Source organism: Methylosinus sp. sav-2, from assembly GCF_004366495.1.
Classification (GTDB): domain Bacteria; phylum Pseudomonadota; class Alphaproteobacteria; order Rhizobiales; family Beijerinckiaceae; genus Methylosinus.
In genome coordinates this window covers 1-114,511 of sequence record NZ_SOEJ01000011.1, presented here as the reverse complement: position 1 = coordinate 114,511, position 114,511 = coordinate 1, and the positions used below count along the sequence as shown (strand labels likewise).

The window sequence follows — 114,511 nt, the reverse complement described above, 5'->3', positions numbered from 1 at the left end:
AAAGCCAAGCTCGTCGAAGAGATCATCGAGGTCATCGCCAAGGAAGGCATGATCGACCGCACAAAGGTCACGCCCGATGCGACGATCGAGAGCCTCGGCCTCAAATCGGTCGATATCGTCATGATTCTCACGGCGCTCGAGGAAAAGTTCAACGTCTATATCCCGATGGATGGCGCGCTTCAGGACGCCAAGAATGTCGAGGGATTGATCGACGCCATCGCCGAATATGTGTCGAAAGAGAGAGAGAAACAATAATATGGCCGCTTCGTCCGGGGGCGTCGGCGAGCGTCGAGTGGTGATTTCGGGCATGGGCGCCGTCTCGGCGGCGGGCGTCGGCGCCGCGGCGCTGTGGACGGCGGCCCGAGACGGCGTCTCGCAAATCCGGCCGCTCGTGACCGAATATCCCTATGACGGCCGCATCAGGATCGCGGCGCAGGTTCCCGGCTTCGATCCGTCGCAATATCTCGAGAAGGCGCTTCTCACCTTCTGCGATCCGTTCACGCAATTCACGCTGGTGGCCGCCGATGAGGCGGTCGCCCAGGCCGGCTTTGCGCGCGAGGAGCTCTCCGGCCCGCGCGTCGGCGTCATCGTCGGCTCCGGCATCGGCGGGATGACGACGATCGACAATGGCCTGCGCCATTACTATCAGGAGCGCATCAGGCCCGATCCGTTCAGCGTCCCGCGCCTCATTCCGAGCGCCGCGCCGACGACGCTCGGCATGCGCTACTCCGCCAATGGCCCGACTTTCGCGCTCGGCAGCGCCTGCTCCTCGGCGAGCCAGGCGGTGGGTCTCGGCGCGCAGATGATCCGCTTCGGCCTCATGGACCGCGCCATTGTCGGCGGCGCCGAGGCCTGCGTCATCAACGGCACCATCCGCGCCTGGGAAGGGCTGCGGGTGATGACGCCGGATTTCTGCCGCCCCTTCTCCATGGGCCGCAATGGCATGAGCCTCGGCGAAGGCGCCGCGGTCTTCGTGCTGGAGACGCTGGAATCGGCGCAAAAGCGCGGCCATGCGCCGCTCTGCGAGCTCGCCGGCTATGGCACGACGAGCGACGCCAAGGATTTCGTGCGTCCCGATCTCGACGGGATGATCGGCGCGATGCAGGCGGCCCTCGCCGACGCCGGGCTGGGGCCGGAGGCGATCGACTATCTCAACGCCCATGGCACGGCGACCCACGCCAATGACGTCACCGAGGCAGCCGCCATCGGCCGCGTGTTCGGCGAGCGCGCGGCGCATCTGCCGGTCTCCTCCACCAAGCCGATCCACGGCCACGCTCTGGGCGCCAGCGCCGGGCTCGAGCTGGCGCTGACGATCCGCGCGCTGCAGGAGCAGATCGCGCCGCCGACGATCAATTTCCTCGATTTCGATCCGCGCTGCCCGATCGACGCCGTGCCCAATGAGGCGCGCCGCGTCGAGATTCGCACGGCCATGTCCAACTCCTTCGCCTTTGGCGGCATCAACGCCGTGCTGATCGTGCGCGCGCTCGCGGGAGAGGCCTAGATGGCCGATGCGCCCGAGAGCGGCGAGACGCGGGTCGGCCCGCTGCGCGTCGTGGCGGATGAGGAGCGCATCGCGCGCTATCGCCGCGAGACCGGCTTTCCCGACACGCTGGAGAAGATCGTGCCGGTCGCCTTTCCCGCCGTGTGGATGACGGCCAAGGAGATCGAGACCGCGATCCGCGATTTTTTGGCGGACGCCGATGTGGTTGCGGTGCACGAGTCGCAGAGCTTCCATTATTTCGCGCCGCTGCGCGTCGGCGAGAGCTATGATTTGACCGTCTCCATGCGCCGCGAGGCCGAGCCGCCGCGCCTTGCCGTCAACGGCAACCTCACGACGATCGGCGGCGAGCCGCGCCTGCACGCCGAGACGCTTCTGCGCATCGTGCCGCGCCCCGCTGGCCTCGGGAGCGCCCCGTGAGCGGCGCCTATCTGCCCACGGTCGGCGAGCGCCTGCCGGACTGGCGGATCGGCCCCTTCGACGCCGCCGCGCTCGCCGCCTATGCGGAGGCCTCCGGCGACGCCAATCCGCTGCATCTCGACGATGATCTGGCGCGCGCCATCGGCTTTCCCGCGCCGCCGGTCCATGGCATGAAGCTTCTCGCCGCCTTCGAGCCGCTGCTCAGCGCCTGGCGGCGCGATTTGTTTCTGGCGCGGCTCTCCGGCAAATTCGTGCAGCCGGTGCTGCGCGGCGAGGCGGTGACGCTCACCGCCCGCGTGCTGCGCTCATCCCCCCAGGAGGGAGTGTTCTTGCGACTTCTGGCCTATGGCGAAACACGGGCGCCGGCGATCGTCGGCGAGGCGCTGATGACCCTGCCGCGAAAGTTCCGCCCGTGAAGCGCGGCGCGCGGCGCATTCTCGTCACTGGCGCGTCCAGCGGCATCGGCCGCGCGCTGGCGCTGCGCTATGCGCAGGAGGGGCGCAGCCTCGCCCTCTTCGGCCGCGACGCCGCGCGGCTGGAGGCGGTCGCCGCCGACTGCCGGGCCAAGGGCGCCGAGGTGGACGTCGCCATCGCCGATGTGCGCGACCGCGCCGCTATGGCGGAGCGCATCGCCGCGGCGGATGCGCGCGAGCCGCTCGATATCGTCATCGCCAACGCCGGCGTCTCCACCGGCCTCTCCCGCGGCCAGATCGCCGAGGATCCCGAGGCGGTTCGCGGCACGCTGTCGATCAATGTGCTCGGCGTGTTCAACACGGTGGAGCCCGCCATTGACGCGATGACGGCGCGGGGGCGCGGGCAGATCGCCGTCGTCGGCTCCATGGCCGGGCTGCGCGGCCTGCCCTATTCGCCGGCCTATTGCGCCAGCAAGGCGGCGGTTCACCTCTATGCAGATTCACTGCGCGGCGCTCTCGCCCCGCATGGCGTGCATGTGAGCCTCATCGTCCCCGGCTTCGTGGCGACGCCGATGACCGACAAGCTGCAAGCGTGGCAGGCCGGCAAGGTCAGCGACGAGAAAGCCGCGGAGATCATCATGCGGGGTCTCGACCGCCGCGCCGCCGTGATCGCCTTTCCGCTCTTCGTCTATTATGCGATGAAGCTGTTTGCGATGCTGCCGCCCCGCACCGTCGATTCGGTCATGCGGCTCTTCGAAGTGTCCGTGCCTCAGACCCATGAACGGGAGAAGCCGTGATCGACAGCATCCTGTATTCGCTCGTCGTTCTGTCGGCTGTGTTCTGGGCCTGCTCCGCCTTGCTGCTGCTTCTCTCGGTGACGGCGGCGCTCGTTCACCCCTGGCTCATCGCACGGCGCGGAACCTGCCGGGAGCAGCCGCCCGTCTCTCTCGTCCTGCCGGTGAAGATGCTCGACCAGGGTTTCGAGCGCGCTCAGGAATCGGCTCTCGCGCAGACTTATCCACAATTCGAGGCGCTGGCCTCGGCGACGGAAGCGGAATCCCCCGCAATTGCGGCGATGCGCGACATTTTCACGCGCCATCCGCAGATCGAATCGCGCGTCCTGCACTCCACGGCGCGTTTCGCCGCGAGTCCCAAGGTCGACAATCTCTTCGCGCCCGTCAACGCGGCGCGCAATGATGTGATCTTCATGAAGGACTCCAACATCGTGCTGGAGCCGGACGATCTCGCCGAGACGATGCGCCATTTGAAGCCCGGCGTCGGCATGGTTTGCGCTATTCCCTATGCCGCGCGGCCGGAGAATTTCGCCGCGCTGGTCGAGGCCGGCATAATGAACGGCCCGCATCAGCGCATGCTGTTCGCGGCCTCCGTGCTCGGCGGCGGCTTCGGCGTCGGCAAGATCATGCTGTTTCGCCGCAGCGATTTTCTGCGCGCCGGCGGCTTTCCGGCGATCGCGCATACGGTGGGCGAGGACAACGCCACCGCCAAGGCGCTGGGCCGCATCAAGCTTCGCACCGTCTTCTCGCATCGGCTGGTGCGGCAGGAATTGGGCGAGCGCAATATCGTCGACATCTATAATCGGCAATTGCGCTGGAGCGTGGTGCGCCGCGACGACGAGATTCTCTCCTTCCTGGCCGAGCCTTTCTGCCAGGCGCTGCCGGCCTTCGCCGCGGCGGCGATCGGGGCGCCGCTCGTCGACGTCTCGCCCGTGGCGGCCTTGACCGTCACTTTTGGTTTGTGGCTAAGCTCGGAGACGCTGCTTTCCATCGCCAAGGGGTGGAAGGTATCTTGGGCCGCGCCGGTGATTTTTCTCTCGCGCGAGGCGTTGATGTTCGCAGTGTGGCTGCACGCTTGGACGGCCACCAAGGTCGTCTGGGCCAGGACGACGATCGACACGCGCTCCAGCGGCGAGGCCGCCGCCGCGACGGAGCCGCAAGTCGCGAAGGAAGAAGGATAAAACCGCTTGATCCTCGCTCTTCTGCAGTTTCTCGTCGATAGCGTCTGGCTCGTCGCGGCGCTGATCATGATCTCGATCGGCGCCGGCTTCGTCGCGATCATCGCCCGCTTCCTCTTCGATCAATTGCGCGGCGCGCGCGATCCCGAGGCCGTCGTCCTGCCCGAGGATGAGCTGCCGCATGTGCTGCTGCAAATCCCCGTCTTCAACGAGGCCGAGGTGACAGAGCAGGCGCTGCGCTGCGTCGCCGAGCTCGATTGGCCCAAGGATCGGCTGCATATTCAGCTGCTCGACGATTCGACCGACGAGACGCCCGTGCGCGCGGAAGCGGTCGCGATCGAGCTGCGCGCCAGAGGCGTCGACATTCATCACGTGCGCCGCGCCGATCGCTCCGGCTTCAAGGCCGGCGCCTGCGCCGAGGGGCTGAAGCTCTTCGACGCGCCCTATATCGCCATGCTTGACGCGGATTTCCGCCCGCCGGCCGATTGGCTGCGCCGCACAGTGCCGCTGCTGGTGAAGGACGATCGCGCCGGCTTCGTGCAATCGCGCTGCGAATTCTCCAATTATCGCAAGAATTGGCTGACGCGCGCGCAAGGTCTCGTGCAGGACGGCCATTTCCTCGTCGAGCAGCGCACGCGCGCGCTCGCCGGCTGGCTGTTCCAATTCAACGGCACCGGCGGCATCTGGCGCCGCCAGACGATCGAGGCCGTCGGCGGCTGGTCCGATTACTCGCTCTGCGAAGATTTGGACCTCACCGTGCGCGCGGCGCTCGGCGGATGGCATGGCATCTTCGTTTCCGAGCCGCCCATTCCCGGCCAAGTGCCGGAAGGCCTGCGCGACTATCGCCGCCAGCAGCGCCGCTGGTCCAACGGCTTCGTGCAAGTGGCGCAGAAGACCGTTCTGCCGCTGTGGAACGCGCCCTGGTCGCTGACCCGCCGCGTCGCGGCAATCGTGCTCATCGTGCATCAGATCTTTTTTCCGACGGCGGCGATCGGCCTCATCTGCCTGCTGCTCGGCGTGATCCTGCGCGGCTCGCTGACGCCCTATCTGCCGGTGCTGGAGTTCATCGGCGTCGAGACGCTGGTCGTCGTGGTCGGCTTCACGCTTCTGCCCTATCTGGCGCTGAAGCGCGGCGCGCTGACCGATTATGCGAAGACCATGGTCTCGGTGCCGCCGCTGATGATCTATCTCGCCTTCTCCAATGGCGCGAAGATCCTGCAGACGATGCGCGGCCGCAAATCCACCTTCAAGCGCACGCCCAAGACGGAAGTGACGGCGGCGACGATTCAGGAAGCGGAGTGAGATGGAGCGAGTAGCGAGTAGCGAGTAGCGAGTAGAATTATCTTACTATTCGCTATTCGCTATTCGCTATTCGCTATTCGCTAAATTTCACGCATGTCCCGCGGCGGACGACAGCCGCGCCAGATCGATGCCGATGAGGCCCAGAGCGCGCGCATATTTCGACTCGAGATCGGAGTCGAACAAAATGGAAGGATCGGCCGGGCAGTTGAGCCAGCCATTGTGCTGGATCTCATTCTCGAGCTGGCCGGGGTCCCAGCCGGCGTAGCCCAGCGCCAGCAGCGCCTGATTAGGCCCCTCGCCAGAGGCGATGGCGCGCAGAATGTCGATCGTGGCGGTCAAGGACACGCCATCGTCGATCGGCAGCGTCGAATTGTCGATGAAGAAATCCGAGGAATGCAGCACGAAGCCGCGGTCGGTCTGCACCGGGCCGCCCTGCAGCACTTGTATGGTCTCGGTCTCCTTGGGCAGGCTGATGCGCTCCTGCGGCGCGATGATCTGCAGCTGCACAAGAAGATCGGGGAAATTACGGACCTGCGAGGGCTGGTTTACGACAATGCCCATGGCGCCGTCTTCCGAATGGGCGCAGAGATAGATGACCGAGCGCGCGAAACGCTCGTCGACCATGCCGGGCATCGCCACGAGCATCTGCCCGTCGAGATAGCGCCTGCCGGAAGATTTGGAGCCCGCGCCCGTCTCGCGCCCCGCCTCGGGACCGCGGATGATCGGAACGGAGGAGCCGGCGACGCGCGAGCCCGCCGACCGCCGGGCTGCGCGGGCGGCCGATTTCTCGAGGCCTTGTTTCTTGCCGACCGGGCTCATAGGGTCATACTACCCGCGGCGCAAACGCATAACAAGCGCCGTTCGACTGAGCAAAAAGCCGGCGCGGGGGGCGCCCCGAGGACCTCGATATGCATGCACGAAATCTGGCGGCGGCCGCGCTCGCCCTGGCGTCGCTCGCCTCGCCAGCGGCCGCGCAGGACGGGGACTTCGCCACCCCCTTCGCCCGCGCCGCGCATTCGGCGGCCCGTCTCCTCTCGGCCGGCGCGCCGAGCGGGGGCGTCTATCGCCTGGGCGTCGAGATCGCGCTCGATCCGGGAACCGTCACCTATTGGCGCAGCCCCGGCGACGCCGGCGCGCCGCCCGTCCTCGATTTCTCGGGCTCGGAGAATGTCGCCGCCGTGGAGACGCTCTATCCGGCGCCCAAGCATATCGCCGAGGCCGGAATGACGGTCGCCGGCTATGACGAGAGCTTGGTTTTTCCGCTGCGCGTCACCGCGAAAAAGGCGGGCGCGCCGGTCGTGCTGAAGCTGGCGCTGGACTATGCGGCCTGTGCGCAAATCTGCCTTCCTGCAAAGGCGAAGCTCTCGCTGGCGCTGCCCGAGGCGGGGGCCTCGCCCTTCGCCGAGCGGCTGGCGGCGGCGGAGACTTTGGTTCCCCGGCCGATCGGCGCCGGCGAGGCCAAGAAATTTGTGGAGGTCGCGCGCGCCGGCGCAGGCGCGTGGCGGCTGCGCTATCTCGGGCCGGGCAAGGCCGCGGATGTCTTCATCGAGGCGCCGGAGCCCTACATCATCGACAGCGCCGCCGATGGAAAAGGCGGTTTCGAGCTGAAGCTCGGCGAAGGAAAGCTGGAGGGCGCGATCGAAGCCCGCGCGACGATCCGCACCGAAAAGGGCGGGGTGGAGCTGCCGCTGACACTGGATTGAGGCTCTCGATTCCCTTGTTCTGTCGTGTTTTCTTCACGCGAACCGGTTCCCACTTTGCTCGAAAACACTCCAAACAATAAGAAGGGCGCGGCCGAAGCCGCGCCCAGTGAGAAGAAGAGCTCTGCATTCTTCGATATGGTATTTAGAGTCTCATTCGACAAGGGGCGATCGGCGCGCTCGCCCGCTCATCGCGATCTCGACTGAAACGGCGCCATGCCCTTGCGGGCGAGGGCGTCGGCGCGCTCGTTCATCTCGTCGCCGGCGTGCCCGCGCACCCAATGCCAGGCGATCTCGTGACGCTCGGTCGCAGCGTCGAGGCGTGTCCACAGATCGATATTCTTGACCGGCTTGCGGTCGGCCGTCTTCCAGCCGCGCGCCTTCCAGCCCTTGAGCCAGGAGGTGATCCCATCGCGCAAATATTGCGAATCCGTGTGCAGATCGACAGTGCAGGCGCGGGTCAGCGCCTCCAGCGCCTCGATCGCGGCGGTGAGCTCCATGCGATTATTGGTGGTCGCCGCCTCGCCGCCGCAAATCTCCTTCTCGCGCTCGCCGAAACGCAGAATCGCGCCCCAGCCGCCGGGGCCGGGATTGCCGGAGCAGGCTCCATCCGTCCAAATGGCGACGCGCCCGCTCATGCGCTGAGGCCATAGTCGCGAGCGGCGCGAATCGTCCGGTGGAAGCGCAGGCGGGCGAGATATTCGCGCGGGTCCTTGGGCCGCACCAGCGCGCCCGGCGGCACATTCAGCCAATCGACGAAGCGCGTCAGCAGAAAGCGCAGGGCCGCGCCGCGCGCGAGCAGCGGGAACGCCTCCACCTCCGCCGCCGTCAGCGGACGCGCACGCGCGTAAGACGCCAGCAGCGCGGCGCCCTTCTCGGCGTCATAGCTTCCGGCCGCGTCGAAGCACCAAGCGTTGAGGCAGATGGCGAGATCATAGGCCAGCGAGTCGACGCAGGCGAAATAGAAATCGATGAGGCCGGAGACGCGATCGCCGAGGAAGAACACATTGTCCGGAAAAAGATCGGCGTGGATCACGCCCTCCGGCAGGCCGCGGGGCCAATCGCGCTCCAGCGTCTCCAGCTCCGTGGCGACGATCTCGCCCAAATCCTCCGCCACCTCGCCGGCGCGGGCGGAAAAAGGCGCATAGAGCGGCCGCCAGCCGCCGACCGACAAAGCATTGGCGCGACGCAGCGGAAAATCCGCCCCCGCCAGATGCAATTGCGCCAGCGCTTCGCCGAGCCGCGCGCAATGAGCGGGCTCGGGGTGATGGATGGAATAGCCGTCGAGAAAAGTGACGATCGCCGCCGGCCGGTCCGCCAGCCGCCCCAGCGCCGCGCCGGCGCGGTCGCGCACCGGCTGCGGACAGCCGAGGCCCTTGGCGGAGAGGTGCTCCATCAGCCCCAGGAAGAAGGGCAGATCGGCCTCGGCGACGCGCTTCTCATAGAGGGTGAGGATGAAGCTGCCGGCGCTCGTATGCAGGTAATAATTGGAGTTCTCGACTCCTTCGGCGATGCCCTTGCAGGACAAGAGCGCGCCGAGGTCGTAGCCGGCGAGAAAGCCGATCAGCTCCTCGTCGTCGACATCCGTGTAGACGGCCATGAGTTCCGCGCGGTTGGAGAAAAGCCGGGCGCGTCAAGCGTGCGCGCGCAGCTCCTTGGGAAGCGGGAAGGCGACATCCTCCAGCGCGGCGGACACGGTCTCGACCGAGATCTCATAGCGCTCGGCGAAAGCCTCCATGATCTCCTCGACGAGCACCTCCGGCGCCGAGGCCCCGGCGCTGATGCCGAGCGAGCCTATGCCGGTGAACATGCTCCAATCGATCTCGCTGCGGCCCTGGACGAGCTGGGCGGGCGCGCCGGCGCGCTCCGCCACCTCGCGCAGGCGCTGCGAGTTGGAGGAATTGGGCGAGCCGACCACGATCACCGCATCGACCTGCGGCGCGACCTGCTTGACCGCGCCCTGGCGATTGGTGGTCGCATAGCAGATGTCCTCCTTGTGCGGACCGACGATCTGCGGGAAGCGCCGCGTCAGCGCGCTGACGATCTCCTGCGAATCGTCGAGCGACAGAGTGGTCTGCGTCACATAGGCGAGATCGGCCACATCCTCGAGCTGCAGCTCGGCCACCGCCTGGACCGATTCGACCAGCACCACCGCGCCCGGCGGCAGCTGGCCCATGGTGCCGACCACCTCCGGATGGCCGGAATGGCCGACGAGCAGCACTTTTCGCCCACGCTTGTGATGAATTTCCGCCTCGCGATGCACCTTCGTCACCAGCGGGCAAGTGGCGTCGATCGCCAGAAGATTGCGCGAGGCGGCCTCGGCGGAAACCGATTTGGCGACGCCATGGGCGGAGAAGATCACCGGCGCCTTGGTGTCCGGCACCTCCTCCAGCTCCTCGACGAAGATCGCGCCCTTGGCCTTCAGCGCCTCGACCACATAGCGATTATGGACGATCTCGTGCCGCACATAGACGGGCGGACCGAATTTGGCGAGCGCCCGCTCCACCGCGTCGATCGCGCGCACGACGCCGGCGCAAAAGCCCCGCGGCGAGCACAGCAGAATCTTCAACGGCGGCTTTGACGACGGGCGATGCTGAATATTCATCCTCTAGCGCCTCTTGATCGAAAGGGGGCGGCCGAAACACGCCGCGCTGTGATGTCCCGCGTGAGGAAAGGTGTCAAGCCGAGGGTCCGCTCACTCGCGGGCCGCCCGAAAATCTGCTACACGGACGATCGACGAAGACTGGCCGCGCCAATGCCGGAGTGTCTCGCGGCCCATCTCGCGGTCTATGAGGGGACGGGGGCGAATATGTCGAATATCGTCGATATAATACAGTCCGCTCAAGGCGGCCAGATCATCGAAAATCTCTCCGATCGCTTCGGCCTCGCGTCCTGGCAGACGCGATCGGCGGTCGAATCGCTGCTGCCGGCGCTGGTCGCGGCGCTGCGCAAGGCGGCCGAAGCGCCCGATTCGCTGCGCCCCGTCCTCGACGCGGCCAATGATTCCGCCCATCGCGCCGCTTTCGAGAGCGCCGAGGAGGCCCATTCGCAGGCCAGCGTCGAAGGCGGCGACGCCATTGTCGCGCATCTCTTCGGCTCCGCCTCGGCCGCCGGCGAGGTCTCGCAATTCGTTGCGCGCGACAGCGGCCTGCGCGCCGATGTGCTGCAGCGCCTGCTGCCGATTCTCGTCTCCGTCGCCGCCGGCGGCCTCGGCTCGACGCTGGAGCGCCAGAGCGCCGCGGAGCCCCCTGCTCCCTCGCCGGCGCCGACGCCCGCGCCCTCGGGCGGCTGGCTGAGCGCGCTTTTTGGAACTTTTTTCGGGGCGAAGCCGGCCCCGCAACCGCAGGCGGCCCCGCCGGCCGAGCCTACCGACGCGCTGGAAGCCGCGCTGACGAAGATTCGCGAGACGCTCGCGCCCGCCGCCGGCGCCGAGCAGCAGGCCGGGCTCGACGAATTGCTGGGACGGATCTTCGCCTCGTCGAAGGGCTGACGGCTCAGGTCAGATTATTGGCGACGGGCAGATAATAGGCCGCCGAGAGCTTGGTGCCGATAATGCGCGTCGCCGCCAGGATCACGATCGAGAGAAAAAAGCCGACCATCGCATATTCGAGTGTGGTCGCTCCGCTCTCGTCGGCCAGAAATCGTCGCAGGCAATTCGGCATGGATCAAATTCCTCGAGCGGTCTGGCCGGGTGGCGGGCGTTGCGTCTCATAGGACGAAAACGCGGCCTTCTCGGTAACAGAAACATAAGCTTAATTCGTCTCGAAAGCGTTAAGCCAGCCGCCGCCCCGGCGCCGCGCGCGGCGGGGCGGTCTTGCGCGCGGGCGGCTTTTCCGCCAATTCAGCAGCCGGAACGCATATTGCTTCGGCGCCTACGCCGGAAGCGCTGTGGTTCGCGCCCGCTCTTTCGCGCCCGCCGAAAGGGAAGTCGACCTATATGGACCGCTGCGCCGGTCCTCACTGAAAGTTGCTGATGGCTCGCGACGTAAACGATACGACGCCGATCACGTCGCGCAATGCGCTCGTGGAGTGGTTCGAGGCTGGCGTTAAGACGCCCGATGATCTCAATGTCGGGACAGAACATGAGAAAATCGCGTTTTTCGACGCGAGCCGCGCGCCGGTGCCCTATACGTCGCCGGCCGGCGGCATAAAGGATCTGCTGGAAGGGCTGGGCGCAGCGCTCGGCTGGGAGCCGATCACCGACCGCGAGGCGATCATCGGCCTCTATGATCCGCATGGCATAGGAGCCATATCGCTGGAGCCGGGCGGACAGTTCGAGCTCTCCGGCGCGCCGCTGCCCACCGTCCATGGCGTGAAGGCCGAGCTCGACGTCCATTTCGCGGCGCTGGAGCCGGTGGCGCGCCGTTTCGGCATCTCCTTCCTCGATCTCGGCGCGAGCCCGAAGTGGCGGCGCAGCGAGACCCCTGCGATGCCCAAGCAGCGCTACGGGATCATGGCCTCCTATATGCCGAAGGTCGGCTCGCTCGGACTCGACATGATGTTCCGCACGGCGACCATTCAGGTCAATCTCGACTATACGTCCGAGAAGGACATGGTCGACAAGCTGCGCGTCGGCCTGGCGCTGCAGCCGATGGTCACGGCGCTCTTCGCCAATTCGCCCTTCATCGACGGCGAGCCGTCCGGCTTTCTGTCACAGCGCTCGCAGATCTGGCGCGACACCGACGCCGCCCGCACCGGAATGCTGCCCTTCGCCTTCGAGCCCGGCATGGGCTTCGAGCGCTATGTGGATTACGCCCTGGACGTGCCGCTCTATTTCGTGAAGCGCGGCGAGGTCTATCACGATGTCGCCGGCGCCAGCTTCCGCGATCTCCTGGACGGCAAGCTCGCCGCTTTGCCCGGCGAGCGCGCGACAATGTCGGACTGGGCCAATCATCTCGGCGCCATTTTCCCGGAGGCGCGGCTGAAGCGCTATCTCGAGATGCGCGGCGCCGATGGCGGGCCGCGCTCGCATATGACCGCTCTGCCGGCGCTTTTCGTCGGCCTCTTCTACGATCGCGCGGCGCTGGACGGCGCTCTGGCGCTGATCGAGGGCTGGAGCGCCGAGGAGCGCGAGGCGCTGCGCGCCGATGTTCCGCGCCTCGCCTTGGAGGCGCGCATCGGCGGACGCCGCGCGCTCGACATTGCGCGCGACATGCTGGCTCTGGCCCGCGGCGGCCTCGCCCGCCGGGCGAAGCTGGATGCGCAAGGCCGCGACGAGACCATCTATCTCGCGCCGCTGGAGGAGATCGCCGAGACGGGCCGCACCTTGGCGCAGCAGCGGCTCGAGGCCTATCACGGAAGATGGGGCCGCTCGGTCGATCCGGCCTTCACGGATTGCCTGCTGTAAGAGGAGAGCGACGCGCTGCGCCTCGTGGCGCGCGTCGATCGAAGCGAAGATGCGCGAAGCGAAAAGCGCCCCCTCCCTCACCCTCCCCCGCTATCGCGGAAGAGGGTGAGGGAGGGGGCGCTTTTCCGACTCTAGGGCTCGAATGACGCGCGCGTTCAGCGCGCGTAGAGGCCGGGGGCTCCCGGCGCGCGCACATAGGAATGGCCGATCGGCCGCACGCCGGCCTGCCCCCAGCCGGGGCCGAGATCGCCGGCGCGCACATGGCCGCCGAGACGCACGCAATTATCCGAGCCGGCAACCGGGACGAACCCCTCGCCGAAGCGGGCGCAACGCCCGCCGGCGGGAATCGTGCCGGTCGTCTGCGCCTCCGCGGCCGGCGCGCCGACGACGGCGCAAAGGCACAGGCAGGCGAAAAGACGGCGGGCGTCGAGCCCGCGAGCTTCGGCGGTGAAAACGGTCATTCGCAGATCAGCCTCGAAAATGTCTCGCATCGCAACAACCGAGTCGACGCGCTTTGCGCCGCGTCCCGATGTTGCCGCCCGATGTTTACCAACTCGTTACTTCGCACGCTTCGACGCGAGGGGTCACGCGACGGCGACCACTTAGGTCCAATAAGGTCGAACAATCGTGGCAGGATCGTGTCGCTCGGGAAGGCCATCAGCGCCAATCGCCGAGAACAGCTTGCACCACCGTCAGCGCCGCGACGGCGGCCGTGTCCGCCCGCAAGATGCGCGGGCCGAGCGAGAGGCGCGCGACGAGCGGCGCGGCGAGGATCGCCTCCCGCTCGGCGGGATCGAAGCCCCCCTCCGGGCCGACCAGCACATCGACGCCCTGATGCGCCGGCGCCGCGCGCAGGGCCGTGACCGGATCGGCGCGCTCGGCGTCCTCGTCGCAGAAGACGAGCAGCCGCCCCGCCTCGCGCGCGGCGAGATAGGCCTCGAGCGCGACCTCCTCGACCACCTCCGGCACGCTCAGCACGCCGCATTGCTCGGCCGCCTCCACCACATTGGCGGCGAGGCGCTCCAGATTGACGCGGCGCGCCTGGGTGCGGCGGGTGATGATCGGAGCGAGGCGCGCCGCGCCCATCTCTGTCGCCTTTTGGGCCATATAATCGAGCCGCGCGTGCTTGAGCGGCGCGAAGCAGTAATGGAGATCGGCGCTCGCGGTCTGCGCGCGCAGGCGCTCCTTCGCGACGAGAATCGCCTTGCGCTTCGCCACTTCCTCGAGGCTCGCCCGCCATTCGCCGTCGCGGCCGTTGAACAGCAAGATCGCGTCGCCCTCGCGCAGGCGCAGCACATTCAACAGATAATTGAGCCGGTCGGCGTCCGGAATGATACGCGCGCCGGCCTCGAGGGGCGCCTCGACAAAGAGCCTCTGCGCAGAGAAATCATAACGTGACACGAGCTTTCCCGGAGGGTGAGAGCGGGCCGCCATCAAGCCGCCGCTTTATCCGCGAAACTGCCGGATGCTTGCAAGGGGCGCAAGTCTCTTGCTAAGACCGCTTAAACCATAAAAGGGGAACGCCGCCATGAGGGCAAGGAGCGGTATCGCGCAGAACGCGCGGGCGATTGCAGGCATGATCGCCGGCGCGCCGATATTGGGAATTCTTCTCGCGACGGCGGGAGCGTCGACCGCTCTGGCCCAGTCCTGCCAGGAGGATTTTCAGAAGCTCTCGCAGCGGCGCATGTCCCAGATCCAGACGCTCAACAATATCGGCAAGGCGTCCAAGGGCAAAATGGACCCGATCGCCGCCTGTCCGGTGGCGCGCAAGCTCGTCTCCATAGAGACCGAGATGGCCGCCTATATCGATAAGAACAAGGAATGGTGCAACATTCCCGACGCTATGGTCGACGGTTTCAAGCAGGCGCGCGGCAAGACGCAGACTTTCGCCGCCCAGGCCTGCGCGGTCGCCGCCAAGGCGAAGAAAATGCAGGAAGAGGCGGCCGCCGGCATCGGCCCGCAGGCGCAGAAGCTGCCCGCCGGCCCGCTGTGAGCGCTGCGGAGCCTCAGGACGAGCCGCGGCTGCCCGACGCCGTCGCCGACCATCCGCTCTGGCGCCTCGCGCCGGACCCGCTCCGCCCCTATGTGCAGCTCGCCCGCCTCGATCGTCCGATCGGCTGGTGGCTGCTGCTGCTGCCCTGCTGGCAAGGCAGCGCGCTCGCCGCTGCGGCGCTCGGCGCGCCGCTCAATGTCTGGCATCTGCTGCTCTTCTTCATCGGCGCGGTCTCCATGCGCGGCGCCGGCTCCACCTATAATGACATCGTCGACCGCAAGATCGACGCGAAAGTGGAGCGCACGCGGCTGCGCCCGCTCGCCAGCGGCCGGGTCTCCTTGCGCGCGGCGATCGCCTTTCTCGTGGCTCAATGCCTCGTCGGGCTCGGCGTTCTTCTGTCCTTCAACGGCTTCACCATCGCGCTCGGCTTCGCCTCGCCGCTGATCGTGCTGATCTATCCTTTCGCCAAGCGCGTCACCTCCTGGCCGCAGGCGGTGCTGGGGCTCGCGTTCGCCTATGGCGCGCTGCTCGGCTGGACGGCGCTGACCGGCGGGCTCGGCCTGCCGGCCGTCCTCCTCTACGCCTCGGCGATTTTGTGGACGATCGGCTTCGACACGATCTATGCGCTGCAGGACAAGCGCGACGACGCCATAGCGGGCGTGCGCTCGACGGCGCTGCTGTTCGGCGCGCGCGTGCGCCTCGCGGTCGGCGCGCTCTATCTCGGCTCGGCTGTCTTCGCGGAATTGGCGCTGCTGTCCGCCGATGTCGGCGGCTTCGCGCAGATCGGCCTCGCCGCCTATGCGGCGCATTTTTGCTGGCAGGTCTATCGGACCAGCGAGTCCGCGGCGCCGCAGACGGCGCTCATGCTGTTCCGCTCCAATCGCGACGCCGGCCTGCTGCTCTTCGCCGGCCTCGCGGCGCAGAGCGCCATCCTCGCTTATTCATAGCAGACGATTTCGCGCTCGCCCTGATAGACCGTCGCCATGCGCTCGCCTTCGCCCTGCTTGCGGCGCGCGCAGAAGCGCGGACGGCGCTTGATGACGGAGGCGTTCTTGCGGCGCGCGATCGTCTCGCGCAGCGCGACGCCGCCGAGGCGCGGATCGATCGTCTCGAGCGCGCCGCCGCGCGCAGCAAGGCGCGGCAGATCGAGATAGGACGCCCAATATTTCCAATCCGCCGAGATCGCGCCGCCATCCGCCGTCTCGGTGAGAACGACGTCGAGATCAGGGTCCTGATGGGCGAGCGACAGCCGATAAGAGGCGCCGCCGTCCACGCTCGGCTCGACATCGAGAGCGACGCCGCGATAGGCCTGTACCGGCACGCTGATCATCATGGACATTCCGGCGAAGCGCCGGGAAATCAGAATATCGCGACGGCCGACGCGCACCTGGCGCTGGCCGCCGTCGGCGCGCCGATCGCGCTGAACGGCGAATTGAAGCTGTGTCTCCGCCATGACTTTGGTCTCGAACATGCGCTCGCTCCCCGAGATGTGACCTTCGCGACTGGTCTCGCGTTTCATGGGTCGCATGTTGGGCGACGGTTGCGGCAAAGCTCGCTAACAAGGCTGGTGAATCGCCCGTAAACCATTGCCTTTTCGACCGATTCGCGAGCTTTGGGTTAGCGCCCGGCAAACGAGATCGTCGAAATTCGCGGCAATTCGCCGAAAAGACCGCCTTGCGGGAGGGGCTCGGCTCGCTTAACGACTATAGTAATGGCCGACAATGCAACCGACTTCGCGGCTCAGCTGCCGCAGCTCGAAGCCGTCGCGCGGCGAGCGGGCGAGATCGCCATGGGCTTCTTCCGCCCGGGCGAGAAGACCAGCGCGGCCGTCTCTTATAAGGACGGCGGCTCGCCTGTGACCGAGGCCGACATGGCGGTCGACCGTTTCCTGCAGGAGGCGGCGCTGTCGCTGTTTCCGGACGCCGGCTGGCTCTCCGAGGAGACGGCCGACAATAAGGAGCGTCTGCTTCGCCCCCGGCTGCTGGTCGTCGATCCGATCGACGGAACGCAGGCTTTTCTGCGCGGCGACAGGCGCTGGGCGGTCTCCATCGCGCTGATCGACCAAGGACGGCCCACGCTCGGCGTCATTCACGCGCCGGCGCTGGAATGGACCTTCGCCGCCGCCGCCGGCCATGGCGCGGCGCTGAATGGCGCGCCGATCCGCGTCGCCGCGCGCGCCGTTCTGGCGGGCGCACGGTTGGAGGCGCCGCGCGGCCTGGCGGCGCGCTTCGCCGGCTCCGAATATAAATTCGCAGTTCAGGACCGCACGCCCTCTCTGGCTCTGCGCGTCGCCGATGTCGCCTCCGGCCGCAATGATCTCACCATCGCTTCCGCGGATTCGAAAGACTGGGACATTGCCGCGGCCGATGTGATACTCACCGAGGCGGGCGGCGTCCTGTCCGAGCTAGAGGGGCTTCCCTTGCGCTATAATCGTCCGCAGCTGCGGCGCGATATGCTGGTGGCGGCGCCGCAATCGATCTTTCCCGAGAGTCTCGCGCTGGCGCGGGCGGTTTCCAAGGGCGTAATATGAGCGAAACGACGACACTGAACGGCGGCGCGCCGCAGGCGCTTCATCTCGTTTTCGGAGGCGAGCTGATCGACCTCCAGGGCGTCGCCTTCCGCGACCCGACCAAGCTCGACATCGTCGGCATTTATTCGGACAACGCCTCCGCGCTCGCCGCCTGGAAGGCGAAAGCGCACGCCACCGTCGACAACGCCCATATGCGCTATTTCGTCGTGCAGCTGCACAGCCTCCTCGATCCCGAGACGAATTGAGCTGAGATCGCTCCTTCCGCGCGGCCGATCGACGGCGCGCCCGACGGCCTCTCCGGGCCGGGGCGTCGCGATCGGCCCTTTCATTCGAGGACGGCGCGGCGAGAGCTCGGCCGTCGCATTATTGGCGAGTTCACCGGGGCGTCGATGCCGGTCCTGACGATTTATCGGTTGCTGACCATCGGTTTGACGCCACTCGCCGGCGTGGCGCTGGGCTGGCGCGCGAGACAAGGCAAGGAAGATCCCGCGCGGATCGGCGAGCGCATGGGCGCGCCGAGCCTCGAGCGTCCCGCCGGACGGCTCGTTTGGCTGCATGGCGCGAGCCTCGGCGAGAGCCTCGCCCTGCTGCCGCTGGTGGAGCGCTTCATTCAGCGCGGCGTCGAGGTTCTCGTCACCACGGGCACGGTCTCCTCCGCCAAAGTGCTGCGGGCGCGACTCCCCGCCGGCGCTGTGCATCAATACCTGCCGCTGGACGCGCCGCAATTCGTCGAGCGATTCCTCGAGCATTGGCGGCCCGACATCGTGCTCTTCGCCGAGTCGGAGCTGTGGCCCAATATGATCCGCGCGATTCATGCGCGGCGGCTGCCGCTCGTTCTCGTCAACGCCACCATCTCGCGCCGCTCCGCCGCGCGCTGGCGGCGCCTGCCCGGCGGCGCGCGAACCTTGTTCGGCGAGATCGATCTCTGTCTCGCGCAGAACGCCGAGAGCGCCGCGCGCTATCTGGGCCTCGGCGCGCCGCGCGTGCGCGTTTGCGGCAATCTGAAATTCGACGTGCCGCCCCCGCCCGTCGGCGCCGGCCGACTCGCCGAATTCAATGGCGCCATCGGCCCACGTCCAGTCTGGGCGGCGATCTCCACCCATGCGGGCGAGGAGGAGATCGCGATCGACGCGCATCTCTCGCTCTCCGCGGAGGTTCCCTCGCTGCTGACGATCATCGTCCCGCGCAAGCCCGAGCGCGGCGCGGAGATCGCCGCTCTCGCCAGCGCCAAAGGCCTCGCGGTGGGCCTGCGCTCGCGCGACGGCGAGCCGCGGCGCGGCGTGCAGATCTATGTCGCCGACACAGTGGGAGAGCTCGGCCTGTTTCTCCGCGCCGTCAGTGTGGTGTTCACGGGAAAATCGCTGACCGCCGAGGGCGGGCACAATCCGATAGAGCCGGCCAAGCTCGGCTGCGCGATCCTGCATGGGCCGCATGTCGAGAATTTCGCGGACATCTATGGCGAGCTGGCCGCCGCCCGCGCCGCCGCCCGTGTGAGCGATGCGGAATCGCTGGCGCGCGCGCTACAATTCCTGCTCTCCGACCCCTCGCGCATGCGCAAGATGGGCCGCGCCGGGGCCGAGGTGGTGCGAAAGCTCGGCGGCGCCTCGCAGAGCATTATGGCGGCGATCGAGCCCTATCTCGCGCAATCGGCGCTGGAGCAGAAATGAGCCGGCGGCGCCGCATCGCAAATGCGCGCGCCTGACTTCTGGCGATGCGCGCCGGCCTCGCCACTGGCGAAAGCTCTGGCGCCATTCGGCGCGATCTATGGCGCGATCGCTTCAGCGCGCATGAGACGGAAAGGCGGGCGCGCCGCTCTTCCGGTGATCGTGATCGGCGGGCCGACGCTGGGAGGCGACGGCAAGACGCCGGTCGCGCTCGCCATCGCCGCTCTGCTCGCGGAAATGGGCGAGCGGCCGTTCTTCCTCACCCGCGGATATGGCCGCCACAATGCGCAGCGCGCGCCTTTTCTCGTCGATCCCGGCATACATGACGCGCGCGAGACGGGCGACGAAGCGCTGCTGCTGGCGCGCTGCGCCCCAACCATCGTCGGCGTCGATCGCGCGGCCGGCGCGGCGCTCGCGCGCGATCTCGGCGCGACGGCGCTGGTGCTGGACGATGGATTGCAGAGCCGGCGGCTCGAGCCCGATCTGGCGCTGATGGTCGTCGACGGCGCCTATGGCGCAGGCAATGGCCTGTGCCTGCCCGCCGGCCCGCTGCGCGCGCCCTTGCCGCGCCAGCTCGCCGCTGTCGATGCGCTCATGCTCATCGGCGAGGGTACGGCAGGAGAAGCGGTCGCCGAATATGCGAGCGCGGCGGGAAAGCCCGTTCTGCGCGCCCGCATCGGTCCCCTCCCCGCGCGCCTGCCCGAGCGCGTGCTCGCCTTTGCGGGCATCGCGCGACCGGAAAAATTCTTCGCGACGCTGGAGGCTTCGGGGGTCGAGATCGTCGGCCGAAAAAGCTTCGCCGATCATCATCGCTACACGGCGCGCGAGATCGCGGCTCTCGAGCGCGAGGCCGCGCGCCTCGGCGCGACGCTGGTCACGACGGAGAAAGACGCGGCGCGTCTTTCTAAAGACGCGGCTGCGCGCGTGGACGCCCTGCCGATCCGCCTGCTCTTGGAAAAGGAAGAAACGCTCCGCGCGCTTCTGCGCCGCGCGCTGACGCGGAATTGAGAAGGCTCAGGGCTTCTTCGGGAAGCTCACGCCGATGCGGATGAGCTTGGCGTCGGTGCTCGAATAGGCCTCTTGCAGGTCGACGTTCCAATAGCGGAGCTCTTCCAGCGGTATGGGCTCGCCGGTCACGGCGCAGCGCACGTAGGCGCCTGGACGGCGAATGCGGAAGTCGCCATCGCGATATTCGACCTCGGCCTCGACCGCGGCCTGCGGCTGTCGTTCGAACCGGTTCATGCGGATCCTGCGTCTCGCCCGCTCGGTTAAGCGGCGCACCGACGAAATAAACGAGGTCATGCCGAATTTTCAATAGCAGAGACGCAATTGGCAAGGCCGAATCGCACATTGGCGGCCGAGCTTGCGCATGCGCTCCCCAAAAAACCGGCGCACGGCGCCAGAAGCCGGCTCGGATGAGCGACCTTGGAAAAGAAATCGCTCCAAAACGCGAATGGCCGCCCCAGAGGGCGGCCATGAAGATCGATTCGATCGTCTTTCGACGCGCTCTCACCAAAAGACGTTGGCGCGGGCGAGGAAGAGGCTCGGATGATCGCCGTTGAGGAAGGGACGGTCGGAAGCCGCGACCATCGTCATGACGCGCGTCCAATTGGCCTGCAGGCGGAAGCCGTTGACCGGATACCAGTTCAGGCCGATGGTCAGATTCTCCTGGCGGCCGCCGAGCGTCGCCGTATTGGCCAGCGCCTTCTGAGCGGCCGAGCCGGCCACGGTCGCCGCATAGACGAAATTGCCGTCGACGAGGCCGCCATTGTTGAGATTGAGCTCGCTGAAGCGGGCAGCGATTTCCCAGGCGCCCCAGCCGCCCTTGTTGACCGGATCCTTGATCTTGATCGCGCCGAAGGTGCCGGGCGAGCTCCAGTTCTTGTCGTAGCCATTATACACTTCGGCTTTCGACTCGCCGGTCAGGAAGAACGAGCCCTGGACATAATATCCACTGGCCTGCAGGCTCGATCCGCCATTATTGCCGAGCAGCAGAGCATTGAGCGGATCACGCTCGTAGCGCGTCGCGATATATTCGCCCTGCAGTGAGAAGGGGCCATAGGCGGCCGCGGCTTCGAAGCCGTAGCTATAGGCGTATTTCAAGCAGCCATTCTTCATGATGAAGGGCGCTGACAGGAGACCGAGGCCGGTCGCGGTCGTCGCCAGGCTGCCGGAGGCCGCGCAAGTCATATCCTGCGCCGTCGAGACGCGGCTCCAGGTTCCGCTGCCGCCCAGAACATCCGCCTCTTCGCGCTCCGTGCCGGCGCCCGGCCGCAAGAAGGCGGCGTCGGTGGCGGCCGTCGAATCGTTCGGCTTGTGATAGCGGAAGGACGAGCCGACATGCAGCAGCTTGTCCTCTTCCTGAAGGGGCGCATAGGTGGCGCGAACCGCCGCGTCCCAATATTGCGCGCCGCTGGTGGGCGGAGCGGTCGCCGTGTCCTGCGGCGAGGTGGAGAAGATGCCCGTCTTGACCGACCACAGCTTGTCGCCGACGCCGACGGCCGCGCCGATGTGGCGGCTGGGCGCGAGAACGGTCGGCATGGCGCGCTCGAGGAAGGTGATATTGCTCGTGGAGCTGGTCGTCTCCATGCTGAAGGGCTCGAAGAAATTGCCGACCTGGAAAGTGACCGGCTCTTTGGTGATTCCTTCCGGCATCAGCTTCTGGCGATAGGCGATGAAGGCGTCGCGTATGCCCGCCACGCCTGTGTTGGTGAAGTCGTATTGGAACCGATAGAACCAGTTCTTATAGGCCTTGCCTTCGACCCAGATCTGCGCGCGGCGGAAGCCGACATTGCTGCGCGACATGGTGTCGGCAGAGCTAGAGAAGCCGCCGTCGGCCTGAATGCGGCCGCCGATCTTGAAGTTGAACGCCTTGTCCTCCGTCTCGACGAAGAGGCCGTTCTTGAAGCTGACGAACACCGGCGGCGGGGCGACGAGCCCGGGCAGGGTCCTGGCGGAATTCAACGCATTCTTGACCTGGACATTGGTCTTGGCCTGATCGGCGACCTTGGCCTCGAGACGCTTGAGCTGCTCCTTCAGCGCCTTGATCTCGCTCGCCGTATCCGCCAGCGCCGAGGCCGGAGCGCCCACCATCCCGCAGAAGGCGGCGAGCGCCACGCCGCCCGAGAGCCGCCGCGCCATTTTCGACCCGATTTCCTGTTCTCTCATCCTAGCCCCCTGCGCTCGGCGTTTTGCGTGAGCGGCTCGGACATTTGTTCGCCGGACGGGATATTCATGTGATCTAATGAATATCTCGCATCGACGACAAGTCTCCCGGGTCCGAACCACACACGCAAGGCGCACGACGATTGCACCGTTTGCCTACTCATCGTTAGATGATGCCCAAATTCTCACCAGCCATGCCCATGTGACGAGCTTCTAGGGGCGAAATGTTCTTTGGATACATCACATGTAATTGTCTTACATTTCGATCGGCCATTTGTGCAAGGCCAGAATCGGCTTCACTTAAGGATTTCCACGTATGTGTTGCCGAATCGACACAATCTGGATGTGGGGCCGCTGTAAGGTGCAACGACATTACGGCGCGAAGCGGCGCGGTCGAGGCGGCGAGACCGGCCGCCGAGCAAAGCCGGCGACAATCGGACGATCCGAATAAATCCGGGGCTTTATCTAGAACTTGCGGCCCGGCCTCACGCCCCATCGCCCGTGGCATTTGGGCAACACCCTAGGTAGAAACCGTTGTCACAATTCGGCGCCGCCATCTTTTGTGATGATTGTGTCACATAAGGCCTCTAGCGCTGCCATAGCGGTAAGCAATTCAAGGCAGAGGCTGACATGACACAGGTACCGAACGTCCAGACGATCGCGAAGGGCGCGACGCCTTCGAAGCTGCTGGGAGGCGTCGCAGTCCTCGCCCTCGGCGCGTTCGGCGCGCCCACGGCGGCTCTCGCCGACACGCAGAGCGAGATCAAGGCGCTGAAGGCCGAGCTGAAGCGGCTCGAGCACAAGCTCGACGAGCAGGCCAAGACGACCCATCAGGTCAAGAACGCGCTGAATTCGGCCAAGGCCGCGCCGGGCGGCAATGCTCCGCCGCCGGTGTTCGTCAGCTTCAAGAACGGCCTCTTCGTCGAGACCGAAGACCAGGCGTTCAACTTCAAGATCGGCGGCCGCATCCAGGCCGACGGCGGCTTCACCAGCTATCCCTCCGCCTCCGGCTCCCGCAGCAATGTCGGCTTCCGCCGCGCCCGCCTCGAGGTCGAGGGCAAGGCCTATAAGAACTGGTACTACAAGTTCCAATATGACTTCACCGGCACTGGCGTGACCGGCATTCGCGACGCCTTCATCGCCTATCGCGATAAGCTGCTGCCGGAGTCGATCACCAAGCAGCCGATCACCATCCAGATCGGCAGCCAGTACGAGCCGTTCAGCATGGAGACGCTGACCTCCTCGAAGCACATCACCTTCATCGAGCGCGCGCTTCCCGGCGCCCTGGCTCCCGACCGCCATGTCGGCGCCAAGGTCGGCCTCGGCGACAAGCATTGGAGCGTGCAGGCCGGTGTTTTCTCGACCAGCTTCGGACAGGACTCCTCGCAGGCTCCGGCCGCGACCGGACATCAGTATTGGGACCTGACGACGCGCGCGACCTACGCGCCGATCATCGAGGAGGACAAGCTGCTGCATTTCGGCGGCTCGTTCATGTTCCACAAGCCGAACGACTCGACCGCCGCTCAGGATCCGAACAATCTGCTGCCGGGCACCGGCTCGCGCGACGAGACCGACATTCTCAACAACCGCTACATCGTCGTTCCGTCGGCGCAGGCGCTCAACTGCAGCCCCACTTTCAAGGCGGCGACCGGCCTCGCCCTGCTGACGACGCCCGGCTATCTGCAGAATGGCTGTCTGAAGTCCAGCTACAACTACAACTTCGAAATGGCGGCCACCTACGGCCCCTTCTCGGTGCAGGGCGAATATTCCGGCGCTCATTACGAGCGTGATGCGGGGACGGCCGCGCTGCTCGGCAACAATGGCGGCTCGAGCCTCAACTATAGCGGCTATTACGTCCAGGGCTCGGTCTTCCTGACCGGGGAGTCCCGCGCGGCCTCCTATAAGGGCTACGACAAGGACTGGAACACGCCGGGCACGTTCGGCGACGTGGCGATCAAGAACCCGCTCAACAAGGGCGGCCTCGGAGCCTGGGAGTTCGCCGCGCGCTACAGCGAGCTCAATCTGAACAATGGCGGCCTCGTCGACAGCAATTACGCCTATCTGGCGGCCGTCGCCGGCAATGCGGCGCAGCAGGCGATCGCGAAGACCGCGACGCTGGGCGGCCGCGAGGAGAATCTGACGCTCGCGCTCAACTGGTATCCGGTGCGGGGCGTCCGCTTCCAGGCCAACTGGACGCGCGCCATGACGCTCGTCGCTCCCTCCGACAAGCCCTATCTCAACGGCCAGCATCCGAGCACCTTCCTCGCTCGCGCCCAGGTCTTCTGGTGAGAGCAGAGGCCGGGCTCTTCGGTCCCGGCACGATGTCAATCGAGAAGAGGCCGCCCTTCGGGGCGGCCTTTTTCGTTATAGAACTGAACTTTACGACGTGACATTTCCGCAACAGCCGCCGCTGAAAACCTCCCTTGCCGACCACCAGCCTAGTCAGCCCCTATAGTCTATGATTAGTGTATACCACTTAGGCGTTAATACGGGGACACTGATGAACGGGCATAAGGGATCGCGCGGACGGACAATGCGGCGGCTCTCGGGCGGCGTCTCTCTCGCCGCCTTCGCAGCGACTTTCGGACTTCCTGCTTCCGCGCTGGCGGATACGGCGAGCGAGATCAAGGCGCTGAAGGCTGAGCTCAAGCGGCTCGAGGCCAAGGTCACGCAGCAGGCCAAGGATCACGCCCAGGTCAAGAACGCGCTCAACTCCGCCAAAGGCGCGCCGGCGGCCAGCGCGCCGCCGCCGGTCTTCATCTCCTTCCGCAACGGCCTCTTCGTCGAGACCGAGGATCAGGACTTCAATTTCAAGGTCGGCGGGCACCTGCAGATCGACGGCGGCTTCGCCTCCTCGGCCGACACCATCTCCCGCTCCAATGTCGGCTTCCGCCGCGCCCGCCTCGAAATCGAAGGCAAGGCCTTCAAAAACTGGTTCTACAAGATCCAATACGACTTCACCGGCTCCGGCGTCGCCGGCATTCGCGATTTCTATCTCGCCTATCGCGACAAATTGCTCCCGTCGGAGATCAGCTCGCAGCCTGTCACCTTCCAGATCGGCAATTTCCGCGAGCCCTTCAGCCTCGAATCGACCGAATCGTCGAAATATTTCACCTTCATCGAGCGCTCTCTGCCCTCCGTTCTCTCGCCGAGCCGCCATACCGGCGCGGCGGTCGCCGTCGGCGACAAGCAGTGGAGCGTCAAGGCCGGCGTCTTTTCGACCAGCCCGCAGGACACGGCGACCGCTCCGCCCACCGGCGAATCGCAATATTGGGACGCAGCCGTGCGCGGGGTCTATGCGCCGATCACGGAGGAGGACAAGCTCCTCCATTTCGGCGGCTCCTTCAAATATCACAGGCCGAACAACACCACCGCGGCCACCGACGCCGCCAATCTGCGCCCCGGCCAATCGCCCGAGCGCGAGGAGACCGACGTGCTCGGCGGCGGCGGCGCGCTCACCCGCGTCTCTGCGGCGCAGGATCTCTCCTGCGGCGCCTCCGCGGCGAGCCTCAACATCACGACCACCGGCGTCGGCCTGCTCAGCGCGCCCTTCGCGCGGCGCTCGAGCTGCCTGAAATACTCCTATAATTACGGCTTCGAGGCCGCCGCCGCCTATGGCCCGGTCTCGCTGCAGGGCGAATATATCGCCGCCCAATATGAGCGGGACGCCACCAACGCCTTCCTCTACGGCAATGGCGGCGGAAGCAGCCTGCGCTACAGCGGCTATTATGTCTTGGGCTCCTTGTTCCTGACCGGCGAGTCGCGCGCGGCCTCCTACAAGGGCTATGACAAGGACTTCAACACGCCGGGCAGCTTCGGCGAGGTTCAGATCAAGAACCCGCTGAACAAGGGCGGCTATGGCGCATTCGAGCTGGCGGCGCGCTACAGCGAGATCAATCTCAACAATGGCGGTCTCGTCGACAGCAGCTTCGTCTATGCGGCGACCGTGGCCGGCAACGCCGCGCAGAAGGCGCTGGCCAGCACCGCGACGCTCGGCGGACGCCAGGACAATTTCTCCCTCGCGTTGAACTGGTATCCGGTCAAAGGCGTGCGCTTCCAGGCCAATTGGACCAAGACGCTGACGCTGATCGCGCCCTCCGATCGCCCCTTCCTCAATGGCGACCATCCCAGCCTCTTCCTCGCCCGGGCGCAAATCTACTGGTGAGACGGACCTTCGGATCGAAGCGTCTTTCATGACGCTCCAATTCATGCGCGGCCGCCCCTTTCGGGCGGCCGTCGCATTTTGGGCGACGCGATCCGGCCGGGGATATTTCCGTCGTGCAGAAAATACAATATTAAATTAAGAAGTTCGCGTCGCCGATTCGGCGCAGCGTGCGTAATCGATACATTTACCTAAGCGTAAATACGTAATTCGATTAATCACCGCTTCGCCGGATTTCAAATATGCCTAATATAGTCCGCATTTCTATTGTCATAGCGGCAGTCGCGCAAGGCCTCGCCGCGGGGCGCGCCGAAGAGCTTCCGAAACGACAGGCTGCTCCTGTCGAGTATGTTCGTATTTGCGATCAATATGGCTCGGCCTTCTTCTATATCCCCGGCAACAACACCTGCCTGCGCATCGGCGGCGCCGTCGTCGCCGAATGGCGCTCGTGGAGCACCTCCTACCGCATGTCGCGCAACATCATCGCGACCGACAACCCTTTCGCCTTCGGCCCTAGCGTCAACGCGAATCCGCTCGGCATTCCGGGCCATGTTCCTCTCCTCGGCTATTCCAATCCGCGCAGCGGCGACAATAGCGGCTTCGTCGGCATCGGCCGGGTCGAGATGGACGCCCGCGCGCCGACCGACTACGGCACGATGCGCGCCTTCATTCGGCTCGAATCGCAATTCGGCTCGGACAGCAGCGCGGCGACCGGCTCGCTCAGCGGCTCGCAATATTTCGGCGCCGCCAATTTCTCCAACGGCAATGTGTTCCGGACGACGGCGCGCGAGACGACGATCCTCAACAAGGCTTTTCTGCAATTTGGGGGCATTACCGCTGGCCGCGTGCAGTCCTTCTTCGATTTCTACACCGACAATATCGATTGGGAGGCGCTGCGCGGCTCCAACTCCACCGTCGGCGCGCTGGCCTATACCTATAGTTTCCGTGACGGCGCCTCGCTCAGCTTCTCGCTCGAGGACAATGTATCGCGACGCGGCTTCATCGGTTCGACGATCGGCGCCTTCAATTACGTCGCCGCGGTTTACGGCCTCTCGGGCGCTGCGGCGGACGCCGCGGCGGCGGCCTGGGGAACGCGCTTCACCGGCGTGCCGGACGGCGTGCAAATTCCCGAGATCGTCGGCGCCTTCCGCATCGACCAGCCCTGGGGCGCCGTGCAACTCTCCGGCGCCGCGCATCAGCTGCGCACATCCACCTACACACGCAACGCCACGGTGGCGACGCCCGTCACCGGACTGCCGCTCGGCACAGCCATCCCCGTCGTTTCGCAGGAGGATTACGGCTATGCGTTCCAGCTCGGATGGCAGTTCAATCTCGACAGGCTCGCCCCGGATATTTTTTCCGAGGGCGACAAATTATGGGTGCAGGGAACCTACGCCCGCGGCGCCGTCGGCTATCTGATGGGCAATAATCTCAGCTTCAACGGCGGCCCGGTGAATGGCAACGCCTTCTACGGCTATGGCAATGGCGGCGTCAAAGCCAGCAATGGCTGGGAGTTTCTGAGCTTCGACTGCATATGGACCGCCGCCGCCCATTGCGACAAATCGATCGGCTGGGTGGGCCTTGCGGCCTTCAAGCATTATTGGACGCCGACGCTCTCCTCCGGCGTCTACGGCTCCTTGATGGAACTCTATTACAGCCCGAGCGCCATAGCAGATTTCGGCGGCGGCGTCGGCGCGGTGAACACGACCGAATATCGGGTCGGCTCCAATCTCATCTGGACGCCGATCAAGAATTTCGATCTCGGCGGCGAGCTGATGTATCTGCGCGACAATCACCACAACCGGCCGGTGGGGCTCGCGCCGGACATAGCGTTGTGGTCGGTGGGCCTGCCGTCCTGGAAGGGCGCGAATGCGACAGTAGAGGGACGCGTGCGCCTGCAGCGCTCGTTCTGACGCCGAGAACTCCTTGCTCGGCCGTGTCTTCTGCAGGCGAACCGTTTCCCGCTTCGCGCGAAAACGCTAGCTCTCGCGCGTGAAGACCCCGTCCGCCTCCATCATCTCGAGCAGCATGCCCTCGCGCAGGCCGCGATCGGCGATGCGCGTGCGGGAGGCCGGGAAGACGCGGCGAATCGCCTCGAAGATCGCGCAGCCGGCGAGCACGAGATCGGCGCGCTGCGGGCCAATGCAGCCATTGGCGGCGCGCTGATCGAAATCCATGGCGCGCAGCGAATCGATGGCGCGCGTCGCGTCCTCGTCCGAGAGCCAGAGCCCATCGACGCGCCAGCGATCATAGCGCTCGAGGCCCAGATGCACGCCGGCCAGCGTCGTCACCGTGCCGGAGGTGCCGAGCAGATGGAAACGCTCGCAGCGGCGCTCCGCCGCCGTGCGCTCGGCAAAGGCGACGAGCCCCTCGAGCGCGCGCGCCGTCATCGCCTCATAAATGGCCGGCGTCACGCTCTTGCCGCCGAATCGCTCCGCCAGCGAGACGACGCCGAGCTCGAGCGAGGTCCAATGGCGCAATTCGCAGCCCTGCGCGTCGCGGGTCAGCCACACCAGCTCGGTGGAGCCCCCGCCTATGTCGAACAGCAATATGCTCTCGGCGCGCGGGTCGGCGAGCGAGCCGCAGCCGCGCGCGGCGAGGCGCGCCTCGGTCTCGCGATCGATGACCTCGAGCAGCAGGCCGGTGCGCTCATGCACGCGCTCGACGAATTCGGCGCCATTCTCGGCCGCGCGGCAGGCCTGGGTGGCGATGAGCCGGGCGCGGGAGACGCCGCGGACGCTCATTTTCTCGCGGCACACGTCCAGCGCCTCCAGCGTGCGCTCGATCGCCTGCTCGCAGATGCGACTCGAGGAGCCCATGCCCTCGCCGAGCCGCACGATGCGGGAAAAGGCGTCGACGATGCGCAGCAGGTCGGTCTTGCGCCGTGAGCGCTGCTCCGGCCGCGCGATCAGCAGCCGGCAATTATTGGTGCCGAGATCGAGCGCCGCATAGACATGATCGTCGCGCTGCTCGCCGGGCGCGCGGGCGTTCCGCGCGGAGGCGCCCGGATCACCCGCGCCGTCCACGGATGCGCGCATCCCCGCTCCAGCGCGCGGCGCCTCGCCTCCGCCCAGGCCCCCGCCCCAATGTTCCGGCTTTTTCAACCCGCCTCCCGATCGGCCTTTTCCGCCCGCCGCCGATCTTTGTCTCGACGAACTCTCATGGCCGATCGCGGGAAGTGTAGCAAGGCCAGCGCGAATGCCAAGGAGCGCGTTTACGGGCCAAGCTGGCGGGCGGGGCCGACCGGCGGGAGCGACGCCATTGTGGGAACCGGCCAAGGTCACGCAACGAACCGCGCCGATCATGTTGACAGAGGCGCGTCCTCTCTTTAGATCACCGCGACGCGCCGCTTCGCCGCGCGACCGTTGGGGGATAGTTCAACGGTAGAACAGCGGACTCTGACTCCGTTAATCTTGGTTCGAATCCAGGTCCCCCAGCCAAATTCTATAAAATCCCTAGAATTCCACGCTCTTGCAAAAGAGCGCTATTTTCGCGCGCCCCGAGGTCCAAAACATTGGTCCAAAATGGGGTCCAAAATCCATGAAGAGCGGCTGCAATCTGCGCCGGCGCGCCTCCGCCTATCAGTTCCGTTTCGCCCTGCCGCAGCGGCTTGCGTCTTTCTTAGGGCGGAGAGAGATTGTCGTGGGGCTGCGCACGACCGCCTATCGGCTCGCCATCAAGCGGGCGCGCGTGCTGCGGACGCGCGTGGAGAGGCTGATGGAGGAACTCGATCTCGTTACGGTCAAGGCCGAGGCCGAAAGGCTCGTGCGCGCCTGGATCGACAGGCAGGTGGCGGCGGTCGAGAACAATCTCGCCAGCCATGGCGCCTCCTATTTCGACGCCGAGGAGGCCGCGCGACTCGGGCCGGAATTCCTCCGCGAGACCCAAAATCTGTTCTATACGGTGGCGCGAATCGATCACGAGGATGACCTCCGACCGGCGATCGCCACGCTTCTCGCCGGCCAGATGGCGGAGGCGCGCCCGTTCCTGCGAGAGGCCATGAAGATGGCCTGCGCCGAGATTGGCATTGCGGAAGAGAAATTGGACGGGCCGGCTGGCCCCATGATCGAGCGCGCGGTGCTGCGCGGCTTCCTGACTCTGTTCGATGAGAAGTTCGCCATCGAGGGCGGCGAGGTCGAGCCCGTGCCGCGCAGCGCAGCCGCGCCGGCGCCGCCCCCGCCGCAGCCCGCGGCGGCTCCCGCCCCCGCGCCGGAAAAGCCCTTCTTCGCCGCCTGGGACGATTTCGTCGAGAGCAAGACGAGGGTAAAAGAGTGGAAGGCGGACATGCCGAACAATGCGCGCTCGGCCCGCAACACATTCGAGGCGCTGGTCGGCGATCCGCCGCCGACGCGAATCACGAAGGCGGTCGTCTCCGACTATAAGGCCGACCTCCTTCGTCTGCCGCGCTACTACGACAAGGCGCGCCAGTGGCGCGATCTGCCCCTGGCCAAGGTCGGCGCCGCCGTCGAGAAATTCCGCGACGAGAATCCGAAGGAGACGGTTCCGATGCTCACGCCGACGACGGCCAACAAGCATCTGACCAATCTCTCCACCTATTGGAATTGGCTCGAGCAGAACGGCCGCCTGCCGGAGGGGCTGAAAAACCCCTTCCCCGGCCTCAAATCCAAGCGCCGCCGAGGCCGCGCCGCTCGCGACGAACGGCAGATGTGGCCGGAGACGCTGGAGCGCAAGCTCTACGAGTCGCCCGTCTGGACCGGATGCCTTTCGATCCATCGCCGCAGCAGGCCCGGACCGAATATCTACCGCGACGCCCTGTTCTGGGTTCCGCTTCTCGGGCGCCTGCTCGGCGCCCGCGAGGACGAATTGTGCTGCCGCAAGGTCGGCGACATCAAATTCCTCGACGGCCTCTGCTATCTCGAAATCCGCGGCTCGAAGACCGACTCCTCCGATCGCGACGTGCCGCTGCCGCGCCGCATCTTGGATTTCGGATTCCTGGAATATCGCTTTTACGGCCGCGCGCCGGAGGAGCCGCTGTTTCCGGAGCTGATCGCCCAGGGGCCGGCAAATCGCCATTCGGACGCGTTCGGCGGGCGTTTCAGCCATTATCGCCATAAGATCGGCGTGAAGGAGCCGCTCGTCGACTTTCATTCCTTCCGGCACAATGTCACGACGGACCTCAAGAACACGGCGGGCCTCAACACGGGCTGGATCGACGAGATCACCGGGCACGCGAGCGACGAGCGCATGAGCGAGAGCACGCGCTACACGAAGCTGATCTATCTGACCAATCTGAAGACGGCGATCGACGCGGTGACCATCGCCGCCAATCTGTCGCATCTGCGCTACGACGGCCCCAAGGGCGTCGCGGCGCCGGGCGCGCAGGAGGATATCGTAAAGTTCCGCAAGCTCGCCGAGCAGGAGATGCGCAAGAAGGAGGGACGGAACGAAGTGACGGTGAAATTGAAAATGAAGCCGAAGACAAAGGTGAAGGCGAAGGCGTGAGCGAGCGACAAATAGACGCGCCGGTCGTGTCACAAATTTCTGTCTACGGAGCGACACGCATCACAGCCAACAACACGCGAATAGTGACGTCGCTCGTCGGGGAATGCCCCGCGGACGAGGTCGACGAATTTCGGCGTCGATGATGTTCGTCGACGCCACCGCCACTGTCGCCATCGCCTGCGGCGAGCCCGAGGCGGAAGAACGCGACATACGGCCGGTGTGCGCAGCCCGTCGTTTCATATCGCCCACCGACCCATATTATGGGCAATGACCGATCCGGCGCACTCACGGCCCCATTTACGGCTTGGGGCGGGCGGTTACAGACACGGTCCTGCCGATACCGAGCAATGCCTATCTCTACGCGATCGGCGTCGAGACTCGCCTGCTCTACGGGCCGACCGCAATGGGACCGAAATGCTCATGACGAGCGCCGGCTAGACGCGCATATGGATGGTCCTCCCGACAATCGCGCGATTTCACATCGAGATCGCAACGGGTCGCCGCGCCGCGTCGCTTCCGGTCGAGCGAATAGCGCCGCCTCGAGGCAACGCAGGGAGAATCGGGTGAATGATGGCGCTTCTGTCACGGGTGACATTCGGGATCGTGAGCGCAATGTTGATGCTGCTGGCTCTGGCGCTCGTCGCATTTGGCGCGCTCGAGCTGGTCGCCGAGCTGAAGAAGTCCTGGCGCGAGGGCGGCAATGCGCTTCTTACTGCGATCGGCTATGTCGTCATCGCGATAGCGGTTTTCGACGTCGCCAAATATTTCGTGGAAGAAGAAGTCATACGTCGCCCTGGGACACTCACCGCGTCCGAGGCGCGGCGCAGCCTTTCAAAGTTCATCTCGACGATCGTCATCGCCGTGTTCATCGAAGGTCTGGTCATCGTATTTCAGGTGAGCAAGCAGGACGTAGCGCAAATGCTCTATCCGATAGCGCTGCTCGTGACGGCCGTTCTCATCGTGCTCGGACTTGGCGTCTACCAGCGACTGAACGTCGAGGTAGAGCGCCAAAGCGCCCGAAAGGAGCAAAGCAAGAGCGGCGACGACAAAGACGAGCAGGCTGACGTTCGATCACGGCCACGCTCGACATGAGGCGCTGCGTGGAATTCGAGAAATGTGGGTCCGACCCACGAAAACTGGAGCACGGCCATGAAACTTCGCATCGGCTATGAGCTTCGATACGACTTTCCGCAGCCGACGCCGGCCATCTTGATTCTCAACGTGCATTTCACGCGCGTTTCCGATCTCTCTTGGCCCGACCACATCTCGATTGCGCCCGTTGCTCCGATCTCGGGATACCGCGACAGCTTCGGCAATTGGTGTAGCCGCGCCGTCCTCGGGCCGGGCAGCACGCTCATCTCGACCAACGCGCTGATACGCGACTCCGGCCTGCCGGATATCGTCACCTCGGGAACTTACCAATCGCCTGTAGAGAGCTTGCCGGAGGAAACACTGGTCTTCCTGTTGCCGAGTCGCTTCTGCGAGAGCGACCGACTTCTAGAACTCTCTTGGACGCTATTCGGCGCCGCGACGCCCGGACGGGGCCGCGTGCAGGCGATCTGCGACTTCGTGCATGACCACATCTGTTTTGGTTACGAGCACGCGCGGGCGACGCGGACGGCATGTGAGGCCTATGAAGAGCGTCTCGGCGTCTGCCGCGATTATGCGCATCTGGCCATCGCCTTTTGCCGCGCGCTGAACATTCCGGCGCGCTACTGCACCGGCTATCTCGGCGACGTGGGTACGCCGCCTCCCTATCCGCCCGGGGATTTCGCTGCCTGGTTCGACGCCTACATCGGCGGCGCTTGGCAAACATTCGATCCCAGGAACAACACGCCCAGGATCGGGCGCGTTCTGCTGGCGCGCGGGCGCGACGCAGCGGATGTGGCGATGGTCACGACCTTCGGTCCCAACAAGCTGGAAAATTTTCGTGTCTGGACAGATGAGGTCAGCGAAGACGCCGAATGATCCACGGAGGTCGTGAATCGGCAATTGCTCCCTCGATCTCAATCGGAGCAATCCTCGACAGCGCCCGCGGCTCGTTGGACGAGTTCGTGAAACGCGATGACGCTCGGCCCACGAACAATTCAATGGGCCTGCTTCATCTGCGCATGCAAATCGATGGCCGCCGCAAATCGCTTGACGCGCACCCGGCCTTCACGCCGCAACGTGAACGATATGCCCCCTCCGCGCTCGCGCGAGCAGGTTTGCATGAACCTCCAAACACGTCGGCTTCAGGCCCGCCAAAATCGCATGGGCTCGTGTCGACTCCGCGCCACGTCCATGCACAAAGACCAAAGATCCATCGGCCCTCAATGTTTGCTCACAATCGAGAACGATTTCCTCCGGAATGCCGAGATCACAGAGCGCATCGACCAAAGCGCTCGCGCCGCTGGATGACATCGCGCCGGCGACTTGTCGCTGGATGAGAGGTGCAATGGCGCCGAGCGCCACTACCGGTCCGGTAGACGGCGAAGTCGAGAAGACGCCTCCAGCAGATAGCTCACATAGGCCACCCCAAAATGCGCCATAGTTTTCCCACATTCGGATCTGTCCGCCGACATTGTGAAAGCCCACGCCATCTCTATCAGAGCAATATCCGCGTCCGACGACGCTCAATCGCCCGGTGTCGAAGCCGGCCTGCGATAGCGTCTTGACCGCGGTCGCGGCCTGAAAGTGGTACGCGAAACTCGCGATCGATATTTCATCGATGCGTTTCATGAGAGCCTCCTTTCGAGAAGGCGAATGGGGCGATGAGCGCGACGCTGTGGCGTCGACGGCTGTGAACGCGCCGAGCAGCGGGGGAATGCGCACAAGCCGAATAATTCCGCCGAACGATCCCGGCGAGCGTTGCGCGGCCCGGAGCACGACCACGAGTTTCCCAAAGACGGCGCTCGAGCGAAGTTCATCGAGCCGAGCGGCGCGGACGTTCTGAGCGTCCATGGACGCGATTTATCGCCAACTCGTCCCGTGCACGAAAGGATTGGACTTCCGTTGCGAGATCCGGTCTCGATATCGAGCGGTCGACATCTGTAATATAGGCGCCTTAGCGGCGACGGTCAGCCTCGGTAAATACTCTAGGCGTTGCGCAGGGTCGCCATGGCGATGTCGCGCTTTATTGGGAGAACTTCGACAAGCCCGAATGCAACGAGGAGGCGACATGCAAAATCGACAGATATGCTCGCCTGGGCGTGCTCATCGTCAATCCGACCGACAATTTTCTCGAGCCGCTGCTGATCAGCAGCGCCGCCGAATTTCCTCTCGTCATCGCCTTCCTCGGCGCGATGGGCGGCCTGCTCACCTTCGGCTTGGTCGGATTGTTTCTCGGCCCGCTCATTCTCGCCGTGCTGCTCGCCATATGGCGGAAACGGCTGGAAGGAAACGCGCCCGAAGTGGAGCGCTACCCCCGCAACGCGCCGCATTGATCGATGTCGAGACGATCATTTCGCGTCGACGTCCGCGTCCCGATACGGTGCGTGAAAAAAGCCACTGCTCCGCCGACCTGCCGCTCTCGGCCAGCGCACCCATCTCGAGGCGGCGTCACATGTCGCCGGAAAAGCGCCCACTGCGCCACTCGTTAAACTCCGTATGCGCCCTAGTTAATGACAAACCAACGGGACATAAACCACAGGGGATCATGTCATGGACAAGGAAAGCATCAAGGGCGCGGGACAGAAGATAAAGGGCAAAATCGAAGAAGTCGCGGGGAAGGTTCTCGGCGACAAGGAGCTCGAGCTGCATGGCAAAGCCGATCAGCTCGGAGGCGCGGTTCGAAGCGCGGTCGGAGAGGCGAAGGATACGATAAAGGACGCGATCAAGGACGCCAAGAAAGTCTAAAGCGCGATCTGACTAAGGGAACGGGGCGTCGTCGTCGACCATGGAGGCGTACGGACCTCCAGGCCTCTTCGTCGCGCTCTTTCCCCCGCGCCTCTGCGGGTTTCCCTTCGCGATTTGCACTGTCGGCGCCTGACAATCGGAGCGAAATCGGTTCATCTCGGATTGCGATTTCGCTCCGTCGGCCTAATTCAAGGTATGATCCGGTTCGTGAAATCTCCAGAAATTGCTTTAAGGGAGTAGGCCCATGAACATCAGCATCGAGCACCTCCAGCCGATCGTCTCGCTGCTCGCCGGCGTTCTCATTCTGATCATCCCTCGGCTCCTCAACTACATCGTCGCGATCTTTCTGATCGTATCGGGAATTCTGGGGCTCGGGTGGATCAAGTGACGACGAACGATAGCGCTCCGAAATGTCATCTCCGAGTGGCGACGCACGCCGCCGAAAAACGATAGCGTGCAATTAGGTTTTGGCATTCATTGAATGCATTTCCTCTGGTTGTCGCAGCGTCGGCGCGCCCGAGAGGGCGGGCCGACGCTCTGTGGCGTCATTGAACAATTTCACAGCCGCGCTATGTTTTTTGAAAGAGCTTTCCCGACGACCTGAAGCAGGCCGTCGAAGGCGTCGAGCAGCTCGTTCGAATGTCGATATTGGAAAAAGCCCCTCGCAGTCGGGCTGAATCGAGACGGCCGCAAACGGGGAGACACGCTCATGTCGATCGGGCTCATACTCGTCATTCTCCTTATCATCTTTTTGTTCGGTGGCTTCAGCGGCCGCTTCGGCGGCTATGGCTATGGCTACGGTCACGGCGGCGTCGGCGTGATCGGCATACTTCTGATCATCGTCGTCGTGTTGCTTCTGACAGGACGGCTTTGATCGAAGCCGCCGCCACTCGATCGGTGTAACGTGCATGGAAAGCGCGCGCGGACGACTTGTTCGCACCAACTCAGGCGTCGCGCGAACGGGGTCGGATGAGTCGTCTTCGCCTGCACGCTGAGAAGCACCTCGTCGATCGCATCGGTTGGCTGAGAGCCGCAGTGCTCGGGGCCAATGATGGGATTGTCTCGACCGCGAGCCTGATCGTCGGCGTAGCCGCGGCGACCGCGACGCGAAATGATGTTTTGATCGCGGGCGTCGCTGGACTGGTGGCGGGAGCCATGTCGATGGCCGCTGGCGAATATGTGTCCGTCAGCTCGCAATCCGACACCGAGCGAGCGGATATCACGCGTGAACGTAAAGAGCTCAGCGACAACATCGCGTTCGAACTCGATGAGCTCGCCGACGTCTATGTCACACGCGGTGTCGATCGAGAGCTCGCGCTTCGAGTCGCCGAGCAAATGATGGCGAAAGACGCCCTGACTGCCCACGCGCGCGATGAGCTCGGCATTTCAGAGATCACCACCGCCCGTCCGGTGCAAGCAGCGCTGACATCGGCAGCGACATTTTCGCTGGGCGCCGCCATGCCCCTGCTCATGGTCATCGTGGCGCCGGTCGGCACGCTCGTCCCCGTCGTTTCCGTCGCGTCCTTGGCCTTCCTCGCGCTTTTAGGCGCCATCGGAGCAAGAGCAGGCGGCGCCGATGTTCTGCGCGCGACGGCCCGAGTGACATTCTGGGGCGCATTGGCGATGGCCCTCACCGCCGGCATCGGGAAAATTTTCGGCACGGTCGTTTGAAGATTGGATTCACGAGAGGGGCAACTTTGTGAAAACCGGAGCGAGCGACGCATGGCGGCCGCGCGCGACACGGAACGCGACATTCGCCGCAGCCCGGTCTCGGTCCTGCGACGTTGGATAAGAAGGTCGCCACCGCGGATCGGTTTTCAAGTTGCGAAGCGAGAATCAGGCGATCACGTCCTCGGCGCCCATCCGCTTCGGACACTTCGCAACGTTCGATCATCCAGCGGCCCGCCGGTCCCGGGGGGTCAGACGCCCGATAGACGGTGGAATAGGCAAGGCGAACCCGCCGTGGCGCGCGAAGGTGTGCTGGAGCCGTTCGTAGATCGCGTCCTGCCGTTCGACATGAATGCGACGCACCGCTATTCCGTTTGGCGGTGAAGACGTCACAACGGGCGCCTGTGGGCGTCGTTCCGATCGCAGTCTATGGTTACGTTTTCGAATGGACGGCTTTCTCGCATGACGTCTACGTCGATCTCTCCCACGCTCTACAGGAAACGGCTCCGACGCTCGCCATAACGCTCTGGATCGGCTGGCTCACATTGCGCATATGCCTCGAGCCTCTGCGGCGACGAATTCGTTCGCCCCTGCCCCGTCTCGCCCCATTCCGCTCATCCCGCCGGCTTCGTCGGAAACATCGCAATTCAATAAGCATGGCGGTCCCGGAGGGAAAGGCCAGCGCATGGGAGCCGCCGATCGAGGGCATTGGCGAGCACCAGCCCAGCCACGCGGCCTTATAAAAGTTGCGCAAGATCGTCACGTCTCCGATTCGCACGGCGCCGGATCTCGATGCGCCACCCGGTCCCCGCGGAGGAACGACGGGAGATCGTCGTCGCCTCTTCCGGAGCGCCCGTCCGGCGCACCGGACGCCGAAATGTCCAGATTGGACACGACGCTCTCCTCGGTCGAAGCCTCGACGTCCTGGGTCGCTCCCTCCATCACGCGCTCGTCCGGACCATCCTCGCGGATCGGCCCCGCCTTCTGCTCTTCCGGCTCGTCCGCCTTCAGCTCACCCTCCACCTTTTGAGCCGGCGCGGAATGCCCGCGCGGGGGAGAGCTGCGTCCGCGCTTCGGCGGGACCGAAGAAGCCCCACTCTTGTCGGCGGCGTCGAGCGGCGATCTATCGGGCGCGGCGACCTCATCATCAGCGTGATCGACGTTCGCTTTGTCCTCGTCTCTGACCGGCTCCGGCGCGACCTCCGCGTCCGACGAGGCGGCGCTCGGCTGCGTCTCCTGTTCGTGGACGCTCGCGGCTTCGCGATGATGCGTGGGCTCGTCGCCTTTCCCGTCGTCGGCGCCCGAGAAGACCACGTCCTGCATCTGCGCAACCTGCCCAGCGGCTCCGACGATGGCGCAAATCACCGAAAGCACCGCGGTCCCGTGCCACAGGCTATAGCCGATGCCGCGCACCCGCCGTCCATCCGTGTGACGGATGAATCCATGCGCCTCGAGCGCCTTTTCGAGTTCCGGCGCTCTTTCCCGCAGCTTCACAACGAGGTCCCAGGGCCGCGTGTCGGGCGCCTTCCCGAACTCCAAAAGCGCGGCGCCGAGCGCATGGAGGATAGGGCGCTCGTTCGGGTCCGCCAACAGTTCGTCCATCTTGATGAACGCGCCATGAATCATCTCGACGGTCACACCCGGGATCGGCGTCCCGAGATGCAATTTGGCCGCGCCTTGGCAGGTCTTGAGCCAGACCTTGGTCTCCGCTTTCGTGGCAGAGGCGAGCGCGGCGTTAAGCAGGCTGGACGCCCGGGCGAATTCGCCCAAATCGGGGATGATCATTGCACACCTCGCTACAAGGAAAGATCAGGGTATATAAAAAGCTCACTCGAGACGTTAACCTTGTCAAGGTAAATTTTCATACGAATTTCACAAGGATTTTCCCGGGCCATGAGCAACCATCTCTCTGATCATGCGGACATGATTTTGAAATGTGAGCGCACAGGCCCATAAGAGTTATGGACTCCTACACTCGTTGTTCGATTTAGCGATAAGAAAGCGCTTGTTGAATGAATTTTCAGATTCGTTCGTCCATCGAGCCGCCGTCTAAATTTACGGATACAATCAAATTGGTCCGCCCCAAAGGCACCAAAACGACAATATTCGGCCCCTCGGAGCAATAGCGCCATCGAAAGCGTCGTCGATCATGACGAGCTGGCTCCCCTACGGGATCAGACCTCGAACCAAATTTACATAGGCGCTATGGGGAGCGTTCTAGATAGGTATGTCAGTCCCGCGTTACTCAGGGTTTATGAAACGGATTTGTCCGTCTATGTAACACATTTGTCCGCGAACAAATGTGTTACGTAACGCGACTTTTCGCTTTCGAAATCGACGAGTCCAGCGCCCCTCGATGGGTCAGCCACCTCGATTTTCACTTCTATAAAACATTTTATCACCCGATATCGAACACAGTGTAGCCATATTTATCCGTATGTTATTATCACGTCATTGGCGCCATTTTCGGCCGAATGCATGTGACGCATCCCCTATTCCCGGGCCGCCCAGCGGCCGTCGCCGCGGATCCGATCGCGCCGATGCGTCGGGACACTGAGATAGGAAAATCGGCGTGGCGGTCAGCGAGCAGACGATCTCCGCGTATTTGATCCGGACCTCGCGACTGCGGCGGCGCTGCGCCTGCACGCTCCTGATCGACGTCGCCGCGCTACAATGGACGGAATTCGTCGCGTGGCTCATCATGCAACGGCCGCAGTGGAGCCGATCGACGTGGAGAACGTACAAGCGCGCGATCGTCGAGGTCATGACGCGGGAACATCCGGACGAGCGCGCCGCGCTCGCGGCGTTGGACGCCGCGACGCAGACCGAGGCCAAAAAAAAGACCGGCCGGACGTCAGCCGCCAAGTCGCCTCGCTTCGGACCTGACGAGCGGGAGCGGATATTCGCGGCTCTGCGGCTGGGGAGGTCTCCCCGGGCGCTGGAACTGATCGACTTCATAAGCGCGACAATTGCCGCGGGCCTGCGCCCGACCGAATGGCGCGGCGCCACTCTGGAGGTGTCCGCAGAAGGCGCCGTCCGACTGCTCGTCAAAAATGCCAAGGCCACGAACGGGCGCGCGCATGGCCCGCACCGAACGCTGCACTGGCCAAATCTGCCGCCGGAGACATTGGCGGCGATGTCTCGGACCATTGCGATCGCGCAAAAATTTTCTTCCGCGGCAGAATACGACGCGCATCGCAAAGCCCTGCAAGACCTCCTCGGCGCCCTGAGCCGCCGACTCTGGCCCAATCGCGCCAAGCATTTCGCGCTGTATTCGTGCAGGCGGGAATTCATCGCCCAGGCGAAAATGGTCTATTCGCCCGTCGAGGTCGCCGCGCTCGTCGGGCACAGCGTCGACCGGACGGCGCAGTCGCACTACGGCCGAGTCACGAAATCATCCGGAGGGCGCGACATCACGCTGCCGATCCCGGATCCTGACGACGTTGCCCGCGTGCGCGAGAACGTGGCGCCGCGACTTGCGGCCCTTTCGCGGCTGCACCGGGAGGCGAGCAAGAAGGCTAAATCGCGCGAGGTCGAAGGCTCCCACGACGCGGCTCCGGCCACGGCGACGCCTTTCGCCGAATCCTCGATCGCGGGTCAGGAGGACGCCGCTGCGGAGTCGCCACGATCGGCCGAGGGCGCCGACGCCGACGCGCCGTCCATCGCGCCTGACGCCGGCAGCGCCACCTCCATAGCGGGGCCGGCGATCGACCTCACTCCAGAGCCTCCTGCGCAGGCGGACGAGGCAGAAGAGACCTCAAACCTGGGCGAGCGCCTCCAGATAGCGTCTCGAGACGAGCGACCGATCCCAGATTCTGGGGATGGTCCTCGCATGCGCGAGATCGTCGCGCCGATACCCGCGGCTCCTTCGCGAGCGCATGAGGGCTCCCACGACACGACCCCGGCCGCGGCGGCGCCTCCCATCGTCGCCAATCACGAGGCCGCGAAGTCGCAGCAATCCGCCGAGGGCGTCGACGCCGCTGCGCCGTCCGAGGGGCCGACCCTCGATCCGTTTCCAGAGCCTCCATCGAAGGCGGCCGAGAAAAAGAAGGCCCGAGACGAAGGCGGGCGCCTTTGGCAAAAGTTTCAAACGGAACAGCGCCGGTCGTTGGACGACCTGCCCTCCGGCGCCCGCCACGAGAAAAAGGGCTCCGTTCGCGAACTGGACTCGGTCGCCTCGTCGTCGGACGGCTCGCCCGAAGGCGAGCCAAAGCCCAAGGACATCCCGTAGTCGCCGGGCTTCGGCCGCCGCGACCATTCATGTGACCAAAGAGCGAACGCCGCGCCCGATCGGCGCGGCGACGCTTTATTCATTGTGATCGCGAGCGATCACAATTCGCCCCGCAACGTCGCCATGAAGTTCCGCGGATCGCCCGGCGTGTTGTAGGTGTTGCTGCCGCCGACGCGGGTATAATATTTCTGGTCGGTGATATTGTTGATATTGACCTGCAAGCTCAGATTTTCGTTGATCTTATAGGACGCCATCGCATTGAGAACGGCATAGGCCGACGCATGGCGCGCTTCGTTCAGCGAGTTCACCGAGCCGGAGAGGCCGCTCTGCGCGACGACGCCGGCGCCGACGGTCAGGCCTTGCAGAAAACCGTCGAAGTCGTATTTGCCCCAGATCTTGAACAAATGGGTCGGATACCACGAATTGATCGAACGGCCCGGATTGTTCTTATCGACGAGAAAAGCGGTCTTCATGTAGGTGTAGCCGCCGACGATATCGAGCCCGGGCAGCGAGCGCGCGACGAGAGGAACCTCATAGTCGGCGAAGGGCTTGCCCGAGAACTCTACCTCGACGCCGGTCGACTCCGCCAGTCCCGCCTGGAGATAATAGCCCGGATTGGCCGAATCCGCGAAAGAGCGGTTTCTATCGCGAATCTCGAACCAGGCCGCGGAGGCGTTCAGCTTCTTGTCGAGGAACTCGCCTTTGACGCCGGCCTCCCATTGTCCGCCGACGCGCGGATCGAGCGTCGTGCCGTCGGCTCTCTGCTGAGTCTGGGGAAGGAATATATCGGTATAGCTGCCGTAGAGATTGATCTCGTCGGTCAGACGGAAAATGCCGGCGGCATAGGGTGTGAAGCGATGATTGGATTTCGCGCCATAGGACCAATTCGCGGGCATGCTCGGAAAGGCCGCACGATTTTTCGCGAAATAATTTGTGAGCCTGCCGCCGAGCACGAAGGTCAAACGTTCGATCGGCGTGAGGCGAAGCTGGCTGTAGGCGCCATGTTGCAACGTCTGGTTCTGGCCGCCGACCGTGTAGGGATTGGTATTCGGACCGATATAGTTCGGCCAGAAGACCGGGACATTATTCACCGTCGTGATCGGCGCGCCTTTGTACTCATAGGTGAAGCGATCGTAATTATAGCCCAGCGTCAACGTGTTCTTGATCGGCAACAAGGGCAGCGTGCCGGAGAGATAGGAGTCGAGACCGGTGCGATGATAGTAATAGTTGTAATGGCGGCGCGCATATTGCGTCGACCAGTTGGATGGATTGACGCCAGCATAGGGGAAGGCGTCGTTGAACTCCTGCGTCTGATCACGTCGATTGAAGTTGATTTTCGCGACCCAATCGTCACCGAAGCGATGCTCGAGGCGAACATTCTTGTCTTCCGTATCCCATTTGTATTGCGTCCAATCGGGATAGGGATTCCATGACCTGGACACGTTCAGGAAGTAAGGACTGGTGTTGCCGAAATAGGAAATAGCGGCGACCGGCTGCCCGGTGTAATCGGGATCGCTCGTTCTCTGGCGCGTGTAGGCGACATTCACCAGCGTGTTCGGCGTGATGTCGTATTCGAGAGAGCCATAGCCGAGCCATTTGTTCTCGGGCTGCGACGGCGTGAAGAAGAAGTGCTTGTCCTGGTGCAGCACGAGCGCGCGATAGCGAAATGTCCGTTCTTCATTGATCGGCCCGGTGACGTCGATCATGCCGCGAAAATTGTCCCACGAGCCGGCGTTGAATTCCGTTCGCAGCTTGAATTCGTCCTGCGGCCGCTTGCGGACCACATTGACGACGCCGCCGGGGTTTCCCGAGCCGGAGAGCAGGCCCGAGGGGCCTTTGAGAACTTCGAGACGGTCATAGACGGCGAGATCGAGCTGCTGATAGCCGCCGAGGCCGCTATAGGTCGGAACGCCGTCATAAGCCACGTCGAGGAAATAGCCGCGCGACGCCGGCTGTCCTTGCGTCACATCGTTGGAAATGGCGGAGACGCCCGGAATCCAGAACATCGCGTCCTGAACCGTGTTGAGCTGCATATCGTTGATCTGCGCGCGCGTCATCACGGAGACAGACTGCGGCACCTCCTTGCGCGGCAGCGGAACCTTGCCGGCGACGGTCACGAGCGGCGTCGTATAGGAGCCCGTGCCTTCCGTTATCGCGCCGCGATCGGCGCTATAGGCTTTCTTTTCGTCGCGCTTTTCCGCGCCGATGTCGATCCGCGGCAAGGCCTCCGCGCCATTCGCATCGCTGCGCACGCCCGCATCGTTCTGCGCCAGTATGATCGACACGGCCTTCGCGTCCGGACCGCCGAAGCGATAGGAGAGACCGGTGCCGTCGAGCAGGCGATCCAATCCCTCACGCACCGAGAAGGCGCCGGAAAGTCCGGTCGTCTGCAATCTGCGAGTCACATGCGCTTCATAGAGAAGATGGAGTCCGTTCTTCACGGCGAAGGCGTTCAGCGCCGTCGCCACCGATCCAGCCGGTATGTCGTAGACCATGACGACGCCGCTGCGCTCTTGCGGCGAGAGGGACGCCTCGGCCGGCATTCCTCCCATCGCAAAGGCGCCGAACGCCATCGCCGCAACCGTCGAGCTCATCGCCGCACCCTCGTAACGCAGACCTCTTTTCGCCATCGCCGCTTTCCGTCGAATTGGGTTCTCGGACGCGAGACGACGTCCGTGACCAACTCGACGCCCTCGCGTCGAATTCGGAATGTCCAATGCGAAAAAAATTGTGCGGGAAGGTGTGGCTGGCGCCGCCCGTCATTCCGTGAGCAGAATGAGGTAGTCGGTCAGATGGATCGAATGCAGGCCGAGGAAATATTCGATCTCACGCAGAGAAGTGAGCGGCTCTGCGGTCGAGAAAACGCCGCTCACCCGCCGCGCGCAGGTGGACGCGCGCAGGCAGAGGATATAGCCATGGCGATGACGGCCGAGCGTCGCCAGGGCTTCGCCGAGCGGCCTGTCTTCGACGATCAGTGCGCCGCGTCGCCAAGCGGCGATCGTTTCCGCAGCGGCGCTCGCCGGCGGCCGCGCGGCGGCGTTCGCCTCGTAGAATGTCTGCTGCCGCTCCTCGACAATGACGCGCGCGCCGCCGCTGGCGACAGCGACCGAATGCTCGCCGACGGCGACATGCGCGCCGCCTTCCTTGGTGAGCGCGACGTCGAAGGCGGTGCCGAGCGCCGTCACTTCGCCGCCCGCGGCCTCGACGACGAAGGGACGCGCGGGATCGGGCGCGACCTCGAACCACGCCTCCCCGGACAGCAGACGCACGCGCCGTCGCTCGGCTTCGAAACGGAGCTCGATCGCCGAGCCGCCGTCGAGCTCCACGCGCGAGCCATCGACGAGGGTCGCCGTTCGGCGCTCTCCGACGCCCGTCGTAAGGTCCGAACGCCAGATCAGAGAGAGATCGCCGAGGAAGAATAGGAAGGCCAAGGAGGCGGCCATCAATATTCCGACCGTCGCCATTCGTCGCGACGCCGCGCCCCGGGAGCGCAGCTGACGCGCCGGGCGCAGCGCTCGCGCCTCCTCGAACATTCCGGCGACATCGGCATAGGCGCGGCGATGGGCCGGATCGGCGGCGAGCCAGGCGTCGAAGGCCGCGCGATCCCGGTCGAGGTCGCCGGCCTTCTTCCTGATCCACCAGTCGATCGCCGCCGCATGGACGGCGTCGCCCTCGCCCATTCCCATCTCACCGTCGCTCCCTGCGCGCGGATCGCCATCCGCGCCCGCCGAATACGACGCGCCAATAGGGGAAAAAGGAAGGTCGGGCGGCGAAAAATCTTTCATCCCAGCGCCGCCCAGCAACGCTGCATGGCGATGCTCATATGCTGGCGCACCATGCGCTCGGTGACGCCGAGACGCAGGGCGATCTCGCGAAAGGAGAGATCCTCGAAGGCGCAGAGCTCGAAGACCTCCCGACATCGGGGCGGCAAGGCCTCGATCGCCTCGCGGAGGCGGCGCGCCCGGCGCTCATAGTCGACGATCTCGTCCTGCCGCGCCTCGCTGCTCGGCCGCTCGCCGAGGAGCTGATCGAAGGCGAGATATTTGTGCTCCGTCCGCCGACGCCGGGCCAGGTCGCGCGTGAGATTAGCGGCGATCTGCTGGAGGAAAGCCGGCGGATCGGCGACATCGTCGAGGCGCTCGTGCCGCAGCGCGCGCACGAAGGTCTCCTGAAGCAGATCGGACGCGTCTTCCGCGCCGACGCGACGCGTCAGATAGGCCGTCAGCGCGCGCCTGTTGCGCTCGAACAGGTCGCGAATGAAACGAGTCTTGTTTTCCGACATTCGCCGGCGCCCGCGACGGTCACGACGCGCGCTGCGCGGTCGTCGTGACCGGAGGTGGAAAAACCAGGGTGAAAGGGTCGATCAGCCGATCGACGGAGGCGCGCGGGAGGAGGAATAGCTCGGACGGCCGATGGGCGCGCCGGTCTGCTCGCGATCGACCGACGAAACTTGTCCCGAGTCGAAGCGCGGCGCGAGCGCCGTAAAGAACATGGCGAGGAATGCGAGAGACGCCGAATCTCGAGGACAGGTGCAAAACGCACAATGCGAGTGCTGGCCGCCGTGCTTCACCGGCGCGCCATCGTCTCCGCGAGCGGCGCATAGCGGGCCGCCGTCCTCCCCGCTCGACCAGCCGAAAGACGGGAAGGCCGTCGCCCATCCGTGGCTGGGCGTCACAAAGGGAAGTGAGGCGAGCGCCAGCCAAACGCCGAGCACCGCGGCGAGCGCGGTCCGCAGCCAGGTGAAATGCGCCCATGACGAAGCCATGACGTCATAGGAGACAGGCGAAAGCGTGAGCGTCAAGAAGGAATTGCGCCGCAGGGCGATGTGGAACGCAAAACGCGCTTTTCCAGGACTGGCTCTCCGTGGCCTAGACGCCCGGAGAGCGGGGGCTGTCCACCGTCATAATCCGTCTCTGTGGGCATGCTCTCGCATCGCGCCGCTATTGGTTGATTTCGCGACGCCGCATGGCGGGGACCGCGTTGTGGGCCGGGCGCTCGCGCGCCTCAGACCCGCTTTCGCGCCGCGCCACGAAGCATTCGGAGCGGGAACCACAATGAAATCGGATATTCTTCGATCGACCGAGAATGGTCAGAGGGATCGAGAACAGATCAGCAAGACCTTCGTGACCCCGATCGTGTTGGCGAACCGCGTTTACCGTCATAGGCGCACGCCGGCCATAAATCTGAATCTTTTATTGCGCACTGCAAAAAATAAGTACTAATTGTGGCTCAGACGCCGCACTGCGGGGTCGTAGCGTTGTTTCGAGAAGTGGTATTTTGCCCATGAGCACTCGTCGTATTTGGGTCGCCGGTCATAGAGGCATGGTCGGTTCGGCCGTCACACGTTATCTCGAGGCGCGAGGCGACAAGGTATTGAAAGCCGATCGCTCCGTCGTCGACCTCCGCAATCAGATCGCCGTCGAAGTCTGGCTGAAACAAAATCGGCCCGACGCCATCATCTTCGCCGCGGCGAAAGTCGGCGGCATCTATGCGAACGACACCTATCCCGCCGATTTCATCTACGACAATCTGGCGATCGAGACGAATATCATCCATTCGGCCCACGCCGCGAATGTCGACCGTCTCGTCTTTCTCGGGTCTTCCTGCATTTATCCGAAATTCGCGCCTCAGCCCATCCGCGAGGACTCGCTGCTCACAGGCCCTCTCGAGCCGACCAATGAGTGGTATGCGATCGCAAAAATCGCCGGCATCAAGCTCTGCCAAGCCTACCGCAAGCAATATGGCCGGCATTACATCTCAGTGATGCCCTGCAATCTCTACGGCCCGAACGATAATTTCGATCTCCAGACGAGCCATGTGCTGCCCGCGCTCATTCGCAAATTCCATGAAGCGAAGGAATCGAGGAAGCCGGAGGTCGTCGTCTGGGGGACGGGCACGCCGCTTCGCGAATTCTTGCACGTCGATGATCTCGCGCGCGGCGTCGTCTTCTGCCTCGACAATTACGATGGCTATGAGCACATCAATTGCGGCGCAGGTTCGGAGATCACTATCCGCGGGTTGGCGGAAACCGTGCAAAGAGCCGTCGGATTTTCCGGCGAGCTCGTGTTCGATACGTCGAAGCCGGATGGCACGCCTCGCAAGCTGATGGACTCGAGCCGCATTCGCGCGCTCGGATGGGAGCCTGAAATCTCGCTCGAAGACGGAATTGCCGGCTCCTACCACTGGTTCCTCGCGAATAAAAACGTCGCTCCGACGCTGGAGCTGGCGACAGTCGCATAAGCTCGATTGCGCGCGCGAATTCAATCGTCATCGCTGGAAATAGCGTCAAACCACCACGTCAAACTTTCACAGCGATAGACGCCGAGATCGATCGCCGCTATTGCGCCAAGAGAGCGAAACCTCTGGGCTGACGGCGCCGCCGGCGCCGCGCCCTTTCCTAGGCAAATTACTTCGACGCGCGGGTTTCGTGCGCAAGCTCAGCGAGCTCGCCGGATCATGTGGCGCGCTGACCGACGGCTATTCGGCACGCGACGAAAGGACCACGATGGCGATCGATTTGCCGAAGGATTCTGCGAAGGAAGCGGTCTTGTCGCTTCAACGCTACTTCAAAGAGAACATGGACAATGAGATCGGCAATCTCGTAGCGGAAGGCCTGCTCAAATTCTTCGTGGAAGAGATCGGTCCAATTATCTACACAACCAGGCGGTCGAGGATGTGCAACAAAGGCTACAAGCCCGCATAGCCGAGTTGGATGTCGAGGTTCACGAGGAGGCGTTCGGCTATTGGCGGAAGCGCCGGCGTCGCTGATCGTCCGCGAACGCTTCCGAACGACGGTCGCTCATTGCCTATGCGCAGGCGCGGATGCCGAGGCCGATAGCCTCGCGACCGGACATGTCGGTGAAGGCCAGATTGTCCAGAGCCTGATGACGCCGCACCCAGGCTTGGATCGCTGGCGGATAGACGCTCATCATCAGCGTGTTGCCTCCCCAGGAGGTCTCCCCCTCGTTCGTGCGCGCCGAATGGAAGCGCAGCGTCGCCTCCGGCGAAACGCAGGCATGGCGCGCGCCGAGCTTCATCGTGCAGGCCGAGGCGCAGTAGCCGTCGATGGCGACAGTCCGCCGCGTCACATTGGCCGACCGGACCTGCTCATAATAGTCGAGGACATTGCCGCCGCGGTCATAGCTCGAATAATCGGCGCGCGGCGTATAGCCGCCAGCGAGATCGGCGCGGCGGGAATAGCCGTAGCGGCTCGAGCTGGTCGCCCGGCTCGAATAGCCATTGTCGAAGGAGCCGAACAGATCGGAGAAGAGATCGGCCTTGGCGGGCGCCGAAGCGAAGGCGGCGAAGCCGGCCAAGCCGAGGATGACGGCGCGCTTGGCGATGCGGGAAGCGACGAAGGCGCCGAGCGAAGCGGAGAACATGGGTCTGATCCTCTCTCTAGTCAGACGAGGCGGCCCTTGGACTGGTCGGGCTCGGCCTCTTCGGTGAGGATCAAATTGACGCCGACGCTCTAACGGCCATTAAGCCGCGGTAATGCAACTCGAGCGGCATCAGAAAGAAAATAGAAACCATATGCCGGAGAGCCCGAGCAACATATTGAATATAATTCGATTATAAGATTATTTACCAAGCGGCCGCAGGGAACTCTCAACCGCATTTCGACAAAAATTTCTACGAATTGATACGGAGATCGCGGCGCGCGACGTAATTTCGTCGCTGGAAGAGAGCGCCGAAGCATCGATTGCCATGGAACGGGATTTGCTCGAAAAGAGCGCTCCATAACAGGGGATCGCATGTTTTTTTCAAGCTTTCGCAAGCCGAGATCGGAGCAGAAGCGACCAGAGCCCCGCATCCCCGATGGAATCAGGCTTTACGTCATAGGCGACGTGCATGGTCGAGACGACCTTCTCGATGTCCTTTGCGGCACGATCGAAAAGGATATGACGGCAACGCCCTGCGGGCGCGCGAACATCGTTTTTCTCGGCGACTATATCGATCGCGGCCTCCAATCTGCCGAGGTCGTCGAAAGGATCGTCTCTGGAAGGACACCGGCGCCTGTCGTCGCGCTCAGAGGCAATCACGAGGCGATCTTGCTGCAATTCCTCGAGGACGAGAATGTCCTCGACAGCTGGCGACGCTATGGCGCGATGGAGACTCTTCTTTCGTATGGCGTCGATGTCAAAGAGGTGCTGCGCGGCCGCCGCTTCGATGCCGCGCGAGCAGAATTGCGAGAGAAACTGCCTTTGGCGCATCTGCGCTTCTTCGAGGATACGGAACTGTCCTGGTCGCTCGGCGATTATTTTTTCTGCCACGCCGGATGCCGACCAAATGTGCCGCTCGCACGCCAGCAGGAGGGCGATCTGCTCTGGATCCGAGAGGAGTTTCTCGACTTCACGGGGTCATGGGACAAGGTGATCGTCCATGGCCACACGCCGGCGCCGGAGCCAGAGGCCCTGCCGCATCGGATCAATCTCGACACGGGCGCCTATGCGACCGGGCGGCTCACTTGCCTGGTCCTGGAGGACTCGACGCGCCGTTTTCTGTCGACCTGAAAACCAGAGCCGATCACCTGTGCCGGCCGGGCATGGGATAGCAACCGCTCGCCGCGTCGCCGTGCGCATTGGGCTCGAGAACTGCGGCGCAATTGAAATTCGGATCGATGGGAGGGCGCGGAACTGCTCCGGAACCGTCCCCGGACGGCGGCGTGTCGACGCCGAAGCTCTCCCCTCCCCCGCTCGCCGGTTGGGCATCGGGTCGCCAATTGCGTCGCGCCTGACGCGCCACGGCAAAATCGACGCCCGTGTCACGCCGCATCGCCGTCCGCCGGGAGAAGGAGATTCCTGTGATCATCGGCGTGACATAGGCTTCGCGCTCCGAGAGAATATTGATGCGGAAACCGAACATGCGCGGCGAAAAATAAATGGCGGATCGTTTGCCAGCCCAACCATCGGCTCCGGAAAAGCCGACACTGCATCGATCGCGCGGAAAGACGCGATCGCAAGCCTCCCGCGTCGGATAGCGCGGCGCCTTCTCGTCGAACTCGGCGCGCGCGTTGGCGGCCGCGTTGGCGCAGATAGGCGCGTCGACCCGTCCGCCGGCCACGCAGCTTTTCTCGTCCGAATAGACATAGGCGCCGCGATGCGTTTCAGCGGCGGCGACGCTCGCCTGCGCCAGGAAAATCGCCGGGACGACGAGGCGCCTCCATAATAACGGGCGCATCACGGGCTTTCGCTCCCGCAGAAAAATAGGCGTCTCATCGAATTCGTTCCGCGGCGCTGTCCTGACGAATCGTGGAAGAAAGACGTTCGGCGATTCACGCCGGAATTCCGAACCGGGATTAATCATATTGTATTGGCCCCTACGTGCAACCTTGAAATCGAAATCGCCTAGTGGCATACAAAAAGAAAGCGTGCGCGTCGGGAATAGGTTCATGTATTCGAAGGCTGTTTTTACATTGGTTATCGCGACGTCGTGCACCCTGGCCCTCGGCGGGTGCGACAGTTTCCCAGCAGGTTCGGCATCGGTCGGCGGAGCCGACTCCGCGCCGATTTCCACCGGCGGCGGCGGGTTGCGCCTCCAGGCGGGCGACAAGCTGAAAGTCTCCGTCTTCGGCGAAGACAAATTGAGCGGAGAATATGAAATCGACCCCGCCGGCTATGTCTCCCTGCCGCTCGCGGGCACCGTTCAAGCCGCCGGCCTCACGAAATTGGAGCTGGAACAGGCGCTGACGAAGAAATTCCGCAGCGAACAATATCTCCGTAACGCGAAGGTTACCGTCGACATCGCCAATTTCCGTCCCTTCTATGTGCTCGGAGAGGTCGAGAAGCCCGGCAAATATCCATATGAAAGCGGTCTGAATGTCGTCAGCGCCGTCGCTGTGGCGGGCGGCAACACCTATCGTTCGAGCCTGTCTCGCGTGCTGATACAGCGCGCCGGAGAGCACGGCTTCAAAGAATATCCGTTCTCGCCCAACGTCTTCGTCTTCCCCGGCGATCTGATCCGCGTTCCAGAACGCTATTTCTGAGCGAGCGCTGCGGCGTCGAATCGCTGTTGCGCCGCAGCAACACTCAAAAATTGGTTCATCCCCCGTTTACAATCAGGCTTGTGGAGGAAGAAAGGCTCGGCTAGAGTTTTCGGCAATTACGGGCGTAATTTTACTGCCGGTTGCTGTTCGAGGTCGGTTTAATGTCGCGGTCGAGAAAGCCCTTTGTTCGTGGAGCATCCTCGGCATTCGTTCTCGCTGGGTTGAGCGTAATTCAAATTGCTCCGTCCCATGCGCAGAATGTCCCGAGCGAAGCTCAGAAAGTCATCACTCCCAATAGTTTCGGTGTCAGAAGTCTGAGAGACACGCCGACGCGAGAATATCAGGGGCTGCCCCTCGGCGGCTGGATGCTCTATCCCAGCCTGCTCGTCGCCGGAACCTATGACGACAATCCATTCCAGGCCCCGTCCGACCGGAAGGGCGCTGCTGGTACGCATTTGCGCCCGAGCTTCATCGCCGATCGGGATAATGGCCTGCATCACACGACCGTCTTTACGATCGGCGATTTCCGCATCTACCCCGATCTTTCTACCGCCAATACGGTCAATGTCGAGGCCGGCTTCAATCATACATGGGAAGCGCGCAAAGACCTCGTCGTTTCGGCGAGCGGCGAATATTCGCGACGCACGGACATGTACAACACCGGGCAGGTCGTGAACCCGTTCGTGCTCGGCGGCGTCACTTATCGTGGGACGCAGGCCAGCCCGCAGCGCTACAATCAATTCATCGGATCGGTGGGCGTTCAGAAATCCTTCGACCGACTCTTCATAGGCCTCTCGAGCACTGCGAGAGCGACGACCTATGACACGCTCTACACGACGACGGGCGCATTAGGGCAGACCTACCGCAACAATCTCGTGACCGGCGTGACCGGACGGCTCGGCTATTATGCGACGCCGCTGCTCTTCGTCTTCACCGAGGCCGGCGGGAACTTCCGCGACTTTCGAGACCCGACCTATAATTCGGAAGGCTATCGCTTTACCGGCGGCATCGGAACCGATCGCATCGGACTGATTCGGGGCGAGATTTTCGCCGGCTATCAGAGCCAGTTCTACTTCAGCGGCTTGTTCCCCTCCGCGAACAGCCCTGTGTATGGCGGCAAGCTCTACTGGTATCCGACACGCGCCTGGACGATCGAGGCGGGCCTAGACGAAACCTTCCAGGACTCCGCCTTGTCGACGGTCGGCAATACGACGGGAAGCGCGGCGCGCGCCACGTCCGCGAATTTGAGGATCGGCTATAAGCTCGCCAGGAGCTGGTCAGCGACGGTCAATGGGCAATATACCGACATCGCCTACATCTCGGGCGGTCGTCATGATAGCCGTTGGAATTCCGGCGCCACTCTGAACTATGAGATCTTGCGCAATCTGAATGCCACTTTCGAATATGCGTTCACGCGCGTATTCTCCAACTCGGACGGCGCGGCTTTCACGCGCAATGTCTTCACGCTCGGCGCGACCTACAAATATTGAAATTCGACAGGAGCAACGAAAATGAAAAAGCTCTCGATTTTTGCGGCGACTGTCCTTTTATGCGGGACGACGGCGACGATAGCGGCCCCTGATCACAACGGCGGCCATCGCAACCGGCCACAGGGAACGACCTCTCAGCAGCCGATCGATTCGCGCGTGTCGGCGATTTTCTCGAAATATCCGGATGGCGGCGAGCAAATGACCGCCGAATTGAAGGCGCTCGTCACGACGAATCCGGAACTCGCAGACGACGTCACGGCGGCCTCCAAGAATGCGACCCTGGACCAGAAGGTCGCAGCCGGCAAGGCGCTCGCTCAGGCCGAACAGGCTCTGAAAGACTCGGGCAATATGGCCGGGGCCAACAAAGTCAAGCGCGCCGCAGATGCATCAGACGTCCAAACGCTGGCGGCCTATCAAGCCGAGAGGAGCCAGGTGGTCGCCTCGGACGACGGCGGAGAAGGCGGCGGACGGGGTGGCCGTGGTGGTTTCGGCAACGGCGGCAATTACGGCGGCGGTTCCGGCGGCGGTAGCGTCAGCGCGCATTGATGACTTTGCGGGAGCCGCTCCGCCAGAGCGAAGCCCGCTTCAGTCAGAGACGGACCGACAGGAGCCATGGCTTGGCGATGCGAGTATCGCCAAGGACTTCTCCTTCTCGGGCACGACCTTGCCTTATCGCGCCATTTTGGGAGATGGCGCCTCGCGCCGACGCAACAACTGAATTGTTCGCAAAGACGGATGACCGCCAAAGCATCGCTTGCTGCACACTCGAGAATGCGTTGACATGGGCAATTCCGCAACCGGTCGCCAAATGAAAATTCTTCATGTAATCGCGTCGGTCGATCCTCGCGGGGGCGGCCCTATCGAAGGTATTTTCACCAGTTCTGCGGTCTGGCAACGACAGGGGCACGAGCGCCATATCGTAAGCCTCGATCCGCCGGAAGCCCCTTGCGCCGTGCAGGCGCCCGTACCCGTTTTCTCTGTTGGGCTCAGCGGGCCTGTCTTTGCGTGGCTGCGTAAGCTTATTCCGCTATTGCGTTACGGATACACGCCCCATCTGACGCACTGGCTTACGAAAAACGCTGACCACTATGACGCAGTGATCGTCAATGGACTGTGGAACTACGCTTCGTTCGGAGCATGGCGCGCGTTGCGAAAGAGCTCGACTCCCTATTTTGTTTTCACGCACGGAATGCTCGATCCATGGTTCAATAGAGCCTACCCGATCAAAACGGTTTTCAAGACAATTCACTGGAAGCTTTTCGAACATCGCGTGCTCCGCGATGCCGCCCTCGTGCTTTTCACAACAGAAGAAGAACGAGCCCTCGCACGCCGATCATTCGCGCCCTATCACGCGCAGGAACTTGTTGTCGGTTACGGAACCCACGATATCGGCGGTCACCCCGAAACGCAAATCGCGACCTTTTCAGCGACATGCCCCGCCGCGAAGAATCGTAAGCTGATCTTGTTTCTGAGCCGCATTCACGAAAAAAAAGGCGTCGATCTGTTGATCGACGCCTTCGCGCGAATTGCCGGTGAATATACTGATTTCGATCTCGTGGTCGCAGGGCCGGATCAGGTCGGACTACAAGCACAGCTCGAGTCGCTCGCCGCAAAGCGTGGTGTCGCGACACGAATACACTGGCCCGGAATGCTCACTGGCGACGCAAAGTGGGGCGCATTTCGTGCTGCCGAGTTCTTCGTTCTGCCATCCCATCAGGAGAATTTCGGCATTGTTGTCGCCGAGGCGATGGCGTCGTCGCGCCCCGTGCTCATCACTGACAAGGTCAATATATGGCGTGAAATCGAGGCGGATGACGCCGGCATCGTCGTCAACGACGAAACGGCAGCAATCGAATCCGGCCTTCGCCGTCTCTGCTCGATGAATACGAAAGAGCGCGAAGCTATGGGCGAGCGCGCGCGGAAATCATTTCTCGCCCGTTACGCCATTGAGAACAACGCTATGAGCTTGCTCGCCATGATCCAGAATTTCACGCAGGGAGAGACGGAGCGACAGGCGAGCTGCGATCGCAATGAGTATACTCGATTGCCAAGCCGGTGAGTCTCGCGAGCTCAGTCCTTATCGCGTCCTTGCTCTCGAGATGGGCGACCGCGCGGCGTAATTCCAGCACGCGCACATCGACGAGCAACCGATACCAGAAAGCTTGTAGGAAATGGTATATCAGACCTTCTCGACCATCGAGGAAGCCTAACTGAAAGAAATAGCGCCATAGAAAATAGGCGAGCGGCCCAACGCCGAAGGGAAGCCTATTATAAATACGGGCCTTTACCAATCGCTTCAGACGCGCTTGCACGCTGCTCGCTCCATCCTCGACCCCTTCGTCGCGTGGGAAAAGGCCATATTCGGCGTTCAGCCTGTCGATCGCCTCACGTGTCGCATATTTATTGTGCTTATCTGTGAAGAATGCGATGTCCTTGAGATTATCGTCACAAAAATCGTGGTCGAAGGTAACGGCGCGACCGCGCAATAGCACCATATGTTCGTCCATCCATCGCTGCTCAATCTTCGCCGAGCCTTTGCGCCAGATGCGGAGAAGCGTGAGCGGGTAGCGCCCGCCATGCTTGATCCAGCGGCCCATAAAGATGTGCCGCCGATTAATGTTTACGCCGGTCACATCGGCCGGCAGCAATGGCAGATTTTGCTTGATCTCCTCGATGAGTTCGTGCGTCAGCGTCTCATCGGCATCGAGTCGCATGACCCATTCGGTCTCGATCGGCAAATTGTCGAGAGCCCATTGGAACTGCTGCGCCTGATGTGAGAACTCGTGCTGCACGACACACGCACCAGCGCCGGTCACCAGATCGACCGATCGATCTGTTGAAAAAGAATCAACGACAATTATATTTGCATTCGCTAATGATAAATTGGAAATCATTCTTTTGATATGGATAGATTCATTAAATACCAAAACGATTGCCGTCAAATTTGACATGCCTTGAACGCCTTCCCTTGCCGCGTTAGCAACGATTCGAAATCCGCGATAAACTGCTTTGCTACGTGATCTATATCAAATTCCGCCGATGTTTCGACAGCCCTCAACGCCACTGTGTTTCTCAAATGCTCGTCGTCGATTAACGAGGCGAGCCTTTCTGCGAGCGCCACTCCTGTGCTATCGCGATGATCGAAAACAAGGCTATTAACCCCGTCCTTCGCAAAATCATCGAAGCATGCGAGTTTGGACACAATCACTGCGCAGCCGCAGCACATCGCCTCGAGCGGCGCCATGCCAAAGGACTCACCGGACTCGGAGATCGATGGATACACAAATATATCGGCGGCTCGATAACGGTCGATAAGCCTGGATTCATCAAATATCGGCTCCTCTAGCGTGATTTCTACTCCGGCTTCGCGTGCAATCCTCATGAGTTCGTCACGATACTCAGTTCCATCGCCACCTTCGCAAATTGCGCTAGGTCCAAGCAATGTCAGTTTCCAATCGGTTGAATTCAAGTGTGCAAAGGCGCGCACCAACAGATCAAGCCCCTTTTCGCGCGCGATACGTCCAACAAAGAGAATTTCTTTTTCCCGATGGCCACGCCTCGCCACACGGCGCTGCGAAAAAGCCAAAGGTAGACAATTCGGCACAACTTTCACGACATCGACACAATTAGGTGACTGCTCGACAATCGCATCAGCAACGGCCTTAGATACGGCTTGCAGGCGATGCGCGCGCCAATACAACCACATTTGTCTCTTCGGAAAACGTGCAACGCTGACATAAATCACCCCCGCTCGCCCCGCCGGGATTATCATTGGTAGAGCGACACTATTTGTTATAGTTACATCCGACTTTTTTAGAATAAAGCATGCACGTATCGCATAAATAACATCAAATAAGCGGTATATAATTTTTGAGTGCGGCGTATCAAATGAAGGAATACGTATATGCTGCACGCCACTTACAGTTTCTATAGGAGCAAACATTCCAAATCTACGAGATATCATAGTAGTTTCATGACCATTCCGCGCAAATTCATTGCATAAGCTTAGCCAGATGCGTTCAACTGCACCTCCACGAACAGGTGGCACTGGCAAAAACGGTCCGATGATACATGTTATTCGCATAGCTTGCGTAACTCATAAATTTCGCCGCGACGTTCCTTGATTGCAGACGCGGGATTGCCCCGATAGATCATCCACGGCTCAAGATTGGAAAAGGCGCAAGCCCGAGCGCCCAGGACCGCGCCTTCCCCTATGCTGACCCCGGGCCCAACGAATGCCTCCGACGCCACCCATACGTCATCCCCTATTGTGATCGGCCGAGCGATAAGTTGAAAATCGGGGCTCTCGACGTCGTGAGTTCCTGCGCATAGCACGGCACCTTGGGAGATAATAGACTTCTCGCCTATCGTGATTTCTGCCATATTATAGCAATTGACGTTTGGTCCGACCGCGCATCTGCGGCCCAGCCGCAGATTGCCCGGATGCCAAATGCGTGCGCTCGAAGCGATTGCTGCACCAGACGCTATCCGAGCCCCAAAGAGCTTCAACAACGTAACTCGCCACGGGTTCCATATCCCCGGCGTCCATGACGCAAGGACACACCAACATAAACTCCAAATTGCCCGATACAGTCGATTGCTGATACTGAAGCTTGGACCGCCATCAACCGGTTTTGACCTACTTGCGTCGAGGGGGGACATTACAGATACCCATCGATTCGTTTTTAGACGGCCGCTTCGATCAGTCGGCCGTTGTGCTTGAGAGCGGTATTCACCGCCTCTCGCGACCACACGCACATCTCGCGCTCAGGGTCAGGCCATTGATAGTCGTCAACCCTCGCCAAGACGTCGGACGTGAGACAGAAGGGCTCCGAAAATAAATCAATTACCCGAAAATCCCCTGACTTGATATCACTATTGGGAAAGCCATCACGATTCTTATGCGTTGACGTCATTAAGAATTTTGATTCGGATTTAGCAAAATTTTCAAGGAATTTGAATATATCTTCTAAACTCAAATGGAAAAGGCAGTCACGACAAAAAACCATATCGACTCTCGGAATAGGGTCGCATGTTATATCCAGAACACCGAATCTCCTCTTATCACTCTCCCCGTATTTTGTACGATTAGATTCAATCATTTTTTGAACAATATCTACTCCAAAATAGACGCAATCATCAGGAAAATCAACCGCCCTCATCCAGTTGAAATCCCCGCAGGGGGCATCAAGGAAATACTTGATCGAATACGTCCTTAAAATAGAAGGCATAGCATGCCGAATGCTTTCAGTATATACAATAGTTGATCCACGTCCGCTACGACTCTCTTTTGTTTTCCATAAATTTGAATCATATATTTTTGAGAAAATAACAGCATTCCCATCATCTGAATAGGCTTTGACCGCATTTTTGTAAGGATCTAGCCCAAACATAAGAACGTAGGATCTCTTTACCATCTCAAGAATACCATATGTTGCTCTAAACCGCAATATTCTCAGATAGAATGATTTTGCTTTATTTACCATTTTACGGCCTCGAAATATTGAGACAGGCGACCACTTTGACTTAGGCATTACTTAGCTCCCTGCTTGCTAAAGGGATTTATCTTTTCATTCCTCGGGATTATTACCGCATCGCAATTGGCCCCCACACCCTTCACAGGCTCTGTCGAAGTCAATACATTGTTGTGTTCGACCACCAATCCGCGCGTCAGCGGCGCCGCGCCTCCACAGCCGCCGATTTCGATACGGGCATTTTGCACGAGCTGATTGCCCCGCATCACAATGCCGAGGGTCAGCGGCGGGCTTTGCGGATGCGGCAGGCCATAGGCGCCGATGACCGCCTCCCCAGAAAAAATCATCCCGTCCGGCCCTCCGCGATAGACAGTCCCGTCCACGATCCGGTTTTTCAAATATTGAATATACCAGCTCGGCTGGAAATGATGATACCAGCGGCCTTGATTGAGGAAACCGGCAGTTCGCGCGGAGCTGTTCTCCGCGATCACCTGCTCGACGGATGTTCCGTAGAGCTGCACTGCGGCTCCCGCATCGGAGAACTCATTGCCGACGATCAAATAACGCTGCACCATTGGAACGATCGTTATGAGCGAGTCGCGATCGGGCGCCACGGTCCAGTCTCGATCGAGAGTGACGACGCCGGCGGCGACGTCCACGATCTGCGCAAATTGGCCCGCCCCTCTTCCAGCCAATATAAACACGCCCTGGCGGATCGGAGAATGTGACCCCGGCGTCAGCGCGCCGTCGAGCGTCAGCCGCCGCCCCGCGAGCTCGACGATATGGCCGTAATAGGAGCCGCCGGGGCCATCGGTCGTCATGGCCTCGCGGTCCCAGGCGTGCATGAGGCGGAACTTGTTCTTTGCGAGCCAGATATTTTCCGAGGAGCCGCCGGTCGAAAACAGGGTGTTGACGCCGCCTCCCGAAGCGCCGAGATCGGCGCCGACGAATTCATTGCCTTCGATGATCGCGTCTCGGCAGCCGGAGATCGAATACCAGCCGCCACGGCCATTGTAGAAGGAGTTGCCTGTGATGGCGACCCGTCGGGAGTCGAGAACGAATAGCGCGCTGCCCGAGGCGTATATGTCGCTGTCGGCGATTTCCAGCCCATCGCCGCGGAGCCTTATCGCCGCGCCGCCATTGGGACCGCCGACGCCGGTCTTGAGCGCGCTTTCGCGCCGGTGGACATCGCCTTCGGCGATATGGCCGCGATAGGCGGAGGCGCGGATACGGATGCGGCGGAGGTGGATATCCCCTTTCGGCGCGACACCGGCTTCGAAACCGCCGCTGATCACATGGCGATGATTGGAGGCATAGAGCGTCATATCCTCGATTGCGAAATGCGCGTCGCCGCTCACCAGGCTCTCGGGGGGCGTCTCGAATTCGGGCCAGAGCAGGCTCGACAGATCACGATCGACGCCGCGCAGCGTCGCGCCATTGGGAATGTGGAGCGCATGTTTCAGCAAATAACGGCCGGGCGGGGCCAGAAGGACCGCTCCTCGCTCGGCCGCCGCCGCCAAGCCGGCTTCGATGGCGGCGGAATCGTCTGCCGTTCCGTCGCCCTTGGCGCCGAAATCGCGCACCGACAATTGCCGCTCGACCCCCGCGGCGGGGGGCGCCTCGATGTCGACCGCCAGATCCTCGGACCAAGCGGATGCGTCGCCGCGGCCGTTCCAGACCGAGACCAGATAAGAGCCGGGAGCGAGCGTCGAAGGCAGCTTCGCCGTCGCGGTCCAGAGCGACGCCTCCGGCAAAGGCGCTCGAGCGACCTCGCGGCCGTCCCCGGTTTTGAGCCGGATCATCGCGCCGGGTGTGAGGCCGAGATTGCGACCGAAAAGTCGAAGCTCCCGCCCCGGTCGCGCCAGCGCGCCGGCTTCGCCCTGCGACCAATAGAGGACCGGACGGTTCAGAACTCCCGAAGCCGCGAGCTTTTCACCTTCGAGCCGATATCGGTAGACCCCCTGCCGCCAGTCGGAGGGGATCGAAAAATAGAGCGTCTGCGGCGTCTGCCGAGACGGGAGCAGGGAGGTTTTCGCGGCGCCGCCTACGCCGCTCTCGGAAGGCGTATCGGCCAGGAGCTCGATCTCGACGCGGTTCACCGCATCGAGATCATGGCCTACGATCAGAACCGTCTCCGCGGGTGCGGCCGGATCGCTGGACCAGAAAATCGAGGGACCGCTCAACGCCGCACAACTTGGCAACAAGGCGAGGCCAACGCCAAATATAATTACTGCCTTCATCGGCATCAAGCTCCATTGCGCTCAGCCATTTTAATCGAAAATTTTCCTCTAGGCCTATTTTTTATAGATCCACCAAGAGATTCTTCAAAAATAACTTGTTTGCTTGCACGATACATAGCTAGCGTTAAGATAAATATACCGACCTTATCGATATGCAGAAATGCACCATTGAAGATAGAGCTATATAAAATATAGCACCTGACCCGAATATCGCTCGTAGATCTTAGAATTATTGATGCTAGCAGGAATCCTACGATACCGTACTCAAAAAATAAATTCGCAAATCCATTATTAAAAAACTCACCGACATCTGGAATTAATCCTCTCGATATTGGAGATACAGCATCTGCCAAATTCTCCGCCGCCACCCCGAGAGGGTAAGTAAATATGAACTCAGGCAATATCAACACTGGAGCAACAATTCGCGAGAATGTAGACACGTCTCCGGTCGCGGCACTAACCTCAGATAGTCGAGAAACCGTTATCATAACTGGCTCAAATATAAAACTAACAGAAATTAGCAACACAGAAACAACGATTAATCTAATTTTTACTGAAATACGCGCTTCAATGAACGATGGAACAAAATAAACAACAGGCAATGATAGGAAAAATGCAAGCGATCTACTTACAGCACCAGTTAAAATGCACATTAAAATAGCTATAGACGCAATTTTTGACATTCGCGCAATAGGTGCAAGCATAAATATAAACGATAGCATTATGAATGCAAGATATGACGGCTCTCCGAATGTACCGCTAGGTCGCAAATTTTCACGAGTGAATATCAAATCGTTTTCATTCGCAATTGTATTTTGATTTGTTACAAACCAGTCTTGAGGAAAACCAAAATATACGCCATTTTTATAAGAATTCATTTGAATAAATGAAATCATAAACATTGCAATAGATATGCACAGAACCGCAACCACAGCGCCATCAATTCGCCGTATGACATTTCTATGCTCAAATGTATATATTGCGATCACTATCAGTACAAAGAACATACCCTCTCTAGAGATGCGCAATACCTCCTGCATAAAATCTTTCGGATGAAAACTAAGGATAGACAAGAACATAAGCATAAATGCTATGTATAAATGTAGATATTTAGGAACATTATTTGCAAATGCCGCTCTAAATTTCCATATCGTCGCAATAGTTATAATTGACGCAAACGAAGCCCAAAATGACACCCCAATTTGGATAAGCGGTATCAATAAAATAGCGCCAACTATCACTTGCCAACCCCTCCTTGCAGTGAATTGCTATGCATAATAGTAGCTATTTCTTGATATATAAACTCAGAAATAATTTTATTTCCTCTTATTGTTGGATGTACTCCGTCCCGATACATATCAGCGCTCCAGGCATCATAAGAGGCGAGATCAATAACATGCATGCCGCGCTCATTAGCAACACTTTCAATCAAATGTCTTTCTGGTAGCCATCCATTATTTTTATGCAGACCAACTTCATTTTTTGTTGGATACAGAAATAATATGCCAATTTTAATATTGTGGCCACCGACATTGGCCTTACGCTCATAAAATGAGTCTATCGTTTTTACAAACCCGTCTAGATAGCGCTGCTGTACCTCCCCTGTTGGCGGGAGTTCAGAAGCCATCTCCCCGAATACCGCTGGAACAACATACTTGTATACCACGTAACATGTTGCACACACCGGCCGCGTTCTTGGCCAAATATAATCATTCTTCCATTGAGACTTTGCGCTCAATCCACCGGACATATACTCCCATACAAAAATGTCCGCTCGCTCTAGGACATCAATATTGCGTTCTAAAAATACGGATTCATTAACATTTGTCCAACCGCCAGACGCGACTGGCCAGACCGCAAATTTCTCGCCAAGCCTCGCCTCCAGCTGCGGACCGAGCTTGTCATAATGCTTATAAGAGTTCCCCCCCATTACTATACTATTTCCAGCGATCAAAACGTTTATTTTACTATCAGGATTCCAGCCATCCTTCGTTCCCATACTTCGATCGTTAAACTCCCAAGAATTGCGCACCAAAAATGCGCCGCGCTGACTCGGAGCTGGCATGTAACCTATTTGCTGATCTACAATATACAGCGGAAAATCTACAAGCCCGGACAATCTAATAGTCACCTCTGCGCCAACCAGCATGAGGAGCGCTAATGTCGCTGTGACCTTTAATATTCTCCTCAATTTCAATACACCCTCCCCTCGCTTCCAGATGAGCTAAATATAAGACGGATGTATTTACCAAAAAAATTTAATGGCCAAACGACCCCGCCATGAAGCCGGCAAAAATGAAACCATTCGATTGGCCGCACTCCCTTCGGATTCAATAATATAAACCTCCAATTGTCGAGCCCCATGCGCGAAACGCTTTTCGCCCATTTTTCATTTCTTTCCTGAAAGCCGACCGGCGTCTGATGCTCGACCAATGTATACCCGGCCCTTCTGGCCCTGAGCCCATAATCGATATCGCCCATGCTATGGGTGAAATAGGGGGAGTTTATGCCTATTTCCTGCTGCGCAATTCTTGGAATTAACACGCAATTGCCATTCATCGTATCACAGCTGTCGGGATCGTCCCCCCTTCGATGCCGAAACCTCAACTTGCTCAATCGAGAGGCGCGCCAGTAGCCGCCATAGGTTGTTTCGCCCGTCGTCGGGCTGATGGTCTTACCTATGACGATAAGCCGCTTGCCGACCGCGCCGCTTCGGACGCGCCAAAGCTCCAATAGACGATCGATGGACTGCGGCTCTAAGGAAAGATCATCATTGAGCCAAAGAAAAAAATCTGGATTGAATTTGATAGCGGACTGCCACGCCAATCTCATCCCGCCATTCCAGTACAAATCGCCCGAGCCTCGGATGCGATGAACCTCCGGGAATTCGCGTTCGACAGCCTCAGCGGTCCCATCGGTCGACCCATCATCGACCAGAGTAGTATGAAGTGTAATGTGATCGCCTGCTGCGCCCCGTAGCGCACCGAGCGCCTCGACCGTCGTTGCACATCTGTTATGGCAGGTCAGCAGCACCGCCACTGACGGCTTACTATCGTCGCCCATTAAATCCGGCACGGCTTTTTGATCCAGCTTGTTGATGGAAAGATGCATCGAGACGTGGCGAGCCTATTCAGAGCCTGTCTATGAATTTTTTACATATATAGAATAATGGGATAGTGCTAAATGCAATTCTGATAACGCCACTGATCCACGGGATTATCCAAAAGCCAAATGTCGAGATCGCAGAAATCTTCAAAAATATCGTAACGCCAACGACGACAGCCCCAATTTGTAGAATCGGCTGAATTTTTCCTGCGGAAGAAAGAAATACCGTAAGCGGGTTCTCGAACGCCTCAGAAAATTTCCAAACCGCCAAACCAAGGAGGAAGCCTATCGAAGGAAGGACCGCGCCGCCGCTCCAAAATTCGATAATGCTTCGCCCGCCGAAAACAAATATCGTCGACCCAGCAACGGATGCGACAAAGGTAAATAGCAGGGATCGCTTGAAGGTCAGGATCAGCCAACGCTTATCGCCGCGAGACAAGGCCTCCCCGAACGCCGGCCAAAGCGGGGCGATCGCCAAATGAATGACCATGGTAATCAGCCCGAACATTCGCTCCGGCACAGAAAAGGCCGTCACCGCCTCCGGCCCGAGCATTTTGGAGATGATCAGATTGTCGGAGGCGACATTTATCGCGACCACGATCTGAATCCCCAGAAAGGCGAGGAATTGCCCGAGAATTCGCCTGGCCAAAGGGAGAGACACGCAGCGCCAGGCGGGCGCATAGTCGCGGCCCCGGCCGCCGAAGAAGGCCGCCGCGTTGATCGCCGCAACCACCAAGGGGGCGCCGGACAAGGCGAGGGCCAGAATTGGCAATCCGGCGTGGTTTTGGATCGCCGTCCAGACGCCGATGAGCCCCAGCACGCCGCCGGCGGCGCTCCAAACATTGGCGCGATAGCCCTCCTGAAGCCCGGCCTGCAATCGCGCGGTGACGCCGAGAGGAAGCGAGAGCGCGAAGCAGCAGGCCACGACCAGAAGCCCCGGCCCGAACTCCGCCTGCACGACAGGAGATTGGATTTTCAGCAGAGCGGCCCAGGGGACGACAAAATCGAGCAGAAGAAATGTGGCGGCCACCAGCAGACCGAAAATTCCGAGAAGAGCCGCCGACGTCGAAACAGCCTCTCGAATTCCGCGGCGGTCGTCGCGTCCGTTGAAGTCCGCGACGAAATTCAGCAGCGCGGAGCCGGTTCCGACATCCGCGAAGGAGAGCACGTAGACGACAGAGCTCATCGTCATCCAGAGCCCATAACGTTCGGCGCCGAGATAGCCGAGCGTCAGCGGCACAGAGATGAGAAAGCTGCCGACAGTGATCAGCTTTGCGCCGGCCGCTGTGGCCGCCGACAATAGGGCTCGTCGTTCGCGCTCGGCGGCCGCGAGGTCCGTTCCGCCCCTCGCCAGAAGGCCCGAGACCTTCGCGGAAAGCGCGTTCAGAGTGAAGGACATCGATAAAAACGCCATTCGCGCCCGCGCGGGCCGGCTTTCCTGAAGGCGCCCGCCGCCGCCCCTCTCGGAGCCGCGCTCCGCGGCGCCGTGGATGCGGCCGTCTCGATCTCGATAGACATCATGCGCTCAGCAATGTCTCATATCGCGGGAGCACGCTATTTGCGCTCATCGTCTCGGCGAGACACAATCCTCTTTCGACTCGCTGCGACCATTCGATGGTTCGCGCCGCGGAAATCGCTTCGGCGAGAGAGTCTATGTCCCCCGTCGGCGGCAGCAACGCGATATCCTGCAACATCTCGTATAATTCAGTGCCCGGATCGGCAGTGGCCACGATGGGGCGCCCGCTCGCCAACATGCCGCCGAGCTTCGACGGCAACACGAGATCCGCGGCGCCTTTCAATTGCGGCAGGACATGAAGATCGGCCAGCGCCAATAATTCGCTCATGCGCTCGGCCGGCTGCAACGGCAGGAAGCGAACATTGGGCAAATCGGCGGATTGCGTCTGCAATGCGTCCAGCATCGGCCCGGCGCCTGCGATCACGCAATAGATATCGCATTCGCCCGCGAGCCGGCGCGCCGCTGCGATGAGCATGTCGAGCGCCTGCTTAGGGCCGAGGTTGCCGGCGTAGAGCACGACAAAAGCGTCGGACGGTATGCCGAGCTCCTCACGGAACGCATTCGTCGTTCGAGGCTCGGGGACGATCGCGGCCGTGTCGACCCAGTTGCGCAGCACCGACACTTTCTGCTGCGAAAGTCCCTTTGCGAGCAGGGCGTGCTGCATTTTTTGAGAAATCGTCACCACGCGATCGAAGCGTGCGAGGAACCAGCTCTCGAATATATTCGCGACCCGTCGGATTGCGCCGCCGTTCAAATGCCCGACCTCGAAAGCGGCGTCCACTTCGAGATCTTGCACATGCAGCAGGCTGCGGGCGCCGCAGAGCTTGGCCGCGATCAGCGCGGCGGGAGCCGACATCAAGGTCGGCTCGACACAAATCACGATATGCGGTCGAAAGCGAAAAATTCGCCACACGACCATTGGAGCCGCCGCCGCCGCGAAGCTGAGCGGCGCTATGAGCCGCCATAGCCCAGGCGCTCCTGTTTTCATCGTCATCGGACAGCGCGTCACACGCATCGAACCGAAAATCTCCGTGACATACGCGCCGCTTTGATAAGGCGCGCGCACGAACCAGCCGGGATAATGCGGCGGCGCGGTGACGATCTCGATTATGTGGCCACGAGCTTCCAGAAACTGCGCCAGCTCGGTCGTGTATTTGCCGCAACCGATCAGTTCTGGCGCGAAATTGATTGCATGAATTAAGATTTTCTGCGAGCGGCCACGTCCCGGGCCGCCAGAAATATTCCCCTGGACCGCAGCTCCGACGCCATCTTCGTGGCCGGTCGAGACATCGGCTTCGGCGATGAAATCTAAACCCATGGGCCTGAAATGGTCGCGGTTTTCGGAGGCTATGAAGGGGAACGAGTTATTTTCAATGCTGCCGCAGCCCGGGTGAGCATGAGAGCTTCGACCCGAAACGCGCCGAGAACAAATGACGATCCAAAGATATGCGCTTGCGCGCGCACCGTTGGGCGGCTTTTCTTATAGCTACCTCGAGCTTCAGCGGCAAGCCGCTCGCGCTCGCCTTTAGCGATGCGCGCGCCTTACAAAGACTGCTCCGCGTTTCGGTTACAGAGCATCGCTCTCATTTCTGAGGCGTCAGCGAGCTGCGCCACACTCGTGGACATGCTTGAATCGTCGAGATCAGATGACCGGCTCGACCTGTTCTCGCCTGAGCTTGGTCCGCACTTGTCCGCCCATGATTTCGAGCAGCACTTCTATGCGACCTGAATCGTCCAGGCGCTCGAGCGAGCCCAGCGCCTCGGAAAATGGGCCACTCATTAGCCGCACTTTCTGACCGAGCCGCAAATTATGCACGAAGCGAAGCTGGCCACGATTGTCCGAAGACTGAATCAGCGTCTCGACAACTCCATGAGGCACTGGCAGCGGCCGATCCTGCGCCATGAACAGGCTGGCTATTCCAATCGTGCCATTGACGCTCCGCCACCGATCGTGCTCGAGATCGAGCACAACGAAAACATAACGCGGGAACACCGGCGCGAGCACATTGCGCATTCGCCGCGCATGGCGCACGGTTTTTATCCGCCGCGGCATGAAATGCCGAAACCCCTGCACTTGCAGGCGCTGCTCCACCGAGCTTTCCTTATGCGGCAGCGTATGCGCCAGATACCAGCGCTCCCCTGGAGCCAATTCGAAATCCGCCTCCATCCGAGCTTTGTCGATACGGTCCATGCCCGTCATGCCATCCAATGCCTGAGGCTCTGCATCCTGTAGCGCGAGCAACAAACGTGCTGCCACACGGCCTTGTCCCGATTATCAGAGCCCGAGTCCAATGGCGCGCACCCAGGGAGAGTCTGCCGCGCCTCGCGCTCTGAGGTCCCCGACGATGTCCTTCCGAGTCCCTTCCTGCTTCGCGATAAGTATAGCAGCGAGTCGGCTTCGAATTCGTTCATTGATCCGACCATTCAGCTCGATCAGCTGACTCACGACCGAACGCCTGCCCTCTGATGGAAGGAATTCCCAAATCGCGCTCGAGAATAGAACTCGGCTCTCTATGATGCGCGCCTCATGCGGCGCGGTGACTTTCGACATTTGCAGCGCTTCGAGCACGCGCTCGAGCGGCGCGCTGTTCCGCCATTGAAATTTTGCGAGTTCCATCCACGCCATTGCGGAAGTCGGAGCCCTAGCGACGAGATCCAGAATAGCCCTGGAGAAACGATCGTCATCGCCGACATTTGTGAGCGAGACCGCTCTGAGATCGAGCAATCTCGTCGCGACGCCGTCCGTATTTCGGAATGCGGTGAGCTCGGCGAGAAGCTCGTCGTCCACGCTACGAGTCGCGGCTCCGAGTTTTGAATGTGCTTCGACTTTCACGCGACTCTCATAGCGCTCGACGGTCCCCTCCGCCTCGGCAAGAATGACGCCTTGCCGAAGCAGAAGAACCGAAAGGCCGATCGCGCAGATAGAAATCACATCCGAAATATGACGCATGCGGCTCCACTCAATTTTGATAATATTTTTTGTAATAGTGCCCATAGTACTGGCTATATGCGCCATATCGTGGCGCTTGGGTCTCGTCCACGAGGCTCAAGGCCGCGCCTGCCAGCTTATGCTGCTGGATAAAATATTGGACATGTTCGGCGACGGTCTCCCGTGGAGTCGCACGCCAGCGCACCGAAAACACGACCTTGTCGGCAAGACTGGCTAGGACCTTCGCATCGATGACCGGACCCACCGGCGGCGAGTCGATGACGATATAATCGAAAAGATCCCGCAACTTTTCGATGAGCTGACGCATTCGTTCTGAACCCAAGAGGTCCGGTGGGTTCTGCGACTTGGACCCCGCCGGCAGGACCGCGAGCTCATCGAGACGAATGACGGCTTGTTCCAAGGGAACCGCATTCGTCAAGAAATCCACGAGCCCCGGCTTCGCCTCCGCGCCAAAGTGCTTGCTGATAGAAGGATGGCGCAGGTCTCCGTCGATAACCATGACACGCATTCCGGCCTTTACGGCGGACCAGGCGAGCGACTGAGCGAGGGTCGACTTTCCTTCGCTCGGGAAGGAGGAGGTCACGAGGATCACCTTGGCCGGACTGTCGACATCGGCCATTTGTATGCCGACCCTGATGTTTCGGATCGACTCGGCGTAGCGTGACAGCGGCTTGGCGACAACATAGCGAGCGGGCTCCAACACCTTCCCGTCGACCTCTCGGTCCTTGGTGCTGAGCAACGGAAGTGACGCGAGCACCGGCGCTCCGAGCTTTTCCTCAATCTCACGCGACGAGAGGAAACCTGAATTCAGCATATCGAGGGCGACCGCGCCGCCGATCCCGATCAAAAGACCTACAATGCCAGCGAGAGCAAGGACCAGCCCTTTTTTGGGAAAGGAAGGCGCATTCGGCTTTGTCGCCGGAGAAATGACCCTTGCCTCGTTTTCCTCGAAGGTCGACTGTTCTTGGGTGATCTTGGCGCGTGACAGAAAGTTTTCGAACAGCGTCTTATTCGCAGCGTTGATCCGCTCGAGCTCACGCAGCCTCACCCCCACGCCGCCGTCGATCCCCGTCTCTCCCGTGATCTGCTTCAAGCTCACATCGAGCGAGTCCTCCCGGGATTTCGCGACATCGAAATCATTTTTCAGATTTACCAGAATGCGCTGCACTTCCGCGGCGATCGAGCGCTCGATGTCCCGCTTTTCCGCACGAGTATTAATCAGCGAAGGATGTTGAACATCGTAGCGGGCGATGAGATCGGCTTCCTTTCTCGCGACTTCGGCCTGCTGCTTTCGCAACTCGGCGATCACAGTGGAACGAACGACGTCCGGGATGGCCTGTAAATTCCCTCCCTTCTGCATCACTTGGGCCACTTGCTCATATTTGGCGCGCTTCTCGGCGGTTTCGGCGCGCGCCGCGATGAGCTTTCCACTCAGCTCAGACAGCTGCTGCTCGGAGATCGTGACTTTCGCGTCGGCGTTCGTCGCGACGAGATTATGCTCCTTTCGGAAATCAGCGACTGCCTCCTCGGATTGCCTCAATGTTTCGCGCAAGGACTCCATGCGTTCGGCAAGCCAGCTGGAAGCGCGTTTTGCGGCGTCGTAGCGGGCGTCGAGTCGATCGACGACAAAGGCGTCGGCGACGGCGTTGGTCAAGCGGACCGCCTTGGCCGGATCCTCGGAGGTAATCGACACGGAGAGAACAAAGGTCCTGTTCACCCGCTGGACATCTAGCGCTTCACGCAGTCGCTTGATGGAAGCAAGGACATCCGGCGGTATCTCTCCGGCTTGAGACTCGACTTTGCCTGCCGGCTCAGACGACGAAAAAAGCCCCGTCAGGAAACCGAAAAGCCCCAACTTCTGCGACTGCCCAAACTCCTTATCCTGCATAAGCTTCTCCTTCTCGACGACCCTTCGGAGGAGATTAATCGACTGGATGACCGAGACCTGACTATCGACATTGGACGTCTCGAGATTGAGTTCCGGGAGAATCTGCTCCGCGCCGAAGATTTTTTCTTTTCGCGGCTCGAGAAGAATTTGAGCGGTCGCGGTGAAACGGGGGGTGACAATCAGCAACGCGAGAAATGCCAGCGCCATCGCGACGATGGCGGTAGCGACGATCACCTTCCACCGGCGCCAGAAAAAATCCTGCAATTGGCGGAGATCAATGGCGTCACTGTCCCCGCCGTCTGCGCTCACTTGCATCAAAGCCTTGGAAATCTGGCCATGCATGAATGGAATATCCCTTTAGGGCCAACGCACAGGTTTAGATGTTTCAAGTCACTAGCATATGCGTAGCCGTTTGCGAAGCCGCTCGCTGGCGAAACCGCCTCAGCGATCCGTCGCCACCGATCCGCTCCACGATTGTGCGACCCCCGCTCCCAGCAGCGCGACCCAAGTCAGAGCGACTGCTTGCATCTGCACGCTGAAGTCTACGAAGGCGTGGAGCGCCACGATCACTGTGGCGGCGCAGGCGACGAGAGGGGCCGATGCGGCGCGTCGTCTGGCGATCGCTCCGAGAACGCAGCGCACGAACAGCGAGCCTAACCCGAGAAACAACAGAACAGCGACCGGCACGCCCAGGCCTTGCAAGGCTTCCAGATAGCTGTTGTGCGCCATATCCCAGACGCCGAAAGGACCTATCGTGCTATCCCGATACATCGGGAACACTTCCGAGAATGTTCCGTCGCCGAAGCCGAACAAGGGCGCGTCGAGGATAGAACGCCACGTCAATCCGTAGACGGCCAAACGGTCATCCGACGCAAATCCATTGATGGTAAGGCGATCGGCGAGAAAGTCGCCGTAATTGAACAGAGCCACGCCCATAGCGAGGCCGCCGATCAGCAGGCCGAAGCCCGCTCCTATGGCATTCTTGCGTCCGCGGACGCCAGCGAGCACGAGAATCGTCAGCAGGCCGCCAAGGCTCGCCGATACTCCGCCGCGCGACCCCGTCAGGACGAGCGCCGTTCCGATGACCAGAACAACGGCGATCCACAGCGCCCCGCCTGCGACCGTAAGCGCCAAAAGACCGGCGAGGCGCCGCGAGATTGCCGCGGCCTTCCCCTCCCCCCGGGAAATATAGAAGTTCAATAGGATCCCGAGGGCGCTCATCAAGCCGAGCCCCGCATAGGTCGCATAGCTGTTGCGATTCACGAAGGTCGAGGTGAGGGAATCATTGTAGGTGACCTTGTCGAACCACAATATCGTGTTCGGGAAGACGAAAAACGCGACGATTCCATAGGCTGCATAAGCCGCCCCTGCCAGCGCCAAAAACCGCACGAGCGATTGCGCCCGCGCCGAGGAGCGGCAGAGCTGAAGCGCGAGCCAGAAGGCGGCGCAGCAGGTGAGGAAACGTGTCGCCGCGAGAACCGTGGCGTCCCGATTGACCGTGATGCTTCCCGCAATGTCGCGCCCCGAGGCCTCGCGCGCCATTTGCCAGATCGGATTGTGATAGCCGGCCGGGATCCAATGGGCGATCTGGATCAGCGTCCATCCGAAAACGACCAAGCAGGCCATCGCCGGAAACCAGATTCGATAAAACGCGACAGGATGGCGCCGTCCGGAAATAATTCGAACCAGCTCGAATGCGATCACTAGGCCGCCGAACCAGATCGCATTGACGCCCCATGCCAATGAGCGATCGGAACCGAACCAGAAAGGCGCCCAGCCGAGAGCTGCGAGAAAGAGAAAGAAGATAAGGTCGTCCAGCGCCGCCGAGACGCGCGACAGGTGCCGTTCGGATTCTCTCGGAGCCGCGGTTTCTGGCGATGCTTCGTCGCCGTCGCCCTCTTCGGGGGAAGGCGCGACCCAAGGGATTCTCTCGCTTCGAGCCCTGCCCTGCTGGCCAGAAATCTTGTGATCGTGCCGATCCCGCATTTCGCTTCCGACGCGTCGGCTCGATCAAAGAAAAGATCGACCGCAACTAATTGCCGTTCAATTCTATTTGAACGGCAATATCGTAAAGGTCGAGCTGATACAACCTGGATTCGGGCGCGATGCCGACATGAAAAAGCGCTTTTGACTTTTCAGAAATCGGCCGATCGACATACGCTCCTCTCTCACGGAAAAGTCGCGGCGTCGCGAGAGAGGGCGCAACTCCGCGTCTTGCCGAGCCTGGGTCCTCGGCGAATGCCCCGCGCCCTATGCGCAGGCGCGGATGCCGAGGCCGATCGCCTCGCGGCCGGACATTTCCGTGAAGGCCAGGCTGTCCAGAGCCTGATGGCGACGCACCCAGGCTTGGATCGCTGGCGGATAGACGCTCATCATCAGCGTGTTGCCTCCCCAGGAGGTCTCCCCCTCGTTCGTACGCGCCGAATGGAAGCGCAGCGTCGCCTCCGGCGAAACGCAGGCATGGCGCGCGCCGAGCTTCATCGTGCAGGCCGAGGCGCAGTAGCCGTCGATGGCGACGGTCCGCCGCGTCACATTGGCCGAGCGGACCTGCTCATAATAGTCGAGGACATTGCCGCCGCGGTCGTAGCTCGAATAATCGGCGCGCGGCGTATAGCCGCCGGCGAGATCGGCGCGGCGGGAATAGCCGTAGCGGCTCGAGCTGGCAGTCCGGCTCGAATAGCCATTGTCGAAGGAACCGAACAGATCGGAGAAAAGATCGGCCTTGGCGGGCGCCGAAGCGAAGGCGGCGAAGCCGGCCAAGCCGAGGATGGCGGCGCGCTTGGCGATGCGGGGAGCGACGAAGGCGCCGAGCGAAGCGGAGAACATGGGTCTGATCCTCTCTCTAGTCAGATGAGGCGGCCCCATGGAGTGGTGGGGCTCGGCCTCTTCGGTGAGGATCAAATTGACGCAGACGCTCTAACGGCCATTAAGCCGCGGTAATGCAACTCGAGCGGCCTCGGCAAGGAAATAGAAACCATATGCCGGATAGCCCGGGCAACATATTGAATATAATTAGATTATAAGACCATTTACCAAGCGGATGCAGAGAATTATCAACCATCTCGTCCGAAAGATTTTCCGCAAAATCGCGTAATCGAGAGGATTTCGCTCCTGCGGCGACTGCGGAGAACGGCCAGCCGATTGTCTGAATCGGCCGTTTACTATGATCGATCGAAGCGCCTTGACCAGAAGGCGCGGGCTCGAAATGCTTCACAACATTCGCTCGACTGATCGAGCGAGCGGCCGTCGCAGGGAGCGCCAACTCCCGAACGACGGCCTGACCACATTGATCATGGAAGGATCAAACATGGCTATCGACGTCACTATCATGCCGCCGTCTCCGGCGGAATCCCCGCGCGCTGCGAGCGAGCGCGCGCCCTCCCCTAGCCCGTTCCAGGCCCGAAAGCGTCGCGCTGGCTGATCGCCTGCGCCTGCCATCCGAACCTGACCATCGACGCCGATTGTCGCTGGCGCTTGGCGCCGCCTCGGCGAGCTACGGGAGTTTTTGCTTTGAGTCTCAACATTAAGACACGCCTCCGCCCGGTTGAGCCGGCTCCGGAAGTCTTCAAGTTCAAAATCGTCGGCTTTGGAAATGATGGCCCCACGGCCATTATGTGCGATCGATCCGACGTGTCGACGCTCTGCCGCAGGCTGCCGCTGCGGACGCCAGCGTTCTACATGCTCATTGGTTCGCATGCGACGACGCCCATTTTGCGACCGGGCGAAACCTGTGACGTCGAAGGACGCATGCGCACGCATCTCCACGACGCCCATCTTCACTGGTTCGATCGAGCGCTGATCGTCTATGGCCCGGCGATCGACAAGTCACGCGCGCTTGCACTGCAATATTTCGCGCATGAACGCTTATTGAAGCTCGGACGCTGTCGGCTGGGTTCCGGCGCCGACGCCGAGTCGCCGGCGCGCTCCGCGCTGACGAAATCCCGCCCCCTCTATGAGCAAATGCGCCTGCTGGTCGGCGCGCTCGGCGAGGATTGGTTCGAGGATCATGACGTCGCAACTCGCGAGGAAGACGATCCGCTGGCGCCCTATGAAGTGCCCGATGACGCCGAACGCGTCGCCGTCTTCGAGAAAGGCGCCTACCGAGCGGCGGCCGCCCTCGTCGACGGCGATTGGGTTCTGCTCGCGGGCTCGGAAATCCGCGACAGGACGCAACCGTCGGCGCGACGCTCCGACATCACGACCCGGGTGAAGCTCCTCCGCTCCGGCTTGCTGAAGCCGTCTCCCGATCATCCGGGCGCGATGGTGCTGCTCTGCGACCTGCGCGTGACCTCGCTCGACGCGGCGGGCAAATTCATCGTCGGCAATAGATCGTCGCTCACGCGCTTCTGGCGCGATGTGGGTGAAGAGTCTCCGCGCCGCCTCCCCCTGTTCTGACGCAGCGCGCGGGCGTCCGCCGCTATCGACGCCCGCGCTCCCCCTTCCCTCGCGAGACCCGCGCGCCTGCAAATGGCGCGAACGAAGGAATTTTGCCATGAGCAGGAAGAAGCTCGCCGCCGCGCTCCGATCGACGTCGATCGACGACGACGGTTCCTATGATGCGCAAAGCGATCGTTTCGGAAATCTGTTGGATGGCCGGCCGTCGACTGCGGATGAGCTGGCGAAAGCCTGCCTCGACGCGGCTCTGACGCCGCGCCTGCGAAAACGCATCCGGCGCGGCGACACATTCACACTCATTATAAAGGCGCCGGGCGCCGATTGGATCGCGCCCCTCGCCGGGGCGGCCAGGCGGCTCATGACGGATGCGGAGATTTTCACCGATGACGGCGGCTCCAAACATTCGAAGCGGCCGCAAACGGCCGGCGCCGACATCGCCGAGGCGCTGTCCGAAGGGCGATGCGCGATCGGCGTCTCGCCGGAGCCGGAGCGATTTCTGCCGGCTACGCTTCTGACCGTCGCCGATGCGCATCTCACCGTCGCGCCGCCGGATGGCGCCGTTCTGCGCCGGGTCTTTCACATCTTGCGCGGCCGCCGGCTGCGTGGGCCAATTCCGCCTGGCGCCGCCGACGGCCTGAGCTTTTCAGAAATCGTCGCCGCATTCCGACCGGATGTCGGCGCCGTGCAATTGCTGGAAAATCTCGCCTGCTTCGCCGCGGCGAAGGCCCGCGCCGGCGCGGCGGAGGATACGCCAAGCTTGGAGGAGCTGCCCGGCTATGATGGACCGGCGCGCGAGTGGGCGCTCAGCCTCGTCGCGGATGTCGCCGCTTGGCGCGCGAAAAAGCTGCCTTGGCGCGCCATCGCCGCTTCCATCGTGCTCAGCGGTCCGCCTGGAACCGGCAAGACGCTGCTCGCGCGGGCCATCGCCAGAACCCTCGATGTCCCCATCGTGTCGACCTCCTGCGGCGCCTGGTTCACGACGCGCGACGGCAATCTCGGCGACGTCATTCAAGCTGCGCAGGCGGACTTCGACGCCGCCCGCGCGCAGCGTCCGACCTTGCTGTTCATCGACGAGCTGGACGGAATTCCCGATCGCCGCAATCTGTCGTCGCGCGGGCGCGACTGGTGGCAGCCGATCGTCAATTTCCTGCTGACGCTCCTCGACGGCGCGGCGACGCCCCGCGAAGGAATTATCGTCATCGGTGCGACCAATCACCCCGAATCTCTCGATCCGGCGCTCATCCGGCCCGGACGCTTCGACCGCATCATCCCGCTGGAGCCGCCGGACGCCGCCGTCCTCGGACACGTGCTGCGCTATCATCTCGGCGCGGCGCTGGCCGACGTCGATCTCGAGACCGTCGCGCGTCTGGCGCCGGGCTCCACTCCCGCCGACGCCGCCGGCTGGGCCAAGGCCGCGACGAGTCGCGCCCGCGCCGCCGGACGGCCACTGAAGATCGACGATCTCGTCGCCGTCGTCGCGCCCGAGGACGACCGGTCGCCAGAGGATCTGCGGATCGCCGCCATCCACGAGGCCGGGCATGTCGTCGCGCATCTGGCCTCTGGGCGCGAAGTCACGCAGGTCTCGCTGATCGCGCGCGGAGAATCTGGCGGACGCACGATTGCGCATGCGCCGACCATCGCGCCGAGGCGGCGGGATATAGACGATATCGCCCTCGCCATGCTGGCCGGGCGCGCCGCCGAGCAGGAACTGTTCGGCGAGGCGTCCGCCGGCGCCGTCGGCGATCTCGCCCAGGCGACGCGGCTACTCGCCGAGGCGCGGGCGCGGCAGGGGCTCGGCGACAGCCTGCTCCACCGCGGCGAGCCGATCGAGACGTTGCTGGCGAGCGACCGCGCGCTTCGCGCCGCCGTCGAGCGGGACCTCGTCCGTATTTATGACCGCGCGCTCGACCTCATTCGCGAGCGGCGCGACGCCGTGCTCGTGATCGCCGACCGATTGCAGGAGAGGCGATGTCTCACCGGAGCGGAAGCGGAGACGGCGCTCTTACGCCCGAATGGCCCGTGAGCATGTCGGCGCCTCGAGAGGTCGACACGGACCGATCGGCCGACTGACGGCGTCCACACTCGAGGCGCGGCGCCGGGCTGCGACACCATCGATCCCCGCCCTATTGCCCTGCCCACAAGAGTGGTCCAAAATGCGCTCATCGCCGGATTTTGGGCGCTGCGAATATCTTGGAATTTCAGGGTTTTCCAGAGTGTGGCCGAGGATCCAGGTTCCTCGGCCGCGCCCCACTGGCCCGGCCCTGCAGAACCCTACTCGAAGGTCACGCTCAACCCGTGGCGCTCGAGTTCTTCCTCTATCGCTTCCAGAATCGACTGCAGCTCGACGATGTCGATGGGGATTTCCTGGTCGGGGGCGTCCCAATGGTCGATATCGTCGAGGCGGATGAAGAAATCCGTGTCCTCCTCGGCGTCTGGGGGCGGCGCGCTATTGGCGATGGTCAGAACATGGCCGCTGGAGAGGACGCGAATCGCGCCTTCCGTCATCTCGATCTGGATCGATTTGCGCCGCGCCATGTCGATGCTCCCGCTTCAGCTCACTCTACGATCAAACCGGCCCGTAGCGCCACCTTTCGCATCAAGGTCGGCAGCCCTTCCTCGGTAAGGCGCGCCAATGGCGTCCAGCGGCCGTTCTCGATATGGGGCGGCGGCGCCGGAAGCGTCGCGGCGAATATGGTCAGCCGCAGCGAAAAATGCGTGAACACATGCTCGACCTCCCCCGGCAGCGCGCGCCAGCGCGCCGCGGCGGGCGCATGGGCGTGAGCGCGGGAGGGGTCGAAATCGACGCGAAAGGGCGTCGAGGGAAATTCGCTCATGCCGCCGAGCAGGCCGCGCGGCGGCCGCGTGCGCAGCAGGGCCGCGCCGCCGCAGGTGAGGACGAAAGCCGCGCCGCGCCGCAGCGGCTTCTCGAGCTTTTGCGCCTTGACCGGGAAACGCTCGGTCTCGCCGCGCCGCGCCGCCTCGCAGGCGGAAGCAAAAGGGCAGAGATCGCAGCGCGGCCCGCGCGGCGTGCAGACCGTCGCGCCGAGATCCATCAGCGCCTGGGTGAAATCGCCGGAGCGTGAGGCGGGAAGCAGCGTCTGCGCCGTCTCGCGCAATTCGCGCTTGGCCTCGCGGATCGGCCTGTCGATGGCGAAGAGCCGGGCGACGACGCGCTCGACATTGCCATCGACGGCGACGCAGGGCGCATCGAAGGCGATGGCCGCCACCGCCGCCGCCGTATAGGGGCCGACGCCCGGCAGCGAGAGAAGATCCTCCTCCTCCCGCGGGAAAACCCCACCGCGCTCGAAAGCCACCTGCTGCGCGCAGGCGTGGAGATTGCGCGCGCGGGCGTAATAGCCGAGGCCGGCCCAGGCTTTCATCACCTCCTCCAGCGGCGCGGCGGCGAGCGCCTCGACGCTCGGCCAACGCACGAGAAAAGCGTGGAAATAGGGTTTGACCGCCTCCACCGTCGTTTGCTGCAGCATGATCTCCGACAGCCAGACGGCGTAAGGGTCGGCCCGCTCGCCGGGCGCGGCGCGCCAGGGCAGATCGCGGCGACGACGGTCGTACCAGGAGAGCAAATCGGACAGCAGCGCACGCGGATCGGGCCGCGGCGGCGATTTTGCGGGCGACCTTGCGGCCGACGACTTGGCGGGGGCTCTCGGCATGGGCTAACCTGTCCATAACGAGATCGGAGCCGATCGCGCAAGGAGAGAGCATGACCGACGCGGCGACCGGGCGCTCGAAATCACGGCGATCCCGCCTCATCGGCGAATTCCTCGACAAGACGCTCGATCCTCTGGCCGCGCGCCAGGGCTTCAGCGAAAGCTCGCTGCTGCTGCGCTGGGAGGCGATCGTCGGCGCACGCGTCGCCGCCATATGCGAGCCAGTGAAGCTGCAATGGCCGCCGCGGGCCAAAAGGCGCCCGGCCGACGAGAACCAAGCTGGCGCCAAAAACCGCCCCGCCGAAAAGAAAGACGAGCCGGCGACTCTGGCGCTGCGCGTCGAGCCGGGCTTCGGCCTCGACATTCAGCATATGAGCGCCGCCATCATCGAGCGCGTGAACACGCATCTCGGCTGGCGCTGCGTCGCCAAGATCACGATGAAGCAGGAGCCGCTCTCGCCCCGCCGCGTCCGGCCGACGAAGCCGCCGGTCGATCTCGCCGCGCGCCGACAGGCGGAAGCAGTGACCGAAGGCGTCGCCGACGAGAGGCTGCGGGCCGCGCTGGTGGCGCTGGGCGAGCGCGCGCTCGCCAAGCCCGCCCGCTGATCATTGGATGATCCAATAAGCATCCGGATCGCCGCGCATATGCACCTTCACCAGCCGGCTGAAGGGCGGGACCACCTCGACGATGATATCGCCGCCGAGCACGCGGCAATCCTTGCTCTTCAAGCCACGGCGGATGATCTCCCGCGCCGCCTCCAAATCATATTGCTCGGCGAGCTCGATGACGCGCTGCATATCCGCGCGCTCCTTGCAGCCGGCATAGCCCGGAAAGCCTTCATAGATGACGGCGACCTCGATGGCCGCCGCGGGCGCGAGCAGGAAAGGCGCGAGCGCCGCGCCGAGAATGAAAGAGAGCTTCATATTCGTCTCCGCTGAAAAGAAAGGCTCGCCGTCAGGGGACGCGCACGCTTTTAAAAAAGACGATTGGAAATCGATCATCGACGCCAGGGCGAATCACTGCGCGCCATGGTCGCCCATTCGGCGGCAAAATTCCGCTGTGGATTTATCGAAATCGCTCGACCGCGTAGGGCGCCGGATCGGTGAAGGGCGTCTCCCCGGTCATCATCTCGGCGAGCAGCCTGCCGCTCACCGGGCCGAGCGTGAAGCCATGATGCTGATGGCCGAAATCGAACCAGAGGCCCTGATGGCGGGGCGCCTTGCCGATGATCGGCAGCATGTCCGGGAAGCAGGGGCGGCAGCCCATCCAGGGCTTGGGGTCGAGCCGCTCGCCGAGCGGGAACAGCGTGCGGGCGAGAAGCTCGTCCTTATCCACCTGCACCGGCGTGGGCTTGGCGTCGCGGCGGGCGAATTCGGCGCCGGTGGTGAGGCGCACGCCGCGCGTCATCGGCGCCAGCACATAGCCATTGTCGGCGTCGAGAACCGGATGGAAGAGCCGCGCGCCCTCCTTGGTTCCGTAATGCATGTGATAGCCGCGCTTGACCGCGAAGGGCAGATCATAGCCCAGCGGACGGAAAATCTGGTCCGACCAGGGGCCGAGCGCGACGACGATGTCGCGGACGATCAGCGCGCCGTCATGCGTGGGCGCGCTCCAATGTCCGTCGCGCGTCTGCTCGAGCGCGCGCACATCGCCGGCGAGGAAACGCCCGCCGCGGCGCTGGAACAGCGCGGCATAGGCCTGCGCGACGGCGCAAGGGTCCGCGACCGAGGCCGTGTCGCGAAAATGCACGGCGCCGACGACGGGCGCTATGTCGGGCTCCAGCGCCGATAGGCCGGCCGCGTCCAGCTCCTCGACGCGCAGCGAAAAATCGCGCAGCCGCGCGGCGTCGACGAGCCCTTTGGCGAGGCTCTTCTCGCTGCGATAGAGCTTGATCCATCCGGTGCGGCGCACGATGTCGCCGGCGCCCGAAAGCTGGATCAGCGCGTCATGTTCCTCGAGACAGCGCTCGACCAGCGGCAGCGCGTCCAGAGCGTGGCGCTTGGCGCGCTCCGGCGAGCTTTCGCGGAAATAGCGCCACAGCCAGGGCGCGACGCTCGGCAGGGCCGAGAAATGATAATGCGCCTGCGGCGAGAGATTGAGCGCATAGCGCAACAGATCGCCGAAGTCCCGCGGGAAGAGATAAGGGAAGATGGAGGCGCGCTCGATGAGCCCGGCGTTGCCGAAGCTGGTCTCGAGCCCGGCCGCGCCATGCCGGTCGACAAGAACGACGTCTCGCCCCCGCGCCTGCAGATGCAGGGCGGCCGAGACTCCGACCATTCCCGCGCCCAGCACGGCGACATCGGCGGTCTGCTGCATAAGGTCCTCCGGGCGAACATATTCTAAAAGCGGAATATGGCGGCGCGGGCGGGCGAACGCCAGCGCAGGCGTTGGCTCATCCGCAGCAATATTTCGGCCAGAAAGGGTGTCTCGTATTCCGGCGGCGCGACCGGCGAAGGCCGCTCAAATGACCTCGATGAGGCTTTCGCCTCGCTCCAGCGCCGCCAAAATCTCGGGAAGCATCGTCTCGAACCAGGCCAGAAGCTCGCGCTTCCGCGTATTCGGAACGCGCACCCAGACGATTGGCGGACCGCCCCCCTCGAGCGCTTTCCGCTGCGCAAAATCCTCGTCTTTGGAGATAACGACGGCGGAGATAACGGCCCACTGCCGCACGGGCATAGCTCCAGATCGAACTGTCGCTGGCGTCGCCGAGACCGACGTCCCCGACGTGCTCGGCGTCATGTCCCGCCGCGGAGAGCCAGCGCGCGAGCGCTGGCGGCAGTTGCGCATCGACGAGAAAGCGCATCAGGCGACGCGCAAGATCGGATGATCGCTCTGGCGCGCGGCGAATTCGAGGACCGCGGCGATATCCGACGCCTCGAGCAGCGGATAATCCTCGAGAATCTCCTCATTCGAGGCCCCCGCCGCGAGAAGGTCGAGAACGTCTTTGACGCGAATGCGCAGCGAGCGGATACAAGGGCGTCCGCCGCATTGCTGCGGGTCGACAGTGATGCGCTCGAGCTGGCTCATTTCGACCTCCGGTTCCCTTTCAATATATCGCGAGGTTCGCTCGGGGTCACCCAGGCCTTCGTCTGGAACGCCAGCCTCCGCATCGCGCCTTGCTGTCTTTAGGACCTATTCACCACGAACACAGGAAGCGGAGCCGGGCCGCCCCCTTCACTCTGCTCACGGAAGGGCCTAAACGATCCTCTTCCCGCAGACCCGGCTGCGCCGAGACTTTTCCAAAGGACGCCCGAGCCCATGATCCCCCGCTATTCCCGCCCCGAGATGACGAAGATTTGGGAGCCGCAGACGCGCTTTCGCATCTGGTTCGAGATCGAGGCCTATGCCTGCGACGCGCTCGCCGAAATCGGCGTCATCCCCAAGGAGAGCGCCAAGGCGATCTGGGACAAGGCGGATTTCGTCACTTTCGACGTCGCCCGCATCGACGAGATCGAGCGCGTGACCAAGCATGACGTCATCGCCTTTTTGACCCATCTCGGCGAGTTCATCGGCCCGGATTCGCGCTTCGTGCATCAGGGCATGACCAGCTCCGACGTGCTCGACACCTGCCTCGCCGTGCAATTGGCGCGCGCCGCCGATCTCTTGATCGCCGATGTCGATGGATTGCTCGCCGCGATAAAGCGCCGCGCGCTGGAGCATAAATATACGCCGACGATCGGCCGCTCGCATGGCATTCACGCCGAGCCGACAACCTTCGGCCTGAAGCTCGCGCAGGCTTACGCCGAATTCACCCGCGCCCGCGAGCGGCTCGTCGCCGCGCGCAAGGAGGTCGCGACCTGCGCCATCTCCGGCGCCGTCGGCACTTTCGCCAATGTCGATCCGCGCGTCGAGGAGCATGTCGCCAAGCAGCTCGGCCTCGCGGTGGAGCCCGTCTCCACGCAGGTCATTCCGCGCGACCGTCACGCCGCCTTTTTCGCGACGCTCGGCGTCGTGGCGTCATCGGTGGAGCGGCTGGCGATCGAGATCCGCCATTTGCAACGCACAGAGGTGCTGGAGGCGGAGGAATATTTCTCGGCCGGGCAGAAGGGCTCTTCCGCCATGCCGCATAAGCGCAATCCGGTGCTCACTGAAAATCTCACCGGCCTCGCGCGTCTGGTGCGCGGCATGGTGACGCCGGCGCTGGAGAATGTCGCGCTGTGGCATGAGCGCGACATCTCGCACTCTTCCGTCGAGCGCAATATCGGCCCCGATGCGACAGTGACGCTCGACTTCGCGCTCTCGCGTCTGACCAGCGTCATCGATCAGCTCATGATCTATCCCGAAAATATGCAGAAGAATCTCGACCGCCTCGGCGGGCTCGTGCATTCGCAGCGCGTGCTGCTGGCGCTGACGCAAAAGGGCGTCTCACGCGAGGACGCTTATTCGCTGGTGCAGCGCAACGCCATGCCGGTGTGGCGCGGCGAAGGCGAGTTCCGCAAGCTGCTCGGCGCCGACGCCGAGGTGAGCGCGAAGCTCTCGCCCGCGGAGCTCGATGAATTGTTCGATCTCGCCTATCACTTCAAGCATGTCGACACGATCTTCGATCGCGTCTTCGGCAAGGCGTGACGCTGCTCGCGGACGCTCGCTCCGCATAACCCGACAATCACCTCGCGTCATCGCGAGCGGAGCGAAGCGATCCAGAGCCATGGGGGCGGCTCCTGGATTGCTTCGTCGCTACGCTCCTCGCAATGACGGCGAACCGATCGTCCGGAAAAGCCTTCCGGCTCGCGCGCTCCGCCCGACCTACGCTGCGCTCACGCCACCGTCTGCTTGCCATTCTCGTCGAACAGCACCTCGGTCTCGTCCTCGCCCATCAGAATGAGCGCGCGGGCGAGACCGCCCTCGGCGCGATATTCGTAAGCGTGGCGCAGCTCCACCTCGCCATAGACCATCTTCTCGCACAGAAGCAGACGCTCGGCCTCGTCATAGCGGGCGCGAAAGAATGTGTTGCGATTGTTGAGGTCGTTCGGATCGAGCGGCGACGTCAATTTGAGCGGAAGGCTCACGCCGCTATAGGTAAGGAAATAGTAATAACCGTCACTGTCCGCTTGCATGCGTTTCTCTCCCGTCGGACCGGCATTGGCGCTCCCGCCGGCCTTGTCGGAGCGATTGCGTAGCGCGCCCGGCGAAAAAAGAAAACCGCCTCGCTGCGACCAATTCTGCGCTTGACGAAATTCAGAATCGAGATCACCATTTCATCATCGCGTCACAGGGGGCCGCGGGAAACGGCGACGAGCCGAGAACCGAGGCGAACCGATCGAGCGGGACCTCGAGGGATGAGAACGCGATGGGCGGGCCGGCGTGGCAACGCACGCAGGCCTCGAGTCGAGCGATACATGCGAGAGGAGCATGACGCCACCGGGTCACACCGTTTGACCTCAGCCGAGGTCGATGGCGCAGCGAAGAAATCGAGCGCAGGTTTCCTCGGGCGCCGACATTCGTGACATCCCGACGGGCGGCGAAACGCGAAGGCCAAGCGCGACGCCTCCCAATCTTCCGAATCTGGAGCTTTCCGGAGATTTCGCATTCTGCGAAACAAGCGGCCCCGCCAGCCTCAGCGCTGCGGGGCCATCTCATGTCTTCCCCCTCCCGCCGAAATCATTTGTAATTCCTCCCGCCGAAATCATTTGTAATTCGTCCGCATTTTCGCTAGCGCCTGCCTGCGGCGCAGCGTCGCGGAGGCGTCGATTTGAAAATCGTCATCGTCGATGAGAGTCCGGTGCGGGCTGCGATCCTCGAGGATGGATTGCGCGAGGCCGGCTTCACCAATGTCGAGCGCATCGGCGAAATGCGCAGCCTGCTCGCGCGCATCTATGCGATCGACCCGGACGTCATCCTCATCGATCTCGAAAATCCGAGCCGCGACATATTGGAGCAGATGTTCCAAGTGAGCCGCGCCGTGCGCCGGCCCGTGGCCATGTTCGTCGATCAAAGCGACGCCGCTTCCATTCAGGCTTCTGTCGACGCCGGCGTCTCCGCCTATATCGTCGATGGGCTGAAGAAAGAGCGCATCAAATCCATTCTCGATCTCTGCGTGTCGCGCTTCAACGCCTTCTCACGCCTGCAGGACGAATTGGCGCGCGCCAAATCGGAGATAGAGGAGCGCAAGACCATCGACCGCGCCAAAGGCCTGCTGATGAAGGCGAAGAAGCTCAGCGAAGAGGACGCCTATCGGCTGATGCGCAGCACGGCCATGCGCGAGAAGAAGAAGATTTTCGAGATCGCCCAGGCGATCATCACCGCCTCGGAGCTGTTCAAATGACCGCGGAGCGCGAACATTTACGCATCGGCTTCATTCCGCTCGCGGACGCCGCCTCGCTCTTCGTCGCCGTGGACAAGGGCTTCGCCGCGCAGGAAGGGCTCGATGTCGAGCTCGTCCAGGAAGTCTCCTGGTCCAATGTGCGCGACAAGCTCAATATCGGCATGTTCGACGCCGCGCATCTTCTGGCGCCCATCGCCGTCGCCTCCAGCCTCGGCGTCGGCCATGTGAAAACGCCGATCGTCGCACCCTATAATCTCGCCATGAATGGCAACGCCATCACCGTCTCTCCCACGCTGCATGAGGCGATGCGGGCGCGTCTCGACGGCGATGCGCTCGATCCGCTGGCCACGGCGCGCGCGCTCGCGCGCGTCGTCGCCGATCGCAAGGCCGCGCAGGCGGAGCCGCTGACCTTCGGCATGACCTTCCCCTTCTCCGGTCATAATTATCAATTGCGCTATTGGATGGCGGCCGGCGGCGTCGATCCCGACGAGGATGTGCGCCTCGTGGTGCTGCCGCCGCCCTATATGGTCGGCAGCCTCGCGCAAGGACATGTCGACGGCTTTTGCGTCGGCGCGCCGTGGAATTCGGTCGCCGTCGATCTCGGCGTCGGACATATTCTGCATTTTTCGGTCGAGCTGTTCTCGCGCTGCGCGGAAAAATCGCTCGCCATGCGCGAGCATTTCGCGCTGGAGCACCCCAATGTCGTCGCCGCTTTGCTGCGCGCCCTGCATCGCGCCGCGCGCTTCGTCGCCGAGGCCGATCCGCATGAGATCGCCGCTCTGCTCGCGCGGCCGGACCGCGTCGGCGTCGATGCGCAAGTGATATTGCGGACGCTGCAGGGCCGTCTCAAAGTGACGCCGGACGGCGCGACGCGCGAGAATGCGCGCTATCTCCTGCTCGGCCAGGAGGGCGCCGAGCGGCCCGACCCGACACAGGCCGCATGGCTCTATGCGCAAATGGCCCGCTGGGGACAGGCGCCTGTTTCACCCGCGCATCTCGACGCGGCGAAAAACGTATTTCGCGCCGATCTCTTCGACGCCGCGCTGCCCTCCGCCACTGCGCCGCCGCCGCCAACCGGCGATGCGATCGGCGCCTTCTCGGGGCCTGTCTTCGACGATCGCGACATCGGCGCCTATCTGTCGGCCTTCCCGATCCGCCGCGCATAGCCTGTTTTTTGTCGATATGGCGCCCGCACATTGTGCAAGGCGCCGGCTGGCGCATCGCCCCGCGCCGACGCGGCTTTCTTATAGCTCATTGATTCTCATCGGCTAGCGACACTTTCGCTGTTTGGCGCGCCGCTTGCACATAGGGTCATGACGATGCGCCCCGCGCATCACTCTCAGTCCAACGACGGACGAACCAGCAACGCCGCTGTCCCGAGGAGATCGCGCCACATGCGCGCTCCTTCCGGGAAGCGGCTTTTTTGCGTTTCGCGCCGTCGACAGGAAGACGGCGCCGACTCGCCCTAACCGATGCGCTTTCGAAGCGCAAAGAGGACGACGGTGACCATGACAGACGAAGCAAGCGAAGCGAAGACACTGTCGCCGATGGCGTTCGATCGTCGCGCGCTGCTGCGCGGCGCGGCCGGCGCCGCCGCGAGTTTCGCCGCGATACGCGCGGCTTTTCCCGGCGGCGCCTTCGCGCAAGGCGCGGGACCCGAAACGACGAAAGCGATCCTCGGCTATATCGCGCTGGTCGACGCCGCGCCGCTGATCATCGCGAAGGAAAAAGGCCTTTTCGCCAAGCATGGAATGCCCGACGTCGAAGTGACGAAGCAAGCGTCCTGGGGCGCGACGCGCGACAATCTCGTGCTCGGCGGCGCCGCCAATGGCATAGACGGCGCGCATATTCTGACGCCCATGCCCTATCTCATCTCGACCGGCAGAGTGACGCAGAACAATATGCCGACGCCGATGTACATACTCGCGCGCCTCAATCTCGACGCACAGGGCATTTCCGTCGCCAATGAATATAAGGATCTGAAGATCACGACCAACGCCTCCGCGCTGCGCGAGGCCTTCGCCAAGAAGAAAGCCGAAGGCAAGGAGGTGAAGGTCGCCATGACCTTCCCCGGCGGCACGCATGATTTGTGGCTGCGCTATTGGCTCGCCGCCGCCGGCATCGATCCCGACAAGGATGTCTCGACCATCGTCGTGCCGCCCCCGCAAATGGTGGCGAATATGAAGGTCGGCAATATGGACGCCTTTTGCGTCGGCGAGCCATGGAACGAGCAGCTCGCCAATCAAGGCATCGGCTACACCGCCTGCGCGACCGGCGAGATCTGGTCGAAGCATCCTGAAAAAGCGCTCGGCCTGCGCGCCGATTGGGTCGACAAAAATCCACGCGCCGCACGCGCGCTCACCGCCGCTGTGCTGGAAGCGCAGCAATGGTGCGACAAGATGGAGAACAAGGCCGAGCTCGCCGAAATCGTCGGCAAGCGCCAATGGTTCAACGTGCCCGTCGCCGACATCGTCGGCCGCTTGAAAGGCGATCTCAATTACGGCAATGGCCGCATCGAGAAGAACACGAAGCAGTTCATGAAATTCTGGCGCGACGCCGCCTCCTATCCCTTCAAGAGTCACGACGCCTGGTTCGTCACCGAGGATATTCGCTGGGGCAAGCTCGAGCCGACGACGAATATCAAAGCGCTCGTCGACAAGGTGAATCGCGAAGACATTTGGCGCGAGGCGGCGAAGTCGATCAATGTCCCGGCGAAGGAGATTCCCGCATCGACGTCGCGCGGCAAGGAGACCTTCTTCGATGGCAAGGTCTTCGATCCGGAAAATCCGCAAACCTATCTGAAGAGCCTATCCATCAAGCGCGCGCAGGTTTGACCGAAGAGGCCGAAATGACGATGCAAATCACCAAGAATGATCTCGTCGATGCGACGACCGGCGACAATCGTTCGATCGACGAGCTCTATGCGCGTCGGCGCATTCCGCTCATCGAAAGACATGGCGCGCGCATTCGCGCCTTATTCGGGGCGATGCTGCCGCCGATCATCGTGCTCGCGATCCTGCTCGGCCTGTGGCAGCTCATCTGCATCAAGCCGAGTTCGTCCTTGCCCTCGCCCGCGCGCATTTGGAGCGAGGCGAATGATCTCATCCTGCATCCCTTCTTCATCGCGGGGCCGCAGGATATCGGCCTCGGCTGGCGCGTGCTCACATCTTTGCAGCGCGTCGCGATCGGCTTCGGACTCGCCAGCGTCGCCGGCGTGCTGCTCGGTGTGATCGTCGGACAATCGCGTTGGGCGATGCGCGGCCTCGATCCGCTGTTCCAGATTCTGCGCACCGTGCCGCCGCTCGCCTGGCTGCCGATCTCGCTCGCCGCCTTTCGCGACAGCTATCCATCCGCGATCTTCGTGATCTTCATCACCTCCATCTGGCCGATCATCATCAACACCGCTGTCGGCGTGCGCAATATTCCGCAGGATTATCGCAATGTCGCCGCCGTGCTGCGGCTCAATCAATTCGAGTTCTTCTGGAAGATCATGATTCCGTCGGCGGCGCCCTACATCTTCACCGGCCTTCGCATCGGCGTCGGCCTCTCCTGGCTCGCCATTGTCGCGGCGGAAATGCTGACCGGCGGCGTCGGCATCGGCTTCTTCATCTGGGACGCCTGGAACTCCTCGCGCCTTTCCGACATTTTCGTCGCCCTCGCCTATATCGGCGTCACCGGCTTCGTGCTCGACCGCATCGTCGCCGCCATCGGCTCCATCGCCACGCGCGGCGCGCAGGCCTCCTAAGAAAGGCGCTTCCATGAGCTATCTTCGCATCGATCATGTCGACAAGATTTTCGCGAGCGGCGCCCGCACGACGAAAGTGCTCGAAGCCGTCGATCTCGCCGTCGAGAAGGGACAATTCGTCACCATCATCGGCCATTCCGGCTGCGGCAAATCCACTCTGCTCAATATCGTCGCCGGCCTCGTGAGCGCCAGCGCCGGCGGCGTCGTGCTGGAGAACCGTCAGGTCGATACGCCCGGGCCGGATCGCGCTGTCGTCTTCCAGAACCATTCGCTGCTGCCCTGGCTCTCCGTCTATGACAATGTGCGTCTCGGCGTCGACAAGGTCTTCGCGGGAAAGAAGAGCCGCGCCGAGCGCCATGATTGGACGATGCGCAATCTCGAGCTCGTCCAGATGACGCACGCCAAGGACAAGCGTCCGAGCGAAATTTCCGGCGGCATGAAGCAGCGCGTCGGCATCGCCCGCGCGCTCGCCATGGAGCCCAAGGTGCTTCTGCTCGACGAGCCTTTCGGCGCGCTCGATGCGCTCACCCGCGCGCATCTGCAAGATCGCGTGATGGAGCTGCATCGCACGCTCGGCAATACGGTGATGATGATCACCCATGATGTCGACGAAGCCGTGCTTCTCTCCGACCGCATCGTGATGATGACCAATGGTCCCCGCGCCACGATCGGCGAGACGCTGGATGTCGCTCTGCCGCGCCCGCGCGATCGCGTCGCTCTTTCCGCCGATCCTCTCTATCTCGAATGCAGGCGCCGCGTGCTGCAATTCCTCTATGAACGTCATCACTATGTCGAAGCGGCGTGAGGCGGACGAAAAATGAGCGAGCCTCTCGTCATCATCGGCAATGGCATGGCCGCTGCGCGCCTCGTCGACGAATTGTCGAAGCGCGCGCTCGGCCGCTACGCCATCGCCGTCATCGGCGAGGAGCCGCGCCTCGCCTATAATCGCGTGCTGCTCTCCTCCGTGCTCGCCGGCGAGGCCGAGATGGCCGAAATAGAGCTGAGGCCCGCGAGCTGGTGGCGCGACCGCGGCGTCACTCTTCTCTACGGCGCCAAGGCGCGCGCCATAGACCTCGCGACGAAGCGCGTGTCGATGACGAATGGCGATAGCATCGGCTTTTCCAAGCTCGTGCTCGCGACCGGCTCGCGCGCGCTGCGTCTGCCGCTGCCCGGCGCACAGCTGCAAGGCGTTCATGTGTTTCGTGACGGCGCCGACGTCGACGCGCTGAAGCGCCTCGCGGCGCAGCGCAAGAAAATCATCGTCATCGGCGGCGGCCTGCTCGGTCTCGAAGCCGCCTATGGCCTCGCCAAAAGCGGCGCCGAGGTCACACTCGCGCATGTCACCGATCGGCTGATGGAGCGGCAGCTGGACAAGGACGCAGCCGAGCTGCTGAAGCTGCTCATCGAGAGCAAGAGAATAGAAGTTCTGCTGGAAGCGCGCACGACAGGCATCATCGGCGATGAGCGCGTCAGCGCGATAGAGCTCGCCGATGGTCGCCAGCTCGCGGCCGACGGCGTCGTCTTCGCCGCCGGAATTGCGCCCAATATGGAGCTGGCGCGCGACGCCGGCGTGAGCGCGCAAAGAGGAATCGTCGTCGACGATCATATGGAAACGAATATCGACGATATTTACGCGCTCGGCGAATGCGCGCAGCACAGAGGCGTCTGTTATGGCCTCGTCGAGCCCGCCTATGAGCAGGCGCGCGTCCTGGCCGCGAGGCTCTGCGGCGAAAGCGACATTTACCAGGGAAGCATCGTCTCCACCAATCTGAAGGTCTCCGGCGTCAATGTCTTTTCCGCCGGCGACTTCATGGGAAACGATGGCGCGGAGACGATCTCCTGGCGCGACTTTGGGCTCGGTCTCTACAAAAAGCTGGTCATCGATGAGGGCCGTCTCACCGGCGCCGTGCTCGTCGGCGACACCAGCGCTGCGCTCTGGTGCCTCGAGCTCATTTGCTCGCGCGTCGATGTAACGCAATGGCGCGATGCGCTGATCTTCGGCCGCGCGCTCTGCGAAAGAAAGGCGGCATGACCATGGCCGGCGATTTCACAGCGGAACAAAAGCGCTATCTCGAAGGCTTCGCCTCCGGCTTCCAGGCCTCGCGCGCGCAACACGCCACGCCGACCAAGGAAAAGCCGACCGGCCCCGACGCCATTCATTTCGCGGCGCAGGATCGCGCCGTCGCGAGTGGCGGCGCGCTCAATGAGCAAGAGAAAATCAAGCGCGAGGAGCATCCTTTCGACGCCTATGCGCGACTCGTCGCGCAGGCCAAGCGCAATGAGCCGCCGAAACCCGCCGATAATTTTCGCTGGCGCTATTATGGGCTATTCTATGTCGCGCCGACGCAATCTTCCTATATGTGCCGCCTGCGTATCCCCAACGGCGTGCTCACCCATTGGCAATTCGACGGCCTCGCCGATCTCGCCGACAGCCATGGCGGCGGCTATCTGCATGTGACGACGCGCGCCAATCTACAAATTCGCGAGATAGAGCCCAAGAGCGCCGTCGCCATGATCGAAGGCGTGCAGAGCCTCGGCCTGTGGACGCGCGGCTCCGGCGCAGACAATATTCGCAACATCACCGGAACGCCGACCGCTGGAATCGATCCGCAGGAGCTCATCGACACGCGCCCCTTCGCGCGCGCGCTGCATTTTCACATTCTCAATGACCGCTCGCTCTTCGGCCTGCCGCGCAAATTCAACATCGCTTTCGATGGCGGCGGCCGCATCGCCGTGCTCGAGGATACCAATGACGTCGCTTTTCAGGCGGTCGAGATTCGCGATGAGCATGGAATCGCGCCGGGCGTCTATTTCCGTCTCGCGCTCGGCGGAATTACCGGCCATAAGGATCTCGCGCGCGACACGGGCGTGATCGTTGCGCCGGACGAAGCCATCGAGATCGCCGACGCCATATTGTGCGTCTTCATCGAGACAGGCGACCGCACCAATCGCGCGCGGGCGCGATTGAAATATGTGCTCGATCAATTGGGCTTCGATCGATTCCTGACGCTCGTCGAGGATAAGCTCGGCCGTCCCCTGCTGCGCGCGCCGCAAGACGCGATCGCGCCGCGGCCCGGCTTCGACAGGCTCGCGCATATCGGCGTGCATGCGCAGAGTGACGCGCAGAAAAGCTGGATCGGCGTCGCATTGAAGCTCGGCCGTCTGTCGAGCGACGAGACGCGCGGTCTCGCGACGATCGCGCGCGAGCTCGGAGATGGCGACATAAGGCTCACGGTCTGGCAAAACCTGCTCATTTCTGGAATTGCCGACGCGCGGGTCGAAGAGGCGCTCGCGCGGATCGAAGCGCTCGGTCTTTCGACGAAGGCATCGCCGCTCCGCGTCGGTCTCGTCGCCTGCACGGGCAATGCCGGCTGCCGCTTCGCCGCCTCCGACACCAAAAGGCACGCGGACGAGATCGCCACGCATTGCGAGGAGAGAATAGAGATCGACACGCCGATCAACATACATTTGACCGGCTGCCGTCACTCCTGCGCGCAACATTATATCGGCGACATCGGCCTCGTCGGTGCGCGCGTCCCTATCAATGAGGAAGGCGATACGGTCGAAGGCTATAATATGGTCGTCGGCGGCGGCTTCGGCGCGGAGGGCGCGATCGGCCGCGAGCTGCTCGAAAATGTCGCAGCGGCAGATGCGCCGCGCAAGATCGAGAGCCTGTTGCGCGCCTATCTCGCGCATCGCGCGAAGGGCGAAGAGAGCTTCGCCGCCTTCACGCGACGCCATGACATTGAGGCTTTACGGCGCTTGATCGCGGAGGCGGAGCAATGACCAAGATCACGCAGCCGCAACGTCTCGATCTCATTCCGCCTTCGGCTCCATTCTCTGAAGAGCAGCGCGCCTGGCTCAACGGCTTTTTTGCCGGGCTGATGTCGATGGACGACGCCGGCGTCGTCGCTTTGTCGCCGGCGGAAAATGCCGCCATCGCCGGCAATGCGGATGACGGCGCCGCGCCTTGGCATGATCCGACATTGCAATTGCAGGAGCGCATGACGCTCGCGCAAGATCGTCCGCTGCGACGGCGGATGATGGCTGCAATGGCGCAGCAGGACTGCGGCCAATGTGGCTATGATTGCCAAAATTATGCGGAAGCGCTGTTCGCCCGCAAGGAGGAGCGGCTCAATCTCTGCGCGCCCGGCGGCAAGGACACCGCGCGCATGTTGAAGACGCTCGCGCAAGAGCGTGACGCTGCACCATCCACCGAGATAGAGCCGGCGGCGCCGCCCAGCTCGCATTCCACATCGGCGCGGGGTCGCTCACGCGACAATCCGGTCGAGGCGATATTTCTGTCGCGTCGAAGGCTGAACAAGCCAGCCTCGGAAAAGGAAAGCTGGCATATCGAGCTCGATCTTTCGAAGAGCGGGATCGATTACAATGTCGGCGATTCGCTCGGCGTCTTTGCGCAGAATGATCTCGGCCTCGTCGATCAGATCATCGCCATGATCGGCGCCTCGCCGCTCGCGCCGGTAAAGGGCAAGAGCCTGCGTGAAGCGCTGCGCGACGATTGCGCGCTTTCGCCTGCGCCCGATCGGCTCTTCGAGCTGATCTCCTTCCTCACCGGGGGCGAGACGCGCGCAAAGGCGCGCGCGCTGGCGCAGGGAGAAGATAGAGACAATGACGCCGCCGATCTCGACGTGCTGGCGGCGCTGATGAAGTTTCCGGGCGTGCGGCCGCATGCGGAAGCTTTCGTCGAGGCGCTGGAGCCTCTGCAACCGCGGCTCTATTCCATATCCTCCTCGCCTAAGGCGACGACGGGGCGCGTGTCGCTCACTGTCGACGCGTTGCGCTACAAGATCGGCAAGCGCTTGCGCAAAGGCGTCGCCTCCACTTTTCTCGCTGAGCGCATCGAGAAAGACGCACCGTTGAAAGTCTATGTGCAGGCGGCGCATGGCTTCTCGCTTCCGGATGATCCGAATGCGCCGGTCATCATGATCGGCCCCGGCACGGGCGTGGCACCGTTTCGCGCTTTTCTGCAAGAGCGGGAGGCGATCGGCGCGCGCGGGCGCAATTGGCTGTTCTTCGGTCATCAGCGCAGCGATTGCGATTTCTTCTACGCGGATGAATTGAATGCGATGAAATCATCCGGCCTGCTCACGCGCCTCTCGCTCGCCTGGTCGCGCGACGGCTCCGAGAAATTCTATGTGCAGGACCGCATGCGCGAAGTCGGACGCGATCTCTTCGCCTGGCTCGCCGAAGGCGCGCATATCTATGTCTGCGGGGACGCCAAGCGCATGGCCAAGGATGTCGAGCGCGCGCTCGTCGATATCGTCGCGCAATATGGCGCGCGCGCCACGGACGAGGCGGTCGCCTTCGTCGCCGAATTGAAGAAGAGCGGCCGCTACCGACAGGATGTCTATTGATGCAGCGGGTCGATCCACGCAGCGCCTCTGTCGCGACCATTTGTCCTTATTGCGGCGTCGGCTGCGGCGTGCTGGCGACGCCGGATGGATGCGGCGGCGCGGCTGTCGCCGGCGATCCCGATCATCCGGCCAATCACGGACGGCTGTGCTCCAAAGGCTCCGCCCTGCATGAGACGCTGTCGCTCGACGGACGTCTGCTGCATCCTATGCTGCGCGCCGGCGAGACGCTGCGACGCACGACATGGGACGAGGCTCTGGATCATGTCGCGCAGGGCTTTGCGCGCATCATCGATACGCATGGGCCGCAGGCGGTCGCATTCTATCTCTCCGGCCAATTGCTCACGGAGGATTATTACGCGGCGAACAAGCTGATCAAAGGCTTCATCGGCTCGCCCAATGTCGACACCAATTCGCGGCTGTGCATGGCCTCGACAGTGGCGGGACATAAGCGCGCCTTGGGCGCCGATGTCGTGCCGGGATGTTATGAGGATCTCGACTGCGCCGATCTCATCGTGCTCGTCGGCTCCAATGCGGCCTGGTGTCATCCGATTCTGTTTCAACGCATGTTGCGCAACAAGCAGGAGCGCGGCGCGAAGATCGTCGTCATCGATCCGCGCCGCACGGCGACGGCGGAAGAGGCCGATCTCTTTCTGCCCATCGCGCCCGGCGGCGATGTCGCGCTCTTCTGCGGCCTTCTCGTGCATCTCGTCGCCAATGGCGCGACCTGCGACGATTACATCACGCGTCATACCGAGGGCTTCACGCAAGCGCTCGACGCCGCGCGTGAAATCGCGCCGACCATAGCCGCGACCGCCGCCGTGGCCGGCTTGCGCGAGGTCGATGTCGCGGCCTTTTTCGATCTCTTCGTTGCGACTGCGAAGACCGTCACTGCGTTCTCGCAGGGCGTCAATCAATCGGCGCAGGGGACCGACAAGGTCGACGCCATCGTTCATTGTCATCTCGCGACGGGCCGCATCGGCGCGCCCGGCGCTGCGCCTTTTTCGCTCACCGGCCAGCCCAACGCCATGGGCGGACGCGAGGTCGGCGGCCTCGCCAATCAGCTCGCCGCGCATATGGGTTTTTCCAGCGCCGAGGTCGATCGCGTGCGGCGCTTCTGGAATGCGCCGCGCATTGCGACGCATGAGGGCTTCAAGGCCGTGCAAATGTTCGAGGCCATAGCGCGCGGCGAGATAAAGGCGCTGTGGGTGATGGGAACCAATCCCGCCGTCTCGCTGCCGCAAGCCGATGATGCGCGCGCGGCGCTGGCGAAGCTCGATTTCTTCGTCGTCTCGGACAATGTTCTGTCGAACGACACGATAAGCGCCGGCGCGCATGTGCTGCTGCCGGCGCAAGCCTGGGGCGAAAAATCCGGCACGGTCACGAATTCGGAACGGCGCATCTCACGTCAGCGCGCCTTTCTGCCATCGCCCGGCGAGGCGCAGCCGGATTGGCGGATCGTCAGCGACGTCGCGACGCGCATGGGCTTCGGCGACGCCTTCCATTTTCAATCCGCGGCGGATGTGTTTCGCGAGCATGCGGCGCTCTCCGCTTTCGAGAATGACGGCGCGCGCAGCTTCGACATAGGCGGGCTGGCGACGCTCTCGGACGAGGCCTATGACGCGTTGCATCCGACGCTATGGCCGATCCGCGCCGGCGAGACGAATGGGCGCGAACGCTTTTTCGGCGAGGGCGGCTATTTCACCGCCAATGGCAAGGCGCGCTTCACCGCGCCGGAGCCGCCGTCGTTGAAGGCCGCGACAACAGCGGCCTTTCCCTTCCGCCTCAACACGGGGCGCATTCGCGACCAATGGCACACGATGACGCGCACCGGCAAAAGCCCGCGTCTCGCGCGGCATTCGCCTTGTCCCTTCGTCGAGATTCATCCGGCCGACGCTGCGCCGCTCGGCCTCATCGATGGCGACTTTGCGCGCGTTTCGACCCGCCATGGCGAATGCATTCTCGCTGTCGCCATCACCGATCGTCAGAAGCGCGGGCAATTATTCGCGCCGATTCATTGGAGCGATGAAACGGCGTCTTTCGCGCGTGTGGGCGCGCTCGTCGCCGCGATCACCGATCCGCATTCGGGACAGCCGGCAGCGAAGGCGACGCCAGCGCGCATAGATGCCGTCGCATTCAAATCGCGCGGTTTCCTGCTCTCGCGCGCGCCGCTGCGGCCGCCGATCGCTGCGCTCGGCGCCAAGGTCGCCATAGCGGGCGGCCATGCTCTGCTCTTCGCCTCGGATTCGGCGCTACCTTTGTGGCTCGACTATGCGGCGTCGCTCGGCGATGGCGGCGATACCGCCGAATATCAGGATGCGGCGCGCGGAATTTATCGCGCCGCGCGCTTTCGCGAGCAGCGCGTCGATTTCTGCCTCTTCGTTGGAAGAGAGGATGCGCAAAGCGCCTTCGACACGGCGGCGGCGCTGTTCGAGAAGGAGCAGCTCAGCACAGAGCAGCGCAAGGCGCTTCTGTCGGGGCGCTCGCCCGATGGCGCGGCGGAGGATGGTCCGATCGTCTGCGCCTGCTTCGGCGTCGGCGCCGCGGCGATCGACGCGGCAATCGCGAATGGGGCGCGCAGCGTCGCCGCGATCGGCGAGACGCTGCGCGCCGGCACGAATTGCGGCTCCTGCATTCCAGAGCTGAAGCGCGCCATCGCCGCGGCGCGCGCCTGTTGCGAGGAGTGACGCCCCGTCATTGCGAGGAGCATAGCGACGACGCAATCCAGAGGCCGCTCCACGGCTCTGGATTGCTTCGCTTCGCTCGCAATGACGGGCTGGGTCGTTATTTCGTCAGCGCCGCGACGCCGGGAAGCTCCTTGCCCTCGAGCCATTCGAGGAAAGCGCCGCCAGCGGTCGAGAGATAGCTGAACTCCTGCGCCACATGAGCCTGATTGAGCGCGGCCACAGTGTCGCCGCCGCCGGCGACGGAGAGCAGCTTTCCCTCCACCGTCAGCCGCGCAGCCGTCTGCGCGATCGCGTTGGTGCCTTCGTCGAAGGGCGGCAGCTCGAAGGCGCCGAGCGGGCCGTTCCACACCAGCGTCTTCGCCTTGGCGAGCAGGCTCTCTATATGGGCGATGCTCTTCGGCCCGACGTCGAGAATCATGTCGCTCTCGCCGACATGCTCGATCGCGACGATATGCGAGGGCGCATGCGCCTCGAATTTCTGCGCGACAGTGGCGTCGATCGGCAGCACGATCTCGCAATTGGACGATTGCGCATCGGCGAGAATGGCGCGCGCTTTCTCGAGCAGATCATGCTCGCACAGCGATTTGCCGACCGGCTCGCCCTTCGCGGCGAGGAAAGTATTGGCCATGCCGCCGCCGATGACGAGAATATCGACCTTGCGGATGAGATTGCCGAGCAGATCGAGCTTGGTGGAGATTTTCGCGCCGCCGACGATCGCCATTACGGGACGCGCGGGATGTTCCAGCGCCTCGGTGAGCGCCTGCAGCTCAGCCTGCATGGTGCGGCCGGCGTAGGCCGGCAGAAGATGCGCCAGCCCTTCGGTCGAGGCATGGGCGCGATGCGCGGCGGAGAACGCGTCGTTCACATAGATATCGCCGAGCTTGGCGAGCTCCGCCGCGAAGGCGGGATCGTTCTTCTCCTCGCCCTTGTGGAAGCGCGTGTTCTCGAGCAGCAGAATGTCGCCATTCTTCAGCTGCGCGATCGCCGCGCCGGCGACATCGCCGACGCAATCATCGGCGAAGGCGATTTTGCGCTTGGCCGTCTCCTCTATCGCGGGAACGACGGCTCTCAGCGAATCCTCTTCCTTGCGCTCGCCCTTGGGTCGGCCGAAATGGGCGAGAAGGATGACCTTGCCGCCCTTTTTCGAAATATCCTCGATCGTCGGCAGAACGCGCTCTATGCGCGTCTTGTCGGTGACGACGCCATTCTCGGTCGGCACATTGAGATCGACGCGCAACAGGACGCGCTTGCCGTCGAGATCGGCGGAATCGAGCGTTTTGAAAGACGGCATGATCGTGTCCCGGTGGATGAGGAAAAAATCGCGTCAGATGAGCTTGGCGATCGTCGCGGCGACATCCGTCATGCGGCCGGAGAAGCCCCATTCATTGTCGTACCAGGACAGGATGCGCACCAGCTCGCCCTCGATCACCTTGGTCTGATCGAGATGAAACACGGATGAACGCGGATCATGGTTGAAATCGACCGAGACATTCTTGTCGTCGGTGTAACCCAGAATGCCCTTCAGCGGGCCGTCGGCGGCGGCGATGATGGCGGCGTTGATCTCTTCCACGCTCGTCTTGCGCTTGGGGACGAATTTGAGATCGACAGCCGAGACATTGGGCGTCGGCACGCGAATGGCGGCGCCGTCGAGCTTGCCTTTCAGCTCCGGCAGCACGAGGCCCACGGCCTTCGCCGCGCCGGTGGAAGTGGGGATCATGGACAGAGCGGCGGCGCGGGCGCGGTAGAGGTCCTTGTGATACGTGTCCAGCGTCGGCTGATCGCCCGTGTAGGAGTGGATCGTCGTCATGAAGCCGCGCTCTATGCCGATGGCGTCATTCAGCACCTTGGCGACGGGCGCGAGGCAATTTGTGGTGCAGGAGGCGTTGGAGATCACGAGATCGTCCTTCGTGATCTTGTCCTGATTGACGCCATAGACGACGGTGATGTCGGCGCCTTCGGAGGGCGCGGAGACCAGCACGCGCCGGGCGCCCGCGTCGAGCAGCGCCTTCGCCTTGTCGCGCGCGGTGAAAAGGCCCGTGCATTCGAGCGCAATGTCGATTCCGAGCGCCTTATACGGCAGCTCGGCGGGATTCTTGATCGCCGTGGCCTTGATCGGCCCATAGCCCAGGTCGATCGAATCGCCTTCGACCTTCACCTCGCGCGGGAAGCGGCCATGCACGGAATCATAGCGCAGGAGATGGGCGTTGGTCTCGACAGAGCCGAGATCGTTGATCGTCACCACCTCGAGGTCGGTGCGGCCGGTCTCGACGATGTAGCGAAGAATATTGCGTCCGATGCGTCCGAACCCATTGATCGCCACTCTCACGGCCATAGCGGTGCTCCTTCTCATCTGCTCGCTCGGGCGGGGCCGGGCGGCCTCTGAACCGCCCAAAATCGGGGCTTTGCCCATTTTGCCGCATTTTCTGACGGCGAACGCCCGCTCGAATGAGCGGCTTGATAACAGGTCGCGCCCCCCTGTCAACGCGGTCGCCGGTCGCTCTGCGGCGGAGCCGCGGCTCGGATTGGGGTTTACGCGATTGCTGCTAGGCGTTAACGATTCGTACGTGCGAATCTAATCGCGATCGGTCCGGTTTCCATATGACGCAAGTGCCACACAGGCTCGATGACGCGCTGCAACGGCTCTCCGCCGCGCTGGAGCGGCTGGAGGAGACTGTCGCGCGCCGCATAGAGGTCGAGCTGTCGCACGCGGATCTCGAGGAGGAGCTCGCCGTCATGCAGGACGACCGCAGCCGTCTCGGCCTCGAGCTCGACGCCGCCCTCGCCCAAAACAGCGCGCTGGAGAAGGCGCGCGACGAGGTGCTGACGCGTCTCGACCGCACGAGCCTCGGCATTATCGCCGTGCTCGGCGACGAGGACCGGACACAGACCTAGTCTACTCAGAGGCGGCGAATGGCGCATGTGGTGGTGACGATCGCGGGCCGGACCTATCGCATGGCCTGCGAGGATGGCGAGGAAGGCCATCTCGACGAGCTTGCGAAGCTCGTCGAGAACAAGATTTTGTCCCTGCGCGAGGGTTTCGGCGACATTGGCGAGCAGCGCATCACCGTGATGGCGGCGCTCACCCTCGCCGATGAGGCGTCGATCGCGACGCGCAAGCTCGAGTCCCTGCAGGCGGAGCTGGCGACGCTGCGCGAGAATGCGGCTGCAGCGAAAGAGGCCGAAGCCGCTCTGGTCGATAAGCTCGCCGTCGCGCTCGAGGATGCGACGACGCGGGTCGAGCGTCTCTCGCGAGACCTTCAGCACGGGGGCGCAGAGGCGCCCCCTATGCTCTGAGCCCGACGCGAGACGGGCGCTTCAGCGGCCCCAGGCCTCGAAGGCCGGCTCGTGCTTGACCTTCTCGAGATCGTCGGCCTGCTGCGACAGCTGAATATGCCGGCGCTCGGCCGCGTCGCGTTCCGCGCCATCCTTGAGAATGGCGATCTTGAGCTGCTCGGTCGCCTTGCGGGCGAGGCCATTGATCCAGCGGTTGATGTTGCTGACGACCAGATTCTTGCGCGCCAGCTCGGCGTCGCGGCCGGTCTCGTCGCTCTTCAAAATGTCGCGCTCCTTGACCGCCGCGGCGAGCTGCGCGTCGAGCTCGGCGAGCTTGTCCGGCGCGGCCCCGGCGCGCGCCTTCTCGATGGCGGCGATGCCGTCCTCCAGCCAAGAGATCTGCTGCGCGAGCACGCCATCCTTGATCGGCCCCTTGACGTCGAAGGAATTGGGCAGCGGAAAGAAGGGGCTGATCTCCACCGCACGCGCCGGAGCGGCCGCGAAGGGCGCCGAGATCAGAACGGCCAGAGCCAGTGTGGCGAATTTCGACATATTTCTCTCCCATGCCGGCGGGTCGTTGCGTCATGACAGCGCGCCTGCTTTTTTCGGCGCGCCGCCGCCCGCGGCTGCGCAAGACTGGGCCAATGACGTGACCAAGGCAAGTCGCTCCGTCCTCCTTGTCGCCTTCCTCCTAGGCCTCGCCACCCTCGAGCCCGCCACATCCTAAATGCGGGGGGTCGGCTCGCCCGCGACCTTTTTTCGCGGAAGCGCTGGCGGAGCCGGTTGTGCGCCAACGATCATATTGATCTAGCGTCGATATATTGCGCTCCAGCTCTGCCCTACACAACAGCCGGCGGGCATGCGATAATAGGTTTTGCTGAAGCCCATGCTCGGCTCCCATGATCGACAGGGCCGCGCGGGCGCATTATTTGCACCGATGGAGAATCATCGTCTCGTCGCCTACAAAGGCGGTTGATTTTTAATTCTTATCGACACGGTCGAGATACGCGGAAAAAGATAAGATTGTCTTCAAAGGCGAGGCCAATGCTCGAACTCGACTGTGATGACTGCTCGAACCGCACGATGCAGGGTCTCCGAGCGCTTCAGCACGAGGTGCTCGAGCGTCTGGCGCGCGGCAAGCCGCTGCGCGAGACGATGGCCGAGCTGTGCCTCCGCGCCGAGCAGCTCGCGCCGCAGGCCGTGTGCTCCGTCCTCACCGTCGATCGCGAAGGTCGTCTGCATCCGCTGGCCGGTCCGAGCCTGCCGTCGCATTATTCCGACTCGCTCGACGGCCTTCGCATCGGGCCGGACGTCGGCTCCTGCGGCGCGGCCGCCTATTTCGGCGAGCCCGTCGAGGTCACGGACATGGCGAATGATCCGCGCTGGACGGCTTTTCGAGCCCAGACCGCTCCGCTCGGCCTGCGCGCCTGCTGGTCCTCTCCCATTCGCGCCTCGGACGATCGCGTCATCGGCACTTTCGCCTTTTATTATCGCACCTGCCGCGGCGCGAGCCCGCTCGAGCGCACGATCGTCGAGACCTGCGTGCATCTCTGCGCCATCGCGCTCGAGCAGGAGGAGCGCAAGGAGCGTATCCGGCGGCTCGCCTATTTCGACGCCATCACCGGCGTCGCCAACCGCGCCTCCATGGAGCAGCAGGGCGAGAGCGTCATCGCCGCCGCGGTGGCCAATGGGTTCGGCGCCGCGATCCACTGCATCGACCTCGATAATTTCAAGGAGATCAACGACACGCTGGGGCATAGGGCCGGCGATATTCTGCTGCGGTCGGTGGCCGAGCGCATCTCCTCCATCGTCGGCAAGGCCGATATCGTCGCCCGCATCGGCGGCGATGAATTCGCCGTGGTGCAATCGCACGCCGGCTCGCTCGCCGATGTCGGCGGCTTCGCGATGCGATTGATGGAGGCGATGGCCGCCCCTTTCGATCTCGAGGAGGCGATGGCGACGGTCGGCGTCAGCGTCGGCATCGCCCGCGCGCCGGAGGACGGGCTCGATCTGCGGACGCTGATGCGCAAGGCGGATTTCGCCTTGTACGAAGCCAAATCCAGCGGCCGCGCCCATTTCCGCTTCTTCGATCCCGACATAGAGTCGCGCATCGCCGCCAATCGTCGCATTTGGCAGGATTTGCGTCAGGCGGTCGCCGCCGGCGAGTTCGAGCTCCATTTCCAGCCCATCGTCGCGCTCGGCGTCACGCGCGTCTGCGGCTATGAGGCGCTGCTGCGCTGGCGGCACCCGCGCGACGGCCTGCGGACGCCGGAGGATTTCCTCCCCGTCGCCACCAAGGCCGGCCTGCTCTACGAGATCGGCGCCTGGATATTGAACGAGGCCTGCGCCAGCGCCGCCGCTCTGCCGCCCGACGCGCGCATCAGCGTCAATGTCACCCAGACGCAATTGGAGAAGACCGGCTTCTCGCGCGACGTCGCCGAGGCGCTCGCCGCCTCCGGCATGGATCCGAGCCGTCTGGAGATCGAGATCGCCAGCTCGGTCCGCCTCGCCGACAATGCGGATATTCTGCGCTGCCTCACCGCGATCCACACGCTCGGCGTCTCCATCGCGCTCGATGATTTCGGCGGCGGCGGCGCCGCCCTCGCGCATCTCCACGCTCTGCCGGTCGATCGCGTCAAGGTCGGCCGCTCGCTGACGCAGCAGGCGCAAGCCGATCCGCGCGCGGCGACGATCGTGCGATCGATCGTCTCTCTCGCCCATGAGCTCGGCTTAATGGCGACAGCCGAAGGCGTCGAGACCGATGCGCAGCTGCGCATTCTGCGCCAGCTCGGTTGCGACGAGATTCAGGGCTATGTCATCAGCGCGCCGCAACCGCTCCGCGCATTCGTCGACGGCGCCGAGCCGGCCGGCCGCACCCGCCCGCCCGTCTCGCTCACCTGAACATCATTCGCGCCATCCGCGTCCTTTCGAGCCCTCGCGTGGACTTCGCTCGGGACCGCAGCGCGCTAGATTCTTCCAGCGGAGAAATATCTTCGTACCGCGATCGGGACATTTTGGAAACAAATCGCGCCTCCAATATCAGAGACGCGTCGAGGGTCGAGCTATGTGTCGGTATGAGCGCGACTCGCGTTCCGAGGAGCAGGAGATCGATCCCGAGGAGCTCGACGCCTCGATCCGGGCGGATCAGGCGCAAATGCTCGCCACCGGACAATCGGTGCTGGTCTTCAACGCCGCCAATGCCGCAATCGTCGCTAGCATTTTTCGGGACTTCTACTCGCACGCGCAAATCGCCGCCTGGCTTCTCGCCTTTCTGATCCTGGTCGTCGCGCGCATCGTCCATGCGCGCCACTTTCGCGCCACGCAGCCCAGCGCAGAGGCGGTGCGGCGCTTTCTCGCGCTGTGGACGCTCGGCTCGACGCTGACCGGCTGCCTCTGGGGAGCGGCCTCATCGGTCCTGTGGCTGACGCCGGACCCCGGCTATCACGCCTTCGCGCTTTTCGCCGCCGGCGGCATGGCGGCGGGCGCCGTGCTCACCAATTCCGCCTATCTGCCCGCCATGTTCGGCTATATCGCGCCGGATGTGCTGCCCTCCATCGTCGGGCTCTTTGCGCGCGGGGAGTCGACCGCCCTCGCGATGGGGGCGCTGCTCTCGGCCTTCACCGCCGTGCTCGTCATTCTCGGCCTGCGCGCCAATGGCTGGCTGGTGTCGGTGTCGCGGCGCCGGCTGCAGCAGGAGGCGCTGTCGGCGGCGCTGCATCAGCGCAACGCTCTGCTGCACGCCGTCTCCACCGCGGCGACCGAGCTCACCACCACCGCCCCCAGCGCCGTCGCAATTCCCGATCTGCTCGAATCCGTCGGCGCGGCGATCGGCGCCGATCGCATTCTCGTCTTCGAATCCGCCACGGCGCCGGAAGAGCCCCCGTCCCTGCTGCATTTCTGGCAGCGCGCGGACTCTCCGGTGGCGCTGGACGCCTCGTTTTTCGCGGCCGACAAGACGCGCGCCTTTCTCTCTGGCCCTCTGCTCGCCGCTCTCGCCGAGCGCCGGCCGGTGACGGCGGCGACGCGCGCGCTCGAGCCCGGCCCCGCCAAGAGCTTTCTCGAGCGCGCCGGCGTGCGATCGGCGCTCTTCGCGCCCATCGTCGTCGATGACGCCCCCTGGGGCTGGGTGGAGGTGGAGGATTGCCACAGCGTGCGCATGTGGAAGGCCGCCGAGATCGACGCGCTGCGCATACTCGGCGATCTCATCGGCGGCTCGCTGGCGCGGCAGCGCTATGTCGATCGGCTCCGCGACGCCAATGAGGTGGTGGAGCGCAGCCCGACTCTGCTGTTCCGCCTGCGCATGGACGCGAAAACGCCGCGCCTCGTCTATGTGTCCCACAACATCGCGCTGTTCGGCTACGATCCCTGGGAGCTGACCGATCCGGCGCGCAGCCTCGCCGATTGCGTTCACCCCGACGATCTCGACAAGGTCGGCGCCTCACTGGCGCGGGCGGCCGCGGACGGGCGGCGCGGCGGCATGGTGGAGTTCCGTTTTCGGCGGCGCGACGGCGGCTATCGCTGGCTCGACGCGCGCTACGCCGCACGCGACCGGGCCGGCCGCTCGCAGCTGATCGAAGGCGTCGCGCTCGACGTGACCGAGCGCAAGGAGGTCGCCGATCAGATCGCTATTCTCGCGCAAACGGACGCTCTCACCGGCCTCGCCAATCGCCGCAGCTTCATCGACGCGCTACGCCGCGCCTTCGCCGACGCCGAAGCCGGCGGCGCGCCCTTCTCGCTGCTCTATATCGACGTCGATCATTTCAAGGACGTCAACGACCGGCTGGGCCACGCCAGCGGCGACGCGCTGCTGGAGGCGCTCGCCGCGCGGCTGAAGAGCCATTGCCGCGCCGGCGACGTCGTGGCGCGGCTCGGCGGCGACGAATTCGCGATATTGCAATCGAGATCGCGCGACGCGGCCAGCGCTTCCGTCATGGCGGCGAAGATTTGCGCGCTCTCGGCGGAGCCCTATCTGCTGCCGGGCGGCGAGCTGCGCGCCACGGTGAGCGTCGGCGTCGCTCTCTTCGCCTCCGCTCTGGAAGGACCGGACCCCATGCTGGCGCGCGCCGACCGCGCGCTCTATCTCGCCAAGGAGAATGGCAGAAACCAATATCGCATCTACTCGGAGACGCAGGGGCCGGCGAATAATTTCTCGATTTGAATTTCGCGGACCGCGCCGCCATCATAGGGACGCGCAAGCACGCAGCCGATTTCATACAGGTGATTTCATTGAGGTGACTTTTTTGCCCCCGAAGCTCTCCACATGGGCCTTTGTGCTCGCCGTTCCCGATCTCGACGCCAGCGCCGGCTATTTTCGCGACGTGCTCGGCTTCGAGCTGCTCTGGGCGGAGGCCACGGATTGGCGCCTGGTCCAGCGCGACAATGTCCGCGTGATGCTGGGCCATTGCCCCACCGACGCGCCGCCCGCCGCGCTCGGCTCCCACAATCTGTTCGGCTACGTGAACGTTGACGACATCGACGCGCTCCACGCCGAGATCGCCGCCCGCGGCGCGCTCTGCACCCCGCCGGCCGATCGCCCCTATGGAATGCGCGAGATCGTCGTCACGACGATCGACGGGCATCGCATTTTGTTCGGGCAGGCGATTGGCGTGGGGGCGGGGTGATGGCTGCGATGCGCCAGAAGCAGACGTTTACCCAACAGTCCCAAATTCGCCCATGCCTGTTAGCGAAGCGATTTGAGTAAACCGGATCATCCCGCTAAGATCAAAAAATGAAAAGCTACATCCTATACGGTGTATCAAACGCAACGGACGCCTCGACCGAACTTGACCGTTACCTCGACCGATCCGGGGATGGCACTTGGACGCTTCTGCATGAAGGCGGGGACGCGATTGCCTACTTCAGCGTCGGTCCTGGCAACAAAGAAAGCGAGCTATCAGACGAGCCGCCCAAGCGCGGGTCGAACGTCCAGGCTGATATCAGCGGTCGACACTTCTACGACGATGCAATCGTCCTGTCGGTTCTTAGGAAGGTCCAGGACGTAGTCGGCGGCGTCATCCGAGACGATGATGACGCAACCGTTTAGTTCCCGGTCCTGGTTCGCCGTCCCGAACGAGCAAGTCGCGCCAGAAGCGGCCGTTCGACCTGCACGACCCGAGAGACCGTTTTCTGAACATCGCGGACGTTCGCGGTGACGATCGGTGATTTCACGAGCGATCGGATGCCCTCGGTCGAAGGCGAGCAGCGCCTTCAGACGCGACTTCTCTTCGAACACGAAGGCGAGGCTCGTGGGGCCGCTCCAGCATCGCTCCGCCAACAGAGAATCACGCCTTTTGCGATCTGTTGACCGCGGCAGATTCGAATTCGGAGCCCTGAGCGTCATAGCCGATCGGATTAACAGCGGGCGACCTTGGATTATGCTTCGCGCCATGGCGGTGTCCGACGCACGTTTTTGTTTCTGCCCTCGCGGACTGATCGCGCTCGTTGCCGTAATCCTTTTTCTTCAGTCCTTCGCCGTGTCGGCGGCAGGGATCGGCCATATGAGCGCAGACGGCCCGGCGTTCCAGCGCCTCTGCGCGAAGACCGCTGTGGACGGGCCTGCCGCGAACGCCGCTGCAAAGATCGGGCATCGCTTCTGCTCGATCTGCGCCGCTATTAGGGGAGCGGAGTTCCTCAGGTTCAATGCGCCGTGGCGCGCGAGCACGCAGGATGCGCCGGCGCCGCGGCGCGCCCGTCTGGCGCTGCCGCCGCCGGGATGGATGAGTTCCTGGTCCTCGCAAGCGCCGCCGTGTCAGGCGTGAGCGACGCGCCCTCGGCGCCCCTCGCTCGTCCTCGCCTCTCTGCGCGCCCTTTTTCGGATCCCACGCCTTAGCAATGCGCTGGTCTCTCGGCCAGGCCTCGCGCGACGGCGCATTTTTCGAGCTTTTCGATGGCCAGGCAGCGTTCCGACACGCTCCGCGAGGCGCTGACGCGCCATTCGCGTGATCTGCTTCGTTTTCTGACTCGCCGCGTCGGCGCGGATGTCGCGCCGGACCTTGCCCAAGAGGCAATGCTGCGGGCCCTCCACTATTCCGAGCGCGAGGAAGTCCGCGAAATCTCCTCGCTGCTTCACTCCATCGCAGCGAATCTCGCGCGCGATCACGTGCGCCGAGCGATTCTCGAAAGCCGCTTTCTGGTGCGCGGGCTCGAGGTCGACGATCTCATCGTCGGCGGACTGTCGCCGGGCGCGCGGCTCGAGGCGGAGCAAGCCATCAAGCGCTTCGCCGAGGCCCTCGAGGCGCTGCCGCCGCGCTGCCGCCAAGTGTTCGTGATGCGCCGCTTCGAGGATCTCCACCAGGAGGAAATCGCGCGCCGCCTGGGCATCTCTCGAAATATGGTGGAAAAGCACCTGCGGGCCGCTTTCCGTCATTTGCGGGGAGCCCTCGATTGAGCACGGGGCGCGACCTCCTTTTTTCGGCGCCTCGGGCGTCTTATGTTCGGACCGCCCCGCCCTCTCGCCGGGCAGACTAGAGCGCGTTCTCTCGATGACCCGACGCCAGATCGACAAGGACGACGCCGAGCGCTACGAACGCGCCGCGCAATGGTGGGTGCGGCTCGACGCTGGTGCTTTGTCCGCCTCGGAACTGCGGGCGTTTCGAGCCTGGCTCGCGAGCGACCAGCGCAATGAGGCCGCCTTCGAGGAGGCCTGCGACCTCTGGGGCGCGTGGGAACGCGCGCCCAAGGCGCTGCTGGCGGCCGCCTATGTGGCGGCCAGCGCGCCCGCGTCCTGGCAACGACGGGTCCGCCCGACCGTGGCCCTCGCCGCCGCCTGTCTCGCTCTGGCGCTCAGCTACGACTCGCTCTGGCTGATGTGGCGGGCCGATTTCCACACCGCGACGGGCGAGTTGCGCACCGTGACGCTGCCGGACGGGTCGCGCGCGCATATGAATGCCGATACGGCGTTGGCTCTGGACTATGGCGGAGACCGTCGTCGCCTGTCGCTCTTGTCCGGCGAGGCCTGGTTCGAGGTCGAGCCCGATCCGAGCCGGCCGTTCGTCGTCGAGGCCGCGGGCGCGGAGGTCGCCGCGCGCGGCACCGCTTTCGACATTGCGACCGACAGAACCCGCACCGAGGTGACCGTCACCGAGCACGCCGTCGAGGTCACGGGCGCCGGCGCGCCGCTGCGGTTGGAGGTCGGACGCCAGACCGCTTTCGGGCCGGGCCTGGCCGCCGTCGAGCCCTATGACGTCGATCCCGAGCGCGTCACCGCCTGGCGGCGCGGGCGGCTCTATTTCAAGGACAAGCCGCTCGGCGACGTCATCGCCGCGCTCGGCCGCTATCATCGCGGATTTGTCCTCGTGACGAGCCGGGCGATCAAGGATCGCCGCGTGACCGGCGTGTTCCACACCGATCGGCCGCTCGAGGCACTTCGCGCCATCGAAAAATCACTTGGGCTGAAATCGACGTGGCTGACCGATTATCTGATCCTGCTGCGCTCGTGACATAAAAGTCACAGTGCGAAAAACTTAGCCGCCGGGACTCCTGTTTTTCCATTCTCTGCGTCTTGGGGGCGGGCCGAGAGAGCCACGCTGCCGAAGAAGGAGGCCGAAATGGCGCGCAGGGGTACGAAGATGGTCACGGGCCGCAGGAGCAGAGCGACGACCGCCACCGCCATCGGCCTCATCATCGCCGGTCCGACCGCGTTCGCCATCAATGCTCCCGTGGCCCGCGCGAATATCGCGCCGCAGTCTTTCGAGATCCCGGCCGGCCCCATCGCGGACGCGCTGAATCGTCTCGCCGACGAGAGCGGCATGCAGCTGATCTACGACGCGGCGCTCACCCGCCATGCGCGCACGCGTGGCGTGGCCGGCAAGCGCACGCTCGAGTCGGCGCTGGACGAGCTGCTGGCCGGCACCGGCCTCTCCTATGAGATCGATCCACGTCGCAAGTCCATCTCGATCGTCCTGGCGCAGGCCGACAATGGCGTGCGCAACGACGCAAACCCGGGTCTCGAATCGCTGCCGCCGATCGAAATCGGCGCCGAATCGCGTCCGCAGGGCGCGCGCGTCGGGAACGGTCCGCCCAGGCGCCGAAGGCGCCGGCGATCGCATGACCGGCTATAAGGCCGACATGGTCGGAGCGACCAAGCTCGACGCGCCTTTGTTGAAGACGCCGGTCGCCGTCCAGGCGGTGACGCGCCAGACCATGGACGATCAGCAGGCGATCAGCGTGCAGGACGCCATCATCGGCAATGTGAGCAGCGTCGCGCCGGCGCCGGGCGGCATCTCCTATTGGCAGACGCTGACGATCCGCGGCTTCACCACGACTTCGGTCTCCGGCTATGGCATGTCGCAGACTTATCGCAACGGCCTGATGCAGCCCTTCGTCATCAATCCGAACACCTCGAACGTGCAATCGATGGAAGTGGTCAAAGGTCCGGGCGCGGTGCTCTATGGACGCGTCGAGCCGGGCGGCTTCCTCGATATGATCATCAAGCGGCCACTCGAGACGCCTTATTATTCAGTGGAGGAAAAAATCGGCTCCTACGGACTGACGCGCACGACGGTCGACGCGACGGGTCCGCTGACCGCCGATAAAACCTGGCTCTACCGCCTGAACGGCCAGTTTCTGCACAGCGGATCTTTCGTCGATTACGTCACCAATCAGGACGGCTTCGGCTCCGGAACGATCACCTATCGGCCCGACACGCGGTTCAAATTCAATCTCGATCTCGAATATCAAGACTCGATCGGCGTCGACAACGCCGCCAATTTTCCGGCGATCGGAAATCGGCCGGCCAATATTCCGATCAGCCGCTATCTCGAGGATCCGACTACGACGGTCAATAATCCGGATCATTATATCCGCCGCTTCGTCGGCTTCGACTGGGAATATAAGCTCGACGAGCAATGGACGATCGTGAATCGATTCGCTTACGCCAATTCGCGCTACCTGGCGACCGGCGAATTCTTGAACTGCATGTACAATCCTCCCTATCCGACGGGCTGCGCGGGCGCGTCCGCTGTCGGCGATGGGTACAACTCCGTTATCGTCGGACACAATGTGCTGCGGTCGATCTCCGGCAGCCTCGATCTCAAAGGCAAGTTCGACACGGGCTTCCTGCATCACGAGACGATGTTCGGAACCGATCATCTGAGTTCGTCATCGGCCAACAACGCATACTATATCTTCAAGTCTCAGCCGTTCTGGTCCAGCCTGCCGCTGTTCAACATCTATAATCCCTATTATGCGGGAACGGGCCTATGGGGCCAATTAAGTCCGAGCGCCGGCTTCGCGCTCATCAAGAAGCAGGAATGGCAGGGCATCTACGCCCAAGACCTGATTTCCTTCTATGACGACAAGATCCATCTGCTGCTCGGCGGGCGCTATGATTTCGCCTCGGCGACGAGCAGCACGCAATTCTCGTCGAGCTCGCTTATCAACAATGCGCTCGATCTCGCGAATTTCAAGGCGGTGCGCATCACCGATCACGCTTTCAGCCCGCGCATCGGCCTCGTCGTGCAGCCGCTGCCCTGGCTCTCCTTCTACGGCAATTACACGGAGTCCTTCAGCCTCAACAACGGCCTCAATTCGGTGACGCTCGCGCCGCTCGGACCGCAGAAGGCCACGCAATGGGAAGGCGGCGTGAAGGCGGAGTTCTTCGACAAGCGCCTCTCCGCCACCTTCGCCTATTACGATATCAAAAAGACCAATGTCGCTCAAAAGAGCGTCGTCGCGCCGAGCGGCGTCTATGATCTTCTCGACGCCGAGAGCAAGGGCGTCGAAATGGACATCACCGGGCGCGTCGACGACAATTGGAGCATCATCGCCAATTATGCGCATACGGAAGCGCGCGTGACGAAAGGCGAGGCCTTCAATCCCGCCGATCCGCTCGATTTGTCCAAGGAAGCGCCGGTGGCCGGCCATCGCCTGCCGGGCGTGCCGGACAATATGGGCGCGGTCTGGATCAAATATGACGCCGATGGCGCGCTCGCAGGCCTTTCCGCCGGCGCCGGCGTGCAGCGCGTCGGCGCGGCGCAGGGCGATCCGGCCAATTCTTTCCAAATGCCCGCCTATACGATCCTCAACGCCATGCTCGGCTATCGCTTCGCGATCGGCTCGACGCATGTGACCGCGCAGATCAATGTCAACAACATTACCAATGAAACCTACTTCTATGGCGCGACGAGCTTCACCAATCGATATTCGATGACGCCGGGAACGCCGCGCAATGTGCTCGGCTCGCTCCGGGTGGAGTTCTGATCGCTCGAGGCTCGAAGGCTGCGCGCCTTCGAGCCTCTCCAGATCGAGCGAGGCCGGAAACGGCTTCGCCGAATCCGAAAAGTCAGGACAAGTTTTTTGTCCTTCGCAGCAGCGCCACCTGGCTTCCGTCGATGGACGGGCTCACGACCTGCTCCAGACCGCAAGCGAGCGCCGCTTCACGAAGCGCGCCGAAGCGACGACAACTCGCATGACCATCGGGCTCGGCGAGAAGCAGCAGGCCGCCGCTCTCGAGCGCGCCCGCGATCTCGCGGAAAAAACGATCCGGATCCGCCACCTCGTGAGCGACGGCGAAGCAGAGCGCGAAGCCGACTGTCATTCGGCGCGGTGCGTTGATCCCCAATCGGCGTGGAGGCCACAAGAATATACAGGAACAATCAACGTCTTGGTTTTGTGAACTCTTGCTGATTAGGGGTCAAAGCGTCGAGCCGATTCACATCGAACCCCATCGGCGATTAATTCATCTCCACCGTTACGCAAGTCGCTATGTTCGATTCATTCGACGGGACGTTCCCAGCGGTTCCCAGCATACACTTCGCTTGTTGCAGTCGGGACACACCTCTTCAAAAAGTCTTCGAGGCGGCCAAGTTGGGCGTCCACCTCCACGCAATCGGCGCATTTCCCGCCGCAGGATCGCGTCTCGCGCATGGACGCGGCGTGTCATGCGATACGCTGAGCCTCTCGCAGGTCGGAAAGGAGTATGAATGATCGGTCTCGTAACGGAGCGATTCTCCATGAAACGGCTAGTTCTCATCGTCGCGCTGGCGGGCGCGCTGCCGCTCGCGGGCTGCTACACGCCCGGCGAACGCGCTGCGGGCGGCGCGATCATCGGCGGCCTCGGAGGTGCGGGAATCGGCGCGCTCGCCTCGGGAGGTCTCGCGGGCCCGACTTTGGCGGGCGCCGCCGTGGGAGCGGCGGGCGGCGCTATAATTGGAGCAGTCACGGCGCCGCGTCCCCGCGGCTGGCGTCATCGGGGCCGCGCTCGTCATCATACCCGATATTTTTGACGGCGATGCGAGCGAAAAATTGGGGCCGTCGGCTCGGCCGACGGGCCGTTTGCATGGGATTGGATGCGGCCGCTACGGAGCGGCAATCTGGATGAGAAGACTCTCACCTTGTTTGACGCGCGGCAGCACGCCGCCTGGCAGGGTGCTGTCGCGAATTTTGGTGGAGTATCAGTTTGAATTTCGGTGCCTTTGACGGCAGCTCGCCTCGCCCCGATCTCCCGCGCTATGCTTGGCGTAAAGCAGAGGGGCCCATGGCGGATGACCATGAAGCGCGAGCTCGCGATGCGGGGCCTTTCGGCCGGGCGGCTCCGAGATGACGCGCAAAGATTCGCGTCTGAAGCTCGGAGGTTGCGTCGCAAATTTTGTCTACGGGAGCGACACGTGCGGCTCACACTGCGAGGGCATAGAACTGCTGCGCTGCACGCAATTTGCCACTGGTCTGCAACTGGTTCTTTCGGATCACATGCATGAGTTCTATCCCCGAGAGTGCCGCGGCAGCAGATCGAAAGGATTTGAAACCCAGCATCGGCCGCGTCACTCGCTTCACCGCTCTATGGTCCTGTTCGACAATATTATTGAGGTATTTGATGCGGCGGATCTCGATGTCCGCCTCATGCTTCTCGTGATCGATTTCGTGATCCTAGGAGGGAAACCCGCAGGTCCGGTTCGATGAGCGGTGAGGCGAAACGGAGCGTGACGATCCGCGCGCGGTTCTGGTGCAAACGGCGTTAGCGGGACATAATCCTTCGGAGGGCGGAACCGAACTCTGGAGTTATGGACGATGCTGAGCGTGGACGATCTTTTCAAAGGACGCCTTTCGACCGCGAAAACATCGTTCTCTGCGTGCGCTGGTATCTGCGATACAAGCTCAGCTTCCGAGATCTCGTGGAAATGATGGCGGAGCGCGGTTTGTTGTTGGCCCATACGACCATCATGCGCTGGGTTCAGCGCTACGTTCCGGAGTTCGAAAAGCGGTGGAACCGTTTCGCGCGCCGGGCTGGCGGATCGTGGCGCGTCGATGAGACCTACGTCAAAATCAAGGGGCGGTGGGTCTATCTCTACCGCGCCTCGACAAGGGGGAAAGACCGTGGATTTTTTGCTGCGCGCGAAGCGAGATGTCGCCGCCGCCAAAGCGTTTTTCCGTCGTGCGTTCGCGAGCGACGGACGGCCGCCGCGCAAAATCACGCTCGACGGATATCAGGCGTCACATCGGGCGGCGCGCGAACTTCTCGCACAGCATCGAGGTGGCGCAAGGACACGAATTCGATCATCGAAATACCTGAAAAATCTGATCGAACAGGATCACCGATCCATCAAGCTTCGTTTGGGGCCGATGCTCGGGTTCAAGCGATTCCGACATGCGGCGATCACGATCGCCGGCGTCGAACTCATGCATCGCATCAGGAAGAATCAATTCGCTCCGAGCAGATTTAGAGCCGCCGGGACAACTGCGCCCGAAATCTGGGGTGCGGTGCTCGCGGCCTGATCCGAACGAACTGCAAGGACCCCATCGCGTAGCTATCGACAAAAATTGCACCGCAACCCATCTGCGGTGTGAGCTCATTTGCGCGACGGGCAGTTCGGCCGCGACGATGACGCCCGCGCAGAAATCCTCCTCGCCGATCTATGCGATCCGCGTGTCCAGCTTGTACCGGACACGACAGGATCTCGACCATTTGCGACGCCGATCGCCGGTTAGGCGACGGTCGTCGCTATTTGCGGGCCTTTCGGGCGGCATAGCGTGCGTCTCTCGCCGCCTTGCGTTCGGCCGCAGAAGCAGCGTCGCGCTCCGCCTGTTCGGCGGCTCTCGCGTCGCGTTCCGCCTGCTCGGCCTTCAGAGCAGTTTCGCGCGCGGCTCGGTCTTCCGCCGCGCGGGCTTCGGCGGCGAGGCGGGCGGCTTCGCGTTCTTCGGCTCGCGCCTCGCGCGCAGCGATGATCGCCTGCCGGTCCGTCAGCCGTTCGGCTGCGCCCTCGTTGATCTGGGCCGTCAAGGCACGGAATTTTTCCAGCTTGGCTTTTTTCGCCGCCTCGGCGGCGTTTCGACGCTCACCAAAATCAGAATTCTTGAACAGGGCCATACTTTCACGTCCTCGCTGACCTAGATTGCTCCACTACGTTCGAGACACTTAAGGCATCGCGCTCCCAGGACAAAATGTAGCCGAACGCGTAGCGCGGACTGGAGCGGGCCTGCACTGTGGTGAGCCCGACCGATAGAAAAGCCTCCGCCGTGACCTTCCTGCGCCCGAGCTTCGATTTCCCCGAAGTAGTCGATCGGCGACGATGCAAAGCGTGAAAGCGTTCAGCAAGGCGGAGTTGCGCAAGCTCGCCGGCGCGACGCTCGAGAGCGGCGCGGATATCGTCTCCGACGGGCTGAACTGTTTCGCTGCCGCGATGGACGTCGGTTGCACGCACACCGCGATCGTCACCGGGCCGGGAGCGAAGGCCGCGAAAACCCCAGCCTTCAAATGGGTCAACACCGCCCTCGGCAATATCAAGGCGGCGATCGTCGGAACCTATCGAGCCGTCGGGGAGAAACATGTCCCGCGCTACGTCGCCGAATTCGAATATCGCTTCAATCGGCGAGGCTACTCGGGCGCGCCGGTGGTTGTACCTCATGAAGCGCTTGCGTCAGAACAATCAGCAGTGTTGCGCCGTCGCAGATCCGCCGCTCGCGCGTCATCGGTCATGATTCGCGAGGACGATCAATTCCGGCGCGTGCGAAGTCGGGCCTCGCTGACAACCAGCATCTGGCGATCGATTTGGCCTTTGGCATCGGCGGCGAGCACGCATTCCATCAGCGGATAGTATTGGCGACCGTCATACGAAACCAGCAGCAAGTCGACGCCTGCGTTGAGCGAAGCGACGACGCCGGAGC

106 protein-coding genes, 1 tRNA gene and 2 pseudogenes (1 of these 109 cut by a window edge) are annotated in these 114,511 nt (G+C 62.8%); 63 read left to right on the top strand and 46 right to left on the bottom strand.

Annotated features, from left to right (window positions below):
- The 7 genes in view from EDE12_RS16695 to EDE12_RS16665 are tightly spaced (at most 6 nt apart) and all read left to right on the top strand, a layout consistent with a single transcriptional unit that may run on beyond the window.
- A protein-coding gene (locus EDE12_RS16695; protein WP_026191495.1) for a phosphopantetheine-binding protein crosses the window boundary here: on the top strand, positions 1-255 show its 3' portion. The gene continues 21 nt to the left of window position 1, outside the view; only the last 255 of its 276 coding nucleotides appear in the window; its start codon lies beyond the left edge, outside the window; it ends in the stop codon at positions 253-255.
- A gap of 1 nt (position 256) precedes the next feature.
- Positions 257-1,501, top strand: coding sequence for a beta-ketoacyl-[acyl-carrier-protein] synthase family protein (locus EDE12_RS16690; RefSeq protein WP_024878712.1), 1,245 nt, complete (start codon positions 257-259; stop codon positions 1,499-1,501).
- Positions 1,502-1,918, top strand: coding sequence for a hypothetical protein (locus EDE12_RS16685; protein ID WP_026600161.1), 417 nt, complete (start codon positions 1,502-1,504; stop codon positions 1,916-1,918).
- Positions 1,915-2,334 (top strand): MaoC family dehydratase, encoded by a 420-nt coding sequence (locus EDE12_RS16680; RefSeq protein ID WP_026600160.1) that lies wholly within the window; start codon positions 1,915-1,917, stop codon positions 2,332-2,334. The genes EDE12_RS16685 and EDE12_RS16680 overlap by 4 nt, the downstream gene beginning before the upstream one ends.
- Complete coding sequence (locus EDE12_RS16675) at positions 2,331-3,128, top strand: SDR family NAD(P)-dependent oxidoreductase (protein ID WP_024878709.1); 798 nt, start codon at positions 2,331-2,333, stop codon at positions 3,126-3,128. The genes EDE12_RS16680 and EDE12_RS16675 overlap by 4 nt, the downstream gene beginning before the upstream one ends.
- Positions 3,125-4,306: a glycosyltransferase gene (locus tag EDE12_RS16670; RefSeq protein ID WP_026600159.1), complete on the top strand. Its 1,182-nt coding sequence runs from the start codon at positions 3,125-3,127 to the stop codon at positions 4,304-4,306. The genes EDE12_RS16675 and EDE12_RS16670 overlap by 4 nt, the downstream gene beginning before the upstream one ends.
- Before the next feature lie 6 nt (positions 4,307-4,312).
- Positions 4,313-5,605 (top strand): glycosyltransferase family 2 protein, encoded by a 1,293-nt coding sequence (locus EDE12_RS16665; protein ID WP_198029897.1) that lies wholly within the window; start codon positions 4,313-4,315, stop codon positions 5,603-5,605.
- Between the two features lie 87 nt (positions 5,606-5,692).
- Here EDE12_RS16665 and EDE12_RS16660 read toward each other — a convergent pair whose 3' ends face one another.
- A complete protein-coding gene (locus EDE12_RS16660) occupies positions 5,693-6,250 on the bottom strand; it encodes a YqgE/AlgH family protein (RefSeq protein ID WP_245267433.1) in 558 nt (185 codons plus the stop codon).
- 263 nt (positions 6,251-6,513) lie between these two features.
- On the opposite strand from EDE12_RS16660, the gene EDE12_RS16655 reads away from it, so the two are divergent.
- Positions 6,514-7,308 (top strand): protein-disulfide reductase DsbD domain-containing protein, encoded by a 795-nt coding sequence (locus EDE12_RS16655; RefSeq protein WP_024878705.1) that lies wholly within the window; start codon positions 6,514-6,516, stop codon positions 7,306-7,308.
- Positions 7,309-7,493: 185 nt separating this feature from the next.
- Here the strand turns inward: EDE12_RS16655 and rnhA are convergent, their stop codons facing one another.
- From rnhA to ispH, 3 genes are read right to left on the bottom strand one after another with little or no spacing between them, the layout of a single operon-like run.
- Entirely contained in the window at positions 7,494-7,943 is a 450-nt protein-coding gene (gene rnhA / locus EDE12_RS16650; protein ID WP_024878704.1) for a ribonuclease HI, read from the bottom strand.
- Complete coding sequence (gene thrB / locus EDE12_RS16645; protein ID WP_024878703.1) at positions 7,940-8,905, bottom strand: homoserine kinase; 966 nt, start codon at positions 8,903-8,905, stop codon at positions 7,940-7,942. Before thrB ends, rnhA begins: the two co-directional genes overlap by 4 nt.
- Before the next feature lie 33 nt (positions 8,906-8,938).
- A complete protein-coding gene (gene ispH, locus EDE12_RS16640; protein ID WP_024878702.1) occupies positions 8,939-9,910 on the bottom strand; it encodes a 4-hydroxy-3-methylbut-2-enyl diphosphate reductase in 972 nt (323 codons plus the stop codon).
- A gap of 150 nt (positions 9,911-10,060) precedes the next feature.
- On the opposite strand from ispH, the gene EDE12_RS16635 reads away from it, so the two are divergent.
- A complete protein-coding gene (locus tag EDE12_RS16635; RefSeq protein ID WP_024878701.1) occupies positions 10,061-10,795 on the top strand; it encodes a DUF937 domain-containing protein in 735 nt (244 codons plus the stop codon).
- 4 nt (positions 10,796-10,799) lie between these two features.
- On the opposite strand, the gene EDE12_RS16630 is transcribed toward EDE12_RS16635, so the two are convergent.
- Entirely contained in the window at positions 10,800-10,967 is a 168-nt protein-coding gene (locus tag EDE12_RS16630; RefSeq protein ID WP_024878700.1) for a pilus assembly protein, read from the bottom strand.
- Positions 10,968-11,278: 311 nt separating this feature from the next.
- On the opposite strand from EDE12_RS16630, the gene EDE12_RS16625 reads away from it, so the two are divergent.
- Entirely contained in the window at positions 11,279-12,652 is a 1,374-nt protein-coding gene (locus EDE12_RS16625; RefSeq protein ID WP_026600156.1) for a glutamate--cysteine ligase, read from the top strand.
- 155 nt (positions 12,653-12,807) lie between these two features.
- Here the strand turns inward: EDE12_RS16625 and EDE12_RS16620 are convergent, their stop codons facing one another.
- Together EDE12_RS16620 and EDE12_RS16615 are read right to left on the bottom strand one after the other, a co-directional pair.
- Positions 12,808-13,113, bottom strand: a complete 306-nt coding sequence (locus EDE12_RS16620) for a hypothetical protein (RefSeq protein WP_134188176.1) — start codon at positions 13,111-13,113, stop codon at positions 12,808-12,810.
- A 196-nt stretch (positions 13,114-13,309) separates the two neighbouring features.
- A complete protein-coding gene (locus EDE12_RS16615; protein WP_026600155.1) occupies positions 13,310-14,053 on the bottom strand; it encodes a 16S rRNA (uracil(1498)-N(3))-methyltransferase in 744 nt (247 codons plus the stop codon).
- A 127-nt stretch (positions 14,054-14,180) separates the two neighbouring features.
- On the opposite strand from EDE12_RS16615, the gene EDE12_RS16610 reads away from it, so the two are divergent.
- Positions 14,181-14,645, top strand: a complete 465-nt coding sequence (locus EDE12_RS16610; RefSeq protein WP_245267225.1) for a hypothetical protein — start codon at positions 14,181-14,183, stop codon at positions 14,643-14,645.
- Entirely contained in the window at positions 14,642-15,592 is a 951-nt protein-coding gene (gene ubiA / locus EDE12_RS16605) for a 4-hydroxybenzoate octaprenyltransferase (protein WP_024878695.1), read from the top strand. The genes EDE12_RS16610 and ubiA overlap by 4 nt, the downstream gene beginning before the upstream one ends.
- Here ubiA and EDE12_RS16600 read toward each other — a convergent pair.
- On the bottom strand, positions 15,583-16,116 hold the full coding sequence (locus tag EDE12_RS16600; protein WP_024878694.1) for a DUF6101 family protein: 534 nt from the start codon (positions 16,114-16,116) through the stop codon (positions 15,583-15,585). The genes ubiA and EDE12_RS16600 overlap by 10 nt on opposite strands.
- 240 nt (positions 16,117-16,356) lie before the next feature.
- Here EDE12_RS16600 and EDE12_RS16595 point away from each other — a divergent pair, with 240 nt between their 5' ends.
- From EDE12_RS16595 to lpxK, 4 genes are all read left to right on the top strand, one after another.
- Complete coding sequence (locus EDE12_RS16595; protein WP_024878693.1) at positions 16,357-17,175, top strand: 3'(2'),5'-bisphosphate nucleotidase CysQ; 819 nt, start codon at positions 16,357-16,359, stop codon at positions 17,173-17,175.
- A complete protein-coding gene (locus tag EDE12_RS16590) occupies positions 17,172-17,420 on the top strand; it encodes a DUF4170 domain-containing protein (protein ID WP_018266771.1) in 249 nt (82 codons plus the stop codon). Before EDE12_RS16595 ends, EDE12_RS16590 begins: the two co-directional genes overlap by 4 nt.
- Positions 17,421-17,564: 144 nt before the next feature.
- Positions 17,565-18,842: a 3-deoxy-D-manno-octulosonic acid transferase gene (locus EDE12_RS16585; protein WP_026600154.1), complete on the top strand. Its 1,278-nt coding sequence runs from the start codon at positions 17,565-17,567 to the stop codon at positions 18,840-18,842.
- 21 nt (positions 18,843-18,863) lie between these two features.
- The gene (lpxK, locus tag EDE12_RS16580; protein ID WP_026600153.1) at positions 18,864-19,847 is read left to right on the top strand and encodes a tetraacyldisaccharide 4'-kinase; all 984 of its coding nucleotides are present in this window, start codon (positions 18,864-18,866) and stop codon (positions 19,845-19,847) included.
- A gap of 6 nt (positions 19,848-19,853) precedes the next feature.
- Here lpxK and EDE12_RS16575 read toward each other — a convergent pair whose 3' ends face one another.
- Positions 19,854-20,081, bottom strand: a complete 228-nt coding sequence (locus EDE12_RS16575; protein WP_026600152.1) for a DUF2093 domain-containing protein — start codon at positions 20,079-20,081, stop codon at positions 19,854-19,856.
- 267 nt (positions 20,082-20,348) lie between these two features.
- The gene (locus EDE12_RS16570) at positions 20,349-22,007 is read right to left on the bottom strand and encodes a porin (protein WP_245267224.1); all 1,659 of its coding nucleotides are present in this window, start codon (positions 22,005-22,007) and stop codon (positions 20,349-20,351) included.
- A 627-nt stretch (positions 22,008-22,634) separates the two neighbouring features.
- On the opposite strand from EDE12_RS16570, the gene EDE12_RS16565 reads away from it, so the two are divergent.
- From EDE12_RS16565 to EDE12_RS16555, 3 genes are all read left to right on the top strand, one after another.
- Entirely contained in the window at positions 22,635-24,293 is a 1,659-nt protein-coding gene (locus EDE12_RS16565; RefSeq protein WP_051592646.1) for a porin, read from the top strand.
- A gap of 244 nt (positions 24,294-24,537) precedes the next feature.
- Positions 24,538-26,169, top strand: coding sequence for a porin (locus EDE12_RS16560; RefSeq protein WP_051592645.1), 1,632 nt, complete (start codon positions 24,538-24,540; stop codon positions 26,167-26,169).
- Between the two features lie 239 nt (positions 26,170-26,408).
- Entirely contained in the window at positions 26,409-28,079 is a 1,671-nt protein-coding gene (locus EDE12_RS16555) for a porin (RefSeq protein WP_024878686.1), read from the top strand.
- Between the two features lie 66 nt (positions 28,080-28,145).
- On the opposite strand, the gene EDE12_RS16550 is transcribed toward EDE12_RS16555, so the two are convergent.
- Positions 28,146-29,204 carry a Ppx/GppA phosphatase family protein gene (locus EDE12_RS16550; RefSeq protein WP_036291392.1) on the bottom strand — a complete coding sequence of 353 codons (1,059 nt, stop codon included), beginning with the start codon at positions 29,202-29,204 and terminating at the stop codon, positions 28,146-28,148.
- Positions 29,205-29,532: 328 nt separating this feature from the next.
- Between EDE12_RS16550 and EDE12_RS16545 the strand changes: the two genes are divergently transcribed.
- The 4 genes from EDE12_RS16545 (at position 29,533) to EDE12_RS16530 (ending at position 33,597) form a co-directional block, all read left to right on the top strand.
- A tRNA-Gln gene (locus EDE12_RS16545) sits at positions 29,533-29,606 on the top strand.
- 100 nt (positions 29,607-29,706) lie between these two features.
- Positions 29,707-31,629 carry a DUF6538 domain-containing protein gene (locus EDE12_RS16540; protein ID WP_026600149.1) on the top strand — a complete coding sequence of 641 codons (1,923 nt, stop codon included), beginning with the start codon at positions 29,707-29,709 and terminating at the stop codon, positions 31,627-31,629.
- Between the two features lie 567 nt (positions 31,630-32,196).
- Positions 32,197-32,721, top strand: coding sequence for a GNAT family acetyltransferase (locus tag EDE12_RS16535; RefSeq protein WP_198029896.1), 525 nt, complete (start codon positions 32,197-32,199; stop codon positions 32,719-32,721).
- A 57-nt stretch (positions 32,722-32,778) separates the two neighbouring features.
- Positions 32,779-33,597 (top strand): transglutaminase family protein, encoded by an 819-nt coding sequence (locus tag EDE12_RS16530; RefSeq protein WP_026600147.1) that lies wholly within the window; start codon positions 32,779-32,781, stop codon positions 33,595-33,597.
- Between the two features lie 189 nt (positions 33,598-33,786).
- Here EDE12_RS16530 and EDE12_RS16525 read toward each other — a convergent pair whose 3' ends face one another.
- A complete protein-coding gene (locus EDE12_RS16525; protein ID WP_024878681.1) occupies positions 33,787-34,350 on the bottom strand; it encodes a hypothetical protein in 564 nt (187 codons plus the stop codon).
- A 470-nt stretch (positions 34,351-34,820) separates the two neighbouring features.
- Between EDE12_RS16525 and EDE12_RS16520 the strand changes: the two genes are divergently transcribed.
- The 5 genes from EDE12_RS16520 to EDE12_RS16500 all read left to right on the top strand — a co-directional run bounded on the left by EDE12_RS16520 (position 34,821) and on the right by EDE12_RS16500 (position 37,137).
- Positions 34,821-35,054 carry an AI-2E family transporter gene (locus EDE12_RS16520; protein WP_026600146.1) on the top strand — a complete coding sequence of 78 codons (234 nt, stop codon included), beginning with the start codon at positions 34,821-34,823 and terminating at the stop codon, positions 35,052-35,054.
- Positions 35,055-35,271: 217 nt separating this feature from the next.
- On the top strand, positions 35,272-35,466 hold the full coding sequence (locus tag EDE12_RS16515; protein ID WP_024878679.1) for a CsbD family protein: 195 nt from the start codon (positions 35,272-35,274) through the stop codon (positions 35,464-35,466).
- A gap of 244 nt (positions 35,467-35,710) precedes the next feature.
- Positions 35,711-35,854: a DUF3096 domain-containing protein gene (locus tag EDE12_RS16510; protein WP_083967044.1), complete on the top strand. Its 144-nt coding sequence runs from the start codon at positions 35,711-35,713 to the stop codon at positions 35,852-35,854.
- 321 nt (positions 35,855-36,175) lie between these two features.
- The gene (locus tag EDE12_RS16505; RefSeq protein WP_064506549.1) at positions 36,176-36,340 is read left to right on the top strand and encodes a DUF3309 family protein; all 165 of its coding nucleotides are present in this window, start codon (positions 36,176-36,178) and stop codon (positions 36,338-36,340) included.
- Positions 36,341-36,435: 95 nt separating this feature from the next.
- On the top strand, positions 36,436-37,137 hold the full coding sequence (locus EDE12_RS16500; RefSeq protein WP_026600145.1) for a VIT family protein: 702 nt from the start codon (positions 36,436-36,438) through the stop codon (positions 37,135-37,137).
- Between the two features lie 756 nt (positions 37,138-37,893).
- Here the strand turns inward: EDE12_RS16500 and EDE12_RS16495 are convergent.
- Positions 37,894-38,919: a hypothetical protein gene (locus EDE12_RS16495; protein WP_026600144.1), complete on the bottom strand. Its 1,026-nt coding sequence runs from the start codon at positions 38,917-38,919 to the stop codon at positions 37,894-37,896.
- Between the two features lie 787 nt (positions 38,920-39,706).
- On the opposite strand from EDE12_RS16495, the gene EDE12_RS16490 reads away from it, so the two are divergent.
- Positions 39,707-41,365 carry a hypothetical protein gene (locus EDE12_RS16490; protein WP_026600143.1) on the top strand — a complete coding sequence of 553 codons (1,659 nt, stop codon included), beginning with the start codon at positions 39,707-39,709 and terminating at the stop codon, positions 41,363-41,365.
- Positions 41,366-41,463: 98 nt separating this feature from the next.
- Here EDE12_RS16490 and EDE12_RS16485 read toward each other — a convergent pair whose 3' ends face one another.
- The 4 genes from EDE12_RS16485 to EDE12_RS16470 all read right to left on the bottom strand — a co-directional run bounded on the left by EDE12_RS16485 (position 41,464) and on the right by EDE12_RS16470 (position 46,166).
- Complete coding sequence (locus EDE12_RS16485; RefSeq protein ID WP_166671875.1) at positions 41,464-43,959, bottom strand: TonB-dependent receptor; 2,496 nt, start codon at positions 43,957-43,959, stop codon at positions 41,464-41,466.
- Positions 43,960-44,124: 165 nt separating this feature from the next.
- A complete protein-coding gene (locus tag EDE12_RS16480) occupies positions 44,125-45,051 on the bottom strand; it encodes a FecR domain-containing protein (protein ID WP_348630686.1) in 927 nt (308 codons plus the stop codon).
- Between the two features lie 95 nt (positions 45,052-45,146).
- Positions 45,147-45,647 carry an RNA polymerase sigma factor gene (locus EDE12_RS16475; protein ID WP_026600141.1) on the bottom strand — a complete coding sequence of 167 codons (501 nt, stop codon included), beginning with the start codon at positions 45,645-45,647 and terminating at the stop codon, positions 45,147-45,149.
- An 81-nt stretch (positions 45,648-45,728) separates the two neighbouring features.
- On the bottom strand, positions 45,729-46,166 hold the full coding sequence (locus EDE12_RS16470; protein WP_026600140.1) for a hypothetical protein: 438 nt from the start codon (positions 46,164-46,166) through the stop codon (positions 45,729-45,731).
- Between the two features lie 473 nt (positions 46,167-46,639).
- Between EDE12_RS16470 and EDE12_RS16465 the strand changes: the two genes are divergently transcribed.
- The gene (locus EDE12_RS16465; protein WP_280949688.1) at positions 46,640-47,605 is read left to right on the top strand and encodes a GDP-L-fucose synthase; all 966 of its coding nucleotides are present in this window, start codon (positions 46,640-46,642) and stop codon (positions 47,603-47,605) included.
- Between the two features lie 187 nt (positions 47,606-47,792).
- On the top strand, positions 47,793-48,068 hold the full coding sequence (locus EDE12_RS16460; RefSeq protein ID WP_245275852.1) for a DUF2164 domain-containing protein: 276 nt from the start codon (positions 47,793-47,795) through the stop codon (positions 48,066-48,068).
- A 103-nt stretch (positions 48,069-48,171) separates the two neighbouring features.
- Here the strand turns inward: EDE12_RS16460 and EDE12_RS16455 are convergent, their stop codons facing one another.
- Positions 48,172-48,747, bottom strand: a complete 576-nt coding sequence (locus tag EDE12_RS16455) for a hypothetical protein (protein WP_036291388.1) — start codon at positions 48,745-48,747, stop codon at positions 48,172-48,174.
- A 372-nt stretch (positions 48,748-49,119) separates the two neighbouring features.
- Here EDE12_RS16455 and EDE12_RS16450 point away from each other — a divergent pair, with 372 nt between their 5' ends.
- A complete protein-coding gene (locus tag EDE12_RS16450; RefSeq protein WP_026600138.1) occupies positions 49,120-49,878 on the top strand; it encodes a metallophosphoesterase family protein in 759 nt (252 codons plus the stop codon).
- Between the two features lie 13 nt (positions 49,879-49,891).
- Here the strand turns inward: EDE12_RS16450 and EDE12_RS16445 are convergent, their stop codons facing one another.
- Positions 49,892-50,803: a DUF1190 domain-containing protein gene (locus EDE12_RS16445; RefSeq protein WP_134188174.1), complete on the bottom strand. Its 912-nt coding sequence runs from the start codon at positions 50,801-50,803 to the stop codon at positions 49,892-49,894.
- On the opposite strand from EDE12_RS16445, the gene EDE12_RS16440 reads away from it, so the two are divergent.
- From EDE12_RS16440 to EDE12_RS16425, 4 genes are all read left to right on the top strand, one after another.
- Entirely contained in the window at positions 50,781-51,350 is a 570-nt protein-coding gene (locus tag EDE12_RS16440; protein ID WP_245275851.1) for a polysaccharide biosynthesis/export family protein, read from the top strand. The genes EDE12_RS16445 and EDE12_RS16440 overlap by 23 nt on opposite strands.
- 161 nt (positions 51,351-51,511) lie before the next feature.
- Positions 51,512-52,840 carry an outer membrane beta-barrel protein gene (locus EDE12_RS16435; RefSeq protein ID WP_084768622.1) on the top strand — a complete coding sequence of 443 codons (1,329 nt, stop codon included), beginning with the start codon at positions 51,512-51,514 and terminating at the stop codon, positions 52,838-52,840.
- 21 nt (positions 52,841-52,861) lie between these two features.
- Positions 52,862-53,386 (top strand): hypothetical protein, encoded by a 525-nt coding sequence (locus EDE12_RS22130; RefSeq protein WP_026600134.1) that lies wholly within the window; start codon positions 52,862-52,864, stop codon positions 53,384-53,386.
- Positions 53,387-53,621: 235 nt separating this feature from the next.
- Positions 53,622-54,899, top strand: coding sequence for a glycosyltransferase (locus EDE12_RS16425; RefSeq protein ID WP_245511941.1), 1,278 nt, complete (start codon positions 53,622-53,624; stop codon positions 54,897-54,899).
- Here the strand turns inward: EDE12_RS16425 and EDE12_RS16420 are convergent.
- The 14 genes from EDE12_RS16420 to EDE12_RS16350 all read right to left on the bottom strand — a co-directional run bounded on the left by EDE12_RS16420 (position 54,829) and on the right by EDE12_RS16350 (position 72,839).
- Entirely contained in the window at positions 54,829-55,791 is a 963-nt protein-coding gene (locus EDE12_RS16420; protein ID WP_084768621.1) for a glycosyltransferase family 2 protein, read from the bottom strand. The two genes, EDE12_RS16425 and EDE12_RS16420, sit on opposite strands and share 71 nt — an antisense overlap.
- Positions 55,779-56,924: a glycosyltransferase family 4 protein gene (locus EDE12_RS16415; protein ID WP_084768620.1), complete on the bottom strand. Its 1,146-nt coding sequence runs from the start codon at positions 56,922-56,924 to the stop codon at positions 55,779-55,781. Before EDE12_RS16415 ends, EDE12_RS16420 begins: the two co-directional genes overlap by 13 nt.
- A gap of 601 nt (positions 56,925-57,525) precedes the next feature.
- Positions 57,526-58,326, bottom strand: coding sequence for a class I SAM-dependent methyltransferase (locus EDE12_RS16405; RefSeq protein WP_134188173.1), 801 nt, complete (start codon positions 58,324-58,326; stop codon positions 57,526-57,528).
- Positions 58,327-58,373: 47 nt separating this feature from the next.
- Entirely contained in the window at positions 58,374-60,497 is a 2,124-nt protein-coding gene (locus EDE12_RS16400; RefSeq protein ID WP_026600129.1) for a glycosyl hydrolase family 28-related protein, read from the bottom strand.
- Between the two features lie 62 nt (positions 60,498-60,559).
- Positions 60,560-61,795, bottom strand: a complete 1,236-nt coding sequence (locus EDE12_RS16395) for a hypothetical protein (RefSeq protein WP_134188172.1) — start codon at positions 61,793-61,795, stop codon at positions 60,560-60,562.
- Positions 61,792-62,751, bottom strand: coding sequence for an SGNH/GDSL hydrolase family protein (locus EDE12_RS16390; RefSeq protein WP_134188171.1), 960 nt, complete (start codon positions 62,749-62,751; stop codon positions 61,792-61,794). The genes EDE12_RS16395 and EDE12_RS16390 overlap by 4 nt, the downstream gene beginning before the upstream one ends.
- Positions 62,748-63,665: a glycosyltransferase family 2 protein gene (locus EDE12_RS16385; RefSeq protein ID WP_051592642.1), complete on the bottom strand. Its 918-nt coding sequence runs from the start codon at positions 63,663-63,665 to the stop codon at positions 62,748-62,750. The genes EDE12_RS16390 and EDE12_RS16385 overlap by 4 nt, the downstream gene beginning before the upstream one ends.
- 19 nt (positions 63,666-63,684) lie before the next feature.
- Complete coding sequence (locus tag EDE12_RS16380) at positions 63,685-65,058, bottom strand: hypothetical protein (protein ID WP_026600127.1); 1,374 nt, start codon at positions 65,056-65,058, stop codon at positions 63,685-63,687.
- Between the two features lie 118 nt (positions 65,059-65,176).
- Positions 65,177-66,493: a WcaI family glycosyltransferase gene (locus EDE12_RS16375; RefSeq protein ID WP_084768618.1), complete on the bottom strand. Its 1,317-nt coding sequence runs from the start codon at positions 66,491-66,493 to the stop codon at positions 65,177-65,179.
- A gap of 324 nt (positions 66,494-66,817) precedes the next feature.
- On the bottom strand, positions 66,818-67,375 hold the full coding sequence (locus EDE12_RS16370) for a transcription termination/antitermination NusG family protein (protein ID WP_084768617.1): 558 nt from the start codon (positions 67,373-67,375) through the stop codon (positions 66,818-66,820).
- A gap of 75 nt (positions 67,376-67,450) precedes the next feature.
- On the bottom strand, positions 67,451-68,170 hold the full coding sequence (locus tag EDE12_RS16365; protein ID WP_134188169.1) for a hypothetical protein: 720 nt from the start codon (positions 68,168-68,170) through the stop codon (positions 67,451-67,453).
- Positions 68,136-70,355, bottom strand: coding sequence for a polysaccharide biosynthesis tyrosine autokinase (locus tag EDE12_RS16360; RefSeq protein ID WP_026600125.1), 2,220 nt, complete (start codon positions 70,353-70,355; stop codon positions 68,136-68,138). Before EDE12_RS16360 ends, EDE12_RS16365 begins: the two co-directional genes overlap by 35 nt.
- Positions 70,356-70,454: 99 nt before the next feature.
- Positions 70,455-71,630: an O-antigen ligase family protein gene (locus EDE12_RS16355; protein WP_166671873.1), complete on the bottom strand. Its 1,176-nt coding sequence runs from the start codon at positions 71,628-71,630 to the stop codon at positions 70,455-70,457.
- Positions 71,631-72,263: 633 nt separating this feature from the next.
- Complete coding sequence (locus EDE12_RS16350) at positions 72,264-72,839, bottom strand: hypothetical protein (protein ID WP_026600123.1); 576 nt, start codon at positions 72,837-72,839, stop codon at positions 72,264-72,266.
- Between the two features lie 921 nt (positions 72,840-73,760).
- On the opposite strand from EDE12_RS16350, the gene EDE12_RS16345 reads away from it, so the two are divergent.
- Positions 73,761-74,408 carry a hypothetical protein gene (locus EDE12_RS16345; protein ID WP_134188168.1) on the top strand — a complete coding sequence of 216 codons (648 nt, stop codon included), beginning with the start codon at positions 73,761-73,763 and terminating at the stop codon, positions 74,406-74,408.
- Between the two features lie 97 nt (positions 74,409-74,505).
- Entirely contained in the window at positions 74,506-76,431 is a 1,926-nt protein-coding gene (locus tag EDE12_RS16340; RefSeq protein ID WP_051592640.1) for an AAA family ATPase, read from the top strand.
- Between the two features lie 248 nt (positions 76,432-76,679).
- Here the strand turns inward: EDE12_RS16340 and EDE12_RS16335 are convergent, their stop codons facing one another.
- Together EDE12_RS16335 and mutY are read right to left on the bottom strand one after the other, a co-directional pair.
- Positions 76,680-76,943 carry an Imm74 family immunity protein gene (locus EDE12_RS16335; RefSeq protein ID WP_024878638.1) on the bottom strand — a complete coding sequence of 88 codons (264 nt, stop codon included), beginning with the start codon at positions 76,941-76,943 and terminating at the stop codon, positions 76,680-76,682.
- 20 nt (positions 76,944-76,963) lie between these two features.
- Entirely contained in the window at positions 76,964-78,076 is a 1,113-nt protein-coding gene (mutY, locus tag EDE12_RS16330) for an A/G-specific adenine glycosylase (protein WP_026600121.1), read from the bottom strand.
- A 50-nt stretch (positions 78,077-78,126) separates the two neighbouring features.
- On the opposite strand from mutY, the gene EDE12_RS16325 reads away from it, so the two are divergent.
- Entirely contained in the window at positions 78,127-78,678 is a 552-nt protein-coding gene (locus tag EDE12_RS16325; RefSeq protein ID WP_026600120.1) for a DciA family protein, read from the top strand.
- Here the strand turns inward: EDE12_RS16325 and EDE12_RS16320 are convergent, their stop codons facing one another.
- The 4 genes from EDE12_RS16320 to EDE12_RS16305 all read right to left on the bottom strand — a co-directional run bounded on the left by EDE12_RS16320 (position 78,679) and on the right by EDE12_RS16305 (position 81,100).
- On the bottom strand, positions 78,679-78,996 hold the full coding sequence (locus EDE12_RS16320) for a hypothetical protein (RefSeq protein ID WP_064033814.1): 318 nt from the start codon (positions 78,994-78,996) through the stop codon (positions 78,679-78,681).
- Positions 78,997-79,138: 142 nt separating this feature from the next.
- Positions 79,139-80,389, bottom strand: a complete 1,251-nt coding sequence (locus EDE12_RS16315; protein WP_026600118.1) for an FAD-dependent oxidoreductase — start codon at positions 80,387-80,389, stop codon at positions 79,139-79,141.
- Positions 80,390-80,533: 144 nt separating this feature from the next.
- Entirely contained in the window at positions 80,534-80,743 is a 210-nt protein-coding gene (locus EDE12_RS22125; RefSeq protein WP_245267222.1) for a DUF5615 family PIN-like protein, read from the bottom strand.
- Between the two features lie 132 nt (positions 80,744-80,875).
- Positions 80,876-81,100 (bottom strand): DUF433 domain-containing protein, encoded by a 225-nt coding sequence (locus EDE12_RS16305; protein WP_024878633.1) that lies wholly within the window; start codon positions 81,098-81,100, stop codon positions 80,876-80,878.
- 231 nt (positions 81,101-81,331) lie between these two features.
- Between EDE12_RS16305 and purB the strand changes: the two genes are divergently transcribed.
- Entirely contained in the window at positions 81,332-82,639 is a 1,308-nt protein-coding gene (gene purB / locus EDE12_RS16300) for an adenylosuccinate lyase (protein ID WP_026600117.1), read from the top strand.
- A 188-nt stretch (positions 82,640-82,827) separates the two neighbouring features.
- On the opposite strand, the gene EDE12_RS16295 is transcribed toward purB, so the two are convergent.
- Positions 82,828-83,127: a DUF6156 family protein gene (locus tag EDE12_RS16295; protein WP_024878631.1), complete on the bottom strand. Its 300-nt coding sequence runs from the start codon at positions 83,125-83,127 to the stop codon at positions 82,828-82,830.
- Positions 83,128-83,762: 635 nt separating this feature from the next.
- Between EDE12_RS16295 and EDE12_RS16290 the strand changes: the two genes are divergently transcribed.
- From EDE12_RS16290 to EDE12_RS16250, 9 genes are all read left to right on the top strand, one after another.
- A complete protein-coding gene (locus EDE12_RS16290; RefSeq protein ID WP_024878630.1) occupies positions 83,763-84,335 on the top strand; it encodes an ANTAR domain-containing protein in 573 nt (190 codons plus the stop codon).
- Complete coding sequence (locus EDE12_RS16285) at positions 84,332-85,501, top strand: CmpA/NrtA family ABC transporter substrate-binding protein (protein ID WP_026600116.1); 1,170 nt, start codon at positions 84,332-84,334, stop codon at positions 85,499-85,501. The genes EDE12_RS16290 and EDE12_RS16285 overlap by 4 nt, the downstream gene beginning before the upstream one ends.
- Positions 85,502-85,843: 342 nt before the next feature.
- Positions 85,844-87,169: a CmpA/NrtA family ABC transporter substrate-binding protein gene (locus tag EDE12_RS16280; RefSeq protein WP_051592639.1), complete on the top strand. Its 1,326-nt coding sequence runs from the start codon at positions 85,844-85,846 to the stop codon at positions 87,167-87,169.
- 14 nt (positions 87,170-87,183) lie between these two features.
- A complete protein-coding gene (ntrB, locus tag EDE12_RS16275; RefSeq protein ID WP_134188167.1) occupies positions 87,184-88,080 on the top strand; it encodes a nitrate ABC transporter permease in 897 nt (298 codons plus the stop codon).
- Between the two features lie 13 nt (positions 88,081-88,093).
- Positions 88,094-88,885 carry an ABC transporter ATP-binding protein gene (locus tag EDE12_RS16270; RefSeq protein ID WP_026600114.1) on the top strand — a complete coding sequence of 264 codons (792 nt, stop codon included), beginning with the start codon at positions 88,094-88,096 and terminating at the stop codon, positions 88,883-88,885.
- A gap of 12 nt (positions 88,886-88,897) precedes the next feature.
- Positions 88,898-90,112, top strand: coding sequence for an FAD-dependent oxidoreductase (locus tag EDE12_RS16265; RefSeq protein ID WP_051592638.1), 1,215 nt, complete (start codon positions 88,898-88,900; stop codon positions 90,110-90,112).
- Positions 90,113-90,114: 2 nt separating this feature from the next.
- Positions 90,115-91,866, top strand: coding sequence for a NirA family protein (locus tag EDE12_RS16260; protein WP_026600113.1), 1,752 nt, complete (start codon positions 90,115-90,117; stop codon positions 91,864-91,866).
- On the top strand, positions 91,863-93,455 hold the full coding sequence (locus EDE12_RS16255; RefSeq protein ID WP_026600112.1) for a sulfite reductase subunit alpha: 1,593 nt from the start codon (positions 91,863-91,865) through the stop codon (positions 93,453-93,455). Before EDE12_RS16260 ends, EDE12_RS16255 begins: the two co-directional genes overlap by 4 nt.
- Positions 93,455-96,139, top strand: a complete 2,685-nt coding sequence (locus tag EDE12_RS16250) for a nitrate reductase (RefSeq protein ID WP_026600111.1) — start codon at positions 93,455-93,457, stop codon at positions 96,137-96,139. Before EDE12_RS16255 ends, EDE12_RS16250 begins: the two co-directional genes overlap by 1 nt.
- A 97-nt stretch (positions 96,140-96,236) precedes the next feature.
- On the opposite strand, the gene EDE12_RS16245 is transcribed toward EDE12_RS16250, so the two are convergent.
- Both EDE12_RS16245 and gap read right to left on the bottom strand, forming a co-directional pair.
- Positions 96,237-97,430 carry a phosphoglycerate kinase gene (locus EDE12_RS16245; RefSeq protein ID WP_026600110.1) on the bottom strand — a complete coding sequence of 398 codons (1,194 nt, stop codon included), beginning with the start codon at positions 97,428-97,430 and terminating at the stop codon, positions 96,237-96,239.
- A 33-nt stretch (positions 97,431-97,463) separates the two neighbouring features.
- On the bottom strand, positions 97,464-98,471 hold the full coding sequence (gene gap, locus EDE12_RS16240) for a type I glyceraldehyde-3-phosphate dehydrogenase (RefSeq protein ID WP_026600109.1): 1,008 nt from the start codon (positions 98,469-98,471) through the stop codon (positions 97,464-97,466).
- A gap of 266 nt (positions 98,472-98,737) precedes the next feature.
- Between gap and EDE12_RS16235 the strand changes: the two genes are divergently transcribed.
- Together EDE12_RS16235 and EDE12_RS16230 are read left to right on the top strand one after the other, a co-directional pair.
- The gene (locus EDE12_RS16235; RefSeq protein ID WP_024878619.1) at positions 98,738-99,031 is read left to right on the top strand and encodes a DUF4164 family protein; all 294 of its coding nucleotides are present in this window, start codon (positions 98,738-98,740) and stop codon (positions 99,029-99,031) included.
- Between the two features lie 18 nt (positions 99,032-99,049).
- Positions 99,050-99,433: a cell division protein ZapA gene (locus EDE12_RS16230; RefSeq protein WP_026600108.1), complete on the top strand. Its 384-nt coding sequence runs from the start codon at positions 99,050-99,052 to the stop codon at positions 99,431-99,433.
- Positions 99,434-99,454: 21 nt separating this feature from the next.
- Here EDE12_RS16230 and EDE12_RS16225 read toward each other — a convergent pair whose 3' ends face one another.
- Entirely contained in the window at positions 99,455-99,964 is a 510-nt protein-coding gene (locus tag EDE12_RS16225; protein WP_024878617.1) for a hypothetical protein, read from the bottom strand.
- A gap of 492 nt (positions 99,965-100,456) precedes the next feature.
- Between EDE12_RS16225 and EDE12_RS16220 the strand changes: the two genes are divergently transcribed.
- The 9 genes from EDE12_RS16220 to EDE12_RS16185 all read left to right on the top strand — a co-directional run bounded on the left by EDE12_RS16220 (position 100,457) and on the right by EDE12_RS16185 (position 110,611).
- Positions 100,457-102,313 (top strand): EAL domain-containing protein, encoded by a 1,857-nt coding sequence (locus tag EDE12_RS16220; protein WP_245267221.1) that lies wholly within the window; start codon positions 100,457-100,459, stop codon positions 102,311-102,313.
- Between the two features lie 163 nt (positions 102,314-102,476).
- The gene (locus EDE12_RS16215; RefSeq protein WP_051592637.1) at positions 102,477-104,570 is read left to right on the top strand and encodes a sensor domain-containing diguanylate cyclase; all 2,094 of its coding nucleotides are present in this window, start codon (positions 102,477-102,479) and stop codon (positions 104,568-104,570) included.
- Positions 104,571-104,643: 73 nt separating this feature from the next.
- A complete protein-coding gene (locus EDE12_RS16210) occupies positions 104,644-105,033 on the top strand; it encodes a VOC family protein (RefSeq protein WP_245275848.1) in 390 nt (129 codons plus the stop codon).
- Positions 105,034-105,140: 107 nt separating this feature from the next.
- The gene (locus EDE12_RS16205; protein WP_026600106.1) at positions 105,141-105,455 is read left to right on the top strand and encodes a hypothetical protein; all 315 of its coding nucleotides are present in this window, start codon (positions 105,141-105,143) and stop codon (positions 105,453-105,455) included.
- A gap of 343 nt (positions 105,456-105,798) precedes the next feature.
- Positions 105,799-106,170, top strand: coding sequence for a hypothetical protein (locus EDE12_RS16200; protein ID WP_026600105.1), 372 nt, complete (start codon positions 105,799-105,801; stop codon positions 106,168-106,170).
- A gap of 128 nt (positions 106,171-106,298) precedes the next feature.
- Entirely contained in the window at positions 106,299-106,799 is a 501-nt protein-coding gene (locus tag EDE12_RS16195; RefSeq protein WP_026600104.1) for an RNA polymerase sigma factor, read from the top strand.
- A gap of 94 nt (positions 106,800-106,893) precedes the next feature.
- Entirely contained in the window at positions 106,894-107,850 is a 957-nt protein-coding gene (locus tag EDE12_RS16190; protein WP_051592636.1) for a FecR domain-containing protein, read from the top strand.
- A 108-nt stretch (positions 107,851-107,958) separates the two neighbouring features.
- Complete coding sequence (locus EDE12_RS21905) at positions 107,959-108,471, top strand: STN domain-containing protein (RefSeq protein WP_166671872.1); 513 nt, start codon at positions 107,959-107,961, stop codon at positions 108,469-108,471.
- Positions 108,458-110,611: a TonB-dependent siderophore receptor gene (locus tag EDE12_RS16185; RefSeq protein ID WP_051592635.1), complete on the top strand. Its 2,154-nt coding sequence runs from the start codon at positions 108,458-108,460 to the stop codon at positions 110,609-110,611. Before EDE12_RS21905 ends, EDE12_RS16185 begins: the two co-directional genes overlap by 14 nt.
- Before the next feature lie 82 nt (positions 110,612-110,693).
- Here the strand turns inward: EDE12_RS16185 and EDE12_RS16180 are convergent, their stop codons facing one another.
- The gene (locus EDE12_RS16180) at positions 110,694-110,948 is read right to left on the bottom strand and encodes a methyltransferase domain-containing protein (RefSeq protein ID WP_026600102.1); all 255 of its coding nucleotides are present in this window, start codon (positions 110,946-110,948) and stop codon (positions 110,694-110,696) included.
- Positions 110,949-111,363: 415 nt separating this feature from the next.
- On the opposite strand from EDE12_RS16180, the gene EDE12_RS22295 reads away from it, so the two are divergent.
- Positions 111,364-111,636 (top strand): hypothetical protein, encoded by a 273-nt coding sequence (locus tag EDE12_RS22295; protein ID WP_036292138.1) that lies wholly within the window; start codon positions 111,364-111,366, stop codon positions 111,634-111,636.
- Positions 111,637-112,024: 388 nt separating this feature from the next.
- On the opposite strand, the pseudogene EDE12_RS16170 reads toward EDE12_RS22295, so the two are convergent.
- Positions 112,025-112,240 (bottom strand): annotated as a pseudogene (locus tag EDE12_RS16170) (DDE-type integrase/transposase/recombinase); the annotation flags it as partial.
- Between the two features lie 170 nt (positions 112,241-112,410).
- Between EDE12_RS16170 and EDE12_RS16165 the strand changes: the two are divergent.
- Positions 112,411-113,122 (top strand): IS6 family transposase gene (locus tag EDE12_RS16165; protein ID WP_245275847.1). Its coding sequence is split into 2 segments (ribosomal slippage): positions 112,411-112,706 and positions 112,705-113,122, totalling 714 coding nucleotides; the frame shifts between segments, so codons are not numbered across the junction.
- A gap of 226 nt (positions 113,123-113,348) precedes the next feature.
- Here EDE12_RS16165 and EDE12_RS16160 read toward each other — a convergent pair.
- Positions 113,349-113,714, bottom strand: coding sequence for a DUF6481 family protein (locus tag EDE12_RS16160; protein ID WP_036291380.1), 366 nt, complete (start codon positions 113,712-113,714; stop codon positions 113,349-113,351).
- 199 nt (positions 113,715-113,913) lie between these two features.
- Here EDE12_RS16160 and EDE12_RS22290 point away from each other — a divergent pair.
- Positions 113,914-114,219 (top strand): annotated as a pseudogene (locus tag EDE12_RS22290) (IS1595 family transposase); the annotation flags it as partial.
- Positions 114,220-114,511 lie beyond the last annotated feature (292 nt).

Excerpts from the sequence above, each read along its gene's own strand:
- EDE12_RS16585 (WP_026600154.1), top strand. The coding sequence starts at position 17,565 with ATGCCGGTCCTGACGATTTATCGGTTGCTGACCATCGGTTTGACGCCA.
- rnhA (WP_024878704.1), bottom strand. The coding sequence starts at position 7,943 with ATGAGCGGGCGCGTCGCCATTTGGACGGATGGAGCCTGCTCCGGCAAT.
- EDE12_RS16500 (WP_026600145.1), top strand. The coding sequence starts at position 36,436 with ATGAGTCGTCTTCGCCTGCACGCTGAGAAGCACCTCGTCGATCGCATC.
- EDE12_RS16525 (WP_024878681.1), bottom strand. The coding sequence starts at position 34,350 with ATGAAACGCATCGATGAAATATCGATCGCGAGTTTCGCGTACCACTTT.
- ntrB (WP_134188167.1), top strand. The coding sequence starts at position 87,184 with ATGACGATGCAAATCACCAAGAATGATCTCGTCGATGCGACGACCGGC.
- purB (WP_026600117.1), top strand. The coding sequence starts at position 81,332 with ATGATCCCCCGCTATTCCCGCCCCGAGATGACGAAGATTTGGGAGCCG.
- EDE12_RS16455 (WP_036291388.1), bottom strand. The coding sequence starts at position 48,747 with ATGTTCTCCGCTTCGCTCGGCGCCTTCGTCGCTTCCCGCATCGCCAAG.
- EDE12_RS16600 (WP_024878694.1), bottom strand. The coding sequence starts at position 16,116 with ATGTTCGAGACCAAAGTCATGGCGGAGACACAGCTTCAATTCGCCGTT.
- EDE12_RS16190 (WP_051592636.1), top strand. The coding sequence starts at position 106,894 with ATGACCCGACGCCAGATCGACAAGGACGACGCCGAGCGCTACGAACGC.
- EDE12_RS16160 (WP_036291380.1), bottom strand. The coding sequence starts at position 113,714 with ATGGCCCTGTTCAAGAATTCTGATTTTGGTGAGCGTCGAAACGCCGCC.
- EDE12_RS16230 (WP_026600108.1), top strand. The coding sequence starts at position 99,050 with ATGGCGCATGTGGTGGTGACGATCGCGGGCCGGACCTATCGCATGGCC.
- mutY (WP_026600121.1), bottom strand. The coding sequence starts at position 78,076 with ATGCCGAGAGCCCCCGCCAAGTCGTCGGCCGCAAGGTCGCCCGCAAAA.
- EDE12_RS16510 (WP_083967044.1), top strand. The coding sequence starts at position 35,711 with ATGAACATCAGCATCGAGCACCTCCAGCCGATCGTCTCGCTGCTCGCC.
- EDE12_RS16405 (WP_134188173.1), bottom strand. The coding sequence starts at position 58,326 with ATGGTAAATAAAGCAAAATCATTCTATCTGAGAATATTGCGGTTTAGA.
- EDE12_RS16590 (WP_018266771.1), top strand. The coding sequence starts at position 17,172 with ATGAGCGAAACGACGACACTGAACGGCGGCGCGCCGCAGGCGCTTCAT.
- EDE12_RS16215 (WP_051592637.1), top strand. The coding sequence starts at position 102,477 with ATGTGTCGGTATGAGCGCGACTCGCGTTCCGAGGAGCAGGAGATCGAT.
- EDE12_RS16195 (WP_026600104.1), top strand. The coding sequence starts at position 106,299 with ATGGCCAGGCAGCGTTCCGACACGCTCCGCGAGGCGCTGACGCGCCAT.
- EDE12_RS21905 (WP_166671872.1), top strand. The coding sequence starts at position 107,959 with ATGGCGCGCAGGGGTACGAAGATGGTCACGGGCCGCAGGAGCAGAGCG.
- EDE12_RS16255 (WP_026600112.1), top strand. The coding sequence starts at position 91,863 with ATGACCAAGATCACGCAGCCGCAACGTCTCGATCTCATTCCGCCTTCG.
- EDE12_RS16535 (WP_198029896.1), top strand. The coding sequence starts at position 32,197 with ATGATGGCGCTTCTGTCACGGGTGACATTCGGGATCGTGAGCGCAATG.
- EDE12_RS16305 (WP_024878633.1), bottom strand. The coding sequence starts at position 81,100 with ATGAGCCAGCTCGAGCGCATCACTGTCGACCCGCAGCAATGCGGCGGA.
- EDE12_RS16345 (WP_134188168.1), top strand. The coding sequence starts at position 73,761 with ATGCGCACGCATCTCCACGACGCCCATCTTCACTGGTTCGATCGAGCG.
- EDE12_RS16200 (WP_026600105.1), top strand. The coding sequence starts at position 105,799 with ATGGCGGTGTCCGACGCACGTTTTTGTTTCTGCCCTCGCGGACTGATC.
- EDE12_RS16315 (WP_026600118.1), bottom strand. The coding sequence starts at position 80,389 with ATGCAGCAGACCGCCGATGTCGCCGTGCTGGGCGCGGGAATGGTCGGA.
- EDE12_RS16220 (WP_245267221.1), top strand. The coding sequence starts at position 100,457 with ATGCTCGAACTCGACTGTGATGACTGCTCGAACCGCACGATGCAGGGT.
- EDE12_RS16565 (WP_051592646.1), top strand. The coding sequence starts at position 22,635 with ATGACACAGGTACCGAACGTCCAGACGATCGCGAAGGGCGCGACGCCT.
- EDE12_RS16655 (WP_024878705.1), top strand. The coding sequence starts at position 6,514 with ATGCATGCACGAAATCTGGCGGCGGCCGCGCTCGCCCTGGCGTCGCTC.
- EDE12_RS16325 (WP_026600120.1), top strand. The coding sequence starts at position 78,127 with ATGACCGACGCGGCGACCGGGCGCTCGAAATCACGGCGATCCCGCCTC.
- EDE12_RS16185 (WP_051592635.1), top strand. The coding sequence starts at position 108,458 with ATGACCGGCTATAAGGCCGACATGGTCGGAGCGACCAAGCTCGACGCG.
- EDE12_RS16285 (WP_026600116.1), top strand. The coding sequence starts at position 84,332 with ATGACCGCGGAGCGCGAACATTTACGCATCGGCTTCATTCCGCTCGCG.
- EDE12_RS16205 (WP_026600106.1), top strand. The coding sequence starts at position 105,141 with ATGAAAAGCTACATCCTATACGGTGTATCAAACGCAACGGACGCCTCG.
- EDE12_RS16630 (WP_024878700.1), bottom strand. The coding sequence starts at position 10,967 with ATGCCGAATTGCCTGCGACGATTTCTGGCCGACGAGAGCGGAGCGACC.
- EDE12_RS16350 (WP_026600123.1), bottom strand. The coding sequence starts at position 72,839 with ATGTTCTCCGCTTCGCTCGGCGCCTTCGTCGCTCCCCGCATCGCCAAG.
- EDE12_RS16385 (WP_051592642.1), bottom strand. The coding sequence starts at position 63,665 with ATGCATCTTTCCATCAACAAGCTGGATCAAAAAGCCGTGCCGGATTTA.
- EDE12_RS16555 (WP_024878686.1), top strand. The coding sequence starts at position 26,409 with ATGCCTAATATAGTCCGCATTTCTATTGTCATAGCGGCAGTCGCGCAA.
- EDE12_RS16540 (WP_026600149.1), top strand. The coding sequence starts at position 29,707 with ATGAAGAGCGGCTGCAATCTGCGCCGGCGCGCCTCCGCCTATCAGTTC.
- EDE12_RS16320 (WP_064033814.1), bottom strand. The coding sequence starts at position 78,996 with ATGAAGCTCTCTTTCATTCTCGGCGCGGCGCTCGCGCCTTTCCTGCTC.
- EDE12_RS16335 (WP_024878638.1), bottom strand. The coding sequence starts at position 76,943 with ATGGCGCGGCGCAAATCGATCCAGATCGAGATGACGGAAGGCGCGATT.
- EDE12_RS16485 (WP_166671875.1), bottom strand. The coding sequence starts at position 43,959 with ATGAGCTCGACGGTTGCGGCGATGGCGTTCGGCGCCTTTGCGATGGGA.
- EDE12_RS16690 (WP_024878712.1), top strand. The coding sequence starts at position 257 with ATGGCCGCTTCGTCCGGGGGCGTCGGCGAGCGTCGAGTGGTGATTTCG.
- EDE12_RS22295 (WP_036292138.1), top strand. The coding sequence starts at position 111,364 with ATGAAACGGCTAGTTCTCATCGTCGCGCTGGCGGGCGCGCTGCCGCTC.
- EDE12_RS16245 (WP_026600110.1), bottom strand. The coding sequence starts at position 97,430 with ATGCCGTCTTTCAAAACGCTCGATTCCGCCGATCTCGACGGCAAGCGC.
- EDE12_RS16570 (WP_245267224.1), bottom strand. The coding sequence starts at position 22,007 with ATGAGAGAACAGGAAATCGGGTCGAAAATGGCGCGGCGGCTCTCGGGC.
- EDE12_RS16365 (WP_134188169.1), bottom strand. The coding sequence starts at position 68,170 with ATGGGCACTATTACAAAAAATATTATCAAAATTGAGTGGAGCCGCATG.
- EDE12_RS16610 (WP_245267225.1), top strand. The coding sequence starts at position 14,181 with ATGAGGGCAAGGAGCGGTATCGCGCAGAACGCGCGGGCGATTGCAGGC.
- EDE12_RS16515 (WP_024878679.1), top strand. The coding sequence starts at position 35,272 with ATGGACAAGGAAAGCATCAAGGGCGCGGGACAGAAGATAAAGGGCAAA.
- EDE12_RS16625 (WP_026600156.1), top strand. The coding sequence starts at position 11,279 with ATGGCTCGCGACGTAAACGATACGACGCCGATCACGTCGCGCAATGCG.
- EDE12_RS16235 (WP_024878619.1), top strand. The coding sequence starts at position 98,738 with ATGACGCAAGTGCCACACAGGCTCGATGACGCGCTGCAACGGCTCTCC.
- EDE12_RS16560 (WP_051592645.1), top strand. The coding sequence starts at position 24,538 with ATGCGGCGGCTCTCGGGCGGCGTCTCTCTCGCCGCCTTCGCAGCGACT.
- ispH (WP_024878702.1), bottom strand. The coding sequence starts at position 9,910 with ATGAATATTCAGCATCGCCCGTCGTCAAAGCCGCCGTTGAAGATTCTG.
- EDE12_RS16685 (WP_026600161.1), top strand. The coding sequence starts at position 1,502 with ATGGCCGATGCGCCCGAGAGCGGCGAGACGCGGGTCGGCCCGCTGCGC.
- EDE12_RS16575 (WP_026600152.1), bottom strand. The coding sequence starts at position 20,081 with ATGAACCGGTTCGAACGACAGCCGCAGGCCGCGGTCGAGGCCGAGGTC.
- EDE12_RS16380 (WP_026600127.1), bottom strand. The coding sequence starts at position 65,058 with ATGTCCTTCACTCTGAACGCGCTTTCCGCGAAGGTCTCGGGCCTTCTG.
- EDE12_RS16250 (WP_026600111.1), top strand. The coding sequence starts at position 93,455 with ATGCAGCGGGTCGATCCACGCAGCGCCTCTGTCGCGACCATTTGTCCT.
- EDE12_RS16595 (WP_024878693.1), top strand. The coding sequence starts at position 16,357 with ATGGCCGACAATGCAACCGACTTCGCGGCTCAGCTGCCGCAGCTCGAA.
- EDE12_RS16415 (WP_084768620.1), bottom strand. The coding sequence starts at position 56,924 with ATGCGAATAACATGTATCATCGGACCGTTTTTGCCAGTGCCACCTGTT.
- EDE12_RS16180 (WP_026600102.1), bottom strand. The coding sequence starts at position 110,948 with ATGACAGTCGGCTTCGCGCTCTGCTTCGCCGTCGCTCACGAGGTGGCG.
- EDE12_RS16360 (WP_026600125.1), bottom strand. The coding sequence starts at position 70,355 with ATGCATGGCCAGATTTCCAAGGCTTTGATGCAAGTGAGCGCAGACGGC.
- EDE12_RS16280 (WP_051592639.1), top strand. The coding sequence starts at position 85,844 with ATGACAGACGAAGCAAGCGAAGCGAAGACACTGTCGCCGATGGCGTTC.
- EDE12_RS16260 (WP_026600113.1), top strand. The coding sequence starts at position 90,115 with ATGGCCGGCGATTTCACAGCGGAACAAAAGCGCTATCTCGAAGGCTTC.
- EDE12_RS16550 (WP_036291392.1), bottom strand. The coding sequence starts at position 29,204 with ATGCGCGCATCCGTGGACGGCGCGGGTGATCCGGGCGCCTCCGCGCGG.
- EDE12_RS16265 (WP_051592638.1), top strand. The coding sequence starts at position 88,898 with ATGAGCGAGCCTCTCGTCATCATCGGCAATGGCATGGCCGCTGCGCGC.
- EDE12_RS16340 (WP_051592640.1), top strand. The coding sequence starts at position 74,506 with ATGAGCAGGAAGAAGCTCGCCGCCGCGCTCCGATCGACGTCGATCGAC.
- EDE12_RS22130 (WP_026600134.1), top strand. The coding sequence starts at position 52,862 with ATGAAAAAGCTCTCGATTTTTGCGGCGACTGTCCTTTTATGCGGGACG.
- EDE12_RS16420 (WP_084768621.1), bottom strand. The coding sequence starts at position 55,791 with ATGTCAAATTTGACGGCAATCGTTTTGGTATTTAATGAATCTATCCAT.
- EDE12_RS16225 (WP_024878617.1), bottom strand. The coding sequence starts at position 99,964 with ATGTCGAAATTCGCCACACTGGCTCTGGCCGTTCTGATCTCGGCGCCC.
- EDE12_RS16425 (WP_245511941.1), top strand. The coding sequence starts at position 53,622 with ATGGGCAATTCCGCAACCGGTCGCCAAATGAAAATTCTTCATGTAATC.
- EDE12_RS16270 (WP_026600114.1), top strand. The coding sequence starts at position 88,094 with ATGAGCTATCTTCGCATCGATCATGTCGACAAGATTTTCGCGAGCGGC.
- EDE12_RS16450 (WP_026600138.1), top strand. The coding sequence starts at position 49,120 with ATGTTTTTTTCAAGCTTTCGCAAGCCGAGATCGGAGCAGAAGCGACCA.
- EDE12_RS16375 (WP_084768618.1), bottom strand. The coding sequence starts at position 66,493 with ATGGGTTTAGATTTCATCGCCGAAGCCGATGTCTCGACCGGCCACGAA.
- EDE12_RS16435 (WP_084768622.1), top strand. The coding sequence starts at position 51,512 with ATGTCGCGGTCGAGAAAGCCCTTTGTTCGTGGAGCATCCTCGGCATTC.
- EDE12_RS16295 (WP_024878631.1), bottom strand. The coding sequence starts at position 83,127 with ATGCAAGCGGACAGTGACGGTTATTACTATTTCCTTACCTATAGCGGC.
- EDE12_RS16635 (WP_024878701.1), top strand. The coding sequence starts at position 10,061 with ATGCCGGAGTGTCTCGCGGCCCATCTCGCGGTCTATGAGGGGACGGGG.
- lpxK (WP_026600153.1), top strand. The coding sequence starts at position 18,864 with ATGCGCGCGCCTGACTTCTGGCGATGCGCGCCGGCCTCGCCACTGGCG.
- EDE12_RS16620 (WP_134188176.1), bottom strand. The coding sequence starts at position 13,113 with ATGACCGTTTTCACCGCCGAAGCTCGCGGGCTCGACGCCCGCCGTCTT.
- gap (WP_026600109.1), bottom strand. The coding sequence starts at position 98,471 with ATGGCCGTGAGAGTGGCGATCAATGGGTTCGGACGCATCGGACGCAAT.
- EDE12_RS16530 (WP_026600147.1), top strand. The coding sequence starts at position 32,779 with ATGAAACTTCGCATCGGCTATGAGCTTCGATACGACTTTCCGCAGCCG.
- EDE12_RS16475 (WP_026600141.1), bottom strand. The coding sequence starts at position 45,647 with ATGTCGGAAAACAAGACTCGTTTCATTCGCGACCTGTTCGAGCGCAAC.
- EDE12_RS16660 (WP_245267433.1), bottom strand. The coding sequence starts at position 6,250 with ATGCTCGTGGCGATGCCCGGCATGGTCGACGAGCGTTTCGCGCGCTCG.
- EDE12_RS16480 (WP_348630686.1), bottom strand. The coding sequence starts at position 45,051 with ATGGGAATGGGCGAGGGCGACGCCGTCCATGCGGCGGCGATCGACTGG.
- EDE12_RS16505 (WP_064506549.1), top strand. The coding sequence starts at position 36,176 with ATGTCGATCGGGCTCATACTCGTCATTCTCCTTATCATCTTTTTGTTC.
- EDE12_RS16495 (WP_026600144.1), bottom strand. The coding sequence starts at position 38,919 with ATGATCATCCCCGATTTGGGCGAATTCGCCCGGGCGTCCAGCCTGCTT.
- EDE12_RS16370 (WP_084768617.1), bottom strand. The coding sequence starts at position 67,375 with ATGACGGGCATGGACCGTATCGACAAAGCTCGGATGGAGGCGGATTTC.
- thrB (WP_024878703.1), bottom strand. The coding sequence starts at position 8,905 with ATGGCCGTCTACACGGATGTCGACGACGAGGAGCTGATCGGCTTTCTC.